Annotated in this window: 104 protein-coding genes (1 of these 104 cut by a window edge); 72 read left to right on the forward strand and 32 right to left on the reverse strand. The window is 67.1% G+C overall.

From position 1 onward, the window contains the following. Positions 1-161 precede the first annotated feature (161 nt). The 41 genes from V9K93_RS09965 to V9K93_RS10165 all read left to right on the forward strand — a co-directional run bounded on the left by V9K93_RS09965 (position 162) and on the right by V9K93_RS10165 (position 44267). Positions 162-578, forward strand: coding sequence for a hypothetical protein (locus tag V9K93_RS09965; RefSeq protein WP_337302495.1), 417 nt, complete (start codon positions 162-164; stop codon positions 576-578). A gap of 443 nt (positions 579-1021) precedes the next feature. Continuing rightward, positions 1022-1387: a flagellar hook-basal body complex protein FliE gene (gene fliE, locus V9K93_RS09970; protein ID WP_005409552.1), complete on the forward strand. Its 366-nt coding sequence runs from the start codon at positions 1022-1024 to the stop codon at positions 1385-1387. A gap of 12 nt (positions 1388-1399) precedes the next feature. Then, positions 1400-3043 (forward strand): flagellar basal-body MS-ring/collar protein FliF, encoded by a 1644-nt coding sequence (gene fliF, locus V9K93_RS09975; protein WP_046988606.1) that lies wholly within the window; start codon positions 1400-1402, stop codon positions 3041-3043. Between the two features lie 7 nt (positions 3044-3050). Next, positions 3051-4037: a flagellar motor switch protein FliG gene (gene fliG, locus V9K93_RS09980; RefSeq protein WP_024958226.1), complete on the forward strand. Its 987-nt coding sequence runs from the start codon at positions 3051-3053 to the stop codon at positions 4035-4037. Next, positions 4034-4675 carry a FliH/SctL family protein gene (locus V9K93_RS09985; RefSeq protein ID WP_136639692.1) on the forward strand — a complete coding sequence of 214 codons (642 nt, stop codon included), beginning with the start codon at positions 4034-4036 and terminating at the stop codon, positions 4673-4675. Before fliG ends, V9K93_RS09985 begins: the two co-directional genes overlap by 4 nt. Further along, positions 4672-6057 carry a FliI/YscN family ATPase gene (locus V9K93_RS09990; protein ID WP_136639691.1) on the forward strand — a complete coding sequence of 462 codons (1386 nt, stop codon included), beginning with the start codon at positions 4672-4674 and terminating at the stop codon, positions 6055-6057. Before V9K93_RS09985 ends, V9K93_RS09990 begins: the two co-directional genes overlap by 4 nt. 3 nt (positions 6058-6060) lie before the next feature. Then, positions 6061-6528 carry a flagellar export protein FliJ gene (gene fliJ / locus V9K93_RS09995; RefSeq protein ID WP_046988603.1) on the forward strand — a complete coding sequence of 156 codons (468 nt, stop codon included), beginning with the start codon at positions 6061-6063 and terminating at the stop codon, positions 6526-6528. Further along, on the forward strand, positions 6528-7691 hold the full coding sequence (locus V9K93_RS10000; protein WP_337302496.1) for a flagellar hook-length control protein FliK: 1164 nt from the start codon (positions 6528-6530) through the stop codon (positions 7689-7691). The genes fliJ and V9K93_RS10000 overlap by 1 nt, the downstream gene beginning before the upstream one ends. 223 nt (positions 7692-7914) lie before the next feature. Then, entirely contained in the window at positions 7915-8430 is a 516-nt protein-coding gene (locus V9K93_RS10005; protein WP_253079554.1) for a flagellar basal body-associated FliL family protein, read from the forward strand. 10 nt (positions 8431-8440) lie between these two features. Continuing rightward, positions 8441-9445 carry a flagellar motor switch protein FliM gene (gene fliM, locus V9K93_RS10010; RefSeq protein WP_046982598.1) on the forward strand — a complete coding sequence of 335 codons (1005 nt, stop codon included), beginning with the start codon at positions 8441-8443 and terminating at the stop codon, positions 9443-9445. Next, complete coding sequence (gene fliN / locus V9K93_RS10015) at positions 9442-9777, forward strand: flagellar motor switch protein FliN (RefSeq protein WP_005409543.1); 336 nt, start codon at positions 9442-9444, stop codon at positions 9775-9777. The genes fliM and fliN overlap by 4 nt, the downstream gene beginning before the upstream one ends. Continuing rightward, complete coding sequence (fliO, locus tag V9K93_RS10020) at positions 9774-10193, forward strand: flagellar biosynthetic protein FliO (protein ID WP_008266130.1); 420 nt, start codon at positions 9774-9776, stop codon at positions 10191-10193. The genes fliN and fliO overlap by 4 nt, the downstream gene beginning before the upstream one ends. A gap of 1 nt (position 10194) precedes the next feature. Beyond that, complete coding sequence (gene fliP, locus V9K93_RS10025; protein WP_134958130.1) at positions 10195-10974, forward strand: flagellar type III secretion system pore protein FliP; 780 nt, start codon at positions 10195-10197, stop codon at positions 10972-10974. 76 nt (positions 10975-11050) lie between these two features. Continuing rightward, positions 11051-11320: a flagellar biosynthetic protein FliQ gene (locus tag V9K93_RS10030; protein ID WP_005413254.1), complete on the forward strand. Its 270-nt coding sequence runs from the start codon at positions 11051-11053 to the stop codon at positions 11318-11320. A gap of 13 nt (positions 11321-11333) precedes the next feature. Beyond that, complete coding sequence (fliR, locus tag V9K93_RS10035) at positions 11334-12125, forward strand: flagellar biosynthetic protein FliR (RefSeq protein ID WP_046982596.1); 792 nt, start codon at positions 11334-11336, stop codon at positions 12123-12125. A 164-nt stretch (positions 12126-12289) separates the two neighbouring features. Next, positions 12290-14425 carry a putative bifunctional diguanylate cyclase/phosphodiesterase gene (locus V9K93_RS10040; protein WP_136639686.1) on the forward strand — a complete coding sequence of 712 codons (2136 nt, stop codon included), beginning with the start codon at positions 12290-12292 and terminating at the stop codon, positions 14423-14425. Positions 14426-14568: 143 nt separating this feature from the next. Beyond that, positions 14569-15699: a flagellar biosynthesis protein FlhB gene (gene flhB / locus V9K93_RS10045; RefSeq protein ID WP_337302497.1), complete on the forward strand. Its 1131-nt coding sequence runs from the start codon at positions 14569-14571 to the stop codon at positions 15697-15699. A 44-nt stretch (positions 15700-15743) separates the two neighbouring features. Beyond that, entirely contained in the window at positions 15744-17804 is a 2061-nt protein-coding gene (gene flhA / locus V9K93_RS10050) for a flagellar biosynthesis protein FlhA (RefSeq protein WP_211195219.1), read from the forward strand. 145 nt (positions 17805-17949) lie between these two features. Next, the gene (gene flhF, locus V9K93_RS10055; protein ID WP_337302498.1) at positions 17950-19590 is read left to right on the forward strand and encodes a flagellar biosynthesis GTPase FlhF; all 1641 of its coding nucleotides are present in this window, start codon (positions 17950-17952) and stop codon (positions 19588-19590) included. After that, complete coding sequence (locus tag V9K93_RS10060; protein ID WP_065723213.1) at positions 19577-20464, forward strand: MinD/ParA family ATP-binding protein; 888 nt, start codon at positions 19577-19579, stop codon at positions 20462-20464. The genes flhF and V9K93_RS10060 overlap by 14 nt, the downstream gene beginning before the upstream one ends. Then, a complete protein-coding gene (locus V9K93_RS10065; RefSeq protein ID WP_006365468.1) occupies positions 20461-21204 on the forward strand; it encodes an RNA polymerase sigma factor FliA in 744 nt (247 codons plus the stop codon). The genes V9K93_RS10060 and V9K93_RS10065 overlap by 4 nt, the downstream gene beginning before the upstream one ends. A 57-nt stretch (positions 21205-21261) precedes the next feature. After that, positions 21262-21654: a chemotaxis response regulator CheY gene (gene cheY / locus V9K93_RS10070; protein WP_006365466.1), complete on the forward strand. Its 393-nt coding sequence runs from the start codon at positions 21262-21264 to the stop codon at positions 21652-21654. Next, positions 21654-22259, forward strand: a complete 606-nt coding sequence (locus tag V9K93_RS10075; protein ID WP_046984318.1) for a protein phosphatase CheZ — start codon at positions 21654-21656, stop codon at positions 22257-22259. Before cheY ends, V9K93_RS10075 begins: the two co-directional genes overlap by 1 nt. A gap of 2 nt (positions 22260-22261) precedes the next feature. Then, entirely contained in the window at positions 22262-24085 is a 1824-nt protein-coding gene (locus V9K93_RS10080; protein ID WP_337302499.1) for a chemotaxis protein CheA, read from the forward strand. Positions 24086-24186: 101 nt separating this feature from the next. Next, positions 24187-24927, forward strand: a complete 741-nt coding sequence (locus V9K93_RS10085; RefSeq protein ID WP_046984316.1) for a flagellar motor protein — start codon at positions 24187-24189, stop codon at positions 24925-24927. Between the two features lies 1 nt (position 24928). After that, positions 24929-25945: a flagellar motor protein MotD gene (gene motD, locus V9K93_RS10090; protein ID WP_046984315.1), complete on the forward strand. Its 1017-nt coding sequence runs from the start codon at positions 24929-24931 to the stop codon at positions 25943-25945. Between the two features lie 4 nt (positions 25946-25949). Next, positions 25950-26732, forward strand: coding sequence for a ParA family protein (locus tag V9K93_RS10095; protein WP_046984314.1), 783 nt, complete (start codon positions 25950-25952; stop codon positions 26730-26732). Then, complete coding sequence (locus V9K93_RS10100) at positions 26729-27988, forward strand: chemotaxis protein CheW (RefSeq protein WP_136639680.1); 1260 nt, start codon at positions 26729-26731, stop codon at positions 27986-27988. The genes V9K93_RS10095 and V9K93_RS10100 overlap by 4 nt, the downstream gene beginning before the upstream one ends. 169 nt (positions 27989-28157) lie before the next feature. Beyond that, positions 28158-28466 (forward strand): STAS domain-containing protein, encoded by a 309-nt coding sequence (locus V9K93_RS10105; RefSeq protein WP_046984312.1) that lies wholly within the window; start codon positions 28158-28160, stop codon positions 28464-28466. Then, the gene (locus tag V9K93_RS10110) at positions 28463-28828 is read left to right on the forward strand and encodes a response regulator (RefSeq protein WP_005409521.1); all 366 of its coding nucleotides are present in this window, start codon (positions 28463-28465) and stop codon (positions 28826-28828) included. Before V9K93_RS10105 ends, V9K93_RS10110 begins: the two co-directional genes overlap by 4 nt. 45 nt (positions 28829-28873) lie before the next feature. After that, complete coding sequence (locus V9K93_RS10115; protein WP_337302500.1) at positions 28874-30868, forward strand: chemotaxis protein CheA; 1995 nt, start codon at positions 28874-28876, stop codon at positions 30866-30868. Between the two features lie 392 nt (positions 30869-31260). Continuing rightward, positions 31261-33498, forward strand: a complete 2238-nt coding sequence (locus V9K93_RS10120; RefSeq protein WP_337302501.1) for a methyl-accepting chemotaxis protein — start codon at positions 31261-31263, stop codon at positions 33496-33498. A gap of 157 nt (positions 33499-33655) precedes the next feature. Then, positions 33656-34429 carry a flagellar brake protein gene (locus V9K93_RS10125; protein ID WP_295379979.1) on the forward strand — a complete coding sequence of 258 codons (774 nt, stop codon included), beginning with the start codon at positions 33656-33658 and terminating at the stop codon, positions 34427-34429. 151 nt (positions 34430-34580) lie between these two features. Next, entirely contained in the window at positions 34581-35072 is a 492-nt protein-coding gene (locus tag V9K93_RS10130) for a chemotaxis protein CheW (RefSeq protein WP_136639677.1), read from the forward strand. A gap of 136 nt (positions 35073-35208) precedes the next feature. Next, the gene (locus V9K93_RS10135; protein ID WP_295379974.1) at positions 35209-35592 is read left to right on the forward strand and encodes a hypothetical protein; all 384 of its coding nucleotides are present in this window, start codon (positions 35209-35211) and stop codon (positions 35590-35592) included. A 101-nt stretch (positions 35593-35693) separates the two neighbouring features. Continuing rightward, positions 35694-38075 carry a methyl-accepting chemotaxis protein gene (locus V9K93_RS10140; protein WP_337302502.1) on the forward strand — a complete coding sequence of 794 codons (2382 nt, stop codon included), beginning with the start codon at positions 35694-35696 and terminating at the stop codon, positions 38073-38075. A gap of 744 nt (positions 38076-38819) precedes the next feature. After that, positions 38820-41087: a methyl-accepting chemotaxis protein gene (locus V9K93_RS10145; protein ID WP_337302503.1), complete on the forward strand. Its 2268-nt coding sequence runs from the start codon at positions 38820-38822 to the stop codon at positions 41085-41087. Positions 41088-41124: 37 nt separating this feature from the next. After that, complete coding sequence (locus V9K93_RS10150) at positions 41125-41994, forward strand: CheR family methyltransferase (protein WP_337302504.1); 870 nt, start codon at positions 41125-41127, stop codon at positions 41992-41994. Next, positions 41991-42587 (forward strand): chemoreceptor glutamine deamidase CheD, encoded by a 597-nt coding sequence (gene cheD / locus V9K93_RS10155; protein WP_337302505.1) that lies wholly within the window; start codon positions 41991-41993, stop codon positions 42585-42587. Before V9K93_RS10150 ends, cheD begins: the two co-directional genes overlap by 4 nt. Then, positions 42584-43657: a protein-glutamate methylesterase/protein-glutamine glutaminase gene (locus tag V9K93_RS10160; RefSeq protein ID WP_295381916.1), complete on the forward strand. Its 1074-nt coding sequence runs from the start codon at positions 42584-42586 to the stop codon at positions 43655-43657. The genes cheD and V9K93_RS10160 overlap by 4 nt, the downstream gene beginning before the upstream one ends. A gap of 238 nt (positions 43658-43895) precedes the next feature. Beyond that, a complete protein-coding gene (locus V9K93_RS10165; protein WP_043398942.1) occupies positions 43896-44267 on the forward strand; it encodes a hypothetical protein in 372 nt (123 codons plus the stop codon). 82 nt (positions 44268-44349) lie between these two features. Here V9K93_RS10165 and acnB read toward each other — a convergent pair whose 3' ends face one another. Genes acnB through V9K93_RS10180 form a run of 3 tightly spaced genes read right to left on the reverse strand, consistent with a single transcriptional unit; the run spans position 44350 to position 47611 of the window. Then, the gene (acnB, locus tag V9K93_RS10170; RefSeq protein ID WP_337302506.1) at positions 44350-46941 is read right to left on the reverse strand and encodes a bifunctional aconitate hydratase 2/2-methylisocitrate dehydratase; all 2592 of its coding nucleotides are present in this window, start codon (positions 46939-46941) and stop codon (positions 44350-44352) included. Between the two features lie 40 nt (positions 46942-46981). Next, the gene (locus V9K93_RS10175; protein WP_008267153.1) at positions 46982-47380 is read right to left on the reverse strand and encodes a type II toxin-antitoxin system VapC family toxin; all 399 of its coding nucleotides are present in this window, start codon (positions 47378-47380) and stop codon (positions 46982-46984) included. A 6-nt stretch (positions 47381-47386) separates the two neighbouring features. Then, positions 47387-47611: an AbrB/MazE/SpoVT family DNA-binding domain-containing protein gene (locus V9K93_RS10180; RefSeq protein WP_005409505.1), complete on the reverse strand. Its 225-nt coding sequence runs from the start codon at positions 47609-47611 to the stop codon at positions 47387-47389. 302 nt (positions 47612-47913) lie between these two features. Between V9K93_RS10180 and acnA the strand changes: the two genes are divergently transcribed. Next, positions 47914-50667, forward strand: coding sequence for an aconitate hydratase AcnA (acnA, locus tag V9K93_RS10185; RefSeq protein WP_337302507.1), 2754 nt, complete (start codon positions 47914-47916; stop codon positions 50665-50667). A 117-nt stretch (positions 50668-50784) separates the two neighbouring features. Here the strand turns inward: acnA and V9K93_RS10190 are convergent, their stop codons facing one another. After that, positions 50785-52335 carry a BCCT family transporter gene (locus tag V9K93_RS10190; protein ID WP_337302508.1) on the reverse strand — a complete coding sequence of 517 codons (1551 nt, stop codon included), beginning with the start codon at positions 52333-52335 and terminating at the stop codon, positions 50785-50787. A gap of 170 nt (positions 52336-52505) precedes the next feature. On the opposite strand from V9K93_RS10190, the gene betI reads away from it, so the two are divergent. The 5 genes from betI (at position 52506) to rpfF (ending at position 59329) form a co-directional block, all read left to right on the forward strand. Next, complete coding sequence (gene betI, locus V9K93_RS10195) at positions 52506-53096, forward strand: transcriptional regulator BetI (RefSeq protein ID WP_136639724.1); 591 nt, start codon at positions 52506-52508, stop codon at positions 53094-53096. 38 nt (positions 53097-53134) lie between these two features. Beyond that, on the forward strand, positions 53135-54607 hold the full coding sequence (betB, locus tag V9K93_RS10200; protein ID WP_337302509.1) for a betaine-aldehyde dehydrogenase: 1473 nt from the start codon (positions 53135-53137) through the stop codon (positions 54605-54607). A gap of 101 nt (positions 54608-54708) precedes the next feature. After that, a complete protein-coding gene (betA, locus tag V9K93_RS10205; protein WP_337302510.1) occupies positions 54709-56391 on the forward strand; it encodes a choline dehydrogenase in 1683 nt (560 codons plus the stop codon). A 190-nt stretch (positions 56392-56581) separates the two neighbouring features. Continuing rightward, positions 56582-58258: a fatty acyl-CoA ligase RpfB gene (gene rpfB, locus V9K93_RS10210; protein ID WP_253079622.1), complete on the forward strand. Its 1677-nt coding sequence runs from the start codon at positions 56582-56584 to the stop codon at positions 58256-58258. Positions 58259-58459: 201 nt separating this feature from the next. Beyond that, positions 58460-59329 (forward strand): diffusible signal factor synthase RpfF, encoded by an 870-nt coding sequence (rpfF, locus tag V9K93_RS10215; RefSeq protein WP_106467930.1) that lies wholly within the window; start codon positions 58460-58462, stop codon positions 59327-59329. A 12-nt stretch (positions 59330-59341) separates the two neighbouring features. Here the strand turns inward: rpfF and V9K93_RS10220 are convergent, their stop codons facing one another. From V9K93_RS10220 to V9K93_RS10250, 7 genes are all read right to left on the reverse strand, one after another. Next, positions 59342-62065, reverse strand: a complete 2724-nt coding sequence (locus V9K93_RS10220) for a response regulator (RefSeq protein WP_337302511.1) — start codon at positions 62063-62065, stop codon at positions 59342-59344. A 1-nt stretch (position 62066) separates the two neighbouring features. Further along, positions 62067-63206 (reverse strand): cyclic di-GMP phosphodiesterase response regulator RpfG, encoded by a 1140-nt coding sequence (gene rpfG, locus V9K93_RS10225; RefSeq protein ID WP_006364528.1) that lies wholly within the window; start codon positions 63204-63206, stop codon positions 62067-62069. A 205-nt stretch (positions 63207-63411) separates the two neighbouring features. Further along, the gene (gene lysS, locus V9K93_RS10230) at positions 63412-64923 is read right to left on the reverse strand and encodes a lysine--tRNA ligase (RefSeq protein ID WP_136639729.1); all 1512 of its coding nucleotides are present in this window, start codon (positions 64921-64923) and stop codon (positions 63412-63414) included. 198 nt (positions 64924-65121) lie between these two features. Continuing rightward, positions 65122-66762 carry an acetolactate synthase large subunit gene (locus V9K93_RS10235; protein WP_295381892.1) on the reverse strand — a complete coding sequence of 547 codons (1641 nt, stop codon included), beginning with the start codon at positions 66760-66762 and terminating at the stop codon, positions 65122-65124. Positions 66763-66825: 63 nt separating this feature from the next. Further along, positions 66826-68211, reverse strand: a complete 1386-nt coding sequence (locus tag V9K93_RS10240; RefSeq protein ID WP_337302512.1) for an NAD-dependent succinate-semialdehyde dehydrogenase — start codon at positions 68209-68211, stop codon at positions 66826-66828. A 779-nt stretch (positions 68212-68990) separates the two neighbouring features. Further along, positions 68991-69656, reverse strand: a complete 666-nt coding sequence (gene msrA, locus V9K93_RS10245; protein WP_046987839.1) for a peptide-methionine (S)-S-oxide reductase MsrA — start codon at positions 69654-69656, stop codon at positions 68991-68993. Positions 69657-69686: 30 nt separating this feature from the next. Then, entirely contained in the window at positions 69687-69950 is a 264-nt protein-coding gene (locus V9K93_RS10250; RefSeq protein ID WP_046987838.1) for a putative signal transducing protein, read from the reverse strand. 217 nt (positions 69951-70167) lie between these two features. Between V9K93_RS10250 and V9K93_RS10255 the strand changes: the two genes are divergently transcribed. The 6 genes from V9K93_RS10255 (at position 70168) to V9K93_RS10280 (ending at position 75540) form a co-directional block, all read left to right on the forward strand. Then, positions 70168-71916, forward strand: coding sequence for a glutamine--tRNA ligase/YqeY domain fusion protein (locus V9K93_RS10255; protein ID WP_253079216.1), 1749 nt, complete (start codon positions 70168-70170; stop codon positions 71914-71916). Between the two features lie 43 nt (positions 71917-71959). Continuing rightward, positions 71960-72613: a hypothetical protein gene (locus V9K93_RS10260; protein ID WP_136639915.1), complete on the forward strand. Its 654-nt coding sequence runs from the start codon at positions 71960-71962 to the stop codon at positions 72611-72613. Positions 72614-72661: 48 nt separating this feature from the next. Then, on the forward strand, positions 72662-73384 hold the full coding sequence (locus tag V9K93_RS10265; RefSeq protein WP_136639916.1) for a DUF6348 family protein: 723 nt from the start codon (positions 72662-72664) through the stop codon (positions 73382-73384). A 98-nt stretch (positions 73385-73482) separates the two neighbouring features. Beyond that, positions 73483-74043 carry a nucleoside deaminase gene (locus V9K93_RS10270; protein ID WP_012510109.1) on the forward strand — a complete coding sequence of 187 codons (561 nt, stop codon included), beginning with the start codon at positions 73483-73485 and terminating at the stop codon, positions 74041-74043. After that, on the forward strand, positions 74027-75094 hold the full coding sequence (gene rlmM, locus V9K93_RS10275; protein WP_136639917.1) for a 23S rRNA (cytidine(2498)-2'-O)-methyltransferase RlmM: 1068 nt from the start codon (positions 74027-74029) through the stop codon (positions 75092-75094). Before V9K93_RS10270 ends, rlmM begins: the two co-directional genes overlap by 17 nt. A gap of 50 nt (positions 75095-75144) precedes the next feature. Continuing rightward, positions 75145-75540: an EF-hand domain-containing protein gene (locus tag V9K93_RS10280; protein WP_136639918.1), complete on the forward strand. Its 396-nt coding sequence runs from the start codon at positions 75145-75147 to the stop codon at positions 75538-75540. 211 nt (positions 75541-75751) lie between these two features. Here the strand turns inward: V9K93_RS10280 and V9K93_RS10285 are convergent, their stop codons facing one another. Further along, complete coding sequence (locus tag V9K93_RS10285; RefSeq protein ID WP_136639919.1) at positions 75752-76933, reverse strand: UbiH/UbiF family hydroxylase; 1182 nt, start codon at positions 76931-76933, stop codon at positions 75752-75754. Then, positions 76930-78138: a 2-octaprenyl-6-methoxyphenyl hydroxylase gene (ubiH, locus tag V9K93_RS10290; RefSeq protein ID WP_046984894.1), complete on the reverse strand. Its 1209-nt coding sequence runs from the start codon at positions 78136-78138 to the stop codon at positions 76930-76932. Before ubiH ends, V9K93_RS10285 begins: the two co-directional genes overlap by 4 nt. Positions 78139-78245: 107 nt before the next feature. Here ubiH and V9K93_RS10295 point away from each other — a divergent pair, with 107 nt between their 5' ends. From V9K93_RS10295 to V9K93_RS10340, 10 genes are all read left to right on the forward strand, one after another. Beyond that, on the forward strand, positions 78246-78830 hold the full coding sequence (locus V9K93_RS10295) for a hypothetical protein (protein WP_046984893.1): 585 nt from the start codon (positions 78246-78248) through the stop codon (positions 78828-78830). Positions 78831-78838: 8 nt separating this feature from the next. Continuing rightward, positions 78839-79393: a cob(I)yrinic acid a,c-diamide adenosyltransferase gene (locus V9K93_RS10300; protein WP_004144563.1), complete on the forward strand. Its 555-nt coding sequence runs from the start codon at positions 78839-78841 to the stop codon at positions 79391-79393. Between the two features lie 9 nt (positions 79394-79402). Then, complete coding sequence (locus V9K93_RS10305) at positions 79403-80341, forward strand: histone deacetylase family protein (protein ID WP_046984892.1); 939 nt, start codon at positions 79403-79405, stop codon at positions 80339-80341. 89 nt (positions 80342-80430) lie between these two features. Then, positions 80431-82932: an LPS-assembly protein LptD gene (gene lptD, locus V9K93_RS10310; RefSeq protein WP_136639921.1), complete on the forward strand. Its 2502-nt coding sequence runs from the start codon at positions 80431-80433 to the stop codon at positions 82930-82932. After that, the gene (locus V9K93_RS10315; protein WP_253079223.1) at positions 82929-84275 is read left to right on the forward strand and encodes a peptidylprolyl isomerase; all 1347 of its coding nucleotides are present in this window, start codon (positions 82929-82931) and stop codon (positions 84273-84275) included. Before lptD ends, V9K93_RS10315 begins: the two co-directional genes overlap by 4 nt. Positions 84276-84278: 3 nt before the next feature. After that, positions 84279-85259, forward strand: coding sequence for a 4-hydroxythreonine-4-phosphate dehydrogenase PdxA (pdxA, locus tag V9K93_RS10320; protein WP_046984889.1), 981 nt, complete (start codon positions 84279-84281; stop codon positions 85257-85259). Beyond that, a complete protein-coding gene (gene rsmA / locus V9K93_RS10325; protein ID WP_337302513.1) occupies positions 85256-86059 on the forward strand; it encodes a 16S rRNA (adenine(1518)-N(6)/adenine(1519)-N(6))-dimethyltransferase RsmA in 804 nt (267 codons plus the stop codon). The genes pdxA and rsmA overlap by 4 nt, the downstream gene beginning before the upstream one ends. Before the next feature lie 13 nt (positions 86060-86072). Beyond that, complete coding sequence (gene apaG, locus V9K93_RS10330; protein WP_032968744.1) at positions 86073-86456, forward strand: Co2+/Mg2+ efflux protein ApaG; 384 nt, start codon at positions 86073-86075, stop codon at positions 86454-86456. Positions 86457-86471: 15 nt separating this feature from the next. Continuing rightward, entirely contained in the window at positions 86472-87500 is a 1029-nt protein-coding gene (locus tag V9K93_RS10335; RefSeq protein ID WP_295376785.1) for a symmetrical bis(5'-nucleosyl)-tetraphosphatase, read from the forward strand. Further along, positions 87497-88144, forward strand: coding sequence for a DUF1287 domain-containing protein (locus V9K93_RS10340; RefSeq protein ID WP_337302514.1), 648 nt, complete (start codon positions 87497-87499; stop codon positions 88142-88144). The genes V9K93_RS10335 and V9K93_RS10340 overlap by 4 nt, the downstream gene beginning before the upstream one ends. Before the next feature lie 89 nt (positions 88145-88233). On the opposite strand, the gene V9K93_RS10345 is transcribed toward V9K93_RS10340, so the two are convergent. From V9K93_RS10345 to V9K93_RS10390, 10 genes are all read right to left on the reverse strand, one after another. Continuing rightward, the gene (locus V9K93_RS10345) at positions 88234-88725 is read right to left on the reverse strand and encodes a dihydrofolate reductase (protein WP_046984885.1); all 492 of its coding nucleotides are present in this window, start codon (positions 88723-88725) and stop codon (positions 88234-88236) included. Positions 88726-88738: 13 nt separating this feature from the next. Beyond that, positions 88739-89290: a hypothetical protein gene (locus V9K93_RS10350; RefSeq protein WP_046984902.1), complete on the reverse strand. Its 552-nt coding sequence runs from the start codon at positions 89288-89290 to the stop codon at positions 88739-88741. A gap of 8 nt (positions 89291-89298) precedes the next feature. After that, positions 89299-90093 (reverse strand): thymidylate synthase, encoded by a 795-nt coding sequence (locus V9K93_RS10355; RefSeq protein ID WP_049398135.1) that lies wholly within the window; start codon positions 90091-90093, stop codon positions 89299-89301. Then, positions 90090-90977 (reverse strand): prolipoprotein diacylglyceryl transferase, encoded by an 888-nt coding sequence (gene lgt, locus V9K93_RS10360; RefSeq protein ID WP_337302515.1) that lies wholly within the window; start codon positions 90975-90977, stop codon positions 90090-90092. Before lgt ends, V9K93_RS10355 begins: the two co-directional genes overlap by 4 nt. A gap of 84 nt (positions 90978-91061) precedes the next feature. Further along, positions 91062-91556 (reverse strand): TPM domain-containing protein, encoded by a 495-nt coding sequence (locus tag V9K93_RS10365; RefSeq protein ID WP_337302516.1) that lies wholly within the window; start codon positions 91554-91556, stop codon positions 91062-91064. After that, positions 91556-92440, reverse strand: a complete 885-nt coding sequence (locus tag V9K93_RS10370; RefSeq protein ID WP_253079228.1) for a TPM domain-containing protein — start codon at positions 92438-92440, stop codon at positions 91556-91558. Before V9K93_RS10370 ends, V9K93_RS10365 begins: the two co-directional genes overlap by 1 nt. Before the next feature lie 3 nt (positions 92441-92443). After that, a complete protein-coding gene (locus tag V9K93_RS10375; RefSeq protein ID WP_012510094.1) occupies positions 92444-93064 on the reverse strand; it encodes a LemA family protein in 621 nt (206 codons plus the stop codon). 534 nt (positions 93065-93598) lie between these two features. Further along, on the reverse strand, positions 93599-94759 hold the full coding sequence (locus V9K93_RS10380) for an MFS transporter (protein ID WP_136638881.1): 1161 nt from the start codon (positions 94757-94759) through the stop codon (positions 93599-93601). A 219-nt stretch (positions 94760-94978) separates the two neighbouring features. Then, positions 94979-95728, reverse strand: a complete 750-nt coding sequence (locus V9K93_RS10385) for a TerC family protein (RefSeq protein WP_012510092.1) — start codon at positions 95726-95728, stop codon at positions 94979-94981. Positions 95729-95760: 32 nt separating this feature from the next. After that, positions 95761-96156 carry a diacylglycerol kinase gene (locus tag V9K93_RS10390; RefSeq protein WP_088480332.1) on the reverse strand — a complete coding sequence of 132 codons (396 nt, stop codon included), beginning with the start codon at positions 96154-96156 and terminating at the stop codon, positions 95761-95763. Between the two features lie 213 nt (positions 96157-96369). Here V9K93_RS10390 and V9K93_RS10395 point away from each other — a divergent pair, with 213 nt between their 5' ends. Further along, positions 96370-97071 carry an SGNH/GDSL hydrolase family protein gene (locus tag V9K93_RS10395; RefSeq protein ID WP_136638880.1) on the forward strand — a complete coding sequence of 234 codons (702 nt, stop codon included), beginning with the start codon at positions 96370-96372 and terminating at the stop codon, positions 97069-97071. Between the two features lie 52 nt (positions 97072-97123). Here the strand turns inward: V9K93_RS10395 and V9K93_RS10400 are convergent, their stop codons facing one another. The 3 genes from V9K93_RS10400 to V9K93_RS10410 form a co-directional block, all read right to left on the reverse strand. After that, positions 97124-98395 (reverse strand): sensor histidine kinase, encoded by a 1272-nt coding sequence (locus tag V9K93_RS10400; RefSeq protein WP_046982735.1) that lies wholly within the window; start codon positions 98393-98395, stop codon positions 97124-97126. Between the two features lie 156 nt (positions 98396-98551). Continuing rightward, positions 98552-99265 carry a response regulator transcription factor gene (locus tag V9K93_RS10405; RefSeq protein ID WP_002811889.1) on the reverse strand — a complete coding sequence of 238 codons (714 nt, stop codon included), beginning with the start codon at positions 99263-99265 and terminating at the stop codon, positions 98552-98554. 87 nt (positions 99266-99352) lie between these two features. Next, positions 99353-99997: an arylesterase gene (locus tag V9K93_RS10410; protein WP_046982734.1), complete on the reverse strand. Its 645-nt coding sequence runs from the start codon at positions 99995-99997 to the stop codon at positions 99353-99355. A 75-nt stretch (positions 99998-100072) separates the two neighbouring features. Between V9K93_RS10410 and V9K93_RS10415 the strand changes: the two genes are divergently transcribed. The 3 genes from V9K93_RS10415 to V9K93_RS10425 all read left to right on the forward strand — a co-directional run bounded on the left by V9K93_RS10415 (position 100073) and on the right by V9K93_RS10425 (position 103832). Continuing rightward, positions 100073-100720 (forward strand): ABC transporter ATP-binding protein, encoded by a 648-nt coding sequence (locus tag V9K93_RS10415; protein ID WP_253079231.1) that lies wholly within the window; start codon positions 100073-100075, stop codon positions 100718-100720. Then, positions 100717-103233 carry an ABC transporter permease gene (locus V9K93_RS10420; RefSeq protein ID WP_337302517.1) on the forward strand — a complete coding sequence of 839 codons (2517 nt, stop codon included), beginning with the start codon at positions 100717-100719 and terminating at the stop codon, positions 103231-103233. The genes V9K93_RS10415 and V9K93_RS10420 overlap by 4 nt, the downstream gene beginning before the upstream one ends. Positions 103234-103346: 113 nt before the next feature. Further along, positions 103347-103832 carry a hypothetical protein gene (locus tag V9K93_RS10425; protein WP_248298476.1) on the forward strand — a complete coding sequence of 162 codons (486 nt, stop codon included), beginning with the start codon at positions 103347-103349 and terminating at the stop codon, positions 103830-103832. Positions 103833-103979: 147 nt separating this feature from the next. Here the strand turns inward: V9K93_RS10425 and V9K93_RS10430 are convergent, their stop codons facing one another. The 5 genes from V9K93_RS10430 to V9K93_RS10450 all read right to left on the reverse strand — a co-directional run bounded on the left by V9K93_RS10430 (position 103980) and on the right by V9K93_RS10450 (position 109384). Then, positions 103980-104915: a DUF6607 family protein gene (locus V9K93_RS10430; protein ID WP_046982730.1), complete on the reverse strand. Its 936-nt coding sequence runs from the start codon at positions 104913-104915 to the stop codon at positions 103980-103982. A 72-nt stretch (positions 104916-104987) separates the two neighbouring features. After that, positions 104988-105587, reverse strand: a complete 600-nt coding sequence (locus tag V9K93_RS10435; protein WP_004144366.1) for a ChuX/HutX family heme-like substrate-binding protein — start codon at positions 105585-105587, stop codon at positions 104988-104990. A gap of 4 nt (positions 105588-105591) precedes the next feature. After that, positions 105592-107811 (reverse strand): TonB-dependent hemoglobin/transferrin/lactoferrin family receptor, encoded by a 2220-nt coding sequence (locus tag V9K93_RS10440; protein ID WP_426354315.1) that lies wholly within the window; start codon positions 107809-107811, stop codon positions 105592-105594. 153 nt (positions 107812-107964) lie between these two features. After that, a complete protein-coding gene (hemP, locus tag V9K93_RS10445) occupies positions 107965-108159 on the reverse strand; it encodes a hemin uptake protein HemP (RefSeq protein ID WP_005412278.1) in 195 nt (64 codons plus the stop codon). A gap of 253 nt (positions 108160-108412) precedes the next feature. Next, a complete protein-coding gene (locus tag V9K93_RS10450) occupies positions 108413-109384 on the reverse strand; it encodes an aldo/keto reductase (RefSeq protein ID WP_046982728.1) in 972 nt (323 codons plus the stop codon). Positions 109385-109578: 194 nt separating this feature from the next. On the opposite strand from V9K93_RS10450, the gene V9K93_RS10455 reads away from it, so the two are divergent. Together V9K93_RS10455 and V9K93_RS10460 are read left to right on the forward strand one after the other, a co-directional pair. Beyond that, positions 109579-110877 carry a NupC/NupG family nucleoside CNT transporter gene (locus V9K93_RS10455; protein ID WP_004144334.1) on the forward strand — a complete coding sequence of 433 codons (1299 nt, stop codon included), beginning with the start codon at positions 109579-109581 and terminating at the stop codon, positions 110875-110877. A gap of 25 nt (positions 110878-110902) precedes the next feature. Then, positions 110903-111868, forward strand: coding sequence for a ribokinase (locus tag V9K93_RS10460; RefSeq protein ID WP_046982727.1), 966 nt, complete (start codon positions 110903-110905; stop codon positions 111866-111868). A 54-nt stretch (positions 111869-111922) separates the two neighbouring features. Here the strand turns inward: V9K93_RS10460 and V9K93_RS10465 are convergent, their stop codons facing one another. Further along, positions 111923-113110, reverse strand: a complete 1188-nt coding sequence (locus tag V9K93_RS10465) for an MFS transporter (protein ID WP_337302518.1) — start codon at positions 113108-113110, stop codon at positions 111923-111925. A gap of 95 nt (positions 113111-113205) precedes the next feature. Here V9K93_RS10465 and V9K93_RS10470 point away from each other — a divergent pair, with 95 nt between their 5' ends. The 3 genes from V9K93_RS10470 to dusB form a co-directional block, all read left to right on the forward strand. Next, positions 113206-114123, forward strand: a complete 918-nt coding sequence (locus V9K93_RS10470) for a LysR family transcriptional regulator (protein ID WP_136638876.1) — start codon at positions 113206-113208, stop codon at positions 114121-114123. Positions 114124-114204: 81 nt separating this feature from the next. Further along, positions 114205-114645, forward strand: a complete 441-nt coding sequence (locus V9K93_RS10475; RefSeq protein ID WP_046982725.1) for a hypothetical protein — start codon at positions 114205-114207, stop codon at positions 114643-114645. Positions 114646-114804: 159 nt separating this feature from the next. Continuing rightward, a protein-coding gene (dusB, locus tag V9K93_RS10480) for a tRNA dihydrouridine synthase DusB (protein WP_046982740.1) crosses the window boundary here: on the forward strand, positions 114805-115108 show its start. Its footprint extends 692 nt past the window's final position; only the first 304 of its 996 coding nucleotides appear in the window; the start codon lies at positions 114805-114807; its stop codon lies off the right edge, out of view.

Below are 115108 nucleotides of genomic sequence, written 5' to 3' on the forward strand. Positions count from 1 at the left end.
CCCTACGCCGGGGCCTGCCCGGGGGCTCCGTGTGTCATCATCGGGGGGGGCCACCCATTCCCACCGAAATGGTTCCCCACCCCACTGCATTTGCACGTTTTCCTAAAGACAGCAGGGCCGCAGTGCGGTGCATTGCAAGGACATCCCAAGGAGGTCCCACCATGCATCGCCTCACCCTGCTCGCCGCCCTGCTCTGCCCGGCCTTGGCTACCGCCGCCAACTGCACCCTGCCCACCACGCTGGACCAGCGCCAGTTCACCAACCTCAGCGACGCGCTTTACGCACCGGACAACCCCAATGCCGGACGCATGGTGCAGGTCAGCTTTGCCGGCAGCCAGTACGTGCTGGACATCCTCGGCACCGACCTCCGCATCGGCGGCAGCTACCACTACCAGCGCCTGGCCCTGCACACCGCGGAAATACAGATGACCGAAGCCCACCCGGCCGGCCCCACCCACTACACCCTGCTGCTGACCTGCCTGAGCGACCACCAGGGCCGTTTCATCTACACCCAGCACGACGGCCCTATCGCACCGCGCCAGCGTCAGAATTCCGGCCGTTGGACCCTGCAGCCCTAGGCCAGAAAACCGACGCCGGTTAAATGGCGCCGCCATTGGGGTCAGAGCCCGTTGCGTCGCAACGGGATCCGACTCCGTGCCGAACGTGTCGACCAAGGTCGACACCCACCAAGGGCATCCATGCCCGTCCGACAGATCGCGGGAAACTGTCGAAGGCGGGGTGGGTCCGGTTGCGGGGGTGTCCGCGGCATGGATGCCGCGGCCAAGCCCCCAGGGACGGGTTTACGGCGTCCCCCGCAACCGGACCCACCCCGCCACCCCACGGATAGCCCGCCGTTGACGTTGCCGTTCACGTTGACGTTGACGTTGATTCGGCGGGTGCAGGGCGCAGCCCTGCCAGAACACCCACACCCTCACTTCACTGAATCGAAAACCGGTTTCGGCACGGCACTTGCACCTGCTCCAGCAGACAACCCCATCCCCTGTTTCTGGAACCGTTGCAGATGTCCCACTCCGTCACGTCGATCCTTTCGCAGATCCGCTCCTATCAGACCCAGATGGGACAGCCGGCGCTCAACCCGCTGGGCGAAACGCCGCGCAGCAACGCCCTGCCGGGCACGGTGCTGGATGCACCGCAGGCCCAGCCGGCCAGCTTCACCGAAACCCTGCGTGGTGCGATTGCCGGCGTCAACGACGCGCAACAGAAATCCGGCGCCCTGGCCAAAGCCTTCGAAATGGGCGACCCCAGCGCCGACCTCGCCAAGGTCATGGTCGCCTCGCAGCAGTCCCAGATCGCCTTCCGCGCCACCGTGGAAGTCCGCAACCGTCTCGTCCAGGCCTACCAGGACGTGATGAACATGCCGCTGTAAGGATAGAACCGCATGGCCCTGTCGCTCTCCAAGGAATCCCTGAACGCCGAAAAGGCGGGCCAGTGGTTCGATCGGCTGCAAAGCCTGCAGATCACCCGTCGGCTCGGACTGATGGCGATGATCGCCGTGGCCGTAGCCGCCGGGCTGTTCGTGTTCTTCTGGTCGCAGAAGCCCGGCATGGTCCCGCTGTATACCGGCCTGGACCAGAAGGCCACCGCTGAAGCGACCGACCTGCTGCGTGCCGCCCAGATTCCGTTCCAGCTGGACCCGGCCACCGGTGGCATCACCGTGCCGGAAAAGAACCTGCACGACGCCCGCCTGAAGCTGGCCGGCTCCGGCCTGACCGACAGCGGCAAACTCGGTTTCGAGCTGATGGAACGCGACCCGGGCTTCGGCGTCAGCCAGTTCGTGGAAAGCGCGCGCTACCAGCATGCGCTGGAGACCGAGCTGTCGCGCACCATCAACACGCTGCGCCCAGTGCGCGATTCGCGCGTGCACCTGGCCATTCCCAAGCCCAGCGCCTTCACCCGCCAGCGCGACGTCGCCAGCGCCTCGGTGACGCTGGAACTGCGTGGCGGCCAGCAGCTGGAGCGCAGCCAGGTCGACGCCATCGTGCACATGGTCGCAGCCAGCATCCCGGACCTGGCACCGGAACGCGTGACCGTGGTCGACCAGAGCGGCCGCATGCTCAGCGTCAGCGACCCGAACAGCGAGGCCGCAGTCAACGCCGCCCAGTTCGAGCAGGTGCGCCGCCAGGAAACCTCGTTCAACCAGCGCATCCGCGAACTGCTGGAGCCGATGACCGGCCCTGGCCGGGTCAACCCGGAAGTCAGCGTGGACATGGACTTCTCGGTGACCGAGGAGGCGCGCGAACTGTACAACGGCGAGCCGCAGAAGCTGCGCAGCGAGCAGATGAGCGAGAACAGCACCACCACGCCGGGTCCGCAGGGCGTGCCGGGCGCCACCAGCAACAGCCCCCCGGGCCAGGCCGCTGCGCCGGCAACCGCACAGACCCCGACCGAAAGCAGCAAGAACGCGACCCGCAACTACGAGCTGGACCGCACCCTGCAGCACACCCGCCAGCCGGCCGGCCGCATCAAGCGCGTGTCGGTGGCGGTGCTGGTGGACAACGTGCCGCGCGCCGGTGCCAACGGCAAGGTCGCACCGCAGCCGCTGTCGGCGGCCGAGCTGACCCGCGTCGAAGCCCTGGTCAAGCAGGCGGTCGGCTTCAATGCCGAGCGCGGCGACACCGTGTCGGTGATGAACGCCCCGTTCGTGCGGGATACCACGCCGGTGGAAGGTCCCGCCTGGTGGGAGCTGCCGTGGGTGCACGATGCCGGCCGCATGCTGCTGGGTGCCGTCGTGGTGCTGGCGCTGCTGTTCGGCGTGCTGCGCCCGGCGCTGCGCGCGATCACCGGCCAAAAGAAGAACGACGAGCAGGCACTGGAGCCGCATACCGCGGACGTGCAGCTGGTGGATGACGATGGCATGCCGCTGCCGGCGCTGGGCGCCGACCGCGCGAGCCTGGGCGGGCCGGATGCGCTGGCCCTGCCGGTGGATTCATATGAGGAACGACTGCGGATGGCGCGTGAAGCCGTGAAGACCGACTCCAAGCGCGTGGCCCAGGTGGTCAAGGGCTGGGTGGCCAATGACTGAGGCACAATTGACCGGCGTACAGCGCGCGGCCGTGCTGCTGCTGTCCCTGGGTGAGCTGGATGCAGCCGAAGTGCTGCGCCACATGGAACCCAAGGAAGTGCAGAAGATCGGCATCGCCATGGCCACCATGACCGACATCACCCGCGAGCAGGTGGAACGGGTGATGGACCAGTTCGGCCAGGAGCTGGGCTCGAAGACCTCGCTGGGCGTGGGCTCGGACGACTACATCCGCAACATGCTGGTGCAGGCGCTGGGCAGCGAAAAGGCCGGCAACCTGATCGATCGCATCCTGCTCGGCCGCAACACCACCGGCCTGGACGCGCTGAAGTGGATGGACCCGCGCGCGGTGGCCGATCTGGTGCGCAACGAGCACCCGCAGATCATCGCCATCGTCATGGCCCATCTGGAAACCGACCAGGCTGCTGACGCGCTGAAGCTGCTGCCCGACCGCACCCGCGTGGACGTGCTGCTGCGCATCGCCACGCTCGACGGCATCCCGCCGAACGCACTCAATGAGCTCAACGAGATCATGGAGCGCCAGTTCGCCGGCAACCAGAACCTGAAGTCGTCCAACATCGGCGGCGTGCAGTGCGCGGCCAACATCCTCAACTTCATGGACAGCGGCCAGGACCAGGCCATCCTGGGCGAGATCGCCCGCATCGACGCGCCGCTGAGCAACCGCATCCAGGACCTGATGTTCGTGTTCGACGACCTGGTCGACCTGGACGACCGCGAAATGCAGCTGGTGCTGCGCGAAGTGAGCGGCGAGCGCCTGGGCCTGGCCCTGCGTGGCGCCGATATCAAGGTGCGCGACAAGATCACCCGCAACATGTCGCAGCGTGCGGCCGAGATCCTGCTGGAAGACATGGAAGCACGCGGTCCGGTGCGCCTGTCCGACGTGGAAGGCGCGCAGCGCGAGATCCTGGCCATCGTCAAGCGCATGGCCGATGAAGGCACGGTCACCATCGGCGGCAGTGCGGAGGCCATGCTGTGAGCAACGTCGTGCGCTGGCTTGCCCCGGACCTGCTGGCCCCGCCCGAACCGGCGCTGGACCAGGAGGACGCGTTCGAACTCACCGAGCCGGATCCGGAGCACGAGCCGGAACCGCCGCTGCACCTGCCCACCCTGGAAGAAATCCAGGCGATCCAGGACAGTGCCGAGAAGGAAGGCTTCCAGCACGGCCATGCCGATGGCTACGGCCAGGGCCAAGCCGAGGTGCGTCGCCTCGCCGCGCAGATCGAGGGCATCCTCGACAACTTCAGCCGCCCGTTGGTGCGACTGGAAAACGAAGTGGTCGGTGCGCTGGGCGAACTGGCGGTACGCATCGCCGGCGCGCTGGTCGGCCGTGCCTACGAGACCGATCCGGCACTGTTGGCGCAACTGGTTGGTGAGGCCATCGACGCGGTCGGTGGCAGCACCCGCGAAGTGGAAGTGCGCCTGCACCCGGACGACATCGCCGCGCTCGCTCCCCTCCTGAACCTGTCGTCGCAGCAGCGCCTGGTACCCGATACCAGCCTCAGCCGTGGCGACCTGCGCGTGCATGCCGAAGCGGTGCGCATCGACGGCACCCTCGAAGCCCGCCTGCGCGGTGCGCTGGACGCTGTGATCCGCCAGACTGGAGCAGGTGCATGACGCCCGAAACGCAACCGAACCCGCCGCCGGCCGATTGGGCCGTGGCCCGCAACCTGCGCCTGGCCCGTCGCCTGGACGGCCTGCGCGTGGACACCGGGCACGGGCGTGGCCTGATCCGCGAGGGCGTGCTGCGCCGCGCAGTCGGCCTGACCCTGGAAGCGGTCGGCTGCGAGGCCCCGCTCGGCGCCAGCTGCAAGGTGGAAGTGGTCGACGGTGGCTGGGTCGATGCCGAAGTGGTCGGCTTCGCCGGCGAGCGCACCTACCTGATGCCCAGCGCCGAACTGCATGGCCTGCTGCCCAACGCACGGGTGGTGCCGTCGGCTCGGCGTGGCGGCGTGGAAGTGGGCGAAGGCCTGCTCGGCCGCGTCATCGACAGCGATGGCGTGCCGCTGGACGGCAAGGGCCCGATCCGCGCCGAAGGCCATGTCGGCATGGCCGGCGTGTCGATCAATCCGCTGGCGCGCGAACCGATCACCCAACCGCTGGACGTGGGCGTGCGCGCGATCAACGCGCTGTTGCCAATCGGCCGAGGCCAGCGTGTCGGCCTGTTCGCCGGCTCCGGCGTCGGCAAGTCGACCCTGCTGGGCATGATGACCCGATACACCGCCGCCGACGTGATCGTGGTCGGCCTGATCGGTGAACGTGGCCGCGAAGTACGCGATTTCGTCGAAACCACCCTGGGCGAAGAAGGCCTGCGCCGCGCCGTGGTGGTCGCCAGCCCGGCTGACCGGCCGCCGTTGGCGCGCCTGCATGGTGCCTACCGCGCCACCGCCATCGCCGAGTGGTTCCGCGACCAGGGCCTGAATGTACTGCTGCTGATGGATTCGCTGACCCGCTTCGCGCAGGCGCAGCGCGAGATCGGCCTGTCGGTCGGTGAACCGCCGACCACCCGCGGCTATCCGCCGTCGGTGTTCGCCAAGCTGCCGGCGCTGGTCGAGCGCGCCGGCAACGGTGCCAAGGGCCGTGGCTCGATCACCGCGTTCTACACCGTGCTGACCGAAGGCGATGATCCGCAGGATCCAATCGCCGATGCGGCGCGCGCCATTCTTGACGGCCACATCCTGCTGTCCCGTCGCGTGGCAGACAGTGGCCTGTACCCGGCCATTGACGTCGAATCGTCGGTCAGCCGCGTGGTCACGGAAATCGCCGACGAGCCGTGGCGCCTGCGCATCCGGAAGTTGAAGCGACTGGTCTCGGCCTATTCGGCCAATCGTGACCTGATCGCCATCGGTGCCTACCAGCGCGGCAACGACGCGGCCACCGACGAAGCCCTGGAACGCTGGCCGGAAATCATGGAATTCCTCGGCCAGGACGTTGCCAAGGCCGCAGATCTCCCGCACAGCCAGGCGGCGCTGCAGCGCCTGGTGGAACAAGAGAGTTAAGCCATGAACCAGTCCAAGCGCATCGACCCCCTGCTCAAGCGGGCCCAGGAACACGAGGATGCCGTTGCTCGCGATCTGGCCGAACGCCAGACCGTGCTCGACACGCATCTGTCGCGACTGGATGAACTGCGCCGCTATGCCGAAGAGTATGCGAACGCGCAGATGGCGGCGACCAGCCCGGCACAGCTGCTGAATCGTCGCGCCTTCCTCGATCGCCTGGACAGCGCGGTCGAACAGCAGCAGGCAACGGTCAATGGCAACCGCGAGAAGGTGGAAGCCGAGCGCGCCCGGTTGATCCTGGCCAGCCGGGACAAGGCCGTGCTGGAACAGCTGGCGGCCAGCTACCGCGCGCAGGAGAAGGTGGTGACCGACCGCCGCGACCAGCGCGAGATGGACGACATCGGCGCACGCCGTGCACGCCTGGTGCAGGCCGAGGACCAGGAAGACGGTGAGCAGGGAGGTCGCACGTGATGCCCGCACCGCTCGCCAGCAGCGCCAACGCGCAGGCACAGAACACCGGCAATGGCAGCACGCGCGCGCCGCGCAATGACAGCGGCAAGGGCTTCGGCCAGCTGTTGCAGGATGGGACGTCGGGCCCGGACACGTCCACGGCCGCCCGTACCTCATCGCCATCGTCGACCACGCCCATGCCGTCTGCGACCTCTGATGGCAACGGGCGGACACCCGCCGAACACAAGCCGGGCAGCGACGCTGCAACCGAAGACGCCACGGCATCGGCACCCGCAGGGACAACCACTGCAGGCGCCGAAAAGGGCAAAGCAGCCGCGACCGAGGATGCGCCGTGGCCACCACTTGGCCTGGCCGGACTGGTGCTGGCGGTGCCGACGCTGGCCGATCCCGCTGCAGTGCAGCCAACAACGGCCACGCCTGTGCTCGCCGACGATGCTGGTGCCCTGCCCGCCGCTGCCGGCGCAGCGTTGCCGGCGGCTGCGGCAACGGCACCCACGGCCATCGCCACTGGATCGCCCGACGGCCAGCCTCTGGCGGCCAGCGCCGACGACGCCACCACTCTGCCGTTGCCGGAGATGATCCTGCCGGCGGGCAAGCGCGGCGACCGAGGCGAAGGTAGCGACGTGGCCGCCATCGGTGACCGTACCCCTGCCCCCCTGCTGCATGCACCGGCAACTGCAGCCGTGCAGGATCTGAAGGCCGCGCTGGCCACCGGCAACGCCATCTTCAACGGCGAACCGACGCCGAAGCCGGTGCTCGGTGACGATGGCTTCGACCAGGCCATCGGCGCCCGCCTGGGCTGGTTGGCCGACCAGAAGATCGGCCACGCCCACATCCGCCTGAGCCCGGATGACATGGGCCCGGTCGACGTGCGCCTGCAGTTGAACGGCGACAAGGTGCACGCCAGCTTCAGCAGCCCGCACGTGGATGTGCGCCAGGCGCTGGAAAGCAGCCTGCCGCGCCTGCGTGAACTGCTGGGCGAGCAGGGTTTCCAGCTGGCCCACGCCGATGTTGGTCATCAGGCCCCCGGCGGTGACGGCAATGCGTCGGGCCAGGCCGGAAGCGGTGGCATGGCGGGTGACGGAGAACCGTCGCCGGGCGACGCCAGCGTGTCGTCCGCGCAGTTGATCCGCCAGCGCGGGCTGCTGGACGCGTACGCCTGACAGGCGTGCCAACCAAGGTTTGCACCCACCAGAGCGGGGCGGTCGGCACCCACCAGAACACCGAGGCAATAGAGCCGCACCTGCCAGTATCGCGTTGGTGGGTGCGGAGCTTGCTCCGCACGGCCCCACCGGCACCCCGACGGAATTCCGTCGCACGCCTCCCCTCGAGCTACGGCACGCCCCTTGCATATCCCGGTGAAGCAACCCTCAGGAGCTTCACCCCGTGGCCGCAGCCGCTGACAAAACCAAGAAGACCGCCGAGAAGGACAAGGCCGCCAAGCCGCGTAGTCCGATCCTGATCACCGCACTGGTGGCCGTACTGGCCGCCGCTGCCGCCGGTGGCGGCGTGTGGTTCTTCACCCAGTCCAAGCACGAAGACAAGGCCGCACCGGCGCCGAAGAAAGCCGCTGCTCCGGCACCGGCGCAGTACTTCGCATTGGATCCGGCCTTCGTGGTCAATCTCAACGGCCCGGTCGACGGCCCGCGCTACCTGCAGCTGGAAGTGCAGCTGATGACCCGCGACCCGGCCGCGCTGGAAGCGATCAAGACCCACGCCCCTGCCATCCGCGCGCGCCTGCTGATGCTGTTCTCGCAGGTCAGCCCGGACCAGATCGCCGATATCGCCGGCAAGCAGAAGCTGCAGGCCGCCTCGCTGGCCGAAGTGCAGAAAGTGCTCAAGGCCGAGACCGGCAGCAACGGTGCCGACGATCTGCTGTTCACCAGCTTCGTGACCCAGTAAGGGCCCCCCGATGAATGATCTGCTGTCCCAGGACGAGATCGATGCCCTGCTCCACGGCGTGGACAGTGGCGCGGTCGAGACCGATGCGGAACCGCCTTCGGGCGAAGCACGTTCCTACGACTTCGCAAGCCAGGACCGGATCATCCGCGGTCGCATGCCGACCCTGGAAATGGTCCACGAGCGCTTCGCGCGCCTGTGGCGGATCGGCCTGTTCAACCTGATCCGCCGCTCGGCCGAACTGTCGGTGCGCGGCATCGAACTGATCAAGTTCAACGACTACATGCACTCGCTGTATGTGCCGACCAACCTGAACCTGATCCGCTTCAAGCCGCTGCGTGGCACCGGCCTGATCGTGTTCGAGCCAACCCTGGTGTTCGCCATCGTCGACAACTTCTTCGGCGGCGACGGGCGCTACCCGACCCGTATCGAAGGCCGCGAGTTCACCGCCACCGAAATGCGGGTGATCCACCTGCTGCTGAAGCAGACCTTCGCCGACCTGCGCGAGGCCTGGGCACCGGTGATGGATGTCGAGTTCGAATACATCAACTCGGAGATCAACCCGCACTTCGCCAACATCGTGACGCCGCGAGAGTACGTGGTGGTGTGCCGCCTGCATGTCGAGCTCGACGGCGGTGGCGGCGACATCCACGTGACCCTGCCGTATTCGATGCTGGAGCCGATCCGCGAGCTCCTCGACGCCGGCATCCAGAGTGACCGCAACGACCGCGACGAGAGCTGGGGCCAGACCCTGCGCGAGCAGCTCAACATCGCCGAGGTGACCCTGTCCAGCGTACTGGCCAGCAAGCGCATGACCCTGCGCGACCTGACCCGCCTGAAGGTCGGCGACATCCTGCCGATCGAGCTGAGCCCGCAGGTGCCGTTGTGCGTGGAGAACATCCCCGTGTTCACCGGCGAGTTCGGCGTCGCCAACGGCATGAACGCCGTGAAGATCACCGCTACCCATCCGCCCGGCACCCGTCCGCGCGTACCCGTCATCCAGGAAGACCCGCAATGAACGATATCGACGCCCTCGAACCGACCCCGGCCCAGTTCAGCAGCCTGCAGGCCGATGAAGCGAACGGTCCGGACCTGAACCTGGACGTGATCCTCGACGTGCCGGTGACCCTGTCGCTGGAAGTCGGTCGTGCCCGCCTGCCGATCCGCAATCTGCTGCAGCTCAACCAGGGCTCGGTGGTGGAACTTGAACGCGGTGCCGGCGAGTCACTGGACGTGTTCGTCAACGGCACCCTGATCGCCCACGGCGAGGTGGTGGTGATCAACGACCGCTTCGGCGTGCGCCTGACCGACGTGGTCAGCCCGAGCGAGCGGATCCGGAGACTGCGTTGAGCCTGCTGGCCTCCACCCTGTTGGCGGTCGGCAAGACCGCCGCACCGATCGGCCCGCAGGTCGGCCAGCACGCGGCCGCCGCACCGAGCCTGTTCGGTGCGGTGCTGGCGCTGCTGGCGGTACTGGCCCTGGTCATCGGCCTGGGCTGGCTGCTCAAGCGCCTGCCCGGCAGCGGCTTCCGCCCGGCCGAAGGCATGAAGCTGGTGGCCAGCCTCAGTGTCGGCGCCAAGGAGCGCGTGGTGGTGGTGGAGGTCAATGGCCAGCAGCTGCTGCTGGGCGTTACCGCGGGCGGCATCAACACCCTGCACACCCTGCCCGAACCGCTGCCACCGCCGGCACCGGTGCGCGTGCCGGACTTCAAGAACCTGCCGAATTTCGCCCAGCTGCTGCAGCAGCGGCTGCGCAAGGATCCCTGACATGCGTGTCACCCGTACCCGTCTTGCCACCCTGATGCCGTGGCTGCTGTTGCTCGCCCTGTGCCTGTTGCCGGCGCTGGCCTTCGCCGCGCCCGGCGCGCCGACCACGCCGCTGCCCGATATCAATGTCGGCAAGATCGGCGGTGCACCGGTCAGCCTGCCGCTGCAGACCCTGCTGTTGATGACCGCGATCACCCTGATCCCGTCGATGCTGCTGGTACTGACCTCGTTCACCCGCATCATCATCGTGCTGGGCCTGCTGCGCCAGGCACTGGGCACCGGACAGACGCCGTCCAACCAGGTGCTGCTGGGCCTGGCCCTGTTCCTCACCGCGATGATCATGCTGCCAACCTGGGACAAGGCCTGGAGCACCGGCATGGCCCCCTACCTCAATGGCGAGATCGACTTCCAGACCGCCTGGACGCTGACCACCTCGCCGCTGCGCGCCTTCATGCTGGCGCAGATCCGCGAGACCGACCTGATGACCTTCGCCGGCATCGCCGGGCATGGCACCTACGCCAGCCCCGATGCGATCCCGTTCCCGGTGCTGGTCGCATCGTTCGTTACCAGTGAACTGAAGACCGCCTTCGAGATCGGCTTCCTGATCTTCATCCCGTTCGTGATCATCGATCTGGTCGTGGCCAGCGTGCTGATGTCGATGGGCATGATGATGCTGTCGCCGATGCTGGTGTCGGCACCGTTCAAGATCCTGTTGTTCGTGCTGGTGGATGGCTGGGTGCTGACCGTGGGTACGCTGGCGGCGAGCTTCAATCCGGCCTGACCGAGAGGCAGTCGAGCATGGCTCGACTCTACATAAGCGTTGCCGGGCATGGCCCGGCGCTACCGATGGAAATACGATGTCTCCCGAACTTGCCTTGACCGAACTGCGTGGCGGCCTGATCACCGTGTTGTGGGTGGCCGGCCCGCTGCTGCTCACCGTGCTGGTGGTGGGCGTGGTGGTGGGCGTGGTGCAGGCTGCGACCCAGCTCAATGAACCGACCATCGCCTTCGTCGCCAAGGCAGCCGCGCTGACCGCAGTGCTGTTCGCACTGGGCAGCCTGCTGATCGGCCACCTGGTCGAATTCACCACGCTGCTGTTCCAGCGCATCCCGCACCTGATCGGCTAGGACACGCGCTTCGATGGACGCCGCCACCCAGATGGCCGCCGATGGGCTGAACGCCTTCGGCATGATCGGCACCGTGCTGTGGACCATGCTGCGCATCGGCGCGGTCGCCATGGCCATGCCGATGGTCGGCACCCGCGCCGTCCCGGCCCGGGTGCGCGTGGTGCTGGCCGGCACCCTGGCCATCGCATTGGCACCGTTGCTGCCGCCGGTACCGGACTGGACCGGTTTCGATGCCGCCACGGTACTGACCATCGCCCGCGAGCTGGCCATCGGCGTATCCATCGGCTTCCTGCTGCGGCTGGTGTTCGAGGCCGGCGCGATGGCCGGCGAACTGATTGCCCAGGGCACCGGCCTGGCCTTCGCACAGATGAGTGATCCGCTGCGTGGCGGCACCTCAGGCGTGATCGGGCAGTGGTTCTATCTGCTGTTCGGCCTGCTGTTCTTCACCGCCAATGGCCATCTGGCGCTGATCTCGCTGGTGGTGGACAGCTACCGGGCACTGCCGATCGGTGCGCCACTGCCCGATCCGCATGCCTTCTTCAGCATCGCGCCGACCTTCCTGCTGACCGTGCTGCGCGGTGCGCTGACTTTGGCGATCCCGCTGACCGTGGCAATGCTGGCGGTGAACCTGGCGTTCGGCGTGCTGGCGCGCGCCGCGCCGGCGCTGAACCCGATCCAGCTCGGCCTGCCGGTCTCACTGCTGCTGGGCCTGTTCCTGCTGGCCCTGCTGGCAGGCGAAATGGGCCCGCCGGTACAGCGCCTGTTCGACGCCGCCTTCCAGGCTGCGGACGCGGTCACACACTGACCCGATCATCACGTTTTACTGCTTGCCCTTCCCCCGGGTCTGCGCGTTAGAGTGAATACGCGGCAACCGGGGGGATGCCGCACGTGGCCGGCGCCCTGCGTCGGCCGGCCTCATGCATGCCCCACCGTAGTTTCCGTCGACAGGCAGGTCCGGGAGACTGACGAATGCTGGTAGGCACGTACAACCCGTGGCTGGTAGTGATCTCGCTGCTGGTCGCCGTGATGGCCTCATACACCGCGCTGGCGATGGCCGGGCGCACGGTTACCGCACCCGGCAAGGGCGCGGCCTGGTGGTGGCGCATCGGTGGCGGCTTCGCCATGGGCCTGGGCATCTGGTCGATGCACTTCATCGGCATGCTTGCCTTCGACCTGCCCATTCCGCTCGGCTACGACCTGCCGATCACCCTGCTTTCCCTTGCACTGGCCATCGCTTCGTCGGTGTTCGCGCTGTGGCTGGTCTCGTTGCGCACGCTGCCGCACCCGCGGCTGGCCGGTGGCGCCCTGCTGATGGGCACCGGTATCGCCGGCATGCATTACGTTGGCATGGCCGCAATGCGCATGCAGCCGGGCATCGACTACGACCCGGGCTGGCTGCTGTTTTCGCTGATGGTGGCAGTCGCTGCTTCGTGGACGGCCCTGTATGTGGCGTTCCGCCTGCGTGCGCAGCGCACCCGTGTCGGCGACCGGCTGGCAGCGGCGGGCCTGCTCGGGCTGGCCATCGTCGGCATGCACTACACCGGCATGGCCGCCGCACGCTTTCCGGAAGGCAGCATCTGCGGCGCAGCCGTCGGCGATGGACTACAGAGCGAATGGCTGGCCATGCTGGTGGTGATGCTCACCGTGGCGATCCTGGCCGTGGTGCTGGTGGTGTCCTGGCTGGACCAGCGGGTGGAGGCGCAGCTGCTGCGCCTGCGCAATTCCCTGTTGAGCACCTCGCTGACCGACGCGCAGCAGGAACTGACCCAGGCCGCACTGCACGACCCACTCACCCGCCTGCCCAACCGCCTGCTGCTGCAGCGTCGCATCGTCCAGGCACTGGCCGAGGCCGAACAGGGCGGCAGCCGTTTCGCTGTGATGTTCATGGACCTGGATGGCTTCAAGCAGGTCAACGATGCCTATGGCCACCAGGCCGGTGATGCACTGCTGGTGGCGGTGGCCGAACGCACGCGCCAACTGCTTCGGCCCAACGACATGCTGGCCCGTCTGGGCGGCGACGAGTTCGTATTGGTGGTGCGCATCGAGCACGACGAGGATCTTCCGACCCTGGCCCGGCGCATCCTGCAGGCGGTCGGCAGCGGGCCCCTGCTGCCGGACAACGAACTGCAGGTGACCGCCAGCATCGGCGTGGCGATCTGCCCGGACCACGCCGCCAGCGAGCGGCAACTGATGGCCTTCGCCGATGCCGCGATGTACCAGGCCAAGGAATCGGGGCGCAACGCCTTCGTGCTGTTCGCCGACTGGATGAACGACAGCGCCGAGCAACAGTTCAGATTGCTTGCCGACCTGCGCCGGGCAATCGGCAGCGAACAGCTGTTCCTCAATTACCAACCCAAGATCCGCGTGGCCACACAGAAAGTGGCCGGCGCCGAGGCACTGATCCGTTGGCGGCACTCGGAACATGGCCTGATCCCGCCGGATCGGTTCATCCGCCTGGCCGAGCGCAGCGGCGCGATCAATGAAATCGGCCGCTGGGCGCTGGACCAGGCCTGCCAGCAGTTGCGCCGCTGGCACGACGCCGGCCATGAAGGCTGGTCGATGTCGGTGAACCTGTCGCCGGTGCAGTTCAGCTCACCGCACCTGCTGCATGACGTGCGCGACGTCCTTGAGCGCTACAGCATCACCCCACGCTACCTGGTGCTGGAGATCACCGAGAGCACCGTGATGCGCGATACCGATACCAGCCTGCGCCTGCTTCAGGCGCTGTCGGCACTGGGCGTGGGCATCTCCATCGATGACTTCGGCACCGGCTATTCCAGCCTGCTGTACCTGAAGCGGCTGCCAGCCACCGAGATCAAGATCGACCACGCCTTCGTGCGCGATCTGGAGCACAGCGCCGAGGATGTGGTGATCGTCTCGGCGATCGTGGCGCTGGGCCATGCGCTGGACATGGACATCGTGGCCGAAGGCGTGGAAACCGCCGCCCAGCGCGCCTACCTGGAACGGCTGGGCTGCGATTACCTGCAGGGCTACCTGCTCGGTCGCCCGGTCGATGCCGCCCGCTTCATGCAACTGCACGACCTGCCCCGGCCTCGTGTGGAACTGGCACAGAGCCCGCCGCCCAGCGGCAACGCGCCCCTGTAGCCGAGCCCGCACCCGGCTCCCCCCCGGGCATGACCCGGCGCTGCCGGTGCCTGCTCTGGTAGGTGCCAACCTTGGTTGGCACATGAACCCGTCACGGCACGGTTCTTGCTCGCACCCCGGCATCTCCTGCCGCAGTGCCCGTGATGTCCGAAGACGAATCCGCCGGCGAAAAGACCGAACAACCCACCGAAAAACGCCTGCGCGATGCCCGTGAACAGGGCAACCTGCCGCGCTCGCGCGAACTCGGCACCGCCGCCGTGTTCGGCGCCGGCGTACTGGCGGTGATGGCCATGAGCGGCTCGATCGGCCGCGGCGCCAGCGCCTGGATGAAGCATGCGCTCAGCCCCGAACAGAGCCTGCGGCAGAACCCGAAGGAACTGTTCGGCCACTTCGGCGACCTGCTGCTGCAGTTCATGCTGGTGATCGCGCCGCTGGTGCTGGTCTGCCTGCTGGCCAGCTTCGTCGCGCCACTGGTGATGGGTGGCCTGCGCTGGTCGCAGAAGGCGATGCTGCCGGACATCAACCGCATGAACCCGATCAGCGGGCTCAAGCGCCTGTACGGCCCGGAGGCCATCGCCGAGTTCACCAAGTCGCTGTTGCGCGTGGCCTTTGTCGGCGTTGCCGCCGGGCTGGTGGTATGGACCGGCTTCGACACCCTGCGCGGTCTGATCCACCACCCGCTGGAGACCGCCATCACCGACGGCCTTGGCTTCACCCTGCGCCTGCTGCTGGCAACCGCCGGCGCGATGCTGGTGCTGGCGGCCATCGACGCCCCGTACCAGCGCTGGAACTGGATGCGCAAGCTGAAGATGACCCGCGAAGAGCTGCGCCGCGAAATGAAGGAAAGCGAGGGCAGCCCGGAGGTGAAGGGCCGCATCCGCCAGCTGCAGCAGCAGATGGCCAACCGCCGGATGATGGAGGCGGTACCCACTGCCGACGTGGTGGTGGTCAATCCGACCCACTATGCGGTGGCCCTGAAGTACGAGGGCGGCGCCATGAACGCCCCCAAAGTGGTCGCCCTGGGCGTGGACGAGACCGCCCTGCGCATCCGTGAAGTGGCCGATGGCAACAAGGTCGCCATCGTCTCGGCGCCGCCTTTGGCACGCGCCTTGTATCGGGAAGGCCAACTCGGAAAGGAAATCCCCGTGAGACTGTATTCGGCCGTGGCCCAGGTCCTGTCCTACGTCTACCAGCTGCGCGCCTGGCGCACTGGCCCGATGCCGGACAGCCCGCACATCCAGGTGGATGAATTCGGCAAGGGAGGCCGCCCGTGAGCGCCCAGCCCTCCCCCGGCTTCAACACCCGCCGCGCCCTGGAGATGATCCGCCAGGGCCTTGGCGCGCCACTGATCGTGCTGGCACTGCTGGCCATGGTCGTGGTGCCGCTGGCCGCACCGGTGCTCGATGCGCTGTTCACCTTCAACATCGCCATCTCGCTGATGGTGCTGCTGGCGGTGGTCTATGTGAAGCGCCCGCTGGACTTCACCATCTTCCCGATCGTGCTGCTGGTCACCACCATGCTGCGGCTGGCCCTGAACGTGGCCTCCACCCGCGTGATCCTGCTCAACGGCCAGAACGGCCACGACGCGGCCGGCAAGGTCATTGCCGCCTTCGGCGAGTTCGTGATCGGTGGCAACTACGCAGTCGGCATCGTGGTGTTCGCGATCCTGACCATCATCAACTTCGTGGTCATCACCAAGGGTGCCGGCCGCGTCTCGGAAGTGACCGCGCGCTTCATCCTCGACGCCATGCCCGGCAAGCAGATGGCGATCGACGCCGACCTCAACGCCGGTTTGCTGACGCGTGAAGAAGCCAAGCTGCGCCGCGAGGAAGTGCGCGAGGAAGCCGACTTCTACGGTGCGATGGACGGTGCCAGCAAGTTCATCCGTGGTGATGCCATCGCCGGCATCCTGATCCTGTTCATCAACATGCTGGGCGGCCTGGCCGTGGGCGTGCTGCAGCATGGCATGCCTTTCGGCGATGCCGCTGCCACCTATACCCTGCTGTCCATCGGCGACGGCCTGGTGGCGCAGCTGCCGGCCCTGCTGGTCTCCAGTGCGGTGGCGATGCTGGTCACCCGTGCCTCGCGCTCGCAGGACATGGCCCAGGCGATGAGCGGCCAGGTGTTCGGCCAGTACCGCGCGCTTGCGATCACCGCCGGCATCCTCGGTGTGGTCGGCCTGGTGCCGGGCATGCCCAACGTCGCTTTCCTGACGCTGGCCGCGATCCTGGGTTTCATCGCCTGGAAGCTGTACCGCAAGAGCAAGCTACCGGCTGCCGATGCCTCTGCCGGCAACAGTGACGCCGCCGCACTCACTGCGCTGGGCCGTCCGGCCGCACCCGCGCCCACCGCCGAACTGAGCTGGGACGAGCTGCGCCCGGTCGATCCGCTGGGCCTGGAGGTCGGCTACCGCCTGATCCCGCTGGTGGACAGCAACCAGGGCGGCGAACTGATGGCGCGGATCAAGGGCGTGCGCCGCAAGCTGACCCAGGATGTCGGCTTCCTGATTCCGTCGGTGCACATCCGCGACAACCTGGAACTGCCGGCCAATGGCTACCGCGTGCTGGTGCACGGCGTGCCGGTGGCCACCGCCGAGATCCATCCGGACCGCGAGCTGGCACTGGACCCGGGCAGCGCGCTCGGTGCGCTGGAAGGTATCGCCGGCAAGGACCCCGCCTTCGGCCTGGACGCGACCTGGATCCAGCCGCACCAGCGCGCCCAGGCCGAGACGCTCGGCTACACCGTGGTCGATCCGGCCACCGTGGTCGCTACCCACCTCTCGCACCTGATCCGCGAACACGCGCCGGAACTGCTCGGCCACGAAGAAGTGCAGCACCTGCTGGCCAACCTGGCCAAGAGTGCGCCCAAGCTCGTCGAAGATCTGACGCCGAAGGCACTGCCGCTGTCGGCGGTGGTACGGGTGCTGCAGAACCTGCTGGTCGAGCGCATTCCGATCCGCCAGCTGCGCAAGATCGCCGAAGCGCTGGTCGAACACGCGCCCAGCAGCCAGGACCCGGCCGTGCTGACTGCCGCCGTGCGCACCGCACTGGGCCGCTTCATCGTGCAGGAGATCGCCGGAATGTCGGCCGAGCTGCCGGTGTTCACGCTCAACCCACAATTGGAACGTGTCTTGCAGGAGTCCACGCAGGGCAACGGCGCCGCGCTGGAACCCGGACTCGCTGAGCGACTGCACCAGAGCCTGGCCGAATGTGTCAGCAAGCAGGAAGCCCGCAACGAGCCCGCGGTCGTGCTGGTACCCGGCCCGGTGCGCGCCGCGCTGGCCCGCCTGGTCCGCCACAGCGTTCCGTCGCTGTCGGTCCTGGCCTACAGCGAGGTGCCGGAGGACAAGCGCCTGAAGCTGGTCGGAACGATCAGCTGACGCCGCCCTCCGATGCGCCAGAAAACAGACACCACTTTCGAACCAACGCAACAGACAGATACCAAGGGGAACCCGCACCGTGCAGACCACCGACCACCCGAGTTCTCCGACCGCCACCCCGCCGTCTTCGTCCCGTGACCACAGCATGAAAATCAAACGATTCGTTGCCGCCGACATGCGCTCGGCCATGAACCTGGTGCGCAAGGAACATGGTCCTGACGCCGTGATCCTGTCCAACCGCCGGATCGAGGAAGGCATCGAGATCGTTGCCGCCGCCAACTACGACGAGAGCGCCGTGCAGCGTGCACTGGAAGCCTCGCGTCGTGACATCGCCCCGCCGCCGGTACCAAAGCCGCGCAATGCCGCCGACGCGGTGATCGCTGCAGTGACCCGTCGCCGCAGTGCCACCCCGGCACCGGAACCGGTGGCTGCGACCACCTCGGCCGTTGCCGCGCTGGCCCGCGCCGCCGTCGGTGCCACCGGCCGCACCCTGGACAGCGCCGACGAGATCGTGCCGACCCGCGGCAGCACCGGCTTCGCCGCAACCCTGGCGCGTGCTGCCGTCAACGAACCGGCGCGTGCGGAACAGGCCTTCGGCCCGTTCGCAGACGCCGTCGCCGACGCTGTCGCTGCACCCGCCGTGATCATCCCGGCCAACCGTGCGCGCTTCCAGATCGATCCGCCGCATGCCGAGCATCAGCAAAGCCCGGCCCCGGCCGTGGCGGTGCAGCCGCCGCCGCTGCCGCTGCCGGCCAGCGTTGTGGCCGACGCGCAGTCGCAGACCTTCGCCGACGAACCGTCGATGGCGGACGCAACCATCGACACCGCCCCGGAACCGACCCTTGCACCAGCCCCGGTGCTGACCGTGGTCGCCCAGGACGATGCCGAGATCCGACAGCTGCGCCAGGAAGTGGCCGGCATGCGCCAGGTGATCGAGCGCGAGATGAACCGCTTCACCGACGAGCGCCTGCGTGGCTGCCCGGTGCGCGCCACTGCACTGGACCTGATGGACGAGTACGGCTTCGACGCCGGCCTGACCCGCGACGTGGCCATGCAGATCCCGCTGGAGACCGATGCGCACCGCGGCCGCGGCCTGATGCTCGGGCTGATCTCGCGCAAGCTGCCGATCGCTCCGGTCGACCCGCTGGAGGAAGGCGGCGTGATCGCTCTCGTCGGCCCGACCGGCGCCGGCAAGACCACCACCATCGCCAAGCTGGCCTCGCGCTTCGCCGAGAAGCACGCCCCGCGCGATGTCGCCCTGGTCACCACCGACACCACCCGCATCGGTGCCCGCGAGCAGCTGTACGGTTACGGCCGCCAGCTCGGCATCGCGGTGCATGAGGCCAACAGCGGCACCGACCTGGACCAGCTGCTGGAACGCCTGAAGGACTACAAGCTGGTGCTGATCGACACCGCCGGCCTGGGCCCGCGCGACCGTGCCCTGGCCGCCCAGCTGCAGTGGCTGCGTGCCGCCCGCCAGGTCCGCACCCTGCTGGTGCTTCCAGCCAACACCAGCTTCGGCGACATGGACGAGGTGGTCCGCCGCTTCGGCGCGGCCAACCTGCAGGGCCTGGTGCTGAGCAAGCTGGACGAAACCGGCCGCTTCGGCAACGCCCTGTCGGTGGCCGTGGACCACGCCCTGCCGATCACCTGGGTGACCGACGGCCAGGACGTTCCGGAGGACCTGCACCGGGCCAGTGCAGCCAATCTCGTACTTCGCCTTGAAGATTTGCGCCGCGCGGCCGATATGCCCTGCAACCCGGAGTTGAACCATGCCGTCGCGTGAGTACGCCAAGCTGACCAAGACCTTCCCGCTGTCGGCCACCCGCAGCGAGCCGCTCGGCCCTGTGCGCACCATTGCGGTCACTGGCGGCAAGGGCGGCGTGGGCAAGACGAATGTGTCCGCCAACCTGGCCGTGGCGCTGGCCGGCATGGGCAAGCGCACGCTGCTGCTGGACGCCGACCTCGGCCTGGCCAACATCGACGTGATCCTGGGACTGAACCCCACCTTTACCCTGGCCGATCTGGTCGCCGGCCGCTGCTCGCTGGATGACGTCATCGTCGAAGGCCCGAACGGCGTGCTGGTGGTCCCTGCCGCGTCCGGCCGCCGCCACATGGCCGAGCTGGCCCCGGCCGAGCACGTCGGCCTGGTCAACGTGTTCTCCGAGCTGGAACGCGAGCTGGACATCATGGTGGTGGACACCGCCGCCGGCATCAACGATGGCGTACTGACCTTCTGCCAGGCCGCACAGGACACCGTGGTGGTGGTCTGTGACGAGCCGGCCTCGATCACCGACGCCTACGCACTGATCAAGGTGCTGTCGCGCGAGCGTGGCGTGGACCGCATCCAGGTGGTGGCCAACATGGTGCGCGACCCCAACGAGGGCCGCGTGCTGTACGAAAAGCTGACCCGTGTCTGCGAGAAGTTCCTCGCCGATGTCTCGCTGAACTACCTCGGCTGCGTTCCGCAGGACGATTGGCTGCGCCTGTCGGTGCAGCGCCAGCAGCCGGTGGTGAAGGCCTATCCGTCCAGCCCGGCCGCGCTGGCGATCACCGAGATCGCGCGCCGTACCGCGCGCTGGCAGGCGCCGACCGAACCGCGTGGCGGCGTCGAATTCTTCCTCGAACGCATCCTCAAGCAGCGTGGGGTGACGGCATGAAAGGCGCAGCCCAGTACAGGGAAGTGCAGCGCTCGGCGGCGAACGAAGTCATCGCCCAGCATTCGGACCTGGTGCGGCGCATCGCCCACCATCTGGCTGCGCGCCTACCCGCCAGCGTCGAGGTCGATGACCTGATCCAGGCCGGCATGATGGGCCTGATCGAAGCCTCGCGCAGCTACGACGCCGACCAGGGCGCCTCGTTCGAGACCTATGCGTCGATCCGCATCCGCGGCTCGATGATCGACGAGATCCGCCGTGGCGACTGGGTGCCCCGCTCAGTGCACCGCCGCGCTCGTGATGCCGCCGCCACCATCCGCCGCCTGGAGCAGAGCAGCGGCCGCGCCGCCAGCGCCACCGAAGTGGCCGCGGCGATGGAAATGCCGCTGCCCGAATACCTGCGGTTGATGGAAGACGCCGCACGTGGCCAGGTGCTGAGCCTGGAGTCGCGCATCGAAGACCAGGGCGAGCTGGACACCGTCACCCAGGGCGGCCCGACCCCGCAGCAGGTACTGGAACGCGGCGAGTTCGGCCGCGAGCTGGGCAAGGCGATCGGCCACCTGCCCGAGCGCGAGCAGCTGGTGCTGTCGCTCTACTACGAGCAGGAGCTGAACCTGAAGGAGATCGGCGCGGTGCTTGGCGTAAGTGAATCGCGGGTCTGCCAGATCCACGGCCAGGCAGTGCTGCGCCTGCGTGGTCGACTGAAGATTTTCGAGGCGGCGGACGCCGGCCTCGAAGAATGAACATGCCCGAGGCGGCTGCCCCCGGCCGCCCGGACTGAACAACAAAGGAACTCTGCTTTGAACAAGAACATGCGCATCCTGATCGTCGACGACTTCTCGACCATGCGTCGGATCGTCAAGAACCTGCTGGGCGATCTGGGCTTCACCAATACCGCCGAAGCCGAGGACGGGCATGCCGCGCTGTCGCTGCTGCAGAGCCAGCCGTTCGATTTCGTGGTCACCGACTGGAACATGCCGGTGATGACCGGCATCGAACTGCTCAAGGCGATCCGCGCCGATGCCAAGCTGAAGACACTGCCGGTGCTTATGGTGACGGCCGAAGCCAAGCGCGAGCAGATCATCGAAGCCGCCCAGAGCGGCGTGAACGGCTACATCATCAAGCCGTTCACCGCGCAGACCCTGGAAGAGAAGCTCGGCAAGATCTTCGAACGCCTGGCGGCCAGCGCCTGATGGATACCACGGTCGACAGGAACGCCCTCGCCCTGCGCCTTCAGGAAGCCCTGGACGCACTCGAGTCCGGTGACGAAGCCGCGTGGCGGCAGCGCATCGACGGGCTGGTCGCACTGCGCACGCAGCCGATGATGAGCGGCCTTTCGCGGCTGGCCCGCGAGCTGGGACAGGCGCTGGGTGAGCTGCCGACCGTGCCTGACGAAGCCGGCGAACTGGACGACGCCTGCGCGCGTCTGGACCACGTGGTGGCGATGACCGAACAGGCCACCCACCGCACCCTGGACCTGGCCGAGGAATGCCGCAGCCTGACCGAACAGCTGCGCGCCGAAGGCCTGCAGCCTGGCCAGGACGCGCAGCTCGAGCGCATCCGCCACAACCTGACCGAGATCGCTCTGACCCAGAGCTACCAGGACCTGACCGGGCAGATCATCCGTCGCGTGGTCGGCATCGTGCGCCGCGTGCACGAAGGCTTCGGCGCACTCGGCCTGCCGCCGGAACAGCATCGCTCCGACCCGGAACTGGCCGGACCGGCACTGAAGGGACTGGACCGCCACGCGGTCTCGCAGAACGACGCCGACGACCTGTTGTCGGATCTGGGGCTGTAAGCATGAGCGCGGTATCCGACGACATCACTGCCGATTTCATCATCGAGGCGCAGGAAATCCTGGATCGCCTGGGCGAACAGCTGGTGTCGCTGGAGCAGGCACCCCAGGACGGCGACCAGCTCAATGCGGTGTTCCGCGGCTACCACACGCTGAAGGGTGGCGCCGGCTTCCTTGGCGTGACGGCCATGGTTGAACTGTGCCACGCCGCCGAAGAAGCCCTCGGCGCCGCGCGCGCCGGCCAGGCGGTGCTGCAGGCCCACCATTTCGATGCCGCCCAGCAATCGCTGGATTACCTGCAGTCGATGCTGGATGCGGTGTCCTCGGGTACCGAACCGGGCTACGCGCCCCCCGAGCTGATCGCGCAGTTCGATGTACACGGTGGCGCCACCGCCCCGGCGGCCGCCGCTGCGCCCGCCGCCGGTGGCAGTGACCTGATCACCGACGATGAGTTCGAGGCCCTGCTCGACCAGCTGCACGGCGGCAAAGCCCCGACCGCGGTCGCACCGGCGAAGAAGGCCGACGACGGCCTGATCAGCGAAGACGAGTTCGAAGCCCTGCTCGACCAGCTGCACGGTGGCGCCGCACCCGGCACCAAACCGGTCGCCGCAGTGCCGGCGGCACCGCCCGCGCCACGCCCAGCCGCACCCGCACCGGCGGCCAAGCCGCCCGCCAAGCCACTGGCCGAAGCCGAGCACACCGTGCGCGTGGATACCAAGCGCCTGGATGCGATCGTCAACCTGATCGGCGAACTGGTGCTGTCACGCAATCGCTTGAAGACCCTGCGTGCGCGCCTGCGCGACGAGGAGCTGGACCGTGCGGTATCCACGCTGGACATCGCCACCGCACGCCTGCAGTCGGCGGTGATGCGTACCCGCATGCAGCCGGTGGGCAAGGTGTTCTCGCGCTTCCCCAAGGTCGCCCGCGACGTTGCCCGCTCGCTGAAGAAGGAAGTGGACCTTGAGCTGATCGGCGCCGAAACCGAGCTCGACCGCAACCTGGTCGAAGCCCTGGCCGACCCGCTGGTGCATCTGGTCCGCAACGCCATCGACCATGGCGTGGAAACGCCCGAGCTGCGTGAAGCCCAGGGCAAGCCTCGGATGGGCCACGTGCGCCTGTCGGCGCAGCAGGAAGGCGACTACGTCAGCATCGAGGTACAGGACGATGGCGCCGGCATCGATCCGGAAAAGCTGCGCGCGAAGGCACGCGAGAAGGGCCTGATCGATCCGGAAGCCGCTGCCCGCCTGAGCAGCGAGGAATGCCTGCACCTGGTGTTCCTGCCCGGCTTCTCGACCAAGCAGCAGGTCACGGATATCTCCGGCCGTGGTGTCGGCATGGACGTGGTGCAGTCGCGCATCCGCGAACTGAGCGGCCAGATCCAGATCCAGTCGGAACTGGGCCGCGGCAGTCGCTTCCTGATCCGCGTGCCGCTGACCCTGGCGATCCTGCCGACCCTGCTGGTGCAGGCCGGCGAGGACGTATACGCCTTGCCGCTGGCACGCGTGATGGAAGTGCTGCACGCCCCGCGCACCTCGCTGGGCTGGTTCGATGGACGTGCCGTGCTCGACCGCCGCTCGCATACCCTGGCGCTGGTCGATCTTCGCCAGTGGCTGGATGTGACGCCGGCCGCCTCGCCGCTGCTGACCATCGTCGTGCTGCAGGCCGGTGAAGCCCGGTTCGGCCTGGTCGTGGACCAGGTGCGAGGGCGCGAGGAAGTGGTCATCAAACCCTTGCCCAAGGCGCTGCGTGGCCTGGCTGGTTATGCGGGTGCAACCTTGATCGGCGATGGTCGCATGGCCCTGATCCTGGACGTGGACGGACTGCGCTGAAGCCCGCCGGGCCATGCCCGGCGACCCGAAAACTGTGACTACCGTCTGTACACGACCTCCCGGTGTCTCAAGTCCCATTCACACAAGCCGATACCGGACCCATGGATAGACTCAGCCTCATTGGACTCTTTCTCGCCCTGGCCTCGCTGGTCGGCGGCAGCATCCTCAAGGGCGCCGGCCTGGCGTCGCTGTGGTCGCCTGCCGCGTTCGTGATCGTCATCGTCGGTACCGTCGCCGCGATCCTGCTGCACACCTCGCCGGCCGTGTTCAAGCACGCCTTCAAGATCGTGCGCTGGGTCGTGCGACCGCCGCACAGCGACCGCCGCGAACTGATCCAGCAGATTGTCGAATGGAGCAACATCGCACGCCGCCAGGGCCTGCTTGGCCTGGAAGCACAGGTGGAAGCACAGCAGGACCCGTTCCTGCGCAAGGGACTGCAGCTGCTGGTGGACGGCGTCGAGCCCGAATCAATCCGGCACATGCTGGAAATCGAACTGGGAAGCCAGGAGCACCAGGACCAGGCCGGCGCCAAGGTCTTCGAGGCGATGGGCATCTATGCGCCCACGCTGGGCATCATCGGCGCCGTGCTCGGCCTGATCGCGGTGATGAAGAATCTCGCCGACCCGAGCAAGCTCGGCCATGGCATCGCCGCCGCGTTCACCGCCACCATCTACGGCATCGCCTCGGCCAACCTGCTGTTCCTGCCGATCGCCGCCAAGCTCAAGAGTGTGATCTCGCACAACACCCGTGATCGCGAAATGGTCATCGAAGGCCTGATTTCGATCGCCCAGGGCGAGAACCCGCGCAACATCGAAACCAACCTCTCCGGCTTCCTGCACTGACATGGCCCGCCGCAAGCACCACGAAGAGCACGCCAACCATGAAGCATGGGCAATCCCCTATGCCGACCTGATGACGCTGCTGCTCGCCTTCTTCGTGGTCATGTACGCGATCTCCTCGGTCAACGAGGGCAAGTACCGGATCATGGCCGACGCGCTCACCGATGCCTTCGGTGGCGCGCCGCGCACCATCAATCCGGTGCAGGTCGGCAACAAGCAGGTGCAGGGCGGCGGCTGGGACAGTCCCTCAGTGATCAAGTCCGGCACCAAGATCGGGCCCTCGGCGCCTGCGCCGTCGCACGACCCGACGCTGCTGCCATCGATGGCCTCGCAGATGCGCATGCCCGTGTCGGTGCACAACCAGGAACAGATCGCGCGCGCCGAGCGCCAGCTCAGCAGCATCGCCGACCGTCTGACCGCCGCGCTGGCACCGCTGATCGACCGCGGCATGATCAGCGTGCGTCGCACCGAGCTGTGGATCGAAGTCGAGATCAACAGCGACATCCTGTTCCCGACCGGCTCGGCCGCGCTGGACGTGCACGCGCGGCAGACCCTGGCCAGCCTGGCCGACGTACTGCGCGATGTACCCAACAGCGTGCGCGTGGAAGGCCATACCGACAACGTGCCGATCGCCACCGCCACCTTCCCGTCCAACTGGGAACTGTCCGCCGGTCGCGCTGCCAGCGTGGTGCACCTGTTCGCCGACCAGGGCGTGCAGCCCTCGCGACTGGCGATGGTCGGCTACGGCCAGTTCCGCCCGCGCGAAGAAAACGACAGCGCGCAGGGTCGCAACCGCAACCGCCGGGTGATGGTCATCATCCTGGCCGATACCACCCACGCAATCGATCCGCTGGGCCAGCGCCTGAACGCCGCAACCGGCGGTGCCAACAGCACCGACACCGAACAAGCCGCCGCAACTCCGGCTACCGCCCCCACCTCCCCCATCGCACCGGTGAAGTTGCCGCCGGTGCCGGCTGGCAGCCGTGTCGGCGCCGCCGTTCCCCCGGCAATGAAGGAGTAAACCGATGCGCATCTGGGCAGTCGCCAACCAGAAGGGCGGAGTCGGCAAGACCACTACCACCCTCGCCCTCGGCCGTGGCCTGGCTGCAATGGGCCACCGCGTGCTGCTGATCGACCTCGATCCGCATGCCTCGCTCAGCCGTGCCTTCGGCGTACCGGTGGATCCACCGCCGGCCGGCGTGCTGGAACTGTTCGGTGCGCCGCCGGTCGATCTGTCCAGCCTGTGCCACGCCAGCAGCATCCACGGCCTGGACTACGTCTGTGCGCAGTCGGCGCTGGCCACGCTGGAGCGGCGCAGCGCCAACCAGCCCGGCCTCGGCCTGGCTCTGCAGAACGCGCTTGCCCGCCATCAGGGACAGCACGACTACATCCTGCTGGACTGCGCGCCGACCCTCGGCCTGCTGATGATCAATGCACTGGCTGCGGCCGACCGCCTGATCATCCCGACCCAGGCCGAACCGCTGGCGCTGCATGGACTGGACGGCATGGTCCGCACCGGCGAGATGGTCGAGCGCTCGCGGCGCCGCCCGCTGCCGATCTCGATCCTGCCGACCCTGTTCGATCGCCGCACCCGCGCTGGCAACGAGTCGCTGCGCACCATGCAGGATCGTCATGGCACACGCGTATGGGAAGACGCGATTCCGATCGACACTCGCATCAGCAATGCCGCCGGCCTGACCCTGCCGAGCGTCGGCGAGGACTACCCGGGCCGCGGCCTGGCTGCGTACCGTCGCGCCCTCAACTGGATCCTCGGCGAGGATGCCCGCGCCCTGGAGCAGGCCGCATGAACAGCACCGGCGTACTGGACGACTATCTGGACGAGCTGTTGGGCGAGGCGATCGCTGTGGCGCCACCCGTCGCGCCGCCGGGTAATGCCGGGGCACGCCCAGCGAGCACAGCGGCACCGGAACGCGAACCGACCTGGGATGACCTGCCAGCCGAAGTGATCTACGAAACTGAAGCCGTCACCGCTGCCCCTGCCGTGGACGACGCCGCGCTGGAAGCCGCCTTCGAGGCCGCCTCTGCACCGGGTAGCGCCGGGCCACGCCCTGCGAGCGCAGCGGAACCGGAGCGCGAGCCCACCTGGGACGACCTGCCGGCCGAAGTGATCTACGAGACCGAAGCCGTCGCCGCTACCCCTGCAATGGACGACGCCGCACTGCAAGCCGCTTTCGAGGCTGCCGCTACACCGGCCTCCGCCACGCAACGCGAGCCGACATGGGATGACCTGCCGGACGAAGTGATTCACGAGACCGCTCCTGCGCCGGCTGCGGCCACCGCAAAGGCCGGCCCGGAGCCGACCTGGGACGATCTGCCCGATGAAGTGATCTACGAGACCGATCCTGCCGACAGCCATCGCCTCGCCCACACCGACAGCCCCGGCCTGCAGGCCGCATTCGAGGCGGCCTCCGGTGGCGAGGACGTGGCCACGCCACCACCCGCCACGGTTGCAGCACTGGCGCCTGCACCACGCCCCACCCCTGCACCGGCTGCAGCAGCACCGCCACCGCGCGTGGCGGTAGACGCTCCCGCTGGCAATCGACCTGGCACCTGGCAGGAACTGCAGGCGCAGGCACACCGCCCGGCCAGCAGCCCGCATCCGCAGAACCGCCGCGCCGGCGAGCGCACCTCGCGCTGGCTGCGCCTGCGTTGTGGTGCCCAGGCCTATGCACTGGAACTGCTGAAGGTGCAGGAAGTGGTCCTGCCGGTACCGTTGCTGCCTTTGCGCGGTACCGCCCCGGCCATGCTGGGGATAATGAACCTGCGCGGCCAGGTGGTGCCGGTAATGGACCTGGGCCTGCACCTGGGTGCAACCGCTGCCGAGGACGACGCACAGACCCGCATCGTGGTGCTGGAGGAAAACGGCGAGACCATCGGCCTGCGCGTGTCGGCCGTGGAAGACGTCGCCAACCTCACCGATTCGCAGATCGAGCCGCCTGATACGGCGCGCATCTGCCAGATTTCCAATGATCTGTTCCGTGGCGTTGCCCGGGTCAGCCAGCGGCCGATGATCCTGCTCGATGCCACGCAGCTGTTGAGCTGAGTCGGCGTTCCGCGCCGCCGCGTTGCCTGTCGGGGACGGCAGGTGCCGATGCGCAGCATTGGCATCTCCCGCCCCCGAACAGCACCGCATCGACGCACCGCGTCGATTCCTCTAAAGAACCCCGCCGGGGTGCCGTTATGGATCACGGAACCGTTTGTCCGGAGCAACCATGAGCATTGTCGAACTGGGTGAGGATCTCGGCATCGAGAGCAGCACCGAGCTCAAGAACCGCCTTTCGCCGTTGGTGGCAGAGGCAGGCGAGCTGACCCTGGATGCGAGCCAGGTCACCCGCATCCACACGGCCGCCGTGCAGGTGCTGTGTGCGTTCGTGCAGGCGCGCCGCGAGGCAGGCCTCGGCACCGGCTTCCACGGCTGCACCGCAACCTTCCGTGACGCCGCACGCCTGCTTGGCGTCACCCAGGCCCTGGGCCTGGACGCAACCCATGACAACCTGAAATCTGTGGAGAACGCTGCATGAGCGCACGTATCTTGGTGGTGGACGATTCGGCGTCGATGCGCCAGATGGTTTCCTTCGCCCTCACCTCGGCCGGTTTTGCCGTCGAAGAAGCCGAAGACGGCGCGGTCGCGCTCGGTCGCGCAAAGGGCCAGCGCTTCAATGCGGTGGTCACCGACGTCAACATGCCGAACATGGACGGCATCGCGCTGATCCGCGAACTGCGCCAGCTGCCGGACTACAAGTTCACCCCGCTGCTGATGCTCACCACCGAATCGGCCGCGGACAAGAAGTCCGAAGGCAAGGCCGCCGGTGCCACCGGCTGGCTGGTCAAGCCGTTCAATCCCGAGCAGCTCGTCGCCACCGTGCAGAAAGTGCTGGGCTGATCGCCCCGCACTGCTCCCCCTCTTCGCTTCCGGATCGCCACTGCCATGAGCATGGACCTGCAACGCTTCCACGCCACCTTCTTCGAGGAGAGCCGCGAAGGCCTCGACGCGATGGAGGCTGGCCTGCTGGCCCTGGAATCGGGGCAACAGGACGCGGAGATCATCAATTCGGTGTTCCGCGCTGCCCACTCGATCAAGGGCGGCGCCGGCACCTTCGGCTTCGATGCGATTGCCGGCCTGACCCACGTGCTGGAAACGCTGCTCGATGAGCTGCGTGCAGGCAAGCGGGCGCTGGAAGGCCACGCTGTCGACGCCATGCTGTCTTCGGTGGACGTGCTGCGCGCCCTGCTGCGCGAAGCCGAACACGGCCAGGCCGCCGATCCCGCCGCTGTCGCCGCGGTGAAGGCGCGCCTGGAAGCAGTTCTTTCCGGACAAGCCGCAGCTGCCGCCCCGGCCGCCCCGGCTGCCAAGGTGGACGACACGCCGGAAGCCTGGCAGATCGGCTTCACCCCGGCACCGTCGCTGTTCATGAGCGGCAACGATCCACTGCGCATCATCCGCGAACTGGAACACCTCGGTTCGCTGCAGGTGGCTGCGCGCATGGAACGCCTGCCCGGCTTCGCCCAGCTCGACCCGCTCGAGGCTCATCTGGCGTGGGATCTCGGACTGGTCGGCAAAGTGCCGCGCAGCAAGATTGAAGACACCTTCGCCTGGGTACTGGACGACTGCGAGCTGGACATCCGTCCGGCCGCACCGCCGAGCCTGGCCACGCAGGCCCCGACCGCATCCGCTGCTACCCCTTCCACAGCTGTTGCTGCACCGGCCGTGGCCACCACTCCTGCCGCCAGCGGTGGTGGCGGCCAGGAAGCGGAAACCTCGATCCGCGTCAGCGTCGACAAGGTCGATGCGCTGATCAACCTGGTCGGCGAACTGGTCATCACCCAGGCCATGCTCAAGCAGGTCTCGCACGCACTGGACCCGGTCCACGCCGAGAGCCTGTTCGCCGGCCTGGACCAGCTTGAACGCAACACCCGCGACCTGCAGGAAGCGGTGATCGGCGTGCGCATGCTGCCGGTCGATGCAGTGTTCCGCCGCTTCCCGCGCCTGGTCCGCGACCTCTCCGGCCGCCTCGGCAAGCAGGTCCGCCTGCGCACCGTCGGCGAAGGCACCGAGCTGGACAAGGGCCTGATCGAGAAGATCGCCGATCCGCTGGTCCACCTGGTGCGCAACTCGATCGACCACGGCCTGGAAATGCCGGACGTGCGACGTGATGCGGGCAAGGACGAGACCGGCACGATCACCCTGGCGGCATCGCACCAGGGCGGCCACATCGTCATCGAAGTCAGCGACGACGGCCGCGGCCTGGACCGTGCCAAGATCCTCGCCAAGGCCAGCGAGCGCGGCCTGGCCGTACCGGACAACCCGACCGATTCGCAGGTCTGGGACCTGATCTTCCAGCCCGGCTTCTCAACTGCAGACGCGGTCACCGACCTGTCCGGCCGCGGCGTCGGCATGGATGTGGTCCGTCGCAACATCCAGGCGCTGGGTGGCGAAGTGCAGATCGAAAGCGGCCTCGGTACCGGTACTCGCACACTGATCCGCCTGCCGCTGACACTGGCCATCCTTGATGGCATGACCGTGGCGGTGGCCGGCGAAACCCTGATCCTGCCGCTGGCGTACGTGCTGGAGGCACTGCAGCCGCAGCCCGAGGACATCCGCAGCATGGCCGGCGAAGGCCGTGTGCTGCGCGTGCGTGGCGAATACCTGCCGATCCTGTCGCTGAGCGAGTACTACGGCTACGGCAACCGCGCTCCCGGCAGCGAATCGTTGGTGGTGGTGGTCGAAGGCGATGGCCAGAAGATCGCACTGGAAGTCGACGAGCTGGTCGGCCAGCAGCAGGTGGTGGTGAAGAACATCGAGAACAACTATCGCCGCATCGGCGGGGTGTCCGGTGCAACCATCCTCGGCGATGGCCGCGTGGCCCTGATCGTCGACATCGGTGGCCTCGTGCGCTCGCTGCGGATGCCGCAGGCCGCCTGATCCCCACCGCATGCGTGCACTGAACCGCCGCCCTTCGGGGCGGCGGTTTTTCTTTGCGCGTGCGCCGGCCATGTGTGGCTGGGGTCAGATCCCTCTTCTTTGAAAAGGGATCTGACCCCAATCCGCCCCCGAACCCATTCCGTGAACTTCGTCGCCGCACTGGTTTCGTTCGCAACCACGCCACCGAAGCGCAAGCCGCGCCGCCGCAGCACTTTCGCGCCGTCATCCCTACGCAACCGAATGTGATCTGCGTCCATAAAGTCCGCCCGCAGCACGCCGCTATCTCGCTTTGACGGCCGTCACCGAACCCCCACCGGGCACCACCGTTCGCTCTGCAACCACCCCCAGCCGACGCAACGACGCCGGCATCCTGCCCACCTGGAGCACCCTGCATGAAGTGGTTCCAAGATCTGCCCATCGCCCGCAAGCTGGCGGTGGGGTTCACCCTCACCACCTTGATGACCCTCGTCCTCGGTGCATTCGCGCTGCTGCGGCTCAACGAGGCCAACAAGCAACTGGGCGAGATGGCCAGCAACGATATTCCCTCGGTGCAGCACCTCGGCGAGGCACGCTCGCAACTGGGCGAATTCCGCACCTACGAGCTGGCGCTGCTCAGCATGCTCGACCAGCCGGACAAGGTGGCCGACTACTACAAGCGCATGGACGACACCGCCAAGGCCGTGCACGACGAACTGGCCGCCTACTCGGCACTGCCCGCACTGGCCAAGGAGCGCGAACTGTATGGCGCAGCCAACGTGCAGCTGGACCGCTACTTCGCCGCCAACAAGGCCATGCGCGAAGCGGTCGCCGCTGGCGATGGCGCTTTGGCGCGGCAGATCTCCGACGAACAGTCGCGGCCGGCACGCCGTGACCTGTTCGCTGCGATGAAGACCCTCGGCACCCACATCGCCGGCCTGATGGATGCCAAGATCGCCGATGCCAATGCCACCCACCGCACCAGCATGATCGCCATCATCGGCTGCATCGTGCTGCTGTCGCTGGTGGCCGCCGCGCTGGCCATGGTCATCTCGCGCGCTGTCACAGGTCCGCTGGGCAAGGCCGTGCACGCGATCCAGGCCGTCGCCCGTGGTGATCTCAGTGTCAGCACGCAGGCCACCAGCAAGGACGAAGCCGGCAAGATGCTGGCCGCCACGGCCGAGATGACCTCGATGCTGCGCCGCTTCTCCGAGCAGACCCAGTTGATGGCGCAGATGCATGCCGGTCCGGATATCAGCCACCGCATCCCGGAGGACTTCCCGGGCGTGTATGGCCAGCTGGCCGGCGGCATCAACACGGTGATCTTCGAACACCTGGATGCGATCCGCGATGCCATCGACGTGCTCAACCAGTACGCGATCGGCAATCTTGCACCGGACGCACGCCGCCTGCCGGGCAGCCGCGCGATCCTGCACGAGTCGATGGATGCCGCCAAGGCCAGCCTGCTCGCGATCAACACCCAGATCCAGCAGCTGGCCGCCGCTGCAGCAGCCGGCGATTTCAGCCAGCGCGGCGATGCCCAGCGCTTCCAGCATGACTTCAAGGTCATGATCGAGCAGCTGAACACCATGATGCAGGTGGCCGACGGCAATCTGGGCCAGTTGTCGCAGCTGCTGCAATCGATCGCTGCCGGCGACCTGACCGCACGCATGGATGGGCAGTTCAATGGTGTGTTCGCACGCATGCGTGACGACGCCAACACCACCGTCGCGCAGCTGACCCAGATCGTCGGCCAGATCCAGGCCAGCGCCTCCAGCATCACCCTCGCCGCCGGCGAGATCGCCTCGGGCAACAGCGACCTGTCGCGCCGCACCGAACAGCAGGCAGCCAATCTGGAAGAAACCGCCGCCTCGATGGAGGAGCTGACCTCGACCGTTCGCCAGAACGCCGAGCATGCCCGCCAGGCCAACCAGCTGGCGATCGGCGCGCACGGCGTGGCCTCGCAGGGCGGCGACGTGGTCGGCCAGGTGGTGACCACCATGTCGGCCATTGAAGCCTCCTCGAAGAAGATCGCCGAGATCATCTCGGTCATCGACGGCATTTCGTTCCAGACCAACATCCTGGCGCTGAACGCCGCGGTGGAAGCCGCACGCGCTGGTGAACAGGGCCGTGGCTTCGCCGTGGTCGCCAGCGAGGTGCGCACCCTCGCCCAGCGCTCCGCCGCCGCCGCGAAGGAGATCAAGGGCCTGATCGATGACTCGGTCGGCAAGGTCGCCGAAGGCTCCAGTCTGGTCCACCAGGCCGGCAGCACCATGGGCGAGATCGTCGCTTCGGTGCAGCGCGTGACCGACATCATGGCCGAGATCTCCGCAGCGTCGCAGGAGCAGTCGGCCGGCATCGAGCAGGTCAACCAGACCGTGGTGCAGATGGACGAAACCACCCAGCAGAACGCCGCACTGGTAGAGGAAGCCACCGCCGCAGCACGCGCGATGGAAGACCAGGCCGTGCAGCTGGGCGAAGCGGTTGCCCGCTTCCGCTTGGCCTCGCAAGGTTCGACGGCTTCGACGGTGCGCCTGGCCACGGCACCGGTTCCGCGCCAGGTGGCGACCGCTGCGCCGGCTGCCAAGCGCGCACTGCGTGCGTCGGCGGCACAGCCGGTACTGGCCGCCGAGGGCGACTGGCAGGAGTTCTGAGGTAACGGGGTCGGATCCCTTTCCCGAGGGAAAGGGATCCGACCCCTCGCACGTGGAAAGTGATGCAACTCTCACTTCATAATCCTGCACAGTGGCCGATATCCCCATCGAGCCACGCGCCAACGCGTGCTGGCGCCCGCCCTTGACCGTAGATTCCATGTCCGACGGCAACGACACTGCAGTGCACGATGTCCACGCGGCCGACGCCGCTGACGAACGTTTCCTGGTCCGCAACCCGCGCCAGCTGCGGCAGTTGCTGCGATCGCTGATCGACCAGCGATCACTGATCAATGCGCATATCGACGGCCGCGACCGATCGTTCCCGACTGCGCTGCTTGAGCTCGATGAAGACGAGGACACCCTGCTGCTCGATGGCAGTCCGCAGGAAGCGTCCAACCGCGCCGCCGAGCAGGCCGACCACCTTCTGTGCTTCGCCCAGCTTGAACGCGTGCTGGTGCGCTTCCGGCTGCAGGCACTGCAGCGCGTGGACAATGACGGCCACGTGGCATTCCGCGCCCCGCTGCCGGACGAGCTGGTACACCTGCAACGGCGCGAACTGTACCGGCTGGAAACCCCGGTCACCGACTCGCCGCAGCTGCAGCTGCCCTGCGGAGAAGACCGCAGCGGTACGCTGTCAATGCGGGTGGTTGATATCAGTGGCGGCGGCCTGGCCGTGGTCGTGCCCACCGACTGCGCGGTGTTCAGCCTGCAGAAGCGCTACCCGGCCCTACTCTCACTGCCGGACGGCCCGGACCTGGAGATCGAACTGGTGGTCTGCAACCTGCTGCCACAGCGCCAGCCCAACGGCATCGAGGTCAAGCGCGTGGGCATGCGTTTCGACGGCCTGCCGCGTGGCGGCGACAGCGCCATCCAGCGCTACATCTTCCGCATTGACCGCCAGCGCAAGGCGCGCCGCAACGGCGAACTGTAGGGCAACACCGGCGCGCATGCCGGGGTCAGATCCCTTTTCCCTGAAAAGGGATCTGTCTCCTTCCCCGGGAGTGCCGGATACCTAAAGTCCCCCACCAAGGGGCCGATATCGAGCCTGACACCGGGACTTCCGGCAGAACCAGGACCCCTCGATGAACGACAAGACCAGCACCACCGCCAGCGCCGGTGGCGAATTCCTCAGCTTCACCCTCGGTGCCGAGCACTACGGCGTGGACATCCTCAAGGTGCAGGAAATCCGCGGCTACGACGCGGTCACCCGCGTACCGGATGCACCGGACTACATCAAGGGTGTGATCAACCTGCGCGGCACCATCGTGCCGGTCATCGACCTGCGCCTGAAGCTGCGCCTGGACAATGCCCGCTACGACGCCTTCACCGTGATGATCGTGCTGAACGTCGAAGACCGTGTGGTCGGCATCGTCGTGGACAGCGTCTCCGACGTGATCCCGCTGTCTGCCGAGCAGATCCGCCCGACCCCGGAATTCGGCGCTGCCGTCGATACCCGCTTCATTTCCGGCATCGGCACCCAGGATGACCGCATGTTGATCCTGCTGGACATCGAGACCCTTCTCGACAGTGCCGACATGGGCCAGGCCAGCCTGGTCGAAGACGCCGCCGCCTGAACCAGCGGACCTGCTTCACGTTCTGGTCACAAAACCCTTCAGTTCCCCGCGGCAGTGCCGATAGGGGGACAGAAGCCGGCCGCGCAGGAGCGCGCAGGACCGGAACGACCATCACCATCCCCGGAGATACACCTCGATGAAGTCCCTGCTTGCGTTCGTTTCGGCCGCTGTCCTGGCCACCACTGCCACCTCCGCTTTCGCCCAGTCGGCCGACATGATCCCGCCGGAAATGGCACCGCGTTCGGTCGGCAAGGACGGCATGGTCTGTGGCAAGGTCGAAAAGGCCCGCTACGCAGAAGGTTCCGAAGGCCAGCCGACCTTCCTGTACATGGGCGGCGCATTCCCGCGCCACACCTTCTCGGCGCGCATCGCCGGCGAGAACCGCGGCAAGTTCTCCTTCCCGCTGGAAACCCTGGAAGGCAAGACCGTGTGCGTGATCGGCAAGATCCAGCGCGATGCCTCGCGTGCTGAAATCGAAGTCAGCTCGCCGGCAAGCCTGAAGCTGGCCAACATCAAGTAATCCGCCGTTCGTCGAACCACGCCGGACCTGGTGCCGGCGTGGTTTCTGCTGCAACCGGGCCCGATGCCCGGACGCGTCTGCCTTAGGAGATCGCAACGCCCATGCCGTGGATCAACAACCTGAAACTGATGCCGAAGCTGATGCTGACCTTCGGCGTTCTCCTGCTGGTGATGCTGCTGCAGGGCATCGTCGCCTACCGTGGCCTGCACTCGCTGAACAACGTCACCACCGAGCTGGCCGGTTCGCGCATGGAGAGCATCCGCATGGCCGGCGAGATGCGAGGCATGCTCGGCGAGTACCGCAACGCCGCCTACCAGCAGCTGATCCGCGCAAGCGACGACGTCAAGGCAGATGCCCGCAAGCAGTCCACTGAACTGCGCGAAAGCATGGACAAGTCGATCAAGGGCTATCCGGCGCTGGTCGACAACCCGCAGCAGAAGAAACTGTTCGATACCTTCGCCAAGGAATGGAAGGAGGCACTGACCTCCTATGACAGCGTCACCGAGATGCTGGAGCTGGACCTGCCCGACGATGCGATCGATACCTTCGTCGGCGAGACCCGCGCCAAGCACCGCAAGGCCGGCGCTGCACTGGAAGCATTGATTGCCGAAGACAACCGCCTCGCCCGCGCATCGCGCGATGAGGCCGAATCAACCTACGCCGCCTCGGCCGTGCTGACCGTGATCGCCCTGCTGGGCGGTGCTGCGCTTGGCCTGGTGCTGGTCTGGCTGTTCGCCCGCGCCCTGGTCGGCAGCGTGCGTGGCGCCGTCTCGGTTGCCAACGATGTGGCCGGTGGCAAGCTTGATGGCCATATCGATGTCAGCCGCAAGGACGAAGTCGGCGAGCTGATGCAGGCCATGCAGCGCATGCAGCGCGACCTGCGCGAGCGCACCGAAACCGACCAGGCCATCGCCCGCGAGAACCTGCGCATCCGCACCGCGCTGGACTACAGCTCGACCGGCGTGTACCTGACCGACACCAGCAACACCATCGTCTACAGCAATCGCGCCCTGCAGCAGACCCTGACCCAGTACCAGGACGAGGTCCGCCGCGACCTGCCGGACTTCGATGCGCAGGCCTCGCTGGTCGGCAAACCGGTCACCGTGCTCGAGCACCGTGGCGAGATGGATCAGACTCTGTTGGGCAACCTGAAGGCGCACGGCGTTGCCCGTCGTCCGATGCAGTACGGCGACGCCCAGTTCGCGCAGGTGGTGTCGACCATCCGCAACGAAGGCGGCGATACCGTTGGCTACGTAGTGGAGTGGCGGGACCGCACCCAGGAAGCGCAGGTCGAAGCCGAAGTGGCGCGGGTGATTGCCCAGGCTGCGGCCGGCGACCTGTCCGGCCGCATCGACGCCAACGACAAGGAAGGCTTCTTCCTGCAGCTGGCCCAGCAGATCAACGGCCTGCTCGACGCCAATGCCGGCAGCATCGAACAGATCTCCGGCCTGCTCGCCGCGCTGTCGCAGGGTGATCTGACCGTGCGCATGCACGGCGATTACCAGGGCGTGTTCGCCCGCATGCGCGATGATGCCAACGCCACCGCTGCGCAGCTGAGCGAGATCGTCACCCGCATCAAGCAGTCCAGCCGTGCGATCAGCTCGGCCGCCGGCGAAATCGCCTCGGGCAACAGCGATCTGTCGCGCCGCACCGAGCAGCAGGCCGCCAACCTGGAAGAAACCGCTGCCTCGATGGAGGAGCTGACCTCGACCGTTCGCCAGAACGCCGAGCATGCACGCCAGGCCAACCAGCTGGCCATCGGCGCACATGGCGTGGCCTCGCAGGGCGGCGACGTGGTCGGCCAGGTGGTCACCACGATGTCGGCCATCCAGGCCTCGTCGAAGAAGATCGCCGAGATCATCTCGGTCATCGACGGCATCGCCTTCCAGACCAACATCCTGGCGCTGAACGCTGCCGTGGAGGCCGCACGTGCCGGCGAACAGGGGCGCGGTTTCGCCGTGGTCGCCAGCGAAGTGCGCACCCTCGCCCAGCGCTCGGCCGCTGCCGCAAAGGAGATCAAGGGCCTGATCGACGACTCTGTCGGCAAGGTCAACGACGGCTCGGCGCTGGTGCACAAGGCCGGCGCGACCATGGGCGAGATCGTCGCTTCGGTGCAGCGCGTGACCGACATCATGGCCGAGATCTCCGCAGCGTCGCAGGAGCAGTCGGCCGGCATCGAGCAGGTCAACCAGACCGTGGTGCAGATGGACGAGACCACCCAGCAGAACGCCGCGCTGGTGGAAGAAGCCACCGCCGCCGCACGTGCGATGGAAGAACAGGCCGGGCACCTCAGCGAGGCCGTGTCGATCTTCGTGGTCGACGAAGCCGAGGTCGTGGCCGCTCCGCGCAAGGCAGTTGCAGCGCCGGCACCACGTGCCGCCGCACCGGTCGCACCGGCTGCGGTCGCCCCACCGGCCCGACGCACTGCAGGCGGCCGCCCGATGGCCACCGAACTGGCTGACGGGGACTGGCAGGAATTCTGATGCCCGCCTGACCTGACGCACGAGAACGCCCTGGCCCTGCGCTGGGGCGTTTTCGTTTACGGGGTATCTGGATATCAGCCAACGGCGGAGCCCCTCGGGGTGGTCGCGGAGAGCGGCGGATTTCCTTCGTTTGGGCCGGGAGGATGGGTTGCGCAGGGGACGCTGCAAGTACGTCCATGTAAGCTCGGTCGCCGTATCCATGCGGCTCACGCCCCTGCGCAACCCACCCTCCCGGCCAGGGACACTTTCCGTGCGCGTCCACCCCGGATTGAAAAGAAAAGAGCAAAAAGCAAAAGCCAGGTCGCGTCCGGGGCCAGATCCGTTTTCCTGCGGAAAACGGATCTGCCCCCTCTTTCCACTTGGAAACCCAACGCTCTTGCCGTCCGCCGAAGTGAAGCCCTGGCGGGCCGGGTCGGGGTGGGCAGGCAGGACCGTTGGCGCCATGGATGGCGCCATCGAGCCCCCATGGATGGGTTCACGGCATGTCCTGCCTGCCCACCCCGACCCGGCCAACCCGTAGCACCCCCTCGCCATGACCTGCCGTTGCCGTTGCTGTTGCTGTTGCTGTTGCTTCAAAACCAGCCTGCCGCAGGCAGCGCCGCAGCCGCCGCTGCAAGGAAACCTGAATACGTTCGGACACTGCACCTCAATCCCCCGCCCCCGCGGCCGATAACGGGGTTGTCACGGCGTATCACGTCGCGACCGGCTCGGCGCCGCCCGCCTGCTTCAACCTGGTCCTGCTCGATGAATCTCCTGCATCGCTGGCAACACTACTTCAGCAACCTCTCCGTCCGGCGCAAGCTCAACCTGCTGACGCTGCTCATCGCGCTCGGCGTGATCGCGCTGTCGGTGATCGCCGCCCGCATGCAGTACCTGGACCTGACCGAGACCCGCAAGACTGCGCTGAAGACCCAGGTCGAACTGAGCGACGGCATCCTCCAGCACTACCATCGCCTGGCCGGTACCGGCGAGCTCAGCGAGGAAGCTGCCAAGGCCGCCGCCCTGCAGGCGCTGGAAGTGATGCGCGCCGAGAACGACACCTATTACTACAACGTCTACGACACCGGCTATCGCCTGCTGATGCACCCGTTCCGCAAGGACCTGGTCGGCAAGGAAATGAAGGACTTCCGCACCGACGACGGCGTGCGCATCTACTACGACCAGGTCGAGGCGGCCAAGGCCGGCGGCGGCTTCGTCAACTACCGCTGGGCCAAGCCGGGCAACAAGGGTGACGTCGAGAAGGTGGCCTACGCCAGCCTGTTCGCACCCTGGAACTGGGTGATCAGCAGCGGCGTCTACATGGATGACGTTCAGAAGCAGGCGCTGGTGTTCACCGCCATCATGGCGCTCTCCGGCGGCGTGCTGGTGCTGATCGTACTGGCCCTGAGCTGGGTCATCGGCAACCGCATCGCCGTGCCGTTGAAGCAGGCCACCGCCGTCGCCGAAGGCATCGCCGCCGGCAAGCTCGACAGCCATATCGGCCCGCAGCCGCATGATGAAACCGGCCGCCTGCTGGAAGCGATGGCCGGCATGCAGCAGCAGCTGCACGCGGTGATCGGCGGCCAGCGCGAAATGGCCCGGCGCCACGATGGTGGCGAGCTGAGCTACCGCATCGATGCCAGCGCCTTCCCCGGCGAATACGGGCTGATGGTGCAGGAAACCAACGCCCTGGTCGGCGGCCATGTGCAGACCCTGCACGATGTACTGGAGGTGGTGCAGCAGTACGCTGTGGGCGATCTGAGCCGCGACATCGCGCGCTACCCCGGCGAGAAGGCCGCGATGACCACCACCGTCGACACGGTCAAGGCCAACCTCGGCCGCATCAACGCCGAGATCAAGCAACTGGCCAGTGCCGCCGCCGCAGGCGACTTCAGCCGTCGTGGCGACGCGCAGCGCTTCGATCACGATTTCCGCCTGATGCTGGAAAACCTCAACGCGATGATGGCGGTCAGCGATGACAACCTCGGCAAGCTCTCGCAGCTGCTGTCGGCCATCGCCGAAGGCGACCTGACCGCGCGTATGCATGGTGATTACCAGGGCGTGTTCGCGCGCATGCGTGACGACGCCAACACCACCGTCACCCAGCTGACCCAGATCGTCGGCCAGATCCAGGCCAGCACGTCCAGCATCACCCTCGCCGCTGGTGAGATCGCGTCGGGCAACAGCGACCTGTCGCGCCGTACCGAGCAGCAGGCCGCCAACCTGGAAGAAACCGCGGCCTCGATGGAAGAGCTGACCTCCACCGTGCGCCAGAACGCCGAGCATGCCCGCCAGGCCAACCAGCTCGCCATCGGCGCGCAGGGTGTGGCCTCGCAGGGTGGCAGCGTGGTCGGCCAGGTGGTCAACACCATGTCGGCCATTGAAGCCTCCTCGAAGAAGATCGCCGAGATCATCAGCGTCATCGACGGCATCGCCTTCCAGACCAACATCCTGGCCTTGAACGCCGCGGTGGAGGCTGCGCGTGCCGGTGAACAGGGCCGCGGCTTCGCCGTGGTCGCCAGCGAAGTGCGCACCCTCGCCCAGCGCTCGGCCGCTGCCGCCAAGGAGATCAAGGGCCTGATCGATGATTCTGTCGGCAAGGTCGCCGAAGGCTCCAGCCTGGTGCACCAGGCCGGCAGCACCATGGGCGAGATCGTCGCTTCGGTGCAGCGCGTGACCGACATCATGGCCGAGATCTCCGCAGCGTCGCAGGAGCAGTCGGCCGGCATCGAGCAGGTCAACCAGACCGTGGTGCAGATGGACGAAACCACCCAGCAGAACGCTGCGCTGGTGGAAGAAGCCACCGCTGCCGCGCGCGCGATGGAAGACCAGGCCGCGCAGCTGGCCGATGCAGTTGCGATCTTCCGCCTCGACAACCAGGTCTCGGCCGCAGTGAAGGCCGTGGCCGCCCGCATCGAGCCAGCCACCACTGCAGCGATCGCGCCGCGTCCGCAGCCCGCACCGGCACCACTGCGTCGCAGCAGCAACGCCAGCACCTTCGTCGCCAGCGACAGCGACTGGCAGGAATTCTGAGACCCACCCGCGGCGGCTTCGGCCGCCGCCTCTGCCGATGGACACGTCCCCCGTGCAAAGTCCTACTCCCATCGTCACCGGCCCGCGCGAATTCGAGTTCGCCGACCGTGATTTCCGCCGCGTCTGCGACCTGATCTACCAGCGCGTGGGCATCGCCCTCGCCCCGGCCAAGCGCGACATGGTCTATGGCCGTCTGTCGCGCCGCCTGCGCACGCTGGGCATGCGCAGCTTCCAGCAGTACCTGGACCACCTGGAACAGGAGGACGGCGATGAGTGGCAAGCGTTCACCAACGCCCTGACCACCAACCTGACTTCATTCTTCCGTGAGCCGCACCACTTCGACAAGCTGCGCGAAGAACTGCAGCAGCGCGCCAGCCGTGCGCCGCTGCTGCTGTGGTCCTGCGCCGCCTCCACCGGCGAAGAACCCTACTCGATGGCGATTACCGCCTGCGAGGCCTTCGGTACGCTGAAGCCGCCGGTGCGCATCGTCGCCACCGATGTCGATACCCAGGTACTGGCCACCGCCGGCCGTGGCGTCTACAACATCGATCGCGTCAGCAGCCTCGATCCGGACCTGCGCCGCCGCTACTTCCAGCGCGGCAGCGGCCCCAACGAGGGCCAATGCCGGGTGCTGCCGGCGCTGCGCGATCTGATCGAGTTCCGTCCGCTGAACCTGCTCGCGCCGCGCTACGACGTCGGTGGCCCGTTCGATGCGCTGTTCTGCCGCAACGTGATGATCTACTTCGACAAGCCGACCCAGCGCGCGATCCTGGGCCGGCTGGTGCAGCACCTGTCCGACGATGGCCTGCTCTACACCGGGCACTCGGAGAACTACCTGCACGCCGCCGACCTGATCCAGCCCTGCGGACGCACCCTGTACCGCCGTGCGGCAAAGGCAGGCGCATGAACGCATCGCTGCGTACCGACGATGTGATGCGTTATCAGGACGCGCGCTTCAAGACCATTGCAGCCAAGCTGCTGCCGACCCAGTATCTGGTGGTCGACGACACCACCGCGCTGACCACTACGCTCGGCTCCTGCGTGGCCGCCTGCCTGCGCGACCCGGTGCTGAAGATCGGCGGCATGAACCATTTCCTGCTGCCCGAGGGCAATGCCGGCGACGGCGCGCCCGCGCGCTACGGCAGTTACGCGATGGAACTGCTGATCAACGACATGCTCAAGCGCGGCGCGCACCGCAAGCGCATCGAGGCCAAGGTGTTCGGCGGCGCCAACGTGCTCAAGGGTTTCACCAGCAATCCGGTCGGCACCCGCAACGCCGAGTTCGTGCGCCAGTACCTGCAGGCCGAGCACATTCCGATCATCGCCGAGGACCTGTGCGGCATCCATCCGCGCAAGATCTGGTTCTTCGCCGATACCGGCCGCGTGGTGGTGCAGCGCCTGCCACACGCACACGAAGCCGAAGTAGCCGCGACCGAATCGGCCGTGCGTGCACGCCTGTCCAAGACCCCGGTCACCGGTGGCGTGGAGCTGTTCGAATGACGCTCACCGGCAACGCCCCCTGCCGGGTCCTGATCGTCGACGACTCCGCCGTGGTGCGCCAGATGCTCACCGAGATACTGTCCAGCGATCCATCCATCGACGTGGTCGGCACCGCCGCCGACCCGCTGCTGGCGCGCGAGAAGATCAAGCGCCTGGCCCCGGACGTGATCACCCTGGACGTGGAAATGCCGCGCATGGACGGCCTGGCGTTCCTGGAGAACCTGATGCGCCTGCACCCGCTGCCGGTGGTGATGATCTCCTCGCTGACCGAACGTGGCGCCGACACCACGCTGCAGGCACTGGCCTTGGGTGCGGTGGATTTCGTCTCCAAGCCGAAGCTGGACGTGGCGCGCGGCCTGCAGGCCTACGCCGACGAAATCATCGCCAAGGTGAAGATGGCGGCGCGCTCGCGCGTTCGACCGCTGGTACGCGTGGCCGCACCGAAACTCACGCTGGACGCAGCCCCCGCCATGCGCCCTGCCTCACCGCAGTTCCGTACCACCGACCGCCTGATCGCGATCGGCTCGTCAGCCGGTGGCACCGAAGCCCTGCGCGTGGTGTTGGAAGGAATGCCCGCCGATGGCCCGGCCGTGGTGATGACCCAGCACCTGCCGGCCAGCTTCAGCAGCGCCTTCGCCGAACGCCTGGACCGCCACTCGGCAATGGCCGTGCGCGAGGCCAGCGACGGCGAAGCGGTGCTGCCCGGCCACGCCTACCTTCCACCCGGCGGCAAGCACCTGCGGATCATCCGCGACGGTGCGCGCTGGCGCTGCCGCGTCGACGACGGCCCTGCGGTGAACCGGCACAAGCCAGCGGTGGACGTGCTGTTCCGCTCGGTCGCGCAGAACGCCGGCGGCAACGCCATCGGTGCCATTCTCACCGGCATGGGCGATGACGGTGCACGCGGCCTGCTGGAAATGCGCCAGGCCGGCGCACCGACGCTGGTGCAGGACGAGGCCACCAGTGTGGTCTGGGGCATGCCCGGTGCAGCGTTCAAGCTGGGCGCCGCCGAGGAACAGGTGCCGCTGGAACGGATTGCCGAGCGGCTTCTCGCCCTCGCCCGCGGCTGATTGCGCGCCCCGGCTCAAGGGCTCGCGCGCGCAGTAGATCCACGCCATGCGTGGATGCCTTTGTAGAGTCGAGCCGCGCTCGACTCATCGCGCATCGCACGAACAGCAGCCAAGCATGGACTCGGCGCTACAGGCCATCAGGCAACAAAAAAAGCGCCGGCTTTCACCGGGGTTCTTCGTTTCAACGCGCTACCCACATGTGTGCTTTGATAGCGGTATTGCACAAGGAATGCTGCACATGATCAAAGGCATATGGAAGGCCGCCCTGGCGGCCGTACTGCTTTCATTGCCACTGGCACCCGCCAGCGCCAGTGGCGATCTGTTCTACTTCGAGGCCAAGCAGGGTGATGTGTTCTTCATGCTGATGCTGGTGGGTCGCGAAGACCCCGGCGCGGTAAGCGTCAGCTGGAAAGGCGCGTCGATCCCGCCGTACCCCAACGTGCATCGCCGCTACTACATCGAATTCAACCGTGCAAAGCGCCAGGCCTACGTGCGTCCACTTGACCGTGATGGACTGCCCTGGTTCGAGATGGATGTCTCCGGTAAGCGCGGCAACGTGCTGATCGGCGGCCGTCGGTTGCAGGGCAACGCAGACTGGACCGTGCAATAGCGGAAGCAGCAGACAAAAACCCCCGGCTCTCACCGGGGGTTCTTCGTTTCAACGGGATGCCGGCCAGCGGCCGGCACTACCCTCAGGCAGCGACCGTGTTGGCCACGTCCTGGTATTCCTCGATCTGGTCGAAGTTCATGTAGCGGTAGATCTCCGCGCCGCTGGCGGCGATCACGCCCACATCGGCCATGTACTCTTCCTTGGTCGGGATGCGGCCCAGACGCGAGCAGATCGCGGCCAGTTCGGCCGAACCCAGGTACACGTTGGTGTTGCGGCCCAGGCGGTTCGGGAAGTTGCGGGTCGAGGTCGACATCGCGGTGGAGCCTTCGCGGATCTGCGCCTGGTTGCCCATGCACAGCGAGCAGCCCGGCATTTCCATGCGTGCGCCGGTCGCGCCGAAGGTGCCGTACACGCCTTCCTTGGTCAGCTCGGACGCATCCATCTTGGTCGGCGGGGCCACCCACAGGCGGGTCGGCAGGTCACGCTTGCCTTCCAGCAGCTTCGCAGCCGCACGGAAGTGACCGATGTTGGTCATGCACGAACCGATGAACACTTCGTCGATCTTGGCGCCAGCGACTTCGGACAGGGTCTTCACGTCGTCCGGGTCGTTCGGGCAGGCCACGATCGGCTCGTGGATATCGGCCAGGTCGATCTCGATGACGGCGGCGTATTCGGCGTCCGCATCCGGCTCCAGCAGCTCCGGGTTGGCCAGCCACGCTTCCATCTTCTCGATACGGCGCTGCAGCGAGCGCGGATCCTGGTAACCCTCGGCAATCATCCACTTCAGCAGGGTGATGTTGCTGGTCAGGTACTCGATGATCGGTTCCTTGTTCAGGCGCACCGAGCAACCGGCAGCCGAACGCTCGGCCGAAGCGTCGGACAGCTCGAACGCCTGCTCGACCTTCAGTTCCGGCAGGCCTTCGATTTCCAGGATGCGGCCGGAGAAGATGTTCTTCTTGCCAGCCTTGGCCACAGTCAGCAGGCCCGACTTGATTGCGTACAGCGGGATCGCGTTGACCAAATCACGCAGGGTCACGCCCGGCTGCATCTTGCCCTTGAAGCGCACCAGCACCGATTCCGGCATGTCCAGCGGCATCACGCCGGTGGCAGCGGCGAAGGCCACCAGGCCCGAACCGGCCGGGAACGAAATGCCCACCGGGAAACGGGTGTGCGAGTCACCACCGGTACCGACGGTATCCGGCAGCAGCATGCGGTTGAGCCAGCTGTGGATCACGCCGTCGCCCGGACGCAGCGAGACGCCGCCACGGGTGGAGATGAACTCCGGCAGGGTGTGGTGGGTCTTCACGTCCACCGGCTTCGGGTACGCAGCGGTGTGGCAGAACGACTGCATCACCAGGTCGGCCGAGAAGCCCAGGCAGGCCAGGTCCTTCAGCTCGTCGCGGGTCATCGGGCCGGTGGTGTCCTGCGAACCGACCGAGGTCATCTTCGGTTCGCAGTAGGTGCCCGGGCGCATGCCCTGGCCTTCCGGCAGGCCACAGGCGCGGCCGACCATCTTCTGCGCCAGCGAGAAGCCCTTGCCGGTGTCGACCGGCTGCACCGGCAGGCGGAACAGGTCGGTCGGGGCCAGGCCCAGCGCCTCGCGCGCCTTACCGGTCAGGCCGCGACCGATGATCAGCGGAATGCGGCCACCGGCACGCACTTCGTCGAACAGCACTTCGGACTTGACCTGGAACTCGGCGATCACTTCACCGTTCTTCAGCGCCTTGCCTTCGTACGGACGCAGCTCGACCACATCGCCGTGCTCCATCTTCGACACGTCCAGCTCGATCGGCAGTGCGCCGGCATCTTCCATGGTGTTGTAGAAGATCGGAGCGATCTTCGAACCCAGGCAGACGCCACCGGCGCGCTTGTTCGGGATGAACGGAATGTCATCGCCGGTCCACCACAGCACGCTGTTGGTAGCCGACTTGCGCGAGGAACCGGTGCCGACCACGTCGCCGACGTAGGCAACCAGGTGGCCCTTGTCCTTCAGCGACAGGATCTGCTGGATCGGGCCGCGCTTGCCGTCTTCTTCCGGGGTGAACGGCGCATCGTCGCGCTTGTTCTTCAGCATCGCCAGGGCGTGCATCGGAATGTCCGGGCGGGTGGTCGCGTCCGGTGCCGGCGACAGGTCGTCGGTGTTGGTCTCGCCTGGCACCTTGAACACGGTGACGGTCAGGCTCTGCGGCACTTCCGGGTTGCTGGTGAACCACTCGGCATCGGCCCAGCTCTGCAGCACGGACTGGGCGTTGGCATTGCCGGCCTTGGCCTTTTCCTGCACGTCATGGAACGCATCGAACACCAGCAGGGTCTTCTTCAGGCCGTTGGCGGCGATGGTGCCGACGCTGGCGTCGTCCAACAGCTGCACCAGCGGCGCAACGTTGTAGCCGCCGAGCATGGTGCCCAGCAGTTCGGTGGCGCGCTCACGGCTGATCAGCGGGTTCTGCTCGCTGCCCAGTGCGATCGCCGCCAGGTACGAGGCCTTGACCTTGGCCGCGTCATCGACGCCGGCCGGCACGCGGTGGGTCAGCAGGTCGAGCAGGAACTCGGCCTCGCCCTGCGGCGGGTTCTTCAGCAGTTCGATGACATCGGCCGTCTGCTGCGCGCTCAGCGGCAGCGGCGGGATGCCAAGCGCAGCGCGCTCGGCGACGTGGTGGCGGTAGGCTTCCAACATGACAACTCCCGGGTAATGCGTAGGTTGAAAAAAAGTGGGCTCAGGCTTGCGGCACGATCAGCTTCAGGCCCTTGAAGTAGTCGCGGTAAAACGTATCGTTCCAGGTGATCAGGCCGTCGCACTGCAACAGTGCGTGGGCGCCGACCATGAATTCATCCAGGCTGCGGCGGCTGCCGCTGCGCTGGCGGTGGCGACGGTGCATCTCGCCGGCGCGCAGCGCCGACTTGGCTTCCATCGGGTTGAAGTGCACGCCCATTTCTTCCAGCGCTTCGAGCACCTCGGCGCCGCCACGCAGCGATGCGCAGACCTCGGCCAGGGTCGCGCCGCAGACCACCACACGGCCGCCGACCAGGCTCTGCCTGAGGATGGCTTCCACGGCATCGGCCTGCGGACCATTGCTGAGCAGCTCGACCAGCACCGGTGAATCGACGGCGATCATCACGACTTATTCCTCGTCACGCACCGCGCGTACGGCCGCGTCGGACGATTCGAAGCCGTCCAGCGCGAACTTGCCGCGCGCCCGTGAAATGGCATCGTCAACACTCTTGCGCAGGATGATGCGGCTGCCGTCCAGTTCGACCTTCAGCAGCGTGCCCTTGGTCAGGCCGAGGGCATCACGCACCGCCTTGGGAAGGGTGATCTGTCCGCGTTCTGCAACAGTGGCTTCCATCGGTAGGCCCTCCAGAGTATGCACAAATTATACATACTTCCCCGGGCATACTTCCACCCTGAACAGGACCGGCACCCCGCCAGCCCTTGCCTCGCAAAGGATCGGCCACAAACGTGACATACGCCATACACCTTCCCCTGTAGTCTGGAACCGATGCCGCAGGCCGGAACCCGGCCCGGATGAATCCATTCAGTCTGGGGTTCATACTGGGACCACCGGGGCCGTCAGGCCCACGGCGACCGCAAGCAGGTCCGCCCATGCGCGGGCCACTGCAAGCCATCCGCAAGAAGGAGTTACCCCGCATGAGCGATTCGTTCTCCACCCGCAGCCAGCTGAACGTCGGCGGCAAGACCTACGACTACTTCAGCCTGCCCACGCTGGGCCAGCGCTTCGATATCTCCCACCTGCCCTACTCGATGAAGATCCTGCTGGAGAACCTGCTCCGGCACGAGGACGGCGGCATCACCGTCGGCAAGGACCACATCGAAGCCGTGGCCCGCTGGAACCCGGCGGCCGAGCCAGACACCGAGATCGCCTTCATGCCGGCGCGCGTGGTCCTGCAGGACTTCACCGGCGTGCCCTGCGTGGTCGACCTGGCCGCGATGCGCGATGCGGTGGTCAAGCTCGGCGGCTCGCCTGAGCAGATCAATCCGCTGATTCCCTCCGAACTGGTCATCGACCACTCGGTGCAGGTCGATGTGTTCGGCAAGCCGGACGCGCTGGACCTCAACGGCAAGATCGAATTCCAGCGCAACCAGGAACGCTACGGCTTCCTGCGCTGGGGACAGAAGGCCTTCGACAACTTCAAGGTGGTGCCGCCCAACACTGGCATCGTCCACCAGGTGAACCTGGAGAACCTGGCCCGCGTGGTGATGACCGCGGACAAGGACGGCACGGCGGTCGCCTACCCCGATACCGTGTTCGGCACCGACAGCCACACCACCATGATCAATGGCATCGGCGTGCTCGGCTGGGGTGTGGGCGGCATCGAAGCCGAGGCCGCAATGCTCGGCCAGCCTTCGTCGATGCTGATCCCGCAGGTGGTCGGCTTCAAGCTGACCGGCAAGCTGCCCGAGGGCGCCACCGCCACCGACCTGGTGCTGACCGTCACCCAGATGCTGCGCAAGCTCGGCGTGGTCGGCAAGTTCGTCGAGTTCTACGGTGATGGCCTGCAGCATCTGCCACTGGCCGACCGCGCGACCATCGGCAACATGGCCCCCGAATACGGCGCCACCTGCGGCATCTTCCCGATCGACAACGAATCGCTGACCTACCTGCGCCTGTCCGGCCGCGGTGAAGAGCAGATCGCCCTGGTCGAAGCCTATGCCAAGGCGCAGGGCCTGTGGCACGACGCCAACAGCCCGCATGCGCAGTACAGCACCACGCTGGAACTGGACATGGGCACGGTGAAGCCCTCGCTGGCCGGTCCCAAGCGTCCGCAGGACCGCGTGCTGCTGGAAGACGTGCAGAAGAACTACCGCGACGCGCTGGTCGGCATGACCGCCAACCGCGACAAGCGCAGCGAGGATGTCTCCACCTTCGTCAATGAAGGCGGCGGCGCGGCAGTGGGCAACGAGCAGCTGGCCAAGGGCTACGCCGACATCGAGATGGATGGCAGGAAAGTGCGGCTGAAGGATGGCGCGGTGGTCATCGCCGCCATCACCTCGTGCACCAACACCTCCAACCCGGCGGTGATGATCGGTGCCGGCCTGCTGGCCCGCAACGCGGCCGCCAAGGGGCTGGACCGCAAGCCGTGGGTCAAGACCTCGCTCGGCCCAGGCTCGCGTGTGGTCACCGACTATCTTGAAAAGGCCGGCGTTCTCACCGAGCTGGAGAAGATCGGCTTCTACGTGGTGGGCTATGGCTGCACCACCTGCATCGGCAATTCCGGCCCGCTGCCGACCGAAGTCAGTGCCGGCATCGCCAGTGGCGACCTGGTGGTGACCTCGGTGCTGTCGGGCAACCGCAACTTCGAGGGCCGCGTGCACCCCGAAGTGAAGATGAACTACCTGGCCAGCCCGCCGCTGGTGGTGGCCTACGCCATCGCCGGCACCACCGACATCGACCTGACCACCGAGCCGCTGGGCACGGGCAGCGATGGTCAGCCGGTGTACCTGCGCGACATCTGGCCGAGCAACAAGGAGATCGGCGACGTCATCGCCGCCACCGTCGGCCCGGAGATGTTCAAGCAGAACTACGCCGACGTGTTCAAGGGCGATACCCGCTGGAACACCATCGCCTCGCCGGACGGTGACCTGTACGAATGGAGCGATGCATCTACCTACATCAAGAATCCGCCCTACTTCGACGGCATGACCATGCAGGTCGGCAGCATCGATGATGTGCACGGCGCACGGGTGATGGGCCTGTTCGGCGATTCGATCACCACCGACCACATCTCCCCGGCCGGCAACATCAAGAAGGATTCCCCCGCCGGACGCTTCCTGCAGGAGCGTGGCGTGCAGCCGGCCGACTTCAACAGCTACGGCAGCCGCCGCGGCAACGATGATGTGATGGTGCGCGGCACCTTCGCCAACATCCGGATCAAGAACCTGATGTTCGGCGGCGAAGAAGGCGGCAACACCCTGTACTACCCCGCCGGCGGTGGCCAGCCGGAGAAGCTGGCGATCTACGATGCGGCCATGAAGTACAAGGCCGACAAGGTGCCGCTGGTGGTGCTGGCCGGCAAGGAATACGGCACCGGCTCGTCGCGTGACTGGGCGGCCAAGGGCACCCTGCTGCTGGGAGTGAAGGCGGTCATCGCCGAGAGCTTCGAGCGCATCCACCGCTCCAACCTGGTCGGCATGGGCGTGCTGCCGCTGCAGTTCCGCAACGGTGAAAACGCACAGAGCCTGGGCCTGGACGGTTCGGAAGTGATCGACATCACCGGCCTGCAGGACGGTGCCAGCAAGCGTGCCACGGTCACCGCGACCAAGGCCGACGGCACCAAGAAGACCTTCGAAGTCTCGGTGATGCTGCTGACCCCGAAGGAAGTGGAGTACTTCCGCCACGGTGGCCTGCTGCAATACGTGCTGCGCCAGCTGGCTGCACGTTGATCGAGCGTACTGCGTAGGTAGAGCCAGGCCATGCCTGGCTGCGACAAGACAAAAGGGCCGGATCCTCACAGATCCGGCCCTTTGCTTTGGCGTTCGCCGGGCATGGCCCGGCGCTACCTACCGGCGCGGCGCGTCCGGGTCGGTACGCAGCGCCTTCAGCAGGCCCCACATGTAGAACGCCAGGATGAACGAGAACGGCAGGCCACACAGCACCACCGCCGTCTGCATCGCGCTGAAGTTGCCGGCCAGCAGCAGGCCGACACTGGCCACGGTGATGCCCACCGCCCAGAACACGCGCAGCCAGATCGGCGCGTCGTGGCCGTCCTCCACGCCGTCATCGACACGGCGGGTGCACAGGTTGGCGATCATCAGCGTGCCCGAATCGACCGGGGTCAGGAACAGCACGAAGCCGATCACCACCGCGGCACCGGCCACGTACGGTGCGCCAGGCAGGTACTCAAGCAGCTTGAACAGCGTCATCGCCGCATCGTGCTGGGCTACCTCGCCAATAACCGCCTGGCCGTGATTGAGCACCAGATCGATAGCCGTGTTGCCGAAGATCGACAGCCAGGCCAGGGTGAAACCGAGCGGGATCAACAGTACGCCCATGATCACTTCACGGATGGTGCGGCCACGCGAGATGCGCGCCACGAAAAGGCCCACGAACGGCGCCCAGGCGATCCACCAGGCCCAGTAGAACAGCGTCCACGAGCCCATCCACTCACGGCCCTTGGGGTCGTTGAGGTACATGTCGAAGCTCTTGCGCACGAACGCGCCGAGGTAATCGCCGGTGTTCTGGATCAGGCCGTCGAACAGGTGCAGGGTCGGGCCGGTGACCAGCACGAACAGCAGCAGGCCGCACAGCAGGCGCACGTTGAGGTTGGAGAGCCAGGCAATGCCCTTCTCCACGCCCGCTACCACGCCGATGGTGGCAACGGCCATCATCACCAGCACAATCGCCACCAGCACCTGCGGCGTATCCGGAATGTGGAACAGGTAGACCAGGCCGGACTGCACCACCAGCGCGCCGATGCCAAGATTGGTCACCATCGAGATCAGCGTGGCAAGGATGCCGAAGCCATCGACCATGTCGCCGATGCGGCCATGGATGCGCTCGCCGAAGATCGGGTACAGCGCCGAGCGCAGCGCCAGTGGCAGGTCGCGGCGGTAGGCGAAATAGCCCAGTGCCACGCCGACCAGCGCGTACAGCGCCCAGCCGTGCAGGCCCCAGTGCAGGAAGGTCAGCACCATCGCCTCGCGGCCCGCTGCCACCGTTCCGCCGGGCTGCCCGGGCGGATTGAGGAAATGGTCCAGCGGCTCGTAGGCGCCGTAGTACAGCAGCGCGATGCCGATGCCGGCCGAGAACAACATCGACACCCAGGCCACGTAGCCGAAGGCCGGCGATTCCTCGTTGTGGCCGAGGCGGATGCGGCCATACGGCGAGAACGCCAGCCACAGCACGAAGCCCAGGCACAGCACGATCAGCAGCATGTACCACCAGCCGAACGCCGCCGAGACCTCGGCCTGCGCCCATTGCAGCCAGTGCTCGCTGCCTTCGGGATAGAGAACGGTGAGCAGCCCGAGGATGCCGATCGACACCGAGGAACTGAAGAAGACAAAACGGTTCAAGCGCAGGGGCGAACGCTTGGGATGAGCCAGGGAAGACATGGGGTCGTCTCATCAAGTCCGAGGGAGCACATGGGCGGGGCCGGACCGGTAAACCGGGCCCATGGCGTGGGGCGCGAGCGCATCCTAGGGTTTATTGATTGAACGTTCAATCAATAAAAAGCATAATGGTCGGCAGCCCGATCCTTCGGGTCGCAATCCGTGGAGAGACAATGCCGAAGAAAGGCGTGGAACCGGTTCGGCGCGAGCAGCTGATCCGGGCCACTTTCCAGACCATCGACGAGATCGGCATGGCCGATGCGACCGTCGCCACCATCGCGAAGAAGGCCGGGCTGTCCAGCGGCATCGTCGCCCACTACTTCGGCGACAAGGACGGCCTGCTCAATGCTGCAATGCGGCAGATCCTGCGCGAACTGAAGGAGGCGGTCGCCCGCTACCGCGCCGACGTCGGCGACGACCCGCGCGACCAGCTGCGCGCCATCGTCGACGGCAACTTCGACGACAGCCAGATCAACGGCACCGCGATGCGCGTCTGGCTGACCTTCTGGGCCGCCAGCATGCACCAGCCGGAACTGGCCCGGCTGCAGCGCGCCAACGACCAGCGCCTGTTCTCCAACCTGTGCCACCAGTTCAACCGCCTGCTGCCCCACCCGCAGGCCCGCCTGGCCGCCCGTGGCCTGGCCGCGATGATCGACGGTCTGTGGCTGCGCGGCAGCCTGGTCGGCGGCCAGTTCAATGCCGAGAAGTCCCGGCGCATCGCTTACGGCTACATCGACTTCCAGTTGCAGGCTGCCGCGCTATAAGCGTTGCAGCACCCGCCCCCTTCCAAGGAGTACGCCCCATGACCACCCTGCCCGTCCAACAGCTCTACATCCACGGCCAGCGCGTCGATGCCACCAGCGGCAAGACCTTCAGGACCGTCAACCCGGCCACCGGTGAAGCGATCGCTGAAGTGCAGGTCGCCAGCCAGGCTGACGTCGAGCGCGCCGTGCAGAGCGCGGCCGAAGGCCAGAAGGTGTGGGCGGCGATGACCGCCATGGAGCGTTCGCGCATCCTGCGCCGCGCCGTCGAGATCCTGCGCGAGCGCAACGACGAGCTGGCCCATCTGGAAACCCTTGACACCGGCAAGGCGCTGGCCGAAACCACCACCGTGGACATCGTCACCGGTGCCGACGTGCTGGAGTACTACGCCGGCCTGGCCACCGCCATCGAAGGCATCCAGCTGCCGCTGCGCGAATCGAGCTTCTTCTATACCCGCCGCGAGCCTCTGGGCGTGGTCGCCGGCATCGGCGCCTGGAACTACCCGATCCAGATCGCCATGTGGAAGTCGGCCCCGGCCCTGGCCGCCGGCAATGCAATGGTGTTCAAGCCGTCCGAAGTGACCCCGCTGACCGCGATCAAGCTGGCCGAGATCTACTCCGAAGCCGGCGTGCCGGACGGCGTGTTCAACGTCGTGCAGGGCCCGGGGCGCGAGATCGGCAACTGGCTGACCGAGCACCCGGTGATCGAGAAGATCTCCTTCACCGGCGGCGTGGCCACCGGCAAGAAGGTCATGGCCAGCGCCGCGTCCTCGTCGCTGAAGGAAGTGACGATGGAACTGGGCGGCAAGTCGCCGCTGGTGATCTGTGACGACGCCGATCTGGACCGGGCCGCCGACATCGCGGTGATGGCCAACTTCTTCAGCTCCGGCCAGGTCTGCACCAACGGCACCCGCGTGTTCGTGCCGCGCAGCATGCTGGCCGCGTTCGAAGCCGCGGTGGTCGAGCGCGTCAAGCGCATCCGCATCGGCGACCCGATGGCCGCCGAGACCAACTTCGGCCCGCTGACCAGCTTCCCGCACATGGAAAACGTGCTGCGCTTCATCGAAAGCGGCAAGAGCGAAGGCGCGCGCCTGCTGACCGGCGGCGGTCGTGCCACAGACGGTGCCCTGGCCGAGGGCGCCTATGTGCTGCCGACCGTGTTCTCCGACTGCCGCGACGACATGACGATTGTCCGCGAAGAGATCTTCGGGCCGGTGATGAGCATCCTCGCCTACGACGATGAGGACGAAGTGATCCGTCGCGCCAACGACACCACCTTCGGCCTGGCCGCAGGTGTGGTCAGCAAGGACATCAGCCGCGCACATCGCATCATCCATCGCCTGGAAGCCGGCATCTGCTGGATCAACACCTGGGGCGAGTCGCCGGCGGAAATGCCGGTCGGCGGCTACAAGCAGTCCGGCGTTGGCCGCGAGAACGGTATCTCCACCCTCGGCCACTACACCCGCATCAAGTCGGTGCAGGTCGAGCTGGGTGACTACGCCAGCGTGTTCTGACCGGCGCGCCCTGAGCACCGCCCATCGTCCGGCCACCGCGCCGATCCGACATTCCGCCGGGACGCCTGCATGCAGCGCGCCCGGCCTGCAGGAGAGCAACCATGAGCACCCATAACGAGTACGACTACATCATCATCGGCGCCGGTTCGGCCGGCAACGTGCTGGCCACCCGCCTCACCGAAGATGCCGATGTCAGCGTGCTTCTGCTGGAAGCCGGTGGCCCGGACTACCGGCTCGATTTCCGCACCCAGATGCCCGCCGCACTGGCCTTCCCGCTGCAGGGCAAGCGCTACAACTGGGCGTACAAGACCGATCCCGAGCCCTTCATGAACAACCGCCGGATGGATTGCGGGCGTGGCAAGGGCCTGGGCGGTTCGTCGCTGATCAACGGCATGTGCTACATCCGCGGCAACGCGATGGACTACGACAACTGGGCCGGCATGCCGGGCCTGGAAGACTGGACCTACCTGGACTGCCTGCCGTACTTCCGCAAGGCCGAAACCCGTGATATCGGCCCGAACGACTACCACGGCGGCGACGGCCCGCTGCGCGTCACCACGCCCAAGGCCGGCAACAACGAACTGTTCGCGGCGATGGTCGAGGCCGGCGTGCAGGCCGGTTACCCGCGCACCGACGACCTCAACGGCTACCAGCAGGAAGGCTTCGGCCCGATGGACCGCACCGTCACGCCGAAGGGACGCCGCTCCAGCACCGCCCGTGGCTACCTGGATCTGGCCAAGCCGCGCCCGAACCTGACCATCGTCACCCACGCGCTGACCGACCGCATCCTGTTCTCGGGCAAGCGCGCAGTGGGCGTGCAGTGGCTGCACAACGACCAGCCGCAGCGCGCCACCGCGCGCCGCGAAGTGCTGCTCTGCGGCGGTGCCATCGCCTCGCCGCAGATCCTGCAGCGCTCCGGCGTCGGCCCGGCCGACCTGCTGCGCGGCCTGGACATCGACCTGGTGCACCACCTGCCCGGCGTCGGCGCCAACCTGCAGGACCATCTTGAGATGTACCTGCAGTACGAGTGCAAGAAGCCGGTCTCGCTGGCCCCGGCACTGAAGCTGTACAACCAGCCGGCGATCGGCGCCGAATGGCTGTTCCTGGGCACCGGCATCGGCGCCAGCAACCAGTTCGAAGCTGGCGGCTTCATCCGCAGCGATGCCGAGTTCGACTGGCCCAACCTGCAGTATCACTTCCTGCCGGTGGCGATCAACTACAACGGCTCCAACCCGATCAAGGCGCACAGCTTCCAGATGCATGTCGGCTCGATGCGCTCGCCCAGCCGTGGCCGCATCCACGTGCGCTCGAAGGACCCGCGCGAAGATCCCAGCATCCTGTTCAACTACATGTCGCACGATCAGGACTGGCGCGAGTTCCGCTCGGCGATCCGGATCACCCGCGAGATATTCGCGCAGCCGGCGCTGGCACCGTACAGCGGCCGCGAGATTTCGCCGGGCAGCGCGCTGCAGACCGACGCGCAGATCGATGCGTTCGTGCGCGAGCATGCCGAGACCGCCTACCACCCGTCGTGCTCGAACAAGATGGGCCACGCCGATGATCCGATGGCGGTGGTTGACGGGCAGGGCCGCGTGCACGGCCTGGAAGCCCTGCGCATCGTCGATGCCTCGATCATGCCGCAGGTGGTCACCGGCAACCTCAACGCACCGACCATCATGATCGCCGAGAAGCTGGCCGATGTGATCCGTGGCCGCGCCCCGCTGCCGCGCAGCACGGCTGCGTACTACAAGGCCAACGGCGCGCCGGTGCGCAGCAAGGGCTGACGCGAATCGCCCGCAAACGGCGGACACCGATCTCCGGTAGATGCCCACCCTGGTGGGCGCTCATGCAGCCCCGGGGGCGCGTTCTTCGCGCCCCCTTCGCGTTTTCCCTACGGAACGGTATGCTGCGGTGAGCGGTTCTGGCGGATACTGTCCGCGCCGCACCCATCATCACGATTCCTGGAGGGGGAATATGAGTCTGGATCGTCCCTGGCTGCAGAGCTATCCGAAAGGCGTTCCCGCCGAAATCGACGTCAACGAATTCCATTCGGTAGCCTCGGTCTTCGACGCCTCCGTCGCGAAATTCCGCGACCGCCCCGCCTACTCCAGCTTCGGCAAGGTCATTACCTACGGCGAGACCGATACGCTGGTCAACCAGTTCGCGGCCTACCTGCTGGGTGAGCTCAAGCTCAAGAAGGGTGACCGCGTCGCCCTGATGATGCCCAACTGCCTGCAGTACCCGGTGGCCACCTTCGGCGTGCTGCGCGCCGGCCTGACCGTGGTCAACGTCAATCCGCTGTACACCGCGCGTGAACTCAGGCACCAGCTGGTGGACGCCGGCGTCAGCGCGCTGGTGGTGGTCGACAACTTCGGCGACACCGTCGAGCAGGTCATCGCCGACACACCGGTCAAGCACGTGATCACCACCGGCCTTGGCGACCTGCTCGGCGCCAAGGGCGCGATCGTCAACTTCGTGCTGAAGTACGTCAAGAAGATGGTGCCCAACTACCACATCAAGGGCGCGATCCGCTTCAGGCAGGCGCTCAAGCTGGGCAGCCGGCACACGCTTCCGGCGGTCGAGATCGACCACGACGACATCGCCTTCCTGCAGTACACCGGCGGCACCACCGGCGTTGCCAAGGGCGCGATGCTGACCAACCGCAACCTGATCGCCAACATGCAGCAGGCATCGGCGTGGCTGTCCACCTCGGGCATCGAGCCGGGCAAGGAAGTGATCATCACCGCCCTGCCGCTGTACCACATCTTTGCGTTGACCGCGAACGGCCTGGTCTTCATGAAGTTCGGTGGCTGCAACCACCTGATCACCAACCCGCGCGACATGAAGGGCTTCGTCAAGGAGCTCAAGGGCACCCGCTTCACCGCCATCACCGGCGTCAACACGCTGTTCAACGGCCTGCTCAACACCCCGGGCTTCGACGAGATCGACTTCTCCTCGGTCAAGTTCACGCTGGGTGGCGGCATGGCGGTGCAGCGCGCCGTGGCCGAACGCTGGAAGAAGACCACCGGGGTGACCCTGGTCGAGGCCTATGGCCTGACCGAAACCTCGCCGGCGGCCTGCATCAACCCGCTCACCCTGCCCGAATACAATGGCTCTATCGGCCTGCCGATCCCGTCCACCGATGCCTGCATCAAGGACGACAACGGCAACATCCTGCCGCTGGGTGAAGTGGGCGAACTGTGCATCAAGGGCCCGCAGGTGATGAAGGGTTACTGGCAGCGCCCGGAAGAAACCGCCACCGCCATCGATGCCGACGGCTGGCTGCACACCGGCGACATGGCCAGGATGGACGAACAGGGCTTCTTCTACATCGTCGACCGCAAGAAGGACATGATCCTGGTGTCCGGCTTCAACGTGTACCCGAACGAGGTCGAGGACGTCATCGCAATGATGCCGGGCGTGCTGGAAGTGGCCGCAGTCGGTGTCCCGGATGAAAAATCCGGCGAGGTGGTGAAGGTGGTGATCGTGAAGAAGGACCCGAACCTGACTGCGGAAATGGTCAAGGAACATGCGCGGGCAAACCTGACCGGTTACAAGCACCCCAGAATCGTAGAATTCCGAAAAGAGCTGCCGAAGACCAACGTCGGCAAGATTCTCCGTCGCGAGCTGCGTGATACGCCCGCCCCGTAAGGGTTTCCGGGCAAGCGAGCAGAACAGGGACCCCGCCGGCAACGGCGGGGTCTTTTTATTACCGGAACATGGCCGGCACAGCGCTTGCGGGCGGTTCACGACGGGTGCATAGAATCAGTCGCCGCCGCACGTTCAGCTCGCCTCCCCTCACTCCTCTCCGTCCGCTCTGCGGTTGGCCGGACGGTCACACGGAGAACTCCCATGTCCGCAGTACGCCCCATCATCACCCGCCCCTCGCTGCACCCTACCCTGCGCATTACCGAAGAGCCCGAGCGGGATGTCTACTGGATCCACATGCATGCCAACCTGGTCAACCAGCCGGGCCGGCCCTGCTTCGCCTCGCGCCTGGTCGATGACATCGTCGACTACCAGCGCGAACTGGGCGACCGCCTCAGCGCCTCGCACGTCCTGTCACCCCATGTCGTTCTGGCCTCAGACAGTGACGTGTTCAACCTGGGTGGCGACCTCGAGCTGTTCTGCCGGCTGATCCGCGAAGGCGACCGCGCCCGCTTGCTCGACTATGCCCAGCGCTGCGTACGCGGCGTGCACGCCTTCCATGCCGGGCTCGGTGCACGTGCGCACAGCATCGCCCTGGTCCAGGGCAATGCACTGGGCGGCGGCTTCGAAGCCGCGCTGAGCTGCCACACCATCGTCGCCGAGGAAGGCGTGCTGATGGGCCTGCCGGAGGTGCTGTTCGACCTGTTCCCCGGCATGGGCGCCTACTCCTTCCTGTGCCAGCGCATCAGCCCGCGCCTGGCCGAGAAGATCATGCTGGAGGGCAACCTCTACACCGCCAGCCAGCTCAAGGAAATGGGGCTGGTCGACATCGTGGTGCCGGTCGGCGAAGGCGTTGCCGCCGTTGAACAGGTGATCAAGGACAGCAAGCGGATTCCACATGCCTGGGCCGCGATGCGCGAGGTGAACGAAATCGCCAGCATGGTGCCACTGCACGAAATGATGCGGATCACCGAGATCTGGGTGGATACCGCCATGCAGCTCGGCGAGAAGTCCCTGCGTACCATGGACCGGCTGGTGCGGGCACAGGCCCGGCGCAATGGCGACCCGGCCTGACAGCGCGGCGGTTCAGGACGGGCTGCGCTCGCTGTCGTCACGGCGCGCGATGTCCGCGCTGCGGGCGGCCAGTGCATTCCTGCCGAGGCGTAGGGCGGTGGCAAGACTACCGAGGCGGGTCACCCACTCGCCCTTCAACTGCCAGTCCGCCATGCGCATGATCTCGCCACTGGAGGCGGCAACCTGGACCAGCCCCAGGTTGCTCGCCACCCCGCGCAGGGCGTGGGCGTGCTCGCGGAAGTCCTCCCAGGCCTGGCCTTCACCGCAGGCCTGCAGCTGGCCCATGCTCGCATCGACATCCACCAGGCACTGGTCGATGAATTTGCGCTCGAAGCCGTCGCCCATGCCCAGCGACGCCAGTTCATCCAGCACTGCCGTATCAAGTACGCCATCGCCCACCGGCAGCGCGGGAACCGACTGGATGCCGGATTCCGGGCGGGTGTTGGCAGCAACATCGGCCAATACTTCCAGCAACCGGGTTGCCACTACCGGCTTGGCCAGGAAGGCGCGTGCGCCGGCCTGTTCACAGCGCAGGATCGAATCGGGGGTGACATCGGCACTGAGGACCATCACCGGCACATAGGGCATGCCGCTGGCCTGCATCACCCGCAGCTGCTTGAGCAGGTCCAGTCCACTCATGCCGGGCATGTGCAGATCGACGATTGCTGCGTCGTAACTGGCCTGCTCCAGTGCATCGAGTACTTCGGCGCCGCCATTGACGCAGGTGACCTTGTGGCCGGCCTTCTCCAGCAACCGCTGCAGCACCATGCGGTTGGCTTCATGGTCGTCGGCCACCAGCACCCGCAGGCTGCGCACCCGTGCACGATGACGCAGGAAGGGATTGGAAAATGCGATGACATTGCCGGCTTCAGCCACCTCGGACGGAACCGCCGGGGCTGATGAGGTCTCTGCCACGTCCAGCGTGATCTCCACCCAGAACACGCTGCCACGCGGGCTGTTCGGCGCATAACCGACCTGCCCGCCCATCGATTCGACCAGGCCCTTGGCAATGGCGGTGCCCAGTCCGGTTCCCTCATGGCGACGGGCCAGGCCGACATCGCCCTGCTCGAAGGCATTGAACAGCCGGCCGCGCAGCGCCACCGGCACGCCGATGCCGCTGTCGACAATCTCGAAACGCAGGCGCGCCCGCTCGCTGCCCGCTGCGTCCAGGCTGGAAACACGCAGATGCACGTAGCCGCTGTCGGTGAACTTGACCGCATTGCCCATCAGATTGAGCAGGATCTGCTGCAGATGACCGGCATCGCCAAGCAGGCGCGGCGGCACGTTGTCGTCCACATGCACGCGGTAGTCCAGCGACTTGGAGCGGGTCTGCGGGGTCAGGATCAGGTTGATCGCCTGCAGCACATCGGCCAGCGCGAACTCGTGCCACTCCACCCGCACCTTGCCCGCCTCGATCGCGGAGATGTCCAGCACCTCCTCCACCAGCGCCAGCAGGCTGCGGGTGGAGGCCTGGATGGTGTTCAGGCACTCGCGCTGCTCATCGTCCAGGCGGGTGGTGGCCAGCACTTCGGTCATGCCGGCCAGCCCGTTCAACGGCGTGCGGAACTCATGGCTCATGTTGGCCAGGAAGCGGCTCTTGGCTTCGTTGGCCTGGCGCGCCTCGGCCACTGCACGGGTGAGCGCATGCAGCAGCGAATCGAAGTACAGCGGGATCGCGCCCAGGCCCAGCAGCAGGCCCCAGCCCAGATAGTCGTGCCCACGCCAGTAGGGCGACAGCATCACCGTACACAGGAACGCCAGGCAGCCCATGGCGGTGGCCACGCGCAGATAGGTGCTGCCGTAGCGCATGCCGTTGCCGATGGTCACCCACAGCATCACCGCATACAGCGGCGCGGCCGGCTCGCCCTGGATGGTCATGATCCAGGCCATGCAGGTGTAGTCGGTCAGCATGCCGATCACCCGGCGCACATGCGACACACCCGGATTGACCAGGATCGCGGTCAGCAGGCCGGCGGAGATGGTCAGCTCGAAGGCGAGGATCAACCAGGTCGCGGTCAACGCCTCACCGCCGCCGCTCAGCGAGCGCCAGCCGAGGTAGCTGATGAACAGCGCCGTGATGATGATGCGGATCAGGTTCTGCGCGTGCTCGCTGTCCTCGCGCCCGGACAGGCGCTGCTTGAAGCGGGCCAGCAACGAACGGTTGGGAGAGGCAGGGGCGGGGGTCGTATCCATGGTCGGATGTCGCATCCTTCTGCGCAGCAGGGAGGAGCAGCACAACGGTACTGCCAGCAACCCCAACCACAGGGAAATGGCCAGGCCCAGGTTGGCCTGCCAGTAAGGGGTCAACAGCACGGTGGTGCCGAAACTGACCATCGCCAGCACGATGGCAGCGGCCAGGTAACGCGGCCCGAAGCGCAGGCCGTTGCCCACCGTGACCCACATCACCACCGCGTACACCCAGGCCAGCGGTTCGCCCATCTGGATCATGCCGATGGCGATCAAGCCGTAATCGGCCAGCATCCCGGCAACCCGGCGCGGATCGGAGCGCTCAGGCTTCCACAGCAGCCAACCGAACAGCAGCAGCGAAAGCCCCAACCCGGTCAGTACCGTCGCCAGCACGCCCTGGTACTGCTCCAGACGGTGCAGGCGCGCACCGGACAGCAGCACATAGACCAGGATCAGCGAGATCAGCGCCACCCGCACGATCGCCTGGCCATGCTCCGAATCCGGACGCTGCGCCAACCGGCGCTTCACGCGTGCGAACAGGTCCTGCATGTCACCCACCCGGTCGCGTCGATGCCGTCGAGTGCTGGGCGCAGATATCCATCAACTGCTGGTGACCGCGCATCAGCGCATCCACGCAGCGCGGGTCGAACAGTCGGCCACGCTGGGCGTACAGATAGGCCAGTGTGGCTTCCATGGTCCATGCTTCCTTGTACGGACGGGGCGAAATCAGGGCATCAAAAACGTCGGCAACTGCGACGATGCGCGCTTCCAGCGGAATCGCCTCGCCGACCAGGCCATCAGGATAGCCGCTGCCGTCATACCGCTCGTGGTGACGCAGCGCGATCAGCGCACCAACCTGGATGAAGCGGTTCTGGCTGCCGCTGAGCAGCTCATGGCCGATGCGCGGGTGCCGCCGCATGATCGCCAGTTCTTCGTCGTTGAGCTTGCCCTGCTTGAGCAGCACCGCATCGGGAATAGCGATCTTGCCCATGTCATGCAGGGGCGCGGCCATCTCGATCAGGCGCACGTCGTCTTCGGGCAGGCCCAGCTGCTCGGCAATCAGCCCGGCCACACGCGCCATGCGCTCCAGGTAGGCACTGGTGCCGGCATCACGGAACTCGATCGCGCGAGCCAATCGCGACAGGGTCTCGCGCTCACGCTCTTCGACCTCGTGCATGCTGGCCAGCAACCGCTGCTCCAGCGACAAGGCGCGTTGCTTCACGTTCTCGGTCTGCTGGCGCAGCTGCAGCAGGTTGTAGCAGCGCGCACGCAGTTCGCGCGGGCGGATCGGCTTGACCAGGAAGTCGATGACGCCCGCTTCCAGCGCGGCCTGCCGGATCGGCTCGTCGCCGACCACGGTAATCAGGATCACCGGAATGTCGCGGTGCTTGGGCAGGCGGCGGAAACGACGGGCGAATTCCAGCCCGTCCATCTCCGGCATGCGGTAATCGAGCAGCAGCAGGTCGACCGGATGCGCCTCGCACCAGGCCAATGCGGTCAACGGATCACCGAAGTCATACACGCTCAGTTCCGGCGCGATATCTTCGATGACGTGACGCAGCATCGTCCGCGCGGACGTCTGGTCGTCAACAATGACGATGTTCAACGCGTACTCTGCCTGGTTTCTCGACCATGCTGGATCATCAGCAGGCGAGGATACCCTGCCGCTGCGAACGCTCGCACCCTGCATCGGCCTGACTCCCGTGTCATGCGTCCCGGTTCATGATCGTCATCACATTGTGAAGCGGACTCTCCACAGTGCGCACTCCCCCTGGCGCCGATCAAGCCACAACAGACGTCAAGGTAGTGCATTAACGATACGCCGAGTGCGGGAGGCGTCAATCGCGCCGTCTCATTTCGCGACGGCGCGCACAAACAGGAGTCAAAAAGACGACTTACTGCTCCGGACGCATGTACGGGAACAGCAGCACGTCACGGATCGAGCTGCTGCCGGTCAGCAGCATCACCAGGCGATCGACACCGATGCCGAGGCCGCCGGTCGGGGCCATGCCGTACTCCAACGCACGGATGTAGTCGGCGTCGTAGTGCATGGCCTCGTCATCGCCACCTTCCTTCGCCGCCACCTGGGCCTGGAAGCGCTGGGCCTGGTCTTCCGGGTCGTTCAGCTCGGAGAAGCCGTTGGCCAGCTCCTTGCCGTTGACGAACAGCTCGAAGCGGTCGGTGTAGCCCGGATCGTTGTCGTTGGCACGGGCCAGTGGCGAGACCTCCACCGGGTGGTCGGTGATGAAGGTCGGCTGGATCAGGGTGTGCTCGACAGTGGCTTCGAAGATCTCCAGCAGCAGCTTGCCCCAGCCGTAGGACGGCTTGACGCGGATCTTCAAACGCTCGCAATGGCGCAGCAGGGCATCGCGGTCGGTGCAATCGGCGGCCGAGATTTCCGGATTGTGGTGGCGCACCGCCTCGTCCATGCGCCAACGGCGGAACGCCGGGCCCAGGTCGATCTTCGCGCCGTCCCACTCGACCTCGGTGCCACCGTTGACGGTCGTAGCCACGTCACGGATCACGCCTTCGGTCAGGTCCATGATCTCGTTGTACGTGGCATAGGCCTCGTACAGCTCCATCATGGTGAATTCCGGGTTGTGGCGGGTGCTGACGCCTTCGTTGCGGAAGTTGCGATTGATCTCGTAGACGCGCTCCAGGCCGCCCACGGTCAGGCGCTTGAGGTACAGCTCCGGCGCCACGCGCAGGTAAAGGTCCAGGTCCAGCGCGTTGTGGTGGGTGGTGAACGGCTTGGCCGCCGCGCCGCCGGGGATGTAATGCATCATCGGCGTCTCGACTTCCAGGAAGTCGCGGTTGTCCAGCCACGCGCGCATGGCGCGGATGATCTTCGAGCGCTTGATGAACACCGCGCGCGACTCCGGGGTCACGATCAGGTCGACATAGCGCTGGCGGTAGCGCTGCTCGACGTCGGCCAGGCCATGCCACTTGTCCGGAAGCGGGCGCAGCGACTTGGTCAGCAGGCGGATCGATTCGGCCTTGACCGACAGCTCGCCGGTCTTGGTACGGGTCAGGCCGCCTTCGACAGCGATGATGTCGCCCACGTCCCAGCCCTTGAAGGCGGTATAGGCATCGCCCAGCACCGTGCCCTGCAGGAAAAGCTGGATGCGGCCGGACTCGTCCTGGATCTGCGCGAAACTGGCCTTGCCCATGATGCGCTTGGCCATCAGGCGGCCGGCCATCTTCACCTGGCGGCCGTTGCCTTCCAGGGCCTCGGCGGTCCACTGTTCGGCGTCGGCGAATTCTTCCTGCAGGCGGCCGGCGAAGTCCTCGCGACGGAAGTCGTTCGGGTACGCGATGCCCTGCCCACGCAGCGTTTTGAGTTTCTCGCGGCGCTCGGCGATCAACTTGTTTTCGTCAACGGGGGGGGTATCGGTAGCTTCGCTCATGGATCTGCGGGAATCGTGTAGTGAGGGGGGATGTTGCGCCCGGCACAGCCGGTTGCCCAGCATACCAAAACCGCCCAGCCCCGGCCTCCGCACGCACCCAGGCCCGGCCTCGGGCCGCCCCTGCTCCGGTAGCCGCCAACCTTGGTTGGCGCCCACCGTGTCGACCAAGGTCGACACCTACCGGGCCATGCCCCGGATTCACCCGTTCCCGGGGAATGCCTGCCGCAGCTCGTCCACCAGCACCCGCTGGTTCTCCGAGTAATCGATCGGCACCGACACCAGGTGCACCCCACCCTCATTGAACGCCGCTTCCAGCGTCGGGATGAACTGCTCGATGGCCGTCACTTCATGGCCCTTGCAGCCATAGGCTTCCGCATACTTCACGAAATCCGGGTTACTGAAGGTCATGCCGTAGTCGGTGAAGCCATCCACCGCCTGCTTCCAGCGGATCATCCCGTAGGCGCCATCGTTGAGGATCAGCACCACCAGGTTCAGGCCCAGCCGTCGCGCGGTCTCCAGCTCCTGGCTGTTCATCATGAAACCGCCATCGCCACACACCGCCAGCACCCGCCGCTGCGGGTACAGGATCGAGGCCATGATCGCCGACGGCAGGCCCGCGCCCATCGTCGCCAGCGCGTTGTCCAGCAGCAGCGTATTGGCCACCTGGGTGCGGTAGTTGCGCGCAAACCAGATCTTGTACATGCCGTTGTCCAGCGCCACGATGCCGTCCGGCGGCATCACCTGGCGCACGTCGTGCACCAGTCGCTGCGGGGTGAACCCGGCTTCTTCGGCACGGTCGGCCAGATGTTCGAGGATGGTTGCGCGCAGTGGCAGCAGCGCGTCGGCGTTCGGCACCGCGCCTTCGATGCGGTCGGCCAGCTGGGTCAGCGAGCGACCGATATCGCCGATCACTTCCACCTGCGGGAAGTACACCTGCTCCACCGCCGCCTGCGAGTAGCCGATATGGATCACAGTCGGTCCGCCCGGGCGCATCACGAACGGCGGCTTCTCGGTGACCTCATGACCGATGGTTACGATCACGTCAGCCTGGTCGATCGCCATGTGCACGTAGTCGCGCTCGGTCAGCGCGGCGGTGCCCATGTACAGCCCCGAACCACCGGCCACCGCCCCTTTACCCATCTGCGTGGTGAAGAACGGAATACCAGCGCGCAGCACGAAGGCCGACAACGCTTCGCTGGACTGCGGCCGCGACGCCGCCGAGGCTATCATCAGCAGCGGGCGCCTGGCGTTGCGGATGATGTCCGCCGCGCGGTCCAGTGCTTCCGGACTGGCAATCGGACGATCCACCGCGTGCGGCGGAATCAGCGCTACGTCCCCGACCTCATCGGCCGCGATGTCTTCGGGCAGCTCCAGCAGCACCGGGCCCGGGCGCTCTTCCAGCGCGGTACGGAATGCCTCGCGGACGATCGTCGGGATGGTGCGCGCGGAGACGATCTGCCGCGCCTGCTTGGTCAGCGGCTTCATGGTGCTGACGATGTCGACGATCTGAAAACGAGCCTGCTTGCTGGCGACGATGCCCTTCTGGCCGGTAATCATGATCACCGGCCACGCACCCAGCAGCGCGTAGGCGGCGCCGGTGGTGAAGTTGAGCGCGCCCGGGCCGAGCGTGGCCAGGCACACACCCGGCTTGCCGGTCAGGCGGCCATAGGTGGCTGCCATGAACACGGCTGCCTGTTCGTGGCGGGTGATGACCAGCTCGATGCTGGAATGGCGGAGTGATTCGACCACGTCGAGGTTCTCCTCGCCGGGGATGCCGAAAATACGCTCGACGCCTTCGTTCTCAAGCGCGGCGACAAGCAGATCTGAACCCTTGGACATTGGAATGCCGTCCTTTTCGCTGGACTGATGATGGATCGTTGCAGGAAGGATGGAAGCTGCGCGTCAACGCTTGTCGAACCACACCGTTTGCGCGTTGACGAATTCGCGGATGCCGAAGTGCGAGAGCTCACGGCCGAAGCCGCTCTTCTTCACGCCGCCGATCGGCACGCGCGGGTCCGAAGCGGAGAAGCCGTTGACGAACACACCGCCGGTCTGAAGCCGGCGCGCCAGCTGCATCGCACGGGCGCGGTCGCCGCTCCACAGGTTGCCGCTGAGGCCGAACTGGCTCTGGTTGGCCAGCTCCACTGCATGGTCGGCATCACGGGCGCGGCTGATGGAGGCCACCGGACCGAAGGTCTCGGTATCGAAGGCCTGCATGCCCGGCTCCACGTCGGCCAGCACGGTGGGGGCGTAGAACGCGCCCGGGCGATCCAGCTGATGGCCGCCGACCAGCAGCTTCGCGCCCGCGTCCACCGAGGCACGGACTTGCGCGTCGAGCTGTTCCAGCAGGTCCTGCCGGGCCATCGGGCCGATGCGATTGCCGGCCTCGCGGCCATCGCCGACGGTCAGCGCCTGCACCTTCTGGCAGAATTGCGCCACGAAACGGTCGTAGACCGCGTCTTCAACGATGATGCGCTTGCCGGCGATGCAGACCTGCCCGGTGTTCTGGAAGCGTGAAGCCACCGCCGCTTCGACGGCAGCGTCCAGATCGGCGTCGGCCAGCACGATGAACGGGTCCGATCCACCCAGTTCCAGCACCACCTTCTTCAGCGCCTGCCCGGCCTGGGCGGCGATGCTGCGGCCAGCGGCCACACTGCCAGTCAGGGTCACCGCCGCGATGCGGTCATCGGCAATCGCACGGCTGGTGCCGTCGCGGCTGATGTTGGCGGCGATGAAGGTGCCTTCCGGCAGCCCGGCATCACGCCACGCCGCGTCGAGCAGCTGCGCGGTACCGACGATGTTCTCGGCCGGCTTCAGCAGGAAGCCGTTGCCGCCCATCAGGATCGGCACCGCCGCACGCATCACCTGCCAGTACGGGAAGTTCCACGGCATGATGCCCAGCACCACGCCCAGCGGCAGGTAGGACACGTAAGCCTTGTCGTCGGGCACCTGGGTCGGTTCGTCGCGCAGGAACTGCGCACCGTTGTCGGCGTACCAGTCGCACAGCACGGCGCACTTCTCGATCTCGGCCAGCGACTCGGCCTGGACCTTGCCCATTTCGGCGGTGGCCAGTGCAGCCAGCTTCTCGCGGTCACGACGCAGTACGGCAGCCATCGCGCGCAGCACCTCGGCCCGCTGTTCGAGGCTCCTGGCGCTCCAGGCCGCGAAGCCGGTCTGACCGCGATCGAGGATGGTCTCCAGTTCGGCGTCGGTGGCGAAGGGATGGCTGGCGATCTGCTGGCCGGTGGCCGGATCGCGGGAAATGGCAGTGGTGGGGGCAGCGGACATGCAGGTCTCCTGGTGTCTCGACAACGGGCGACAGCCCGTCTCCTGCACAGGAATGTGGACCCGATGGACGGGCACAACAAGGCGTCTGCTTATCCTGTGACCTGCACTTACCTGCCTGAATGGGGAGCTCTTGGCAGGGCTGCGCCCTGCACCCGCCGAAGCAACAACAACAGCCGAAGCAACAGCACAAGCTGGTTTCCTGCGGGATGGCGGGGTGGGTCCGGTTGCGGGGGTCGCTGCAAGTACGTCCATGTAAGCTCGGTCGCCGCATCCATGCGGCTCACGCCCCCGCAACCGGACCCACCCCGCCTTCGACAATTTCCCGCGATGTGTCCGACATCCACGCCATGCGTGGATGAATCTCCATCGGAATCGACTGTTTCGAAACTGGAACGAAAAGCAGCCGAGCATCGGCTTGGCTCCACAACAGGCCGCGCGGGAAATTGTCAGAGGTGGCGCGGTGTGGGTTGGCAGGACCGTTGGCGCCATGGGCCCGAGGCATGCCTCGAGCGGGTTGGGCAGGACGCCCAACCCCGGTCTTGCCGTGTGCGCAGGACAGCGCACACGAGCAAGGCGCCATCGAGCCCCCAGGGGTGAGGGCGCTTTGCTTGCGAAGCACTGCTTCGCAAGCGCCCGAACGCACAGCCGCCAGCGGCTGGGCCGGACCCCGGAGGGGGTTCACGGCGTGTCCTGCCAACCCACACCGCCCCGCCCAACCCACAGAAACCCAGAGCCGCTTTGGCTTTGGCTTCTGCCCGCCGCAGGCGGACCACCGCGCGTCAGCGCGGCGCCTCCACATCCAACCCGATCGGGCAGCTCACGCCGGTGCCGCCGATGCCGCAGTAGCCGTTCGGGTTCTTGGCCAGGTACTGCTGGTGATAGTCCTCGGCGTAGTAGTACTCCGGCGCCGGGTACACGATCTCGGTGGTGATCGGGCCGTAGCCGGCCGCATCCAGCTGGGCCTGGTAAGCCTCGCGGCTGGCCAGCGCGGCGGCGTACTGGGCCTCGTCGGTGGCGTGGATCGCCGAGCGGTACTGGGTACCGGTGTCGTTGCCCTGGCGCATGCCTTGGGTCGGGTCGTGGCTTTCCCAGAACAGCTGCAGCAACCGTTCCAGGCTCACCACCGCCGGGTCGAACACCACCTGCACCACTTCGGTATGCCCGGTCAGGCCCGAGCAGACCTCTTCGTAGGTCGGGTTCGGGGTGATGCCACCGGCATAGCCCACCGAGGTGCTGTACACGCCCGGTTCGGTCCAGAACTTGCGCTCGGCGCCCCAGAAGCAGCCCAGCGCGAAACGGATCTGCTGCAGGCCGGCAAAACGGTCCTTCAGCGGATGGCTGTTCACGAAGTGCTGGTTGCTGTGCAGCGGCAACGGCTGCTCTCGGCCCGGCAGCGCCTCTTCCGCGCGCGGCAGGCGCTGCTTGAAGGCGCCGATGCCAAGGATGCCCTGTCCGATTCCCAACATGATGCGCTCCTACGCCGGAAGCCCGGCAATGTCGTCTGCATCTGAAATGGGGTCGTCCGGGGCGTGGCCCAAGTCCAGCGCGGCCACGATGTCCTCGGCCTGCGGCCGTGCCGCATCAGGGATGCCCACCCGCAGCACGCCGAACAGCGGCAGCTCGCCCATGCCGCCCAGCAACGACTCGCCGAACACAAAGGCCGGGATGCCGGCATCCTCCAGCGCGTGCTTGACCAGGTGGGCGTCGAACAGGTTGTCGGCCTTGTACACGATGTGCATGCGGCGGCTCCGTGGGACAGGATTCCAGCATACGCCCGGGGGCTGAATGGTGGTGGTGACGGCGCATGACCGTTCTGCCGGCCAGCGGCCGGCACTACCCATCTGTACGTCGATCCACATTTCGCCGGCCGCTGGCCGGCAACCCCGATCGCCACCGGGCAGCCCCGCCCCTTACGCGCTAAACTGTTGGTCTTTCTGCCTTTCTCTTCGCCGACTCATGTCCGAGCACACCCCCGCCAGCCCCGAGACCCCCGCCGACAGCCACGAAAAGCGCGATTTCATCCGCCAGATCGTGCGCGAGGACCTGGCCAGCGGAAAGCACCAGGCGATCAAGACCCGCTTCCCGCCAGAGCCCAACGGCTACCTGCACATCGGCCATGCCAAGTCGATCTGCCTGAACTTCGGCATCGCCGGCGAGTTCAGCGGCGTCTGCAACCTGCGCTTCGACGACACCAACCCGGCCAAGGAAGATCCGGAATACGTGGCCGCGATCCAGGACGACGTGCGCTGGCTGGGCTTCGAGTGGAACGAGCTGCGCCACGCCTCGGACTACTTCCAGACCTATTACCTGGCCGCCGAGAAGCTGATCGCCGACGGCAAGGCCTATGTCTGCGACCTGTCGGCCGAGGAAGTGCGCGCCTACCGCGGCACCCTGACCGAGCCGGGCCGCCCGTCGCCGTGGCGCGACCGCAGCGTCGAGGAAAACCTCGATCTGTTCCGTCGCATGCGTGCCGGCGAGTTCCCCGATGGCGCGCGCACCGTGCGCGCGAAGATCGACATGGCCAGCGGGAACATCAACCTGCGCGATCCGGCCCTCTACCGCATCAAGCACGTCGAGCACCAGAACACCGGCAACGTGTGGCCGATCTACCCGATGTACGACTTCGCGCACGCGCTGGGCGATTCGATCGAGGGCATCACCCACTCGCTGTGCACGCTGGAATTCGAAGACCACCGCCCGCTGTACGACTGGTGCGTGGACAACGTCGATTTCGCCCATGACGACGCGCTGACCCAGCCACTGGTCGACGCCGGCCTGCCGCGCGAAGCGGCCAAGCCGCGCCAGATCGAGTTCTCGCGCCTGAACATCAACTACACGGTGATGAGCAAGCGCAAGCTGATGGCGCTGGTCACCGAACAGCTGGTGGACGGCTGGGAAGACCCGCGCATGCCGACCCTGCAGGGCCTGCGTCGCCGTGGCTATACCCCGGCCGCGATGCGCCTGTTCGCCGAGCGCGTGGGCATCAGCAAGCAGAATTCGCTGATCGACTTCAGCGTGCTGGAAGGCGCGCTGCGCGAAGACCTGGACAGCGCCGCACCGCGTCGCATGGCGGTGGTCGATCCGGTCAAGCTGGTACTGACCAACCTGCCGGAAGGCCATGAAGAGCAGCTGACCTTCAGCAACCACCCGAAGGACGAGAGCTTCGGCAGCCGCGAAGTGCCGTTCGCACGCGAGGTGTGGATCGACCGTGAGGACTTCGCCGAAGTGCCGCCGAAGGGCTGGAAGCGCCTGGTGCCGGGTGGCGAAGTGCGCCTGCGCGGCGCCGGCATCATCCGCTGCGACGAAGTGATCAAGGATACCGACGGCACCATCACCGAGCTGCGCGGCTGGCTGGATCCGGAATCGCGTCCGGGCATGGAAGGCGCCAACCGCAAGGTCAAGGGAACCATCCATTGGGTCAGCGCCGTGCATGGCGTGCCGGCCGAGATCCGCCTGTACGACCGCCTGTTCTCGGTGCCGAACCCGGACGACGAATCGGAAGGCAAGACCTATCGCGACTACCTCAATCCGGAATCGCGCCGCACTGTCACCGGCTATGTCGAGCCGGCCGCAGCCAGCGCCGCGCCGGAGCAGTCGTTCCAGTTCGAACGCACCGGCTACTTCGTCGCCGACCGCCGCGACCACACCGAAGCCAAGCCGGTGTTCAACCGCAGCGTGACCCTGCGCGACACCTGGTCGGCCTGAGGACCCGAGCGGGCGCCAGCACGGCGCCCGCACGACCCTGACGATGATCACCGCCCTGTCCGCCCTGCTCTGGTTCATTTCGCAGCATCCGCTGCTGACGTTCTTTGCAGCGATGGTGCTGGCCGGGCTGGTCTCGTGGTGGCGGCGCTTTCCGGGCTACGCCATCGTGGTGTTCCCGCTGGCGATGCTCAACATCTTCCTCGGCCACTTCCTCAACGCCGCCTTCCTCAACGTGGTGGGCGAGCGCGGTGAAGCGGTGATCGTCAAGGCCGAGGAAACCAGCTCTACGCTCAACGAGCAGTACATCTGGCGTTACGAAGCGGTGCTGCGCACGGCCGAGGGCCGCGATGTGGAAGTGGTGTTCCACACCAACACCGCCTCGCTGTGGCCGCTGGAGAACGCGATCCGCATCCCGGCACCCGACCAGCCATTCGTGGTGAAGTACACGGCGGGCTTCCCGCGCAACTTCGTCATCCTCACCAACGAATCACCGCACGGCATCGCCCAGGCCCGGGCCAGCGCGCGCGAGCGGGTGGAAGTGGCGGCACGCAAGCTGCATTTCAGCCCGGGCAACGCCGATTTCCGCGCGGACTATCGCCGCGAACTGGAAGCCTGGCTGCGCGACCACGGCAACGACCCGCAGCAGCAGCCCGATGCGCAGCGATATCGCGCCGAACTCGACGCGCTCGAGCGCTAGTTCCAGGCCCTGCCTGGATGTTCCGCCCCATCCATCCACAGGCCTGACATGACCACGACCTCCACTGATCTCCTCCCGCTGCTGCAGCAGGTGCTGCAGGGCGCCGGCATCGCCAGCCGCGCCGACGGTGGCGCGCTGCTGCTGGACAGCGGCCTGCGCCTGACCCCGCATGCGATGGCCGCGCAGGAGCGCGACAACGGCGGCTGGCAGACCTCCACCGTCATCGAGAGCCAGCATCCGGTGCTGTTCGCCGACGGCCTGTTCGAGTACCAGCACGCCAACGGTGCCGATGAGCAGGCATCGCTGCTGTCCGGCTTCCAGACCTGGGTGCGGGTGGACCTGGCGACGCTGCAGACCGCGATCGGCGCCGAAGACGCGCAGGGCCTGCCGATGATGGGCCTGACCTATCCGGCCAGCGACGACGGCGAAGAGCACCAACGCACTGTCGTACTGGGGCCGCTGGCGCACTACCGCGCGCAGGAGGTGGATGCATCCACCTGCAGCGAGGACGACCACGGCTCCTGCCCCTGCTGCCTGTTCACCCGCAGCATGGACGCCTTCGACGCGCTGCTGAAGGCGCGCCAGTTCCTCGCCATCCGCCTGTTCGCCTCACGCGATGCCGACGGCCTGTGCGAGGCCGATTGCCGGGTCAACGGCCACGACTTCGGCGCCGCTCTGCCCCTGCTGCGCACCTACGCCGCCAGCTGGCCGCAGGCCGGACTGGAGTTCCGCAAGCAGTACGTGGTGATCCGCACCGGCTCGCCGGGCTGACCCACCGCCACACCCGATACAGGCCGGTGCAGCTACACTGCGCGCCGGTTTCCCAAGCAACCGCACCTTCTTCCATCCCATTACGAGGCACCCCCGCGATGCTGTACGCGCAAGTCCACCTGACCCTTCCCGCCTGGATCCACGACCAGATCGACCTGGATCGTCGATATCCGGGCGATGAGGCCAAGGTCGCGCTGGCGATCGAGCTGTCGCGGTTGAACGTCGAGCACGCCAGTGGCGGCCCGTTCGGCGCCGTGGTGTTCGGCCCTGAAGACAAGGTCATCGCCGCCGGCGTGAACCGGGTCATGCCGCACTCGACCTCGCTGGCGCATGCCGAGAACATGGCCTACATGCTGGCCCAGCAGCGCCTGCAGACCCCGCGCCTGAACGCGGTGCTGTCGCCGGTCACCCTGGCCACCAGTTCGCAACCGTGCTGCCAGTGCTACGGCGCCACCGTGTGGGCCGGCATCGACCGCCTGCTGATCGGTGCCAACTCGGCCGACGTCGAAGAACTGACCCCATTCGATGAAGGCCCGCTGCCGGCCGACTGGGTCGGCGAACTCAACAAGCGCGGCATCGAAGTGGTGCAGGGCCTGAACCGCGACGCCGCACGCAGTGTGCTGCGTGCCTATGGGGAAAGCGATGGCGCCCGTTACTGAAACCGGCATCGGCCTGCTGTGCCTGTGCCGGCAGGGCTTCGAGCCCGAGCTGGCCGGCGAGCTGCAGTTCCGCGCCGGTGAAGCCGGTTTCGCCGGTTATGCGCGCACCCAGCGCAATGACGGCTACGTGTTGTTCATGTGCGACGAAGCTGCCGCGCTGGCACCACGGCTGCGCTGGCGCGAACTGATCTTCGCGCGGCAGAAGCTGGTGGTGCTGGCCGAACTGCCGCAGCTGGACCCGGCTGATCGCATCACCCCGATGCTGGAGGTGCTGGCCGATGCGCCGCGCTTCGGCGACCTGTGGGTGGAGCACCCCGATTCGGACGCCGGCAAGCCGCTGTCCGGGCTGGCCCGCGCCTTCGGCAATGCGTTGCGCCCGGCGCTGCGCAAGGCCGGCAAGCTCACTGACAAGCCAAACAATCGCCTGCCGCGCCTGCATGTGGTATTTGTCGACGGCACCCATGCCTTCGTCTGCGTGGCCGACCCGGCCGACAGCGCACCGTGGGCATTGGGCATCCCGCGCCTGAAGCTGCTGCCCGAAGCGCCGTCGCGTTCGGCGTTGAAGCTGGACGAAGCGCTGCTGACCCTGCTGACCCCGGAAGAACGCGAGGCACTGGCCAAGCCCGGCATGCGCGCGGCTGACCTGGGCGCCGCGCCGGGCGGCTGGACCTGGGTGCTGACCCGCCAGCACATGCACGTGCTGAGCATCGACAACGGCCCGCTGCGCCAGCACGTGCTGGACACCGGCCTGGTCGAGCACCTGCGCGCCGACGGCTTCCACTGGCACCCGGAACAGCCGCTGGACTGGATGGTCTGCGACATGGTCGAGCAGCCGCGCCGCGTGGCCGAACGCATGGCTACCTGGTTCCGCGAAGGATGGTGCAGGCACGCGATCTTCAATCTGAAGCTGCCGATGAAGAAGCGCTGGGACGAAACCCGCTTGTGTTTGGATCTGTTCCAGGAGCAGGCCGGCAAGCCATTGGTGGTGCGTGCCAAGCAGCTGTATCACGACCGTGAGGAGATCACGGTGTTGGCCTCGCCGCTGCGGTGAGGCCATCGCGCCCGCCGGGCGTGGCCCGGCGCTACCGAGGAATGGCAATCATGCGATACCGCTCGATTCCGATACTGATCGCGCTGCTTGCAACGGCGCCGGCCATTGCACAGCAGTTGCCGCCCATGCCGGCGCAGAGCCAGCCGCTGGGTCGGACCGGCGGAGCGATCCGCCAGCAACCGCTGGATGCCGGCCGGGTCAGCGGCAGCGTCGAGATTGCACGGCCGGCCGGCGAGGCACAGGTGACCGTGCGCTCGCTGGAACCCAGCAGCGTGGTCGGCCAGTACCGCATCCACTTCGCTGCGCTGGATGTGAACAGCGATGGTTTCATCAGCCGCGAAGAAGCGCAGGCGAATCCGGCGCTGGCCGATGAGTTCAATGCGTTGGACGTGAAGCGTCGCGGCAAGCTGGACCGTGCCGATCTGGCCGGTTGGCTGGTTGATTGATTCACCGGCGCGATCTTCATCCACGCATGGCGTGGAGCTACTGGATCAACGGCGGTAGCGGAGCCCGCTTCTGGTAGGTGCCAACCTTGGTTGGCACATCCATCAGGCATCCTGGACCCAGATGAGGCGAGGCTGTTTCCAGCCTTGTGCCAACCAAGGCTGGCACCTACCAGAGCGGCCTTGGCACCTGCCAGAGCGGCCTGTATTCCGGTCAGACCCCGGCGGCGCGCTTCCAGAACGCCTGCACCAGCGGCGGCCACTTGCCGACGCAGCCCAGCGCGCGGCCGCGGGCCAGGGTCAGGTGCATCTCGTCGTTGGAGAACAGCCGATTGATCGCATCGAAACTGTAGGCGGCGATCTGGTTGTCACTGCGCCGTTCCCGTGCCCAGCGCTGCAGGCGCTGCGGCGACAGCCGCGGCTGTCCGCGACGTTCGGCCGACGGCGCCAGCCACTGCTGCAGAGCGGCAACATCGCGCAGGCCCAGGTTCACGCCCTGCCCGGCCAGCGGATGCACCACGTGCGCGGCATCACCCAATGCCAGCACGCGGCCGGCCACGTAGTGACAGGCCAGCTGCCGACGCAGCGGGAACGCCGCACGCGCTGATGCCAGCCGCAGTTCGCCCAGGCGCGCGGCGAACGCACGCGTCAGTTCGCGGTTGAAGGCGTCCTCGTCCAGCGCCAGCACGCGCGCTGCTTCATCCTCGGGCAGAGTCCAGACAATCGAACTGCGACGCTCGGCCACCGGCAGCAGCGCCAGCGGCCCGGTCGGCAGGAAGCGCTGCCATGCGGTGGCCTGGTTCGGCAGTTCGCTGTCCACATAGGCCACCACGCCACGCTGGTGGTAGTCATGCCGCTCCACCTCGATCCCGGCCAGCTGGCGCAGGGTCGACTCGGCGCCATCGGCCGCCACTGCCAGCGCTGCTTCCAGGCGGCGACCGTCGTCCAGGCGCAGGCGAACACCGTCATCATCCTGTTCCAGCGCTTCCACCCGTGCCGGGCAATGCAGCTGCACGCCCGCCGCTGGCAGTGCCGCCCACAGGCGGTCCTGCAACAAGCCGTTCTCGACGATGTAGCCCAGCTCGCGACGACCGAAGCGGTCGGCATCGAACAACAGATCCTCACCGCCGGCGGCGTCCCACACCTGCATGCGCCGGTAAGGCCAGGCGCGGGCCTGCGCGATCACCGGCCACACGCCCAGGCGGTTCAACAGTTGTACGTTGTCAGCGGCGAAGGCGAACACGCGCAGGTCCGGCTGAGCGGCCTGCCACGGTGCCGGTTCACGGCCTTCCACCAGCGCAACCGACAGGCCGGCATCGGCCAGCGCCAACGCACACGCGGCACCGACCACGCCACCACCAACGATGGCCACATCAAGACGCATGCGCCGGCTCATGCAGCTTCTCCGCGGCATAGGCGCGGCACGTCGCCACGGAAGCCCATCGCGCCACCGACCAGCATCGACTGCACCGACGCGCGTTGTGCGGCCACCAAGCCGAGGCTGCGCAGCGGCCGCATCAGCGGTGCCGGGTTGCTGGTCAGGCGCGCCAGGCCACCGGAGAACGCCACCGTCTGCCGGCGGTCTTCCTCGCGGCGCGCGACATAGGCCTGCAGCAATGCATCACTGCCGGCATCCTCATGCGCATCCTCCAGCAGTTCGGCCAGGGTCAGCGCATCGCGCAGGCCCAGATTGAAGCCCTGTGCACCCAACGGATGGATGGTCTGCGCGGCATTGCCGAGCAACACCGTGCGCTCACCGGCCAGCACGCGCGCCAGCACTTGGATGAGCGGATAGGCGCTGCGCGGGCCGGACTCGAGCAGGCGGCCGGCACGCCAGCCGATCGCGCTCTGCAGGCGTTGCAGCCAGGCGGCATCGTCCAGCGCCATTACTGCATCGGCCTGATCGCGCGCTACGCCGTGCACGGTGCCGAAGTGACGATCGCCACGCGGCAGCAGGGCAGTCGGGCCGGTATCGGTGAACCGCTCCCAGGCGGTGCCGTCCGGCGCGCGCTGGCTGCGCACGCGGGCCACGAATAGAGTCTGCTGGAAATCATGGCGGTCGACCTCGATGCCCAGCGCGCCACGCACGCCGCTGGTGGTGCCATCGGCCCCCACCACCAGACGTGCCAGCAGCACGCGCTCGCCGGCCTCGTCAGCCACCCGCACCTGGCGGTAGCCGTCGACCACGTCGCCCAGCCCCAGGAACCGCATCGGCCGGTAACGGCGCAGGCGCGGAAGTTCCAGAAGCCGTGCTTCCAGCGCCTGGCCGAAATCCCGCGCGACCACTACCTGGCCAAACCACGGCCTGTCGTAATCGGCCGCTTCGAGCTGTACCCGTCCGAAGTCGCCGGCACGGCTGACATGGATGCGGCGGATCGGGCCGGGGGCCATCGACAGCTTCTGCATCACCCCCAGCGCGGTCAGCGCATTGACGGTGGCGGCGGCGAAACTGAGGTTGCGCTGGTCGAACACCGCCGGCAGCTCACCTGCCGGGCTGGCCTCGAGCAGGCCCACGTCGCGGCCCAGGCGGTCCAGGGCAATGGCCAGGCTGGCGCCGACCAGCCCGCCACCGACGATCAGCACGTCATGTCGTTCACTCATGGGCTCATGATACGCGCTCACCCCCACTGCAAGCCCAATGCATCCCGCCTGCGCCAACCCGCGCGGCGGGCTAGAATGAAACCTGAATCCGCTCCGGGCCCGCTGCCATGTCCGACACCGCCAACCGCGCCTTCGTCCTGTCAGTACTCGTACTGCTGCTGGCGGCGACCCGCGTCAACCACTTCGCGGCGATTCCCGATGCCTCCTGGGCCGTGTTCTTCATCGGTGGCTTCTATCTGGCGCGCTGGACGCGCTGGGCGTTCCCGCTGCTGATGCTGTTCGCGGTGCTGGTCGACTGGATCGTGATCCGCAGCAGCGGCCTGGACTTCTGGCAGCACTACTGCGTGTCGCCGGGCTACTGGCTGCTGCTGCCCGCGTACTTCTCGCTGTGGGCTGGCGGCATGCTGCTGGGCCGCAACTACCAGAGCGCGCGCTGGTCGGTGCTGGCCAAGGGGGCGCTGCTGCTGGTCGCTTCGGTGGCGGTCTGCCACCTGCTGGCACAGGGCGGCTTCTACTGGAGCAGCCGCAACGTGGCCGAGCCGACCCTGGCCGGCTGGGCACAGAACTACGCGCAGTGGTTCGGGCCCTACCTGCGCACCACGGCGATCTATGTGGCGCTGGCCGCCGCCCTGCAGCTGGCCGTGGAGCAGATGTTGAAGCTCCAGCAGGCCCGCCGCGACATCCGCCACTGAGCCGCACCATGGGTCATCGCCTCTCGCGCATCTACACCCGCACCGGCGACGACGGCAGCACCGGCCTCGGTGACGGCCAGCGTGTGGCCAAGGATGACGCCCGCGTTGCCTCCTACGGCACCGTCGACGAGGCCAATGCCGCGCTCGGCCTGCTGCTGGCCGCCCCGTTGCCCGAGGACGTGCGCGCGCTGGTCGTGCATCTGCAACACCAGCTTTTCGACCTCGGCGCCGAGCTGTGCATCCCCGGCCATGCTGCGATCCACGCCGCCGATGTCTCCGCGCTGGAGCAGCAGCTGGACCACTACAACGCCGGCCTGCCAATGCTGAAGGAGTTCATCCTGCCGGCCGGCGGCGAGGCCGCTGCACGCTGCCACCTGGCGCGCACCATCGTCCGCCGCGCCGAGCGCGAGACGGTCACCCTGGCCCGCCACGAGGCTGTGCGCAGCGAGGCGCTGCAGTACCTCAACCGGTTGTCGGACCTGCTGTTCGTGCTGGCCCGGGTGCTGGCCCGTGCCGATGGCCACGGCGAAGCGCTGTGGCAACCACAGCAGCGCCAGCGCTGAGTCGGCACGATGCTGGTCTATACCCATCCGTCCTGCCTGCTGCATGACCCCGGCCCCGGCCATCCCGAGTGCCCGCAACGCCTGCAGCATGTACTGGACGCACTCCACGCTGCCTTCCCCGGCCAGCTGGACTGGCGCGAGGCGCCGCCAGCCAAGTTCGGTGAACTGACCCGGGTCCACGACAGCGCCCTGCTCGACTTCGTGCTGCAGCCGCAGACCGCGCCGCTGCGCCAGCTGGATATGGACACCTGGACCTCGCCGGGTTCGGCCAGCGCCGCCGTGCACGCCGCCGGTGCCGGCGTGGCCGCGGTCGATGCGGTGATGCTGGGCGAGGACCCGCTGGCCTTCTGCGCGGTACGCCCGCCGGGCCACCACGCCACCAGCAGCACGGCGATGGGCTTCTGCCTGCTGAACAACATCGCCATCGCCGCCGCCTATGCCCGCGACCGCCATGGCCTGGAGCGGATCGCGGTGGTCGATTTCGACGTGCACCACGGCAACGGCACCCAGGACATCTTCCAGCACGACGCCCGCGTCTCTTACTACAGTACCCACCAGGCCGGGCTGTTCCCCAACTCGGGCCTGCGCCGCGACCGCGGCGCGGGCAACCTGATGAACATCCTGCTGCCGCCGGGCAGTGGCGGCTTCCGCTTCCGCAACGTCTGGGCCGACGAGATGCTGCCAGCCATCGACGACTTCCGCCCGCAGCTGCTGCTGATCTCGGCGGGCTTCGATGCCCACCTGCGTGATCCGCAGGCGGACCTGATGCTGGAGACCGACGATTTCGCCTGGATCACCCGTGAACTGCATGCGCTGGCACGCCGTCACGCCGCCGGCCGGGTGGTCTCGATGCTGGAGGGAGGCTACGACCTGCAGGCCCTGGCGGAGTGCAGCGTGGCCCATGTCCAGGCCATGATCACCCCCTCTGCGGGTGCCTCCGCCGGATGAACCCGAACCGGCAGCCTCCCGCGCCCTTCATTGCCCCTATGCAAGGGATGGGGCAAGCTACCGTCCGTTTTCGCCCGAATCCGAACCGCGTGCGCCGAGCCCTCCGCCTGCTTCCCCTGCCTCTGAGCATCGCCATCAGCCTGCCGGCGATGGCCGATGATAAGCCGCTCAACTGGGGCCTGTGCCCGGCCACCGACGTCATTCCCGCGTTCACCGACGCCCCCACCCCAGTCCCCGCCCAGGATAAGGCTGCCGCCGCGGCCGCCCGCGAGAACCAGCCGACCGACATCGAAGGCGACCAGCTGCTGGGCACCACCACCGTGCCGCAGTACGAGGGCAACGTGGCGCTGCGCCGGGGTGACCAGTTCGTCGGTACCGACAAGCTCAGCTTCGACACCGAGACCGGCAACTACATCGCCGACGGCAATGTCCGCTACCAGGACGGGTCGATCCGGATGGTCGCCAAGCGCGCCGAAGGCAACCAGGAAAGCGACACCCACAAGATCTCCGACATCAAGTACCAGCTGGTGTCGCGCCGGGGCAACGGCGATGCCGAATCGGTCGACCTGCAGGGCGCGGTCGGCCAGATGCACCGCTCGACCTACACCACCTGCGACCCGTCGCAGCCGGTGTGGAAGCTGTCGGCGCCGCAGATCGAGGTGGACAACGACGAAGGCTTCGGCACGGCCCGCAACGCCGTACTGCGCATCGGCAAGGTGCCGGTGCTGTGGGCGCCCTACTTCAAGTTCCCGATCGATGACCGCCGCAAGACCGGCCTGCTGTTCCCGCAGCTGGGCATGTCCGGCCGCAACGGTGTCGACTACGCGCAGCCGATCTACTTCAATCTGGCGCCGAACTACGACGACACCCTGACCCCGCGCTACATGAGCCGGCGCGGCCTGCTGCTCGACAACGAGTTCCGCTACCTCTACAACGGCGGCCGTGGCGAGGTGCTGACCAGCTACATGCCCAACGACAAGCTCCGCGACCGCGACCGCGGCCGGGTGATGTTCGACGGCTACCACAACGTGAACAGCCACTGGCAGGCCCGCGCCAACCTGGCCTGGGTCAGCGACGAGCGCTATGTCGAGGACTTCGCCAATCGCCTGGTGGGCGTGACCGCCTCCAACCTGCAGAGCACCATCGGCCTGTACGGCACCGGCCAGAACTGGACGGCCGGCATCATGGCCGACCGCTGGCAGCTGACCGACTACACCCTCGACGAGCGCGCGCTGCCGTACAACCGCCAACCGCGCCTGTTCTTCAACTGGAACAAGCCGGTGCTGCCATGGCTGGAGACCGGCATCTACACCGAAGCGGTGCGCTTCACCCACGACGACATCAACTTCAAGAACGCCGTCGGCGCCGGCGAGGATCTGCAGTACACCCGCAATGGAGTGCAGTGGACCGACGGCGTCGGTGTCAGCGGCGGTTCGCGACTGGACGTGAAGCCGTATGTGTCGTTCCCGATCAGCGGCGCAGCCTGGTATGTGACCCCGACCCTGGCCTACCGCTACACCGCCTATCAACTGGACCGTGGTCTAGTGGATGGGGTGAGGGGCATCCAGGCCCAGATCCTGCGCTCGCAGGGCATCGACCCGGCCACGGCAACCCCGGAACAGCTGCGCGGCAATACCTCGCCCAGCCGCAGCCTGCCGATCGGCAGCCTCGATGCCGGCCTGTTCTTCGATCGCGAGACGTCGATCGGTGGCAAGTCTTTCCTGCAGACCCTGGAGCCGCGCCTGTTCTACCTGCGCACGCCCTACCGCAACCAGGACGAGCTGCCGATCTTCGATACCCGCGACTTCACCTTCAGCTGGGGCCAGCTGTTCCGCGACTCGCGCTATACCGGCGCTGACCGCCAGAACGATGCCAACCAGCTGACCCTGGCGCTGGGCACCCGCTTCATCGACCAGACCACCGGCAAGGAACGCTTCTCGGCCGCGATCGGCCAGATCCAGTACTTCGATGAATCGCGGGTCAGCACCACGCCGGGCGGGGCGCCGGTGGAGAAGGGCAAGTCGGCCTGGATCGCCGACGGCAACTACATGATCAACGACCGCTGGACGCTGGGTGCCACCTACCAGTGGGACCCGAAGTACAAGCGCGAGGACCTGGCCAGCGTCCGCGCCCGCTACCTGATGCCCAACGACGGCGTGGTCAACCTGAGCTACCGCTATCGCATCAATGCGGGCGCCCCGGCGACCGCCAACAAGCATGACCGGACCCTGCTGGAGCAGGCCGACCTGTCGTTCCTGTACCCGCTGAATGCGCGGTGGAGCCTGGTCGGCCGCTATTACTACTCGCTGCAGGACAAGGAACCGCTGGAAATCATCGCCGGCGTGCAGTGGGACAGCTGCTGCCTGGCCGTGCGCGCGGTGGCCCGTCGCTACGTGCGCAACCGCGAAGGCGACATGAACAACTCCATCCAGCTCGAGTTCGTGCTCAAGGGCTTGAGCTCCATCGGCCAGGACACGGACCGCACTCTGCGCCGTGCTATCCTCGGCTATAACCGCGACGACCTCTATCTCGTGCCGCCCAGCAACACCGGAGTGACCCGCGATGACTACGATCCGAATCTGATCCCATGACCAAGCGCTTCCCCGTTCTTCTCGCCTCGCTGCTGGCGGTGTCCAGCGTGTCCGCCCCCCTGCAGGTGCTTGCCCAGGAGGCGCAGCCGCTTGACCGCATCGCCGCCGTCGTCGATGAAGACGTGATCCTGCAGAGCGAACTCCAGCGTGCGATCGCCAACATCAAGGCGCAGTACGTCGGCCGTGAGGCCCAGCTGCCGCCGGAAGACGTGCTCAGCCGCCAGGTGCTTGAGCGCCTGGTGCTGGTCAAGCTGCAGGTGGCCCGCGCCCAGGGCAGCGGCATCCGGGTCAGCGACCAGGAGCTGAACCAGGCGATGAATGCCATCGCCCAGCAGAACGGCTCGAACCTGGACGCGCTGCGCCAGCGCCTGGCCCAGGACGGCATTGATTTCGCCGATTTCCGCGCCTCGGTGCGTGATGAGATCACCGTGCAGCGCCTGCGCCAGAGCTTCGCACAGAGCCGCATCAGCGTCAGCGAGGGTGAAGTCGATGCCGCGCTGAAGCAGCAGGCCACGGTCGGCAACCAGTACCACTTGGCGCACATCCTGATCGCGGTGCCCGACGGTGCCAACGCCGACCAGATCGCCACCGGCCAGAAGAAGGCCGACGGCGTGAAGGCGCTGCTGGACAAGGGCGAGCTGGACTTCAATGCGGCTGCGGTGCGCTATTCGGACAGCCCCAACGCGCTGGAAGGCGGCGACCTGGGCTGGCGCAGCCTGGATGAAATCCCGGCCGCATTCGCACAGACGATGTCAAAGATGAAGGCCGGTGAAGTGGTCGGCCCGATCCGTGGTCCCAGCGGCTTCCAGCTGCTGAAGCTGGTGGAAGTGCGCGATGCCAGCGCCGCCGGTGCGGGTGAACACACGGTCACCGAATACCACGGCCGCCACATCCTGGTGCGCGTGGACGATCACCAGACCGACGCCGCTGCCAAGGCCAAGATCGATACCCTGCGCGCCCGCATTGCCGGTGGCGCCGAGTTCGAGGCCGTGGCCAGGGAGTCCTCCGAGGACAACAACACCAAGGGCCAGGGCGGTGATCTGGGCTGGTTCCCGGCCGATGCGTTCGGCCCGGCTTTCGGCCAGCAGGTGGAAGGCGTGCAGGATGGCGGCATCAGCCAGCCGTTCCGCACCGATGCGGGCTGGCACATCGTGCAGCGCGTGGCCACCCGCCAGACCGACGTGACCACCGACAACCAGCGTGCCCAGGTCCGCGAGACCATCGGCCGCCGCAAGCTGGAAGACGAGTACAACCGCTTCCTGCAGGAACTGCGTGGCGAAGCCTACGTCAGCTTCCGCAGCGGCGACCGCGCGGAAAATACCGCGACCCCGCCGCAGTCCTGACCGATGCGCCCCGAGCTCGCTCTGGTACCGGGCGAGCCCGCCGGGATCGGCCCGGAGCTGTGCGTCCGCCTTGTCCAGCAGCCGCGTGAAGATTGTCGGCTGCTGGCCTTCGCCGACCCGGACACCCTGCGCGCGGCCGCTGCCGCGCTGAATCTGCCGCTGCAGCTGCTGCCCGAAGACGCCGAAGCACGCGTCCCCGGCGATCTGCGCCTGCGCACCGTCCCCAATGCCGTAACCAGCCATTTCGGCCAGGCCGATCCGGCCAATGCCGGCGCGGTCATCAGCGCCCTGCTCGGTGCCGGCCAGGCCTGCCTGTCCGGCGAGCTGCATGGCGTGGTCACCGGCCCGGTGCACAAGGCGGTCATCAACGAGGGCGGCATCGCCTACAGCGGCACTACCGAACTGCTGGCCGACCAGGCCGGGGTAAAGGTGGTGATGATGCTGGCCAACCACATCGTCCGCGTGGCGCTGGTCACCACCCACCTGCCGCTGCGCGACGTGGCCGATGCGATCACCGCGCCCGGCCTGGAACGCACCCTGCGCACCGTGCATGCCGCGCTGCGCCGCGAGTTCGGCCTGGCCGCGCCACGCATCGCCGTACTCGGCCTGAACCCGCACGCCGGCGAAGACGGCCATCTGGGCCGCGAGGAGCTGGACCTGGTCATCCCCCTGCTGCAGCGCCTGCGCGCCGAGGGCATGGACCTGGTCGGGCCACTGCCGGCCGACACCGCCTTCCTGCCCGCCAAGCTGGCCGGCTTCGACACCGTGCTGGCGATGTACCACGACCAGGGCCTGCCGGTGCTGAAGTACTCCGGCTTCGAGCAGGCGGTGAACCTGACCCTGGGCCTGCCCTACCCGCGCGTGGCCGTGGACCATGGCACCGCGCTGGATCTTGCCGGCCGCGGCATCGCCGATCCCTCCAGCCTGCAGGCGGCAACGACGCTGTGTGCGCAGCTTGCGCGGCAACGTACACTGAGCGCATGAATTTCCCGCATTCCCCCTCCGGCCCGGTGTTCACCGCACCGGCCAAGAAGCAGCTTGGCCAGCATTTCCTGGCCGACCGCCACTACATCGACAAGATCGTGATGGCAGTCAACCCGAAAGACGGTGACCGCCTGGTCGAGATCGGCCCGGGTCAGGGTGCGATCACCCTGCCGCTGCTGCGCGTGCACCCGAAGCTGACGGTGATCGAGTTCGACCGCGACCTGATCGCGCCGCTGACCGCGGCCGCCGAGCCGCTGGGCGAGCTGACCATCGTCCACCGCGATGTGCTGCGTGTGGACTTCACCGAACTGGCCGACGGCCAGCCGATCCGCCTGGTCGGCAACCTGCCCTACAACATCTCCTCGCCGATCCTGTTCCATGCGCTGGAACATGCCGCAATGATCCGCGACATGCACTTCATGCTGCAGAAGGAAGTGGTCGACCGCATGGCCGCCGGCCCCGGCAGCAAGGTGTTCGGCCGTCTCAGCGTGATGCTGCAGGCGTACTGCGAGGTGACCTCGCTGTTCGTGGTGCCGCCGGGCGCGTTCCGGCCGCCGCCGAAGGTCGATTCGGCCGTGGTGCGGCTGGTGCCTCGTGACCCGGCCACGATCAACATCCGCGATCACAAGCGTTTCGCCGAAGTGGTCAAGGCCGCCTTCGGGCAGCGCCGCAAGACCCTGCGCAATGCCCTGAACAACGTGGTGTCCGCCGAGCAGTTCATTGCCGCCGGCGTGCGTCCCGATGCCCGTGCCGAACAGCTGGACGTGGCCGAATTCATCGCTTTGGCCAATGCCTCCTGATTACACTGCCGGTATGGAAGACGCTGACGTTTACGCCATCTCCGTCGAAGTCGCACCGCGCTTCCTCGACGATCAATCCGCGCCGGAAGACGGCCGCTATGCGTTCGCCTATACGATCCGCATCCACAACCAGGGGCAGGTCGCCGCGCGCCTGATCGCACGCCATTGGCGCATCACCGATGCCAACGGCCGCGTCGAGCACGTCGATGGCGATGGCGTGATCGGCGAGCAGCCACGCCTCCGCCCCGGTGAAGACTTCCGTTACACCTCCGGTGTCATGCTGGGGACCGATCACGGGACCATGCAGGGGCACTACGACATGGTTGCCGACGATGGCACCGAATTCGCTGCGGCGGTCGCACCTTTCGTGCTGGCCATCCCGCGCACCCTGCACTGACACGGAGGCCGAACGATGAGTGTGTGGGCGATCGGCGACCTGCAGGGCTGCTATGACGTCACCCAGCGATTGCTGGAGAAGATCCGCTTCGACCCCGCGCAGGACACCCTGTGGTTCTGTGGCGACCTGGTCAACCGCGGCGGCCAGTCGCTGGAAACGCTGCGGCTGGTGCACTCGCTGCGCGAGCACAGCGTGGTGGTGCTGGGCAACCATGATCTATCGCTGCTGGCCGTCGGTGCGCGCACCGAAGAGGAACAGCGCAAGGTCAATCCGGACCTGCTGCGCATCGTGCAGGCCGAGGACCGCGACGAACTGCTGGACTGGCTGCGCCTGCAGAAGCTGGTGCACGTGGACCGCGAGCTGGGCTGGATGATGGTGCATGCCGGCCTGGCGCCGAAGTGGACCACGCAGATGGCCGAGCGGCATGCCGCTGAAGTCGAAGTGCAGCTGCACGGCGCCGGCTACCGCAAGCTGTTCCGCAACATGTATGGCGACAAGCCGAGCTGGGCACCGAACCTGTCCGGCTACGACCGCTCGCGCGCGATCATCAACGTGCTCACCCGCATGCGCTACTGCACCCCGCGTGGGCGCATCGGCATCGAGGACAAGGGCACGCCGGGCACGCAGGAACAGGGGCTGTACCCCTGGTTCGAAGTGCCGGGCCGGGTCGAGCGCGACCTCAAGATTGTCTGTGGCCACTGGTCGGCGCTCGGCCTGACCATCACCCAGGGCGTGCACGCCATCGATACCGGTGCGGTGTGGGGCGGCAAGCTCACCGCGATCCAGCTCGACACCGAAGAACTGCGCGTGGTGCAGGTACCGGGCCGCGATGTGCCGGCACCGGTGCCGCATGCACGTCCGCCGGCGCGACCGGCGCACGAGCGGCCCGCCGCTGCGGCGCAGGGCAAGGAACAGGGCGGCGGCAACACGCCCGCTGCCAACCCGGGCAACCGTGGTCCGCGTCGACGTCGCCGTCGTGGCGGCGCTGGCGGTAGCGGCAACGGCGGTGGTGGCAACAACAACGGCGCACCATCGCAGGCATGACACGACCTGGCTGCGCACCATGGATGGTGCTGCTGCTGACGCTGGCTCTGGCCAGCGGCTGCCAGCCCGGCTCGCCGCCTGCTTCCACCGCTGCGGGCAGCGCTGAACGCGCACCGACGCAACCGCAGGCCGCTTCACCGCCACTGGTGGATGCGGCACGCGCGCAGGTCGGCGTCACCACCCGCTACGACCCTGCTTACCAGGTGCTGGCCTATCCCGGCGGCGACGTCCCGCTGGATCGCGGCGTCTGCACCGACGTGGTGGTGCGCGCTCTGCGCAGCCAGGGCCTGGACCTCCAGGCCCGCGTGCACGAAGACATGCGCGGCAACTTCAGCGCCTACCCATCGATCTGGGGCCTGTCACGGCCGGACCGCAACATCGATCATCGTCGCGTACCGAACCTGATGCGCTGGTTCGAGCGGCAGCGCTGGCAGCAGCCGATCAGCACCGCCGCCGCCGACTACGCAGCCGGCGACATCGTCGCCTGGAAGCTCAACGGCAACGGCCTGCTGCATGTGGGCATCGTCTCCGACCGGCGCTTGGCCGATGGCACGCCGCTGGTGCTGCACAACATCGCGCGCGGCACGCGGGAAGAGAACCTGCTGTTCCAACACACGATCATCGGGCATTACCGGATGCCGTAGGCAATCGTGTAGAGCCGAGCCATGCTCGGCTACGGGATGTGTCTGGCAACAGCAGCCGAGCATGGCTCGGCTCTACAGATGCGCGGCGGTCAACGGCGCACGTAGTGCACGAAGCGGAACGCGTAGGCGTGGCGTTCGTCGGCCGCGTGCGGCTCGCTGCTCACTTCCCGCCAGTCACGCGCGTCCACCTCGGGGAAGTGGGTATCGGCAGGCACTTCGGCATCGACCCAGGTCAGGTACAGGTCGCTGGCCTGGCCCAGCAGCTGACGGAAGATCTCGCCGCCACCGATGATGCACAGTTCGCTGGCGCCCTCGCCTTCGGCAATCGCCTTCGCCTCGTCCAGCGACGCCACCGCGCGCATGCCCTCGAACGGCACCTGGCTGCTGCGGGTCAGCACCAGGTTGGTCCGCCCCGGCAGCACACGGCCGATCGATTCGGCGGTCTTGCGCCCCATCAGGATCGGCTTGCCCAGGGTGAGCGCCTTGAAGTGCTTGAAATCATCCGGCAGATGCCAGGGCATGGCATTGCCCTGGCCGATGCCACGGTTGCGGTCCAGCGCCACGATCATCGACAGCTTCATCAGTGCGCTCTCCTCAGCTGGCGTCGATCTGCAGGCGTTCGCAGGCAGCGTTCGCGGCACTGGCGGCCCGCAATGCTGCAGCCAGCGCCGGACTCGACGTGGACTGCTCATCCAGGCCGCTGATGATCTTCTGCTTCTGCGCTTCCTCGATCTCCTTCAGGCCCGGCCCCGACAGGATCTCCGCCGACAACGCCGCATTGTCGGTGCCGGCACCACGCGCGAGGAACGCCTTCAGCTGGTCGCTGGAGTAGACGGTGGCCAGGCGCTGTTCAAGCTCACGCTGATAGGCCGGATCCTCGACACCCGCCTTCAGGTGCTCGGTCATCGCCGCGTACATGCCGGTTACCGCCTCACGCATCTGCGCCCGGCACCCTGCCGGCACATCCTGAGGCAGCATCGTGCTGCCGTTGAATGCTCCGGCGAACGCCTGCACTTCCTCGCGCATGTGCTTGTGCACGATCTGCTCATTGACCTGCCTGGCCAGCGACAGTGTATCCGCCGCTGCGGCCTGGGCCATGCCCAGAGGGAGCGCAACGCACAGCGCCAACAGGCAGCGGGAAAGCATGCGCGCGCTCATACCGCCACCGGCGCCTTGATCGCCGGATGCGGATCGTAGCCGTCGATGCGGATGTCGTCGAACTGGAAGCCGAACAGATCGGTCACCTCCGGGTTCAACCACAGCGTCGGCAGCGCGCGCGGTTCACGCGACAGCTGCTCGCGGGCCTGCTCGAAGTGGTTCGAATACAGGTGCGCATCGCCCAGCGTGTGCACAAAGTCGCCCACGCCCAGGCCGGTGGCCTGCGCCACCATGTGGGTCAGCAGCGCGTAGCTGGCGATGTTGAACGGCACACCGAGGAAGATGTCGCCGCTGCGCTGGTACAGCTGGCAGCTGAGCTTGCCGTCCACCACGTAGAACTGGAACAGGTTGTGGCACGGCATCAGCGCCATCTGCGAGAGCTCGCCCACGTTCCAGGCGCTGACCACCAGCCGACGCGAATCCGGGTTGCGCTTGATCTCATCCACCAGCCACTGCATCTGGTCGATCTCACCGCCATCGGCAGTGGCCCAGCTGCGCCACTGCTTGCCGTAGACCGGGCCGAGGTCGCCGTTCTCGTCGGCCCACTCGTCCCAGATCCGTACCTGGTTGTCCTTCAGATAGCCGATGTTGGTGTCGCCCTTCAGGAACCACAGCAGCTCGTGGATGATCGAGCGCAGGTGCAGCTTCTTGGTGGTGACCAGCGGGAAACCGTCTGCCAGGTTGAAGCGCATCTGCCAGCCGAACACGCTGCGGGTGCCGGTACCGGTGCGGTCGCTCTTCTCGGCGCCGTGCTCAAGCACGTGCGAGAGCAGGTCCAGGTAAGCCTTCATGCCTTGCCCTCGGCAGTCACCGGCAGCTGCGGCTGCAGCACCGGCGCGCGGCGCGACATCGCCAGCAACCCCAGGCCGAAGACGATCAGCGGCACGCACAGGATCTGGCCCTTGGTCAGCCAGCCGAAGGCCACGTAGACGCCGTTGTCCGGCATGCGCACGAATTCCACCGCGAAGCGGAAGACGCCGTACAGCAGTGCGAACAGGCCACCCACCAGGTAACGATGGCGCGGCTTGGCCGACACCGCCCACAGCACAACGAACATCACCAGGCCTTCCAGCAACGCTTCATACAGCTGCGAGGGATGGCGCGCGAACTGGTTCAGCGCACCGCTGGCGAACTGCGCCTGCAGGGTGGCGTGGTCGAGCTGGTTCAACGGTGCCGGCAGGCCGGACGGGAACACCACGCCCCAGCTGCCGTCGGTGTACTTGCCCCACAGCTCGGCGCCGATGAAGTTGCCGATGCGGCCAAAGCCCAGGCCCAGCGGCACCAGCGGCGCCATGAAATCCATGGTGTCGAAGAAGTGCAGCGCATGCTTGCGCGACCACCACCAGCAGGCCGCGATCACGCCGAGCAGGCCACCGTGGAAGCTCATGCCGCCATCCCACACCTTGAACAGCAGCAGCGGGTTGTGCAGGAAATCGCCCAGCGCGTAGAACAGCATGTAGCCGATGCGCCCGCCCAGCACTACGCCGAGCATGGCGTAGAACAGCAGGTCGGAGAAGCCGTTGGCGTCGACGCCCGGCAGGCGCCCGTCGGCGATCCGCTTGCGCCCCAGCAGCCAGGCGGCGGTGAAGCCGAGCAGGTACATGATGCCGTACCAGTGCACCTTGATCGGTCCCAACGAGAGGGCGATGGGGTCGATGTCGTGGAAATAGATCATGAAGGGCGCCTTGCAGGGATGCCGATATTCTAGCGCCGCCCGGGAGCGGCCTCGTGGTGGCCGCCGTCGCCCGATTGCCGGGCTTCAGCCCAGGATCTGCGGCGTGTCCGGCAGGCCGTCCTGATCGGACCGCGCCGAGGCCGGAAAGTGCCCTTCCAGCAGGCTGGAGACCTCGTCGATCGCATCCTGCAGCGCTTCCACGGGATTGGACCCGCGCAGGCCCTCGCGCAGATGGGTGCAGACCCGCTGCCACTGCGCCGGGCTGACCCGGCCGTGCAGGCCGCGGTCGGCGACGATCTCGATCGCGTGATCGGCCAGCAGCAGGTAGATCAGCACGCCGTTGTTGTAGGCTGTGTCCCAGGTACGCAGGCGGGCGAAGGCGTGTTCGGCGGCCTGGCGCGGGGTCACTTTGTGCCACAACGCGGCCCACGGCAGGTCGGCTTCGACCGCGAACATCACCTGGCCACCATGGCGCTGCTCACCGGCGGCGATGGCCTCGGTGATCGCCTGCAGCGTGGCCGGCGGGAACGCACGCCGCACCGACGGCGAAAACACGTGGCGACACAGACGTTGGATCATCACCAGCCTCCCGAAGCACCGCCGCCGCCGGAACGGCCACCACCACCGCCCCAGCCGCCACCACCGAATCCACCGCCCCCGCCGAATCCGCCTCCGCCGCCCCAGCTGCCACCACCCCATCCTCCACCACCGGCAAAGCGCCCGGGATGGCCGGACAGCATGGCGACGATCAGGCCGACGATGCCCGCCAGGCCACTGGCCAGCAGGGTGGAGGTGAACAGGAACGCCGCCAGTGCGGCACCAGCACCGCCCAGCAGGCCACGCAGCGGGCGCGGCACGCGCGAGAACACGCCGCGCAGGATGCTGCCAGCGAATACACCGATGAACAGGGCCAGGAACCAGGTATCGCCGCCACCGTCGGGCTCGCGGGCCCGCTGGCCGCTGACCGGCGTGGGCAGTGCCTCGCCATCGACGATCTTCACCAGTACCGCGGTGGCATCGGTGATGCCACCGGCGTAGTCGCCCGCTCGGAAGCGCGGCACCAGGTATTCCTGGATGACCCGGTTGGCGATGGCATCGGGAATGGCACCCTCCAGGCCGTAGCCCGGTTCGATGCGTACGCGCCGGTCGTCCTTGGCCACCACCAGCAGCACGCCGTCATCCACGCCCTTGCGGCCGATCTGCCACTGGTCGAAGACCCGCGTGGTGTACTGCGCGATGTCCTCCGGCTGGGTGGTAGGCACCACCAGCACCTGCAGCTGGCTGCCCTTGCGCTGCTGCAGGTCCAGCGCCTGCTGCACCAGCGCCTGCTTCTGCGCGGCATCCAGCGTTCCGGTGGTATCGACCACCGGCGAGTCCAGCGCCGGAATCGGTGCCAGCTGCTGGGCCTGCGACGCCAACGGCAGCCACAGCAGCAGGGCCAGCAGCGCAGTGGCCAGGCGCATGGGTCAGTGGCCCGGCTGCGGAGCCGGCTGCTGCTGCGGCGCGCTGCCGAAATCCACCGCCGGCGCGTTGGAGATCTGCGCTTCGTTGTCCACGGTGAAGTTCGGCTTGGTCTTGTAGCCGAAGATCTTGGCGGTGATCACCTGCGGGAACGAGCGGATGTAGGTGTTGTAGTCCTGCACCTGCTGGATGTAGCGACCGCGGGCAACGGTGATACGGTTCTCGGTACCTTCCAGCTGCGCCTGCAGATCGCGGAAGTTCTGGTCGGACTTGAGCACCGGGTAGTTCTCGGTGACCACCAGCAGCCGCGACAACGCACTGCCGAGTTCGCCCTGGGCCTGCTGGAACTGCTTGAGCGAGGCTTCGTCGTCGGCGTTGACGTTGATCTGGCCGACCCGCGAGCGGGCGTTGGTGACTTCGGTCAGCACGCGCTCTTCCTGGCTGGCAAAGCCTTTCACGGTCTGCACCAGGTTGGGTACCAGGTCGGCGCGGCGCTTGTACTGGTTGAGCACTTCGGACCAGCTGGCCTTGACCGCTTCATCCTTCTGCTGGATGGCGTTGTAGCCGCAGCCGGAGAGCAGGGAGGCCAGCAGCATCAAGGGCAGGACGCGGGTGAACAGGCGCATGGCGGAGGTTCCGGGTGGACTGAGCGCCGAGCATGCCACGGATGGGGTGAAAGATCGGCCATCGGGCGCCGCCCCCTCCGCGGTGGTCATGTCTGCTGGATATCGGGGTGGGCCGGGAGGGTGAGTGGGCTGGGGGACGCCGTGAATACGTCCTTGTAGGCTCGGGCGCGCCATCCATGGCGCTTACGCCCCCAGCCCACTCACCCTCCCGGCCACGGACGGTTTCCTGCGCACTGCGGGAAGATCAAAAAAGAGCAAAAGCGAAAGCCCATGCTCCAGGCATTCGTGCCGACCAACGGTCGGCACCCACCATCAGCAGCAGGTTCCAACAGATCGCAGGAACCTGTCGAAGGCGGGGTGGGTCAGCTTGCGGGGGCGTGAGCGCCATGGATGGCGCGACCGAGCTTACAGGGACGTACTTGCAGCGTCCCCCGCAAGCTGACCCACCCCGCCAACCCACGGAATGCGGGCTGTTGCTGTTGCTCTGGATTCTGCGGGTGCAGGGCTGCAAGCCCTGCCGGAACCCCACACCGTTCAACAGGCCTCAGCCACCGGGGCGCGCGCACGCCCCAGCCACGCCAGCAGCAGCGCCGACGCTGCCAGCAGGCCACCGGCCACCGGAATCGCCGCGTACCCCAGCCCCAGGCTGATCACCGCACCACCCAGCGCCGCGCCCAGTGCATTGCCGAGGTTGAACGCACCGACGTTGATCGACGACGCCAGGCCCGGCGCCTCGCTGGCGGCCTGCATCACCCGGATCTGCAGCGGCGGCACGATCGCGAAGGTCGCGGCACCGAACAGCAGCACGCCCAGCGCCGCCGTGGCGTGATTCATGAAGGCCAGCGGCAGCACGAACATCAACACGGCCAGTACCGCGAGCAGGATGCGGGTGGCGCCATCCAGCGACCAGTCGGCCATGCGCCCGCCGATGCCGTTGCCGAAAGTGAATCCAATGCCGATCAGGGCCAGCGACATCGCGATGAAGGCGTTGGAGGCACCGGTCAGCTCGGTCAGCACCGGCGCCACGTAGGTGTAGAGGGTGAACATCGCGCCGGCGCCTAGCACTGTGGTGGCCATGGCCAGCAGCACCTGCGGCTGCAGGATCGCCTTCATCTCGCGGCGCACGTCCGGACGCGCATCAGGCGCGGATGCCGGCAGGGCCAGGCCCAGCGCGGTGATCGCCACCAGGCCCAGCACCGCAGTACCGGCGAAGGACAGGCGCCAGCCCAACTGCTGGCCCACCCAGGTTGCCAGCGGCACGCCACCGATGTTGGCGATGGTCAGGCCCATGAACATGGTCGCCACGGCGGCCGCCTGCTTTTCCTTCGGTACCAGGCTCGCGGCGACCACCGCACCGATGCCGAAGAAGGCACCGTGATTGAGGCTGGTGACCAGGCGCGACAACAACAGCAGGCCGTAGTTCGGGGCCAGTGCCGACAGCAGGTTGCCGACCACGAAGATCGACATCAGCAGCATCAGCGCAGTGCGCTTGCCGAAGCGTCCCATCAGCAGGGTCATCACCGGCGCGCCCAGCATGACGCCCACGGCATAGGCCGTGATCAGCATGCCGGCGGTGGGAATGTTCACGCCTACGCCGTCGGCAATGACAGGCAGCAGGCCCATCGGCGCGAATTCAGTGGTGCCGATGGCGAAGGCGCCGACGGCGAGGGCCAGCAGAGCGGCTCTGGAGTTCATGAGGTCATCCTGCGTGGGGCAGGTCCTGGAAAAGAGCGCGTAGCCTGCGCGCTTTGTCGGCCCGGATTAAGCCTCGCCCCGGGAAAACACTGTTGATCTCAATTCACAGCTGGCGGGAACCTCCCCGCCGGGCCATGCCCGGCGAGCGCGGTGGGCCTCGCAACGCAGCCCCCCGGCGCTGGCCGGGGGTTCTGGGTGACACGCTTGCCTGTGATCTGCTTACCAGTCGCCGGCACCCGGCACGTGGTGTTCGCGCGCGCGGCGGCGCATCAGCAGGTTCAGCCACTCCACCAGCACCGAGAAGCCCATCGCGGCGTAGATGTAGGGCTTGGGCACGTGCACGTCCAGGCCATCCAGGATCAGCACCGCACCGATCAGCAGGATGAAGGCCAGGGCCAGCATCTTCACGGTCGGATTGGCATCGATGAAGCGGCCCAGCGGGTTGGCCGCCAGCAACATCACCGCCACCGACAGCAGGATCGCGGCGACCATCACCGGCACGTGGTCGGCGATGCCGACGGCAGTGATCACCGAGTCCAGCGAGAACACGATGTCGATGATCGCGATCTGCGCGATCACGTAGCCGAATACGGCCGAGGTCTTGGTCGTGCTCGGGTCCTCATCCTCGCCACCGGTGATCATTTCCTTGATCTCCATCCAGCCCTTGATGATCAGGAACAGGCCACCGACGATCAGCACCAGGTCGCGGATGGAAATGCCCATGCCGGCCACGGTGAACAGGTTCGCCTGCATGTGCGCCAGGTACGCCAGCGACACCAGCAGGCCGATACGTGTGATGCAGGCCACGGCGATGCCGAGCCGGCGCGCGAACGGGCGGCGGTGCTCGGGCAGCTTGCTGACCGCGATGGAAATGAATACCAGGTTGTCGATACCGAGCACGATTTCCAGCGCGCTCAGCGTGAACAAGGTCAACCAGACGTTCGGATCGGCGAGAAACTCAAGGGACATGGGAAGTCTTCAACAAGGGGGAGGAAGAAGGATCAGCCGGCGCTGGCCGGGAACAGGCGCGGCACCAGTACCAGGCCCCAGCACAGCAGCACGTTCATCATCAGCATGAACACCGCCGCCGAGCCCATGTCCTTGGCCCGGCCGGCCAGCTCATGGATCTCGCTGCCGTAGCGCTCGATCACCGCCTCGATGGCCGAATTGGCCAGCTCCATCGCCAGCACCAGCAGCATCGAGCCGATCAGCAGCGCGCGTTCGACCGGCGTCTGGCCCAGCCAGACCGCGAGCGGGGTCAGCAGCACCAGCAGGTAGACCTCCAGCCGGAACGAGGACTCGTGCAGCCAGGCAGCGCGCAGGCCCTGCCAGGACCAGCGGGCGGCCTGGAAGATGCGGCGCGGGCCGCGGGGCATGTGGCCGAACTGATCAGCCACGGGTGAGACATCCAGCAACAGGGGCGCGGCGCAGCGACCGCTCAGACGCACGGCAGGGAATCATGGGTGCACAGGGATAGGCAGATGGCCGCCATTTTGCCACAAGGCCGCCGGCCGCATCCCGGGCAGCGCTTGGCCAATGGCCTGCCAAGGGCAAGCCCGGGCCCGCCCCAGCTCCTATGATGGATGTCCCCTTCCCTGCTGGAGCGCCTGATGTCCCGTCGCCGTACCTGCCTGCTGATGCTGGGCCTGCTGACCGCCGCCCCCCTGGCCCAGGCGCTGAGCCCGACCAAGCCGCCGCGCGTGCCCGAGCAGGTCTCCAACGTGGCCTGGGCCGGCGACATGGCCCACTTCGCCAGCGCCGACCAGACCAGCCCGCCGCCGCGCGGCGGCATCGAGTTCATCGGCAGCTCCTCCATCCGCATGTGGGACAGCCTGGCCACCGACTTCCCCGGCCAGCCGGTGTTCAACCGTGGCTTCGGCGGTTCGGAAGTGCGCGACAGCACCTGGTATGCCGGCCAGATCGTAGTGCCGTATGCGCCATGCAAGGTGTTCTTCTACGCCGGCGACAACGACCTCAACAGCGGCCGCAGCGCGGTGCAGGTGCGCGACGATGTGGTCGCCTTCGTGCAGCGCGTGCACCGCGACCTGCCGAAGACGAAGGTGGAGTACCTGTCGATCAAACCGAGCCCGTCGCGTGCGCACCTGCTGCCGGCGATCAACGAAGCCAACACGCTGATCAAGGTCGCCCTGGCCAGGCTGCCCAATACCGGCTTCACCGACGTCTACACGCCGATGCTCGGCGCCGATGGACAGCCGGACGCGGCGCTGTTCCGCGAGGACATGCTGCATATGACCCCAGCCGGCTATGCGATCTGGACCAAGGCGCTGGCGCCGAAGGTGAAGTGCGACTGAGGCGTGCGTTCGCCGACCAAGGTCGGCATCTACCGAGGCAGCTGGTGCCGCCTCAGCGGAAAATCACCGTGGCTTCGGTGCCCTTGCCAGGCTCACTGGCCAAGCTGACCTTCCAGCCGAAGCGGTCGCACAGCCGGCGCACGATCGACAGGCCCAGGCCGGTGCCCTGCGGACGGCTCGGCTCGGCGCGGTAGAACGGCTCGAACGCGCGCGACAGCGCCTCGGCGGACATGCCGATGCCGGTATCGCGCACCACCACGCGGTCGTTGTGCACATGCACGTCGATGCGCCCCTCATCGGTGTAGCTGCAGGCGTTGCGCACCAGGTTGCTGACCACCACCTGCAGCACCCGCGGCGGCGCATGCAGCTGCACCGGGCCATCGCTGTGCAGGTGCACCGATACCGAGCGCGTACCCAGCAGCTCGTTGGCGTTGTCCACCTCGTAGCGGACGATGTCGTTGACGTCGAACAGCTCGATCTGCGGCTCGACATCGGCCTCGCGGGCCAGGATCAGGAACGCATCGATCACCGCCTCCATGTCACGCCCGGCGCGCTGGATACGCTGCAGGCTGCGGCGCAGGCGCGGCTCCAGGCTGTCATCGCCCAGCGCCATGTCGCTGGCCACCCGGATCACGGTCAGCGGTGTGCGCAGCTCATGGCTGGCATCGCGGGTGAAGTTGCGCTCACGGGCCACGTGCGCGCTGACCCGGTTGGCCAGTGAATGCAGTGCGGCAGCCAGCTGCCGGGTCTCGCCCTGCATGTCCGCCGGCAGCTTGTTCGGCTCGAGGTCGGCCGCCTCGGGATGGCCCGGGTCCCAGCGCGAGACGCGGCGCGCCAGCCAGTTCACCGGCGACACCAGCCGCTTGGAGGCGCGATAGGTCACCCAGCTGGCGCCATAAACCGCCAGCAGGGTCAGCAGCACCGGCACGATGCCGAACCAGAACGCCAGCATCTCCGCGCGCGAACGCAGGAACACCAGGTACAGGCGACCGGCCGGGCGTACATCGACCAGTACCAGCTGGTCATCCTTGCGCAGTTCGTGGAAGCCCGGCTCCAGATTGCGCAGGTTGGCCGGCAACGACAACGCCGACTGCCCGCTTTCCAGCAGGTAGCCGCGGATGTTCTGGGTGTTGGGCGGCGGCTGCACCGGCGAGGCCTCGTGCAGCGTCCAGAAGTACGCCGCTTCCTCGCGCAGGGCCGCGCCGACCAGGCTGTGCTTGATCACCAGCGATACCAGCCAGGCACCGAGCAGGATGCCCAGGCTGGCCAGCACTGCCTGCAGGATGAAAGCGATACGGATCTTGCGCGGCAGGCCGTGCGGCATTGCGGGGTCCCGGTCGGAGCGCTGCGATTATAGGCAGCGCACCGCGCCGTAGTCGTGCATGGGCGCTGACCGGCGGTACTGCCTGCCGGTCATGCCCTGCCCTGGTGCGTGGCCGTTGCCCGGCCGGGCTTGCTGCTGCACCGGCGATGGCCCTGCTCAGGCCATCGGCTGGGCGATATCGGCAATGCGGTAACCGGCGCTCTGTACGGTGTGCAGCAGCGGGCGGTCGAACGGCTTGTCGATGATCTTGCGCAGGTTGTACAGATGGCTGCGCAGGGTGTCCGAATCCGGCAGCCCGTTGCCCCAGATCTCGCGTTCGATCTCCTGGCGGGTGACCACGCGCGGCGATTCGCGCATCAGGATGGTCAGCAGGCGCAGGCCGATCGGCGACAGCTGCAGCTCGGTGCCGGCACGGGTGGCGCGCATGCTGACCGGATCGAGCACCAGGTCGGCGACCTTGAGCACTTCCGAACCGACCTGGCGGCGTTCGCGACGGATCAGCGCGCGCAGGCGTGCTTCCAGCTCCTGGATCGCGAACGGCTTGGTCAGATAGTCATCGGCGCCGAAACCGAGGCCGGTGAGCTTGTCATCCAGCGTGTCGCGTGCCGTGAGCATCAGCACCGGGGTGGACTTGCGCGCATCGTTGCGCAGGCGACGGCACACTTCGATGCCATCCAGGCGCGGCAACATCAAGTCGAGCACCACGACGTCATAGCTGTTCTCCGCCGCAAGGCGGTAGCCATCCAGGCCGTCCTGTGCATAGTCGACTTCGAAGCCGCGACCTTCCAGGTATTCCCCGATCATCTCGGAGATGTTGCGGTTGTCTTCGACCACCAGCACCAAGCCGGAGGTCTCCTTCGTCTGACGCATGTGATTCCCTCTAACTTCAGCTTTGTGAAACATGCCGGATCGACGGTGGACGCGATGTGAAGTTCCGTCAAGAGGGATGTAAATCGTTCAGAGCAGGGGCCGCAGCAATGGCCAGACGTTGTCCAGCACCTTCGGCTGCGCCTGCGCGGTCGGGTGCAGGCCATCAGCCTGCATCAGCCCCGGCTGCAGTGCCACGCCCTCCAGCAGGAACGGCAGCAGCGGTACCTTGTACTGCGTGGCCAGTGCCTTGTAGGCCGCCGCCAGCCGCTGGCGATAACCCGCCCCATAGTTGGGCGGCACATCGATGCCGAGCAGCAACACCTTGGCACCGGCCTTCTGGCTGGCCTGCACCATCTTTTCCAGGTTGCCCTGCACCTGCGCCGGGGTCAGCCCGCGCAGTGCGTCATTGCCGCCTAGGGCAATCACCACTACGGTGGGTTTTTCCTTGGCCAGCAGGCCCGGCAGGCGGGTCAGCGCGCCGGCGGTGGTCTCACCGCTCATGCTGGCATTGACGATGCGCGCCGGTGTTTTCGACTGCTGCCTGACCCGCTGCTGCAGCAGGCTGACCCAGCCGGCGTCGGCGGGGATATTGTGGGCAGCACTGAGGCTGTCGCCGAGCACCAGCACCGTGCCGGCCGGACCTTTGGCAGAGGCCAGCCCAGGCAGCAGCAGGAACCCCAGCAACAGCACCATCATCGCGCCGGCTCGCCGGCTCCATCCCGTCTTGCACATTGGAGTCTCCTCATCGACAGCCTGTCCTCCCGCAGCGCGCCCGTCGCCATCGCCGTCGACCAGGTCGGCAAATCCGTGCAGGGCCCGGAGGGTGAAGTCCACATACTGGACAACATCACCCTGACCGTCCATGAAGGCACCAGCGTGGCCATCGTCGGCGCGTCCGGTTCCGGCAAGACCACCCTGCTCGGCCTGCTGGCCGGCCTTGACCTGCCCAGCCGCGGCAGCATCGCGCTGGCCGGCCAGGATCTGGCGGCGCTGGACGAGGAAGCCCGCGCCCAGCTGCGCGCACGCGAGATCGGCTTCGTGTTCCAGAGCTTCCACCTGCTGCCGGCGCTGACCGCCGCCGAGAACGTCGCGCTGCCGCTGGAGCTGGCCGGGCGCGAGGACCGCGCACGCGTCGAGGAGGTACTGGCGCAGGTCGGCCTGGGCCATCGCGCACGCCACTACCCGCGCCAGTTGTCCGGTGGCGAGCAGCAACGCGTGGCGCTGGCCCGGGCTTTCGTCACCCGCCCGCGCATCCTGTTCGCCGATGAACCCACCGGTTCGCTGGACCAGGCTACCGGCCAGCACATCAGCGACCTGCTGTTCGAACTCAACGCCGGCAGCGGCACGACGCTTGTGCTGGTCACCCACGACCTGCGCCTGGCGCAGCGCTGCCAGTACATCCAGCGCATCGACAACGGCCGCCTGCTGCCGGTCGAGCACGGGGCCGACGCATGAACCTGCTGCGCCATGCATGGCGCGCGCTGCGTCGCGAGGCGCTGGCCGGCGATCTGCTGACCGTATTCGCCGCGTTGGTGCTGGGCGTGGCGGTGATGACGGCGGTGGGCACGCTGGTGAACCGGGTCAACCTGGCGCTGACCGGCAGCGCAGCCGAGATGCTCGGCGGTGACCTCGGCATCGCCGGGCGCGACGACCCACCGGCAGCCTTCGCCGAAGAAGCGCAGCGACGCAGTCTGGCGCATACCCGCATCGCCAGCTTCGGCAGCGTGCTGTTCCATGGCGAGGCCAGCCAGATGGCCAGCATCAAGGCCGTGGAAGCCGGCTATCCGCTGCGCGGCACGCTGCGGGTGCGGGCCTCGCCCGGGGGCGCCCTGATCGACAACGCCGGCATGCCGGCCAAAGGCCAGGCCTATGCCGACCCGCGCCTGCTGCAGGGCCTGGGACTGAAAGCCGGTGACGACCTTGAATTCGGCGCTGGCACGCTGCGCATCGCCGGCATCATCGAGGCCGAACCGGATACCGGCGGCGACCTGCTTACGCTTTCCCCCACCCTGCTGGTCAACCGCGCCGATGTGGAAGGCACCGGCCTGCTCGGTCCGGGCAGCCGCATCAACTACCGGCTGATGTTCGCCGGGCAGGCCGACCAGATTGCCGCGCTGCGCCAGTGGTTGCTGCCGCAGGTCAAGGGCCTGCGCCTGCTGAGCGTGGACGACACCCAGCGTGGTGTGCGCCAGGCCTTCGACCTGGCCGGGCGCTTCCTCGGCCTGAGCGCACTGCTGGCGGTGCTGCTGGCCGGCGTGGCCACGGCACTGGCCGCCAACCGCTTCGCCCTGCGCCGCATCGACCAGGTGGCGATCCTGCGCTGCCTGGGTGCCCGCCAGCGCGACATCCTGTTCGGCCTGGCACTGCAGCTGCTGATGCTGGCGGTTCCGGCCTGCGCACTCGGCATCGCTCTCGGCATGGCTGCGCAGGAAGGCCTTGTGCAGGTGCTGGGCAGCCTGGTGCCACAACGCCTGCCGCTGCCGGAAGCGATGCCTGCCCTGACCGGCGCCGGCATCGGCCTGTTGCTGCTGTTCGGCTTCGGCCTGCCGCCGCTTCTGCGCCTGCGTGGGGTGCCGCCGATGCGCGTGCTCAACCGTTCCTTCGCCGCCCTGCCACCGGCCTCGCTGCTGGCCTACGTGGCTGCCTTGGCCGCCAGTCTGCTGCTGGCGGTGCAGGTCACCGGTGATCTCAAGCTGGCGCTGTGGGTGCTGGGCGGGTTGGCCGCGCTGGCGGTGGCGGCCGGCGTGCTCGGCTTCGTGCTGCTGCAGCTGCTGCGCGGCCTGCAGCACCGCCTGCATGGCAACTGGCGACTGGGCCTGGCCGCCCTGACCCGGCGCCGGATGCTGGCGGTGATGCAGCTGGTGGGGCTGTCGCTGTCGCTGTGCGCGCTGTTGCTGCTGGCGGTGACCGGCCCCGGTCTGCTGCAGCAGTGGCGCGAGCGGCTACCGGCGGATACGCCGAACTACTTCCTGATCAACATCCAGCCCGAGCAGCGCGACAGTGTGTTGGCCGCGCTGCGTGGACTGGGCGCCCACGACGCCAGCATCGAACCGATGGCCACCGGCCGCCTGATTGCAATCAACGGCAAACCGCCGCTGCGCGTGGACCGCTCGCCCGCGCAGGAGGGGCAACCGGCACAGGCCGAAGGCCAGCGCGACGACGACGATGAAAACCGGCCGTTGAACTTCAGCTGGCGCAGCACGTTCCCGCCGGCAAATACGCTGGTCAACGGCACGTTCTGGAAGCCGGACAGCACCGCTGCCGAGGCATCCGTGGAGATCGGCTGGGCCAAGCGCTACGGCGTGTACCCCGGTGACCGCATCACCATTGCGGTGGGCGAGCAGGAACGCGAGTTCACTGTCACCAGCGTGCGAAAGGCGGACTGGAACACCTTCCGGCCGAACTTCTTCGTGCTGCTGAACCCGAACGCGGTGGGCGATACGCCGCACAACCTGCTGTCGGCGTTCCATCTGCCGGCCGGCGAGGCAGCCGGACTGGGCGAGCTGGTCCGCGCGCAGCCGAACCTGTCCCTGCTGGACGTGGATGCGGTGATCTCGCAGGTGCGCGATGTGATGGAGCGGGTGGCACAGGCGGTGCAGCTGGTGATGGTGTTCAGCCTGCTGGCGGGCGTGCTGGTGCTGCTGGCCGCACTACAGGCCACGGCCGGCGAGCGTCGCTACGACAGCGCGGTGCTGCGCACGCTGGGCGCGACCCGGCACCAGTTGCGCGGCGCGGTGCTGGTGGAGTTCGGTGCGCTGGGCACGCTGGCGGCGTTGCTGGCGGTGGGCGCAGCTGCTGCCATCGGCGTGGCGGTCTCGCAGAAGGTGTTCGAGCTGCCACTGCTGCCGCCGTGGCCGGGCCTGCTGCTGGGTGGCCTGCTCGGCATCGCGCTGAGCCTGCTGGCCGGCTGGCTGGGCACCCGGCGGATCCTGCACACGCCACCGGCATTGGCATTGCGCGAGGCGTGATGCGGTTGCGACACACACGGGTGGGGCGGGCGGTATGCTGCGCGCCCCACTCGATCAGATCGTCCGGAAGCGCTGAACGTTGCTCCCCCGCTCCCGAGGTTCAAGGAATGAAGATGAAATACGGCCTCTGTCTGCGCATCCTTCTGGCCAGTTCCCCGCTGCTCGGCGCGATGCTGCCTGCAGACGCCCGCGCGGCGGAAGGCTATGCCCCGGACGCGGTGCAGGCCTTCGTGCTGGAAACGGTGCTGGCCGACGAGGCGCAAGCCTTCCACGAGGGCCATCCGACCTATCTGGTTCCGGCCAGCGTGTCACGCACGCGCAGCGATGCCGACGTGGTGGCCGACCTGCGTGCTGAGTTCGACCGGTTCTACCGGGGCCAACCGAAGCCGAGAAAGGAAGTGGCGCACATGGCGATCCTCGTCGCACAGACCGCGCTGCTGCTGCCGGACCGGAGCGCCTGCAGCACGGATCGAGTACGTTGCCACGAAGCTGTCATGGGTGTCCGCACCCGCGATGACGAGGCGAGCCTGCAGGCCACCCTGCGTGCCTTCCAGAACGCGGGACTGGACCTGACCACGCTGGGTGGGCCGGCGTCCTGAGTGCATCGCACCCCGCGCTTGCGATCATCGCCGAGAGCGTGCCGAGCAAGCTCGGTACCTATACCAAAGCGAAGGTACGCTCAGTAGATCCACGCCGTGGGTGGATGCGGTGCCAGGCACGCCCGGCACCCACCAGCGAGACAGCAATCAACCTTCCTTCGGCGCCTTTTCCACGTACTTGGCGAACACTTCGTCGATCTGCTTGTCCTTCACCTTCTTGCCGGCCTGGATCTCTTCGGCCTGGGTGAACATCGGGATGATCATCGCCATGCCGTCGATCTTGGTCTTCAGGTGCACGCCCGGCGCCTGGCCGAGGAAGCCGTCCCAGCGCTGGCGCACCTTGGCCCAGTAACCGGCAGTTGCCTTCCAATAGTTGCGCGCCGGGGTGAAATCGACCTCGGTGGTCTTCACGTAGTCGTTGAAGCCAAACTCGCGTGCGATCTCCACCTGGCTGCCGTCGGCGTTGCGCTGCACCTTGGTGTTGAACTGCTCGTGGGTCCAGCCGTTCGGGGTCAGCGTGTGGCGGTTGATCACGGCCAGCGCGTTGTAATCGCTGCGCTTGGTGTACTCACGGCGCGGCAGCGGACGCCAGCTCAGGTCGCTGCTCCAGCTCGGCACGTTGTTGGTGTAGGTCCACTTGCCGGTGCCGCAGTAGCGCGGCGCGTCACTCACTTCGTAGACGCACTGGGTCCAGGCCCCCTGGTTCACCGCCGCCGGAATGCTGCGCACCTGCCAGGTCTGGTCGGCACTGAATTCGAAGCGGTTCGGCGCTTCGTAGACCCAGTCCTGGCGCCAGTGCTTGGTGATGTGGCCGCTCTTCTCGTCCAGCAGCAAATGCTGCAGCACGATTCGCTTCGGAGTGTCTTCGACCACGATGACCACTTCGTTGCCGCCACTGCGCATCGCCGGTGCGCGCTCGTAGCCCGGCTTCAGCAGCACGGTCTCGTCAAAGGCGAAGTCCACGGTGTACTCACCCTGCATGGCAAGGATGCTGTCGTGGTCGCGGGCGATGTCGGAGGGCTGCGCGCTGGCCACGCCGCTGGCGGCGAGCAGCAGCATGACGCTGGCTGTCTGGAGTTTCATCGGGTCTTCCTTCGGGGTTGCAGATTCGTTGAGAGGCCGCCCGTGGCCGACAGGCGTTCCATCAGCAATGGGTCACAGGCGGATCAGCGGCAGATCGCCGGGAACCCGCGGGGTCGGTCGCCGTGCGGCATCGGCACAGCAGCAGTCGTCGATCGCCAACTCACCCTCGGCGCTCTCCAGGCGCGCAATGCGACGCGCGGTGGCAGCGCCCAGCGAAGACAGGGTCGACAGGCTGGCGGCCAAGGTGCGGCCATCGTCGGCGGCATGCAGGCGCAGCGCGCACAGGCGCCAGCGCTGGCCACCCAGATGGCCGGCCAGGCGCCGCCACAGGCGTTCGCCGACGCTGGCATCGCTGTCGTGTTCCGGGCCCGGCGGCAGCGCGGCCACCAGCCGGTCCCAGGCCAGGAAGTCGCTGTCTGGCAGCAGGTACAGGCGCCACACGCAGCGGCCGCGGCCATCGAGGAAGCACAGGCTTTCGCGCAGGCCCTCGCTGTCCACGCCCTGGCAGGCATGTACACGCACCGCCTGGCGCCAGCCACCCAGCTCATTGCCGTCGGCGTGGTACAGGCACAACACGGTGCCGAGCGTGGCCAGCTGTGCCGGGGTCGGCCAGGCCGCGCTGTTCGGCACGGCGATGGAGTCATTCCTGCGGGCGGACAGTGCTCGGCTCATGAGGTCACCAGGAAACGGCAAGGCTGGCGGAGAAGGTACGGCCCGGGCTGCTGAAGCGATCGCTCAGCGTGCGATCGGTGATCAGGCTCGGGGTGATCGACGACCATTCGATGTAGCGCTTGTCGGCCAGGTTGAACACGCCGACATTGAAGGTGGCACCCGGTGCGAAGTTCCAGTGCGCCATCAGGTCCAGTACGCCGTAGCCAGCCGGCTGGTAGACGAACGGCGCCGGTGCATTCGGGTTGGTCTGCGCGGCCGGCGGCGGCAGATGCTTCTTGCGCTGCACGAAGGTGCCGGCCAGCTCGACACCCCAGGTGTCGGTGTCGTACATCAGGCCCAGCGTGCCACGCAGCGGATCGACCGAGGCCAGCGGTTCGTCGTCGGTCTTGTTGTCGCCACGCGACCACGCCAGTGCGCTGCGCAGCGCCCAACCCTTCAGCGCCGGGCTGAGTTCACCGAATTCGATGCCGGCCTTCATTTCCGCACCGTAGATGCGCGCGTCGGCGATGTTCTGCGACTGGAACACCATCAGGCCCTGTGCGTTGCGGCCGGTGTTGACGTTGGACTCGATGAAGTCCTTGTAGTCGTTGTAGTAGCCACTGACGCTGACGTACGCGGCCGGTGCGATGAAGCGCAGGCCCAGCTCGTAGCCGTCGCTGGTTTCCGGCTTCAGGTCCGGGTTGGCGATGGCGGTGTATCCGAAGGCGACGTTGGTCAGGCCGATGTTGACGTCGTTGTACGGCGGCGACCGGAAGCCGCGTGCATAGCCGGCGAACAGCGACCACTGGTCAGTGAAGCGCCAGACCATGCCCAGCTTCGGCGACACGCTGGTCTTCTTCAGCTGCGCAACCGCCGTGGTCGGATTGTCTTCGGCAAAGATGCCGTCCACCTCCGGCTTCAGCTCGTAACGGTCAACGCGCACGCCCGGCACCAGCGACAGCCTGCCGTCGGCCAGGCGCATTTCGTCCTGTGCATACAGGCCCAGCTCGGTGGTCTTGCTGATCGGGAAGTCCCGCACCGGGAACACATCGGGGACGATGGCATTGCTGACCACACCAGCGCGGTTGACCTGGTAGCCGTCGCGCTTCTGGCGGATCTCGGTACGCGTGCCCTCGAAGCCGTAGGTCAACGCATGTTCGATCGTGCCGGTGCTGAACGCCTTGTTGAACTGCGCCTGCAGGCCATAGGCATGCTGGTCGAAGGAGAACACGCGGTGGCGGCGGCTGCCGTCGGTGCGTGTCTCGTCGGTCTGCTGCCGGGTTTCGCTGTTCTGCGCATACACCTGCCAATGCAGGCTGTCGGCGAACGGCTGGTCCAGAGCATCCATCTCGTGGGCGAAGGAGACGCGGGTGCGCTTCTGCGTGTCATGCCCCTTCATGCCGGTGGCCGAACTGACACCCACCGACGACAGCACGTTGGTGTCGGTGGTGTCTTCGTTGCCTTCCACCGTCAGGCGGAAGCGCTGGTCCTCGCTGGGCGCATAGACCAGCTTGCTGAGCAGGCTGCGGCCGTCGCGGTCCTGCGGGTTGGCCGCAGTGCGCGTGCGATCGTCGCTGCGCACCGTACCCTTGTTGTCCGTCTCCTGGCCCTGGTGATGGTTCACGTTGACCAGGCCGCTCCAGTGCTCGCCACCGAAGGCAGCGGTGGCACCGCCAAGCAGGCCCTTCCACTCGCCGTCGTAGCCGAACTTCAGTCCAAAGTAGCTGTCCTTGCCGTCCTTGAGGTAGTCGGCCGGGTCCTTGGTGACGAACGCGACCACGCCGCCCAGTGCATCGGAGCCGTACAGCGAACTGGCCGGGCCACGCACGATCTCCACGCGCTTGAGCGTGTCCAGGTCGGTGTAGTTGCGGTTGGAACTGGCGAACGAACCGATGTCGAACCGGGTCGGCATGACGATGCCGTCGGTCTGGATGCGCACGCGGTTGCCATCCAGGCCACGGATGCGGAAACCATCCAGGCCGAAGCGGGTGGCGCTGCGGGTGACCGACAGGCCCGGCTCGTAGCGCACCAGATCCTTGATGTCCTGTACCAGGTGCCGGTCCATCTGCTCGCGGTCGATGACGTCGACGGTGGCCGCAACGTCGCTCACGGCCCGTTCGGTGCGGGTAGCGGTGACCTGCACCCGGTCAAATTCGCGCGCATCGGGCGCGGCGGCAGCAGCAGCGTGGGCGGACAGCGGCAAGGCCATCCAGAGGGCGAGACTCAGGGCGGTATGGCGGGTCATCGGGTTCATTCGGTCAGGCAAGGGAACCCCCGGTTACCGGCACACCCGGAAGGTGCACGCGGTAGACCGAGGGGGAGAGAGCGGGAGCGGACGGGTCGCCCACCCTGTCGGCGCTGCCGGCAGGAGGGAGGGAGGCGGGCGACCAGGCCGCGATTACTTGGTCAGGATCAGCTTGTCGTTGCTGGTGTGGCGCAGGCGATAGAAGCGGTCGCCGTGCTGGATCAGGATTTCACGACGGCCCTTGAGCAGGGCTTCGCTGTCGATGACCTCTTCCGGCGGAACGACGCGGACCGGACGATCGCGGAGGGTCAGCGTTTCGGGGCGCAGCAGTACAGGTTGAGCATTCATGAGCATCTGGACTCGTGCGAGGGACGAGTTAAATGATAATGATTCTCAGTTGACAATCAACAACCATTCTCAATTTCATTGATGAGATTAATGATCGAATCCGGAAATTCGATAGAAATCATCAATTGAAAGATAGGGCGGGCGGCTTTTGTAGAGTCGAGCCGTGCTCGACTGCTCTTCGAGTCCTGCCAGGTGAAACCCGCGCTGCGCGCAGAGTCGAGCACGGCTCGACTCTACATGGCGCTGCTGCCGGTCAGCCGAAGACAGCTTCGAGCTGGGCCCAGCCGGCGGCATCGACCTGCTCCAGTACGTCCAGCGCCTGCAGGTTCTGCAGCAGCTGGCTGACCCGGCTGGCGCCCAGGATCACGCTGGAGACGTTCGGGTTGCGCAGGCACCAGGCAATCGCCAGCGTCGCCGGGGCATGGCCAAGCGCGCGTGCGACCTCGCTGAAACGGCGCACCTGTGCCAGGCGAGCCTCGGCGTCAGCACCCAGCACCAGGTCCTGCAGCCATTCCATGCCCTCGCGGCCCAGCCGTGCATCGGCCGGGATGCCCTGGTCGTACTTGCCGCTCAACAGGCCTGACGCCAACGGCGAGAAGATCGTGGTGCCCAGGCCGGCGCCGGCATACAGCGGCGCGTACTCGACCTCGACACGCTCGCGGTGCAGCAGGTTGTACTGCGGCTGCTCCATCGACGGGCCCTGCAGGTTGTGCGCCTCGGCGATGTCCAGCGCCTGCTGGATCTGCGCCGCCGACCACTCCGAGGTACCCCAGTAAAGGATCTTGCCTTGCCGCACCAGGGTGTCCATGGCGTGCACGGTCTCGGCGATCGGTGCGTCTGGATCCGGGCGGTGGCAGTAATAGAGGTCGAGGTAATCCACCCGCAGGCGCTTGAGCGCGGCGTGGCAGGCGTCGGTCACGTGCTTGCGCGACAGCCCGCGCTGGGTTGGTCGCGGGTCTTTGGCGCTGCCGAAGAACACCTTGCTGGAGACACAGAAGCCATCGCGCGGCAGGCGCAGGTCGGTGATCACATCGCCCATCACCTGTTCGGCGCGACCGTTGGCGTAGCCCTCGGCATTGTCGAAGAAGTTGACGCCATGATCCCAGGCCGCGGCCACCAGATTGCGGGCCTCGTCGCGCGGGATCTGGTCGCCGAAGGTCACCCAGGCGCCGAAGGACAGGGCGGAAATCGGCAGGCCGGTGGAGCCCAGGCGACGGTATTGCATGCGAATCTCCTGCTGCGGGCCCGCATCCGGGCCGGGATCGAACCGCCATTCTACCTGCCCCTGCCGGCCGCAACCCCTTGCCGTTGCTGGCCTGATCGGTACCGATGGCCGCGCGCACGCTGCTTTTCCTTGCCCCGGCCCCTGCCCTGCACTAGGCTTCCCGTTTTTCGCGACGCCCCAGGGGAGTCACTCACATGGTCGAAGGTTTGGGCAGGATCGGCTTCGGCCTGTTCGGGTTGGCGGTGCTGATCGGCATCACCTGGTTGTTTTCCAATAACAAGCGTGCGGTTGACTGGAAGCTGGTTGCCACCGGTATCACCCTGCAGATCGCATTCGCGGCGCTGGTGATCCTGGTGCCGGGCGGCCGCGACGTGTTCGATGCGCTGGGCCACGGCTTCGTGAAGGTGCTGAGCTTCGTCAACGAAGGTTCGAAGTTCATCTTCGGCTCGTTGATGGACGTCAAGAACTACGGCTTCATCTTCGCCTTCCAGGTGCTGCCGACCATCATCTTCTTCTCGGCGCTGATGGGGGTGATGTACCACCTCAACGTCATGCAGGGCATCGTGCGCGTGATGGCCTGGTCGATCACCAAGGTGATGCGCGTGTCCGGTGCGGAAACCACCAGCGTCTGCGCCAGCGTCTTCATCGGCCAGACCGAGGCGCCGCTGACGGTGCGCCCGTACATCGCCAAGATGACCCAGTCCGAGCTGCTGACCATGATGATCGGCGGCATGGCCCACATCGCCGGCGGCGTGCTGGCGGCCTACGTGGGCATGCTCGGCGGCGGCGACCCGGTACAGCAGGCCTTCTACGCCAAGCACCTGCTGGCGGCGAGCATCATGGCCGCGCCGGCCACGCTGGTCGTGGCCAAGCTGCTGATTCCGGAAACCGGTACCCCGCTCACCCGCGGCACGGTGAAGATGGAAGTGGAGAAGACCTCCAGCAACATCATCGATGCCGCGGCCGCTGGCGCCGGTGACGGCCTGAAGCTGGCGCTGAACATCGGCGCGATGCTGCTGGCCTTCATCGCACTGATCGCGCTGCTGAACGCCCCGCTGACCTGGATCGGTGAAGTGACCGGGCTGGCCGCGCAGATCGGCAAGCCGACCAACCTGTCGACCATCTTCGGCTACGTGCTGGCACCGATCGCCTGGGTGATCGGCACGCCGTGGGCCGATGCCACCACCGTCGGTTCGCTGATCGGCCAGAAGGTCGTGATCAACGAATTCGTCGCCTATACCGAGCTGTCGCAGATCGTGAACGGCCAGGTGGCGGGCGTGAGCCTGTCTGACGAAGGTCGCCTGATCGCCACCTACGCGCTGTGCGGCTTTGCCAACTTCAGCTCGATCGCGATCCAGATCGGCGGCATCGGCGGCCTGGCCCCGGAACGTCGCCACGATCTGGCCAAGTTCGGCCTGCGCGCGGTGCTGGGCGGTACCATTGCCACCTTCATGACGGCGACCATCGCCGGCGTGCTGACGCACTTCAGTTGAACCCTTGGTTGAGAAAAGATTCCCTATGAGCAGCAGTGTCGTTGTCGTCGGTTCCTTCAATGTCGATCACGTGTGGCGGTGCGAGTCGCTGCCGGCACCGGGTGCGACCATTGCCGGCCGCTACAGCACCGGCCCCGGTGGCAAGGGCTTCAACCAGGCCGTGGCGGCCTGCCGCGCCGGTGCCGACACCCACTTCGTGTGCGCGTTGGGCGATGACGCCGGTGGCGCCACCGCCCGCGAGCTGGCCGCACAGGATGGCTTCGGGCTGATCGCCGAAGCCAGCAGCGAACCGACCGGCACTGCTGGTATCTACGTGGATGCCCGCGGCCGCAACACCATCGTGATCGGCCCGGGTGCCAACGCCGCACTGAGCACCGACTTCCTGCAACAGCAGCAGGCGCTGCTGACCGGCGCCAAGGTGGTGCTGGTGCAGCTGGAATCGCCGGTGCCGACCATCGAAGCAGCGTTGGCCAGCGCCCGCGAGGCCGGTGTCACCACCGTGCTCAACACCGCGCCGGCCGATGCCCCCTCCACCATCGGCCTGCTCAAGCTGGCCGATGTGATCACCCCGAACGAGACCGAGTTCGCCGCCCTGCTTGGCCGTCATGTCGGCGAGCGCGTGGATGCCAACGACGTCGCTGCGCTGGATGGCGCCAGCCTGCATGCGCTGTGCCGCAAGCTGGTCGGCAACGGTACGGTGGTGGTGACCCTGGGTTCGGTGGGTGTGTTCGTGTCGCATGCCGACGAGAACCTGCGCGGCGATACCCAGCCGTACTATCGCGTGGGTGCCGAACAAGTGCAGGCAATCGACACCACCGGTGCCGGTGACGCCTTCAACGGTGCGCTGGCCGCGTCGCTGGCGCAGGTGGCCGACGCCCCGTTCGCCCGCCACGTGCGCTTCGCCAACCAGTTCGCCGGCCGTTCGACCGAGAAGGAAGGCGCCGCTGCGGCGATGCCACGCTTCACCCCGGCTGATTCTGAAGCAAAGTAGATCCACCTCACGCGTGGATGAACGAGCCCGGGCATGCAGATGCCCGGGCTTTTTTTATGGTTCTTCCGCATGTCGCAACAGCTGCCCCGCTGCAATCGCCAGCAGCGCCACCGCGGCGGCCGCCATGCCCAGCGAGCCCAGGCCCCAGCGTTCGATGGCCCCGCCACCGAGCAACGCGCCCAGGCCGATACCGGCATTGGCGGCCGACACATTCAAGGTGCCGGCCAGCGCCTGTGCCTGCGGCGCCGCGCGCATCACCCGCACCTGGCACAGCGGGAACAGCGCGGTATGCGCAACACCCCACAACGCCAGTGCGATGACCGCCCCCCCTCCCTGCCCGGCCAGCCAGACGCTGGCCAGCACGCCCAGCGCCAGCACCGTGCAGAACGCCAGCGTCGCGGCCAGCGGTGCACGATCCACCCAACGCCCGCCCAGTGCATTGCCAAGCAACCCGACCGCACCGAAGCCCATCAGCCACCAACCCACCTGCGCGGCGGGAACCTGCAACAGGCGCTCGAGCACGTCGGCCAGATAGGTGTAGGCGGTGAACATGGCGGTGAACACCAGCACCGACAGCAGCACGTTGCCCAGCAACCACGGCTGCCGCAGCACGCGCGCCTGTTCGCCCAGCGCGCGCCGTGACTCTACTGCGGTGCCCGGCATCCACAGTGCGAGTGCGCCCGCCATCAGCAGCGACAGCGCCGACAGCAGCCAGAAGCTGCCGCGCCAACCGATGGCCTCGGCGGCCAGCGTACCCAGCGGGATGCCGAACAGCATCGCGGCGGTGATGCCCAGATAGACCCGTGCCACCGCACGCCCCCCCTGCCCCGCCGGCGCCAGCTGCGCGGCAGTCTCGCTGGCCGTGCCCCAGAACACCGGCAGCGCCAACGCAGGCAGCACCCGCGCCAGGGCCAGCAACCACGGCAGCGTGGCCACCGCCGCGAGCGCGTTGGAGGCCGCAAACAGCAGCAGGATGGCCACGAACAGGCGACGCCGGTCGAGATGCGCCAACAGTGCGGTCAGTGGTGGTCCGGCCAGCATCACGGTGAACGCGAACAAGGTGACCAGCTGCCCGGCGCGTGCGATGCCCAGGCCGAGATCGCGCGCCAGCGCCGGCAGCAAGCCGACGATCAGGAATTCGGTGGTGACGATGACGAACGCGGAGACCGCCAACAGTGCAACGGACAGGCGGGCACGGGCAGCACGGTGACCGGTGGCAACGGAACAATCGAGGGAAGACATGCAGGACCGCCAGGGACAAGGGCCGCCCAGCCTATTTCCTCCCCTAATTCCGATTACTGCTATGTTTTCCATCCATTCCGGACAGATATTCACCCATGCTTCCCAACGAACGGCTGCGCGGCATCGAGGCCTTCGTCGCCACCGCCGACGCTGGCAGCTTCACCGCCGCCGCGGAGCGGCTGCATCTGACCAGTTCGGCGGTCGGCAAGACCGTTGCCCGGCTGGAAGCGCGCCTGGGCGCGCGGTTGTTCGAACGCAGCACCCGCCGCCTGCGCCTGACCGAGGCCGGTGAGGGCTTTTACCGCACGTGCGTGCGCGTGCTTGGCGAACTGGCCGATGCCGAATCGGTGCTGGCCGCGCATGCCGATGCCGCGGTGGGCCGCCTGCGGGTGGACGCACCGGCCACCTTCGGGCGATTGAAAGTCTGGCCGCTGCTGCTGCAGCTGGCCGCCGAGTTTCCCCGGCTGCGGCCACAAGTGACCTTCAGCGACCGCTTCATCGACCTGGCCGAGGACGGTATCGATCTGGCCGTGCGCATCGGCGGCCCGGAACCGTTGCCGGCCACCCTCGGCAGCCGCCTGCTCGGTTACGAATGCCTGCGCTTCTGCGCCTCACCGGCCTACCTGCAGCAGCACGGCCTGCCGACCTCCGGGGCGGAGCTGGCCGACCACGATGGCGTGCTGTTCGGCCGTGCCGACGGCAGTATCGGCCCGTGGCAGGTGGCCGATGGCGGGCAGCGCAGCGCACCGCTGCAGGCCCGCGCACGGCTGGTGGTCGGCAGTGCCGAAGCACAGGTGGCGGCCGTCGAGGCGGGCTTCGGCATCGCCCAGCTGGCCAGCTGGCTGGTCGATGACGCGCTGGCACGTGGCAGCCTGGTCTCGATCCTGCCGGCGCTGGACTGCCGTGGCCTGCCGTTGCGGCTGTTGTGGCCGCAGGGCCGGCAACGGCTGCCGCGTGTGGATGTGGCATTGGACCATCTCGGCACCGGATTGCGGATCGACCCTCCGCACTGATTCCGGCTGCGACCACCCGTCGCATTGCCCGCACTGCGGCCCTCGCCCACCATCCGCGCAGCTTCCTTGCACGGGCAGGACATGGACGGATTCCCCTGGCTGCTGGTCGCAGCCGCTGGCAGTGCCATCGCAGCACTGCTGCACATCGGCTGCATCGCCTTCGGCGCGCCGTGGTACCAGCGTTTCGGCGCTGGCTCGCGCATGGTGCGGCTGGCCCGGGCCGGCCACTGGTGGCCACCACTGATGACCGCCGCCATCACCGCCGTGCTGGTGGCCTGGACGCTGTATGCGCTGGCAGCCGCCGGCTGGCATTCGCCGCTGCCGGCCAGCCGTCTGGTTCTGCCCTGCATCGCTGCATTGTTGCTGCTGCGTGCAGCGATGGGCTTCGGCCTGGCGTTGTTCCGGCCGGGGTACAACGGCTCACGCTTCTGGGTGACCAGCTCATTGGCCTGCCTGGGGCTGGGCCTGGCCTTCGCCCTGGGCACCCGCCAGGCCTGGCAGGCCTGGCAGGCGTTGGGCTAGGCCCTCACCCAGCCGCCTACCATCGCCTGCCCATGGGGGCGGCGGAAGCAACCGTCAAGCATCTGCTGATACCCGTGCGGCATGAGAACGGTCCGGATCGGCCTGAACCCGGCCGTGCCGGACACGTTCGCGTGGGCGCCCGCGCCCTACAATGGGTGCATGCAGATCGGCCCGTACTCCATTGCTCCCAACGTCGTGCTGGCGCCCATGGCCGGCGTCACCGACAAGCCCTTCCGCCTGCTGTGCAAACGGCTGGGCGCGGGACTGGCTGCCTCGGAAATGACCATCAGCGACCCGCGCTTCTGGAACACGCGCAAGTCGATCCACCGCATGGACCACGACGGCGAACCGGCACCGATCAGCGTGCAGATCGCAGGCACCGAGCCGCAGCAGCTGGCCGAGGCCGCGCGCTACAACGTCGACCACGGCGCGCAGATCATCGACATCAACATGGGCTGCCCGG

Source organism: Stenotrophomonas sp. CCNWLW162 (genome assembly GCF_037203745.1).
Lineage (GTDB): Bacteria > Pseudomonadota > Gammaproteobacteria > Xanthomonadales > Xanthomonadaceae > Stenotrophomonas > Stenotrophomonas maltophilia_AQ.

Excerpts from the sequence above, each read along its gene's own strand:
- V9K93_RS10315 (WP_253079223.1), top strand. The coding sequence starts at position 82,929 with ATGACCAAGCGCTTCCCCGTTCTTCTCGCCTCGCTGCTGGCGGTGTCC.
- V9K93_RS10065 (WP_006365468.1), top strand. The coding sequence starts at position 20,461 with ATGAAAGGCGCAGCCCAGTACAGGGAAGTGCAGCGCTCGGCGGCGAAC.
- lysS (WP_136639729.1), bottom strand. The coding sequence starts at position 64,923 with ATGAGCGAAGCTACCGATACCCCCCCCGTTGACGAAAACAAGTTGATC.
- V9K93_RS10235 (WP_295381892.1), bottom strand. The coding sequence starts at position 66,762 with ATGTCCAAGGGTTCAGATCTGCTTGTCGCCGCGCTTGAGAACGAAGGC.
- betI (WP_136639724.1), top strand. The coding sequence starts at position 52,506 with ATGCCGAAGAAAGGCGTGGAACCGGTTCGGCGCGAGCAGCTGATCCGG.
- V9K93_RS10440 (WP_426354315.1), bottom strand. The coding sequence starts at position 107,811 with ATGACCCGCCATACCGCCCTGAGTCTCGCCCTCTGGATGGCCTTGCCG.
- motD (WP_046984315.1), top strand. The coding sequence starts at position 24,929 with ATGGCCCGCCGCAAGCACCACGAAGAGCACGCCAACCATGAAGCATGG.
- V9K93_RS10130 (WP_136639677.1), top strand. The coding sequence starts at position 34,581 with ATGAACGACAAGACCAGCACCACCGCCAGCGCCGGTGGCGAATTCCTC.
- V9K93_RS10335 (WP_295376785.1), top strand. The coding sequence starts at position 86,472 with ATGAGTGTGTGGGCGATCGGCGACCTGCAGGGCTGCTATGACGTCACC.
- V9K93_RS10145 (WP_337302503.1), top strand. The coding sequence starts at position 38,820 with ATGAATCTCCTGCATCGCTGGCAACACTACTTCAGCAACCTCTCCGTC.
- V9K93_RS10345 (WP_046984885.1), bottom strand. The coding sequence starts at position 88,725 with ATGAAGCTGTCGATGATCGTGGCGCTGGACCGCAACCGTGGCATCGGC.
- V9K93_RS10450 (WP_046982728.1), bottom strand. The coding sequence starts at position 109,384 with ATGCAATACCGTCGCCTGGGCTCCACCGGCCTGCCGATTTCCGCCCTG.
- V9K93_RS10375 (WP_012510094.1), bottom strand. The coding sequence starts at position 93,064 with ATGCGCCTGTTCACCCGCGTCCTGCCCTTGATGCTGCTGGCCTCCCTG.
- V9K93_RS10265 (WP_136639916.1), top strand. The coding sequence starts at position 72,662 with ATGACCACGACCTCCACTGATCTCCTCCCGCTGCTGCAGCAGGTGCTG.
- fliR (WP_046982596.1), top strand. The coding sequence starts at position 11,334 with ATGGACGCCGCCACCCAGATGGCCGCCGATGGGCTGAACGCCTTCGGC.
- rpfF (WP_106467930.1), top strand. The coding sequence starts at position 58,460 with ATGTCCGCAGTACGCCCCATCATCACCCGCCCCTCGCTGCACCCTACC.
- fliJ (WP_046988603.1), top strand. The coding sequence starts at position 6,061 with ATGAACCAGTCCAAGCGCATCGACCCCCTGCTCAAGCGGGCCCAGGAA.
- V9K93_RS10295 (WP_046984893.1), top strand. The coding sequence starts at position 78,246 with ATGTCCGACACCGCCAACCGCGCCTTCGTCCTGTCAGTACTCGTACTG.
- V9K93_RS09965 (WP_337302495.1), top strand. The coding sequence starts at position 162 with ATGCATCGCCTCACCCTGCTCGCCGCCCTGCTCTGCCCGGCCTTGGCT.
- V9K93_RS10270 (WP_012510109.1), top strand. The coding sequence starts at position 73,483 with ATGCTGTACGCGCAAGTCCACCTGACCCTTCCCGCCTGGATCCACGAC.
- V9K93_RS10280 (WP_136639918.1), top strand. The coding sequence starts at position 75,145 with ATGCGATACCGCTCGATTCCGATACTGATCGCGCTGCTTGCAACGGCG.
- V9K93_RS10100 (WP_136639680.1), top strand. The coding sequence starts at position 26,729 with ATGAACAGCACCGGCGTACTGGACGACTATCTGGACGAGCTGTTGGGC.
- V9K93_RS10395 (WP_136638880.1), top strand. The coding sequence starts at position 96,370 with ATGTCCCGTCGCCGTACCTGCCTGCTGATGCTGGGCCTGCTGACCGCC.
- lgt (WP_337302515.1), bottom strand. The coding sequence starts at position 90,977 with ATGATCTATTTCCACGACATCGACCCCATCGCCCTCTCGTTGGGACCG.
- V9K93_RS10095 (WP_046984314.1), top strand. The coding sequence starts at position 25,950 with ATGCGCATCTGGGCAGTCGCCAACCAGAAGGGCGGAGTCGGCAAGACC.
- V9K93_RS10080 (WP_337302499.1), top strand. The coding sequence starts at position 22,262 with ATGAGCGCGGTATCCGACGACATCACTGCCGATTTCATCATCGAGGCG.
- V9K93_RS10300 (WP_004144563.1), top strand. The coding sequence starts at position 78,839 with ATGGGTCATCGCCTCTCGCGCATCTACACCCGCACCGGCGACGACGGC.
- V9K93_RS10385 (WP_012510092.1), bottom strand. The coding sequence starts at position 95,728 with ATGTCCCTTGAGTTTCTCGCCGATCCGAACGTCTGGTTGACCTTGTTC.
- V9K93_RS10365 (WP_337302516.1), bottom strand. The coding sequence starts at position 91,556 with ATGATCCAACGTCTGTGTCGCCACGTGTTTTCGCCGTCGGTGCGGCGT.
- V9K93_RS10260 (WP_136639915.1), top strand. The coding sequence starts at position 71,960 with ATGATCACCGCCCTGTCCGCCCTGCTCTGGTTCATTTCGCAGCATCCG.
- V9K93_RS10165 (WP_043398942.1), top strand. The coding sequence starts at position 43,896 with ATGATCAAAGGCATATGGAAGGCCGCCCTGGCGGCCGTACTGCTTTCA.
- V9K93_RS10350 (WP_046984902.1), bottom strand. The coding sequence starts at position 89,290 with ATGCTTTCCCGCTGCCTGTTGGCGCTGTGCGTTGCGCTCCCTCTGGGC.
- acnB (WP_337302506.1), bottom strand. The coding sequence starts at position 46,941 with ATGTTGGAAGCCTACCGCCACCACGTCGCCGAGCGCGCTGCGCTTGGC.
- fliM (WP_046982598.1), top strand. The coding sequence starts at position 8,441 with ATGAATGATCTGCTGTCCCAGGACGAGATCGATGCCCTGCTCCACGGC.
- betA (WP_337302510.1), top strand. The coding sequence starts at position 54,709 with ATGAGCACCCATAACGAGTACGACTACATCATCATCGGCGCCGGTTCG.
- V9K93_RS10430 (WP_046982730.1), bottom strand. The coding sequence starts at position 104,915 with ATGAAACTCCAGACAGCCAGCGTCATGCTGCTGCTCGCCGCCAGCGGC.
- V9K93_RS10285 (WP_136639919.1), bottom strand. The coding sequence starts at position 76,933 with ATGAGCCGGCGCATGCGTCTTGATGTGGCCATCGTTGGTGGTGGCGTG.
- V9K93_RS10255 (WP_253079216.1), top strand. The coding sequence starts at position 70,168 with ATGTCCGAGCACACCCCCGCCAGCCCCGAGACCCCCGCCGACAGCCAC.
- fliF (WP_046988606.1), top strand. The coding sequence starts at position 1,400 with ATGGCCCTGTCGCTCTCCAAGGAATCCCTGAACGCCGAAAAGGCGGGC.
- V9K93_RS10405 (WP_002811889.1), bottom strand. The coding sequence starts at position 99,265 with ATGCGTCAGACGAAGGAGACCTCCGGCTTGGTGCTGGTGGTCGAAGAC.
- V9K93_RS10400 (WP_046982735.1), bottom strand. The coding sequence starts at position 98,395 with ATGCCGCACGGCCTGCCGCGCAAGATCCGTATCGCTTTCATCCTGCAG.
- V9K93_RS10425 (WP_248298476.1), top strand. The coding sequence starts at position 103,347 with ATGAAATACGGCCTCTGTCTGCGCATCCTTCTGGCCAGTTCCCCGCTG.
- V9K93_RS10380 (WP_136638881.1), bottom strand. The coding sequence starts at position 94,759 with ATGAACTCCAGAGCCGCTCTGCTGGCCCTCGCCGTCGGCGCCTTCGCC.
- V9K93_RS10180 (WP_005409505.1), bottom strand. The coding sequence starts at position 47,611 with ATGGAAGCCACTGTTGCAGAACGCGGACAGATCACCCTTCCCAAGGCG.
- V9K93_RS10140 (WP_337302502.1), top strand. The coding sequence starts at position 35,694 with ATGCCGTGGATCAACAACCTGAAACTGATGCCGAAGCTGATGCTGACC.
- V9K93_RS10410 (WP_046982734.1), bottom strand. The coding sequence starts at position 99,997 with ATGTGCAAGACGGGATGGAGCCGGCGAGCCGGCGCGATGATGGTGCTG.
- V9K93_RS10060 (WP_065723213.1), top strand. The coding sequence starts at position 19,577 with ATGCCGTCGCGTGAGTACGCCAAGCTGACCAAGACCTTCCCGCTGTCG.
- rlmM (WP_136639917.1), top strand. The coding sequence starts at position 74,027 with ATGGCGCCCGTTACTGAAACCGGCATCGGCCTGCTGTGCCTGTGCCGG.
- ubiH (WP_046984894.1), bottom strand. The coding sequence starts at position 78,138 with ATGAGTGAACGACATGACGTGCTGATCGTCGGTGGCGGGCTGGTCGGC.
- V9K93_RS10105 (WP_046984312.1), top strand. The coding sequence starts at position 28,158 with ATGAGCATTGTCGAACTGGGTGAGGATCTCGGCATCGAGAGCAGCACC.
- V9K93_RS10030 (WP_005413254.1), top strand. The coding sequence starts at position 11,051 with ATGTCTCCCGAACTTGCCTTGACCGAACTGCGTGGCGGCCTGATCACC.
- V9K93_RS10305 (WP_046984892.1), top strand. The coding sequence starts at position 79,403 with ATGCTGGTCTATACCCATCCGTCCTGCCTGCTGCATGACCCCGGCCCC.
- V9K93_RS10125 (WP_295379979.1), top strand. The coding sequence starts at position 33,656 with ATGTCCGACGGCAACGACACTGCAGTGCACGATGTCCACGCGGCCGAC.
- V9K93_RS10135 (WP_295379974.1), top strand. The coding sequence starts at position 35,209 with ATGAAGTCCCTGCTTGCGTTCGTTTCGGCCGCTGTCCTGGCCACCACT.
- flhB (WP_337302497.1), top strand. The coding sequence starts at position 14,569 with ATGTCCGAAGACGAATCCGCCGGCGAAAAGACCGAACAACCCACCGAA.
- V9K93_RS10250 (WP_046987838.1), bottom strand. The coding sequence starts at position 69,950 with ATGCACATCGTGTACAAGGCCGACAACCTGTTCGACGCCCACCTGGTC.
- V9K93_RS10000 (WP_337302496.1), top strand. The coding sequence starts at position 6,528 with ATGCCCGCACCGCTCGCCAGCAGCGCCAACGCGCAGGCACAGAACACC.
- V9K93_RS10455 (WP_004144334.1), top strand. The coding sequence starts at position 109,579 with ATGGTCGAAGGTTTGGGCAGGATCGGCTTCGGCCTGTTCGGGTTGGCG.
- V9K93_RS10420 (WP_337302517.1), top strand. The coding sequence starts at position 100,717 with ATGAACCTGCTGCGCCATGCATGGCGCGCGCTGCGTCGCGAGGCGCTG.
- flhF (WP_337302498.1), top strand. The coding sequence starts at position 17,950 with ATGAAAATCAAACGATTCGTTGCCGCCGACATGCGCTCGGCCATGAAC.
- V9K93_RS10340 (WP_337302514.1), top strand. The coding sequence starts at position 87,497 with ATGACACGACCTGGCTGCGCACCATGGATGGTGCTGCTGCTGACGCTG.
- betB (WP_337302509.1), top strand. The coding sequence starts at position 53,135 with ATGACCACCCTGCCCGTCCAACAGCTCTACATCCACGGCCAGCGCGTC.
- V9K93_RS10355 (WP_049398135.1), bottom strand. The coding sequence starts at position 90,093 with ATGAAGGCTTACCTGGACCTGCTCTCGCACGTGCTTGAGCACGGCGCC.
- V9K93_RS10110 (WP_005409521.1), top strand. The coding sequence starts at position 28,463 with ATGAGCGCACGTATCTTGGTGGTGGACGATTCGGCGTCGATGCGCCAG.
- V9K93_RS10370 (WP_253079228.1), bottom strand. The coding sequence starts at position 92,440 with ATGCGCCTGGCCACTGCGCTGCTGGCCCTGCTGCTGTGGCTGCCGTTG.
- cheD (WP_337302505.1), top strand. The coding sequence starts at position 41,991 with ATGAACGCATCGCTGCGTACCGACGATGTGATGCGTTATCAGGACGCG.
- flhA (WP_211195219.1), top strand. The coding sequence starts at position 15,744 with ATGATCCGCCAGGGCCTTGGCGCGCCACTGATCGTGCTGGCACTGCTG.
- rpfB (WP_253079622.1), top strand. The coding sequence starts at position 56,582 with ATGAGTCTGGATCGTCCCTGGCTGCAGAGCTATCCGAAAGGCGTTCCC.
- pdxA (WP_046984889.1), top strand. The coding sequence starts at position 84,279 with ATGCGCCCCGAGCTCGCTCTGGTACCGGGCGAGCCCGCCGGGATCGGC.
- V9K93_RS10175 (WP_008267153.1), bottom strand. The coding sequence starts at position 47,380 with ATGATCGCCGTCGATTCACCGGTGCTGGTCGAGCTGCTCAGCAATGGT.
- V9K93_RS10470 (WP_136638876.1), top strand. The coding sequence starts at position 113,206 with ATGCTTCCCAACGAACGGCTGCGCGGCATCGAGGCCTTCGTCGCCACC.
- rpfG (WP_006364528.1), bottom strand. The coding sequence starts at position 63,206 with ATGCAGGGTGCGAGCGTTCGCAGCGGCAGGGTATCCTCGCCTGCTGAT.
- fliN (WP_005409543.1), top strand. The coding sequence starts at position 9,442 with ATGAACGATATCGACGCCCTCGAACCGACCCCGGCCCAGTTCAGCAGC.
- V9K93_RS10075 (WP_046984318.1), top strand. The coding sequence starts at position 21,654 with ATGGATACCACGGTCGACAGGAACGCCCTCGCCCTGCGCCTTCAGGAA.
- V9K93_RS10115 (WP_337302500.1), top strand. The coding sequence starts at position 28,874 with ATGAGCATGGACCTGCAACGCTTCCACGCCACCTTCTTCGAGGAGAGC.
- V9K93_RS10240 (WP_337302512.1), bottom strand. The coding sequence starts at position 68,211 with ATGTCCGCTGCCCCCACCACTGCCATTTCCCGCGATCCGGCCACCGGC.
- fliE (WP_005409552.1), top strand. The coding sequence starts at position 1,022 with ATGTCCCACTCCGTCACGTCGATCCTTTCGCAGATCCGCTCCTATCAG.
- V9K93_RS10465 (WP_337302518.1), bottom strand. The coding sequence starts at position 113,110 with ATGTCTTCCCTCGATTGTTCCGTTGCCACCGGTCACCGTGCTGCCCGT.
- V9K93_RS10220 (WP_337302511.1), bottom strand. The coding sequence starts at position 62,065 with ATGCAGGACCTGTTCGCACGCGTGAAGCGCCGGTTGGCGCAGCGTCCG.
- V9K93_RS10435 (WP_004144366.1), bottom strand. The coding sequence starts at position 105,587 with ATGAGCCGAGCACTGTCCGCCCGCAGGAATGACTCCATCGCCGTGCCG.
- V9K93_RS10190 (WP_337302508.1), bottom strand. The coding sequence starts at position 52,335 with ATGTCTTCCCTGGCTCATCCCAAGCGTTCGCCCCTGCGCTTGAACCGT.
- V9K93_RS10150 (WP_337302504.1), top strand. The coding sequence starts at position 41,125 with ATGGACACGTCCCCCGTGCAAAGTCCTACTCCCATCGTCACCGGCCCG.
- fliP (WP_134958130.1), top strand. The coding sequence starts at position 10,195 with ATGCGTGTCACCCGTACCCGTCTTGCCACCCTGATGCCGTGGCTGCTG.
- V9K93_RS10475 (WP_046982725.1), top strand. The coding sequence starts at position 114,205 with ATGGACGGATTCCCCTGGCTGCTGGTCGCAGCCGCTGGCAGTGCCATC.
- rsmA (WP_337302513.1), top strand. The coding sequence starts at position 85,256 with ATGAATTTCCCGCATTCCCCCTCCGGCCCGGTGTTCACCGCACCGGCC.
- V9K93_RS10040 (WP_136639686.1), top strand. The coding sequence starts at position 12,290 with ATGCTGGTAGGCACGTACAACCCGTGGCTGGTAGTGATCTCGCTGCTG.
- V9K93_RS09990 (WP_136639691.1), top strand. The coding sequence starts at position 4,672 with ATGACGCCCGAAACGCAACCGAACCCGCCGCCGGCCGATTGGGCCGTG.
- apaG (WP_032968744.1), top strand. The coding sequence starts at position 86,073 with ATGGAAGACGCTGACGTTTACGCCATCTCCGTCGAAGTCGCACCGCGC.
- acnA (WP_337302507.1), top strand. The coding sequence starts at position 47,914 with ATGAGCGATTCGTTCTCCACCCGCAGCCAGCTGAACGTCGGCGGCAAG.
- V9K93_RS10120 (WP_337302501.1), top strand. The coding sequence starts at position 31,261 with ATGAAGTGGTTCCAAGATCTGCCCATCGCCCGCAAGCTGGCGGTGGGG.
- V9K93_RS10160 (WP_295381916.1), top strand. The coding sequence starts at position 42,584 with ATGACGCTCACCGGCAACGCCCCCTGCCGGGTCCTGATCGTCGACGAC.
- hemP (WP_005412278.1), bottom strand. The coding sequence starts at position 108,159 with ATGAATGCTCAACCTGTACTGCTGCGCCCCGAAACGCTGACCCTCCGC.
- V9K93_RS10085 (WP_046984316.1), top strand. The coding sequence starts at position 24,187 with ATGGATAGACTCAGCCTCATTGGACTCTTTCTCGCCCTGGCCTCGCTG.
- V9K93_RS10460 (WP_046982727.1), top strand. The coding sequence starts at position 110,903 with ATGAGCAGCAGTGTCGTTGTCGTCGGTTCCTTCAATGTCGATCACGTG.